A 113,070-nucleotide genomic window follows, 5' to 3' on the forward strand; every position below is an offset into this window, starting at 1 on the left:
GTCTACCTCGTGTGGGTGCGGCGGGCGTTCCGCGCCAAACGGCGCTCGCCCCTCGGCATCCCGCCCACGCCGACCGTCGACGACGTCAAGGCCGATCTGCGCGCGCACGGCGGCGGCACGCTGTCGTGGATGACGACCTGGGAGGGCAACAGCTACGCCCGGGTGGCCGGCGGCGTGGTCGCGTACCAGCGCCGCAACGGAGTCGCCCTCGCGCTCGCCGACCCGATCGGCCCCGCGGATGCGCGGGCCGAAGCGGTCGGGGACTTCATCCGCACGGCCGAGCAGGCCGGCCTCGTTCCGTGCTTCTTCAGTGCGGATGCCGCGACCCTCGCCGCCGTGCCGTCGACGTGGCGCAGCATCGTCGTCGCCGACGACACGATCGTCGATCTTCCGGGGCTGGAGTTCACGGGCAAGCAGTGGGCATCGGTGCGCACCTCGCTGAACCGGGCGGGTCGCGAAGACATGACGTTCCGGATGACGCGGCTCGGCGACGAGTCGTGGGGCGTGAAGCAGCAGCTGCGCGCGATCTCGGAGGCGTGGGTCGGCGACAAGGATCTGCCCGAGATGCGCTTCACCCTCGGCACGCTCGAGGAGGCCGAGGACCCCGAGGTGCGGATCGCCCTGGCACTCGCGCCCAACGGCGACGTCGACGGCTTCCTGTCGTGGCTGCCGGTGTACGGCGCGGGCGGCCGGGTGCGCGGCTGGACCCTCGATCTGATGCGCCGGCGCGAGGGCGGGTTCGCACCCGTGATGGAGTACCTGATCGGCGCCTCGGCGAAGCAGTTCTCCGAGGAGGGCGCCGAGATCATGTCGCTCTCGGGGGCGCCGCTCGCGCACGACTATCCGCCGGATGCGGGGATGATCGCCGCGTTGAGCGACCGCCTCGCCGAAGCCCTCGAACCGGTGTACGGCTTCGGTTCGCTGCACCGCTTCAAGCAGAAGTTCCACCCGCGCTACGAGACCATGTACCTGCTGTTCCGCGACGAGAGCGACCTCACCCGGATCGGTGGCGCGCTGACCCGGGCGTTCCTGCCCGATGCGACGCTGCGGCAGTTCGCCGGGGCGGGGCTGGAGCTCGTGCGGGGCGGCAAGGACTAGTCCGGCGCTGGTCCGGCGCTCATCGGGAGCTCCCGATGCCGCCCCCGCGCGCGGCTAACGTCGGGCATCCGATTCGTCAACCCTGTCGACCTCTCCCCTCTCGTTTCCTACCGTCGTGAAGACCGACGACCGATGAAGGAGAAGTCATGAGCGAACACACGCTGACCGAGATCCTGCAGGGTTCGGGCCCCTGGACCACCGCCTACGTCGACGGCACGGGTGAGCTGCCGCAGGTCGAGGAGGGAGCCCGCCACCAGGCCGTGCGCGATCAGCTGATCGACGAGGTCGGAGCACCGGAAGACGACGCCGCGGCCATCGAGACCGCCCTCGGCGAGCGCAACGGACTGCCGAGTCCGTCGGCCCGCGTCGTGATCGCCCGCGACGGAGAGACGGTGCTCGATCGCAGCTTCATCGGAGCGCGCCTCGGCCCGGAGCGCCTCGAGCACGGCGCCCTGCCGTCGATCCTCCCCCTCCTGCGCCACACGGCGTCGGAGACCCGCTACCTCGTCGTCGAGACGAGCCGCGACGGCGCCGACATCCGCCTCGAGACCTCGGGACGCGGCGGCAGCGAGCGCGAGACCGAGATCGAGGGCGACACCGACGAGATCTCGAAGGTGCGCACGGGCGGCCTGGGAGATGCGAAGTACCAGAACTACGTCGAGAACGTCTGGAAGCAGAACCAGAAGGATGTCGCGGCCGCGCTGAGCGCACTCATCCGCGAAGAGCGGCCCGCGTTCATCGCGGTGTCGGGCGATGTGCGCGCACGACAGCTGCTGGCCGAGGAGCTCACGGGCGACGAGCGCGCGCTGCTCGTCGACGTCGATGCGAACACCCGGGCCGACGGTGCCGATCGCACGGCGCTCGACGACACGATCGCCCGCGAGATCGACGAGCGTCGCCGCCGGGAGATCGCCGACGTGCGCGACCGTGCAGCCGCCGCCGACGGCTCGGGTGGTGCCGAAGGCTTCTCGGCGGTCATCGAGGCTCTGCAGCAGGCCCGCGTCGACACTCTCGTGCTCGACGGGCGCCTGCTCGACGACGAGCGCACGCTGATCGCTCTCGACGGCCCGCCGTGGGTGGTGACCGACGTGGCGCAGCGACTGAACACGCAGGTGCTGGGAAGCATCCGCGCCGCCGAGGCGCTCGCGCGCGCCGCCCTGCTCACCGACGCCCGCGTGCTGATCGAGGACGACGAGTACGAGGCGTCGGACGACCGCCGCGAGGAGCGCCCCGTGCGCGAGCCGATCGCCTCGCTGCGGTGGGCGGATGCCGGAACGGATGCCGATCCGAGCTGACGCGCACCGCACGCCGCATACGAAGAGAGGACGCGGACCCGATCGTGGGTCCGCGTCCTCTCTTCGTGTGACGGTATGGCGTCGCGTCCGCGGATCAGGCGCGGAAGAACGGGATCGCCAGGGCGGGCCGGTGCACGACCCGCTCGGAGATCACCGTGCCGCGGATGAGGGTGACCAGGCAGTAGATCCCGATTCCGATGATGAGCAACCCCGGGACGGCGATCCAGCCCGAGGGGTCGCCGCCGTCGCTGTAGCCGTACTCGTCGTACGAGCGCGGCCGCGCCGTCCCGACACCGATCGTGATGAGGAGGACGAAGAGCACGATGAGGTAGAGCACGTAGCTGAGCGCCCAGTTCGCCGCCCAGCGCGCGTTCTCACGCACGATCGGATGCGGCGAGCGCATCGCGGACGACCGCTGCACGATCCCGACGATCGCGGCGACGATCGCACCGACGTACGGGATGTACACGAGGAACAGCAGCGCCCAATAGCGACGACCGCTGATCGGCGGGTAGCCGTAGGGGGCGTACCCGGGGGCCGGGTAGCCGGTCGGAGCCTGGCCGTACGGCGGTTGAGCAGGAGCCTGGCCGTAGGGTGCAGGAGCCTGGCCGTAAGCGGGCTGCCCCGGGTACGCGGCCGGAGCCTGACCGTACGGCGGCTGAGCCAGAGCCTGACCGTACGGCGGCTGAGCCGGAGCCTGACCGTACGGCGGCTGCGCCGGGAGCGAGTATCCGGCGGGCGGCTGGTAGCCCGCCGGCGGCTGAGGCGCGGCGGGAGGTTCGGGCGGCTGGACGGCGTCGTTCTCTTCGGTCATCTGTCACTCCCAAGGTCGGAACCGCGCTCCCCCTGAGCGGGCCAGCGACCATCATCGCAGACAGCACGCGGACCCGCGGACGGCTGCGGACGGATCAGACTCCGCGGGCTGACAACCTAGGCGCGCAAGAACGGGATCGCCAGAGCGGGGCGGTGAACGACCCGCTCCGAGACCACGGTGCCGCGGATGATCGTGACGAGGCAGTAGATCACCAGTGCGATGAACGAGCCGACCAGAATCAGCCACACACTGAAGTTGAGTGCCTCACCGCCTGGATAGTCCTCCTGGTAGCGCAGCGCGTTCAGCGGAGCGGCGACCGCGAGGAAGATCGCGATGAGAGCGATGAGGTAGAAGGCGTAACTGATGGCCCAGTTCGCCGCCCAGCGCGCATTCTCGCGCACGATCGGATGCTGCACGTGCATCGCCGACAACCGCTGCACGATCGCGACGATGATGGCGACGATCACCCCGAAGTAAGGGATGTACATCAGGAACAGCAGCGCCCAGTAGCGGCGACCACTGATCGACGTGTATTCGATGGGCGGTTGAGGCGGCAGGACGGCGTGGTTCTCGTCGGTCATGTCTCGCTCCCAAGGTCGGAACCGCTCCCCCTGAGCGGGCCAGCGACCATCATCGCAGAGACCGCGCGCACCCGCCGACAGCTGTGGACGGGTCAGACGTCGCGCGGCCGCTGACGCAGCTGCTTCACATCGGTGCGGCGCTGCTTGGCCTTCAGCCGGCGCTCCTTCGATCCACGACTGGGCTTCGTCGGGCGACGGGGCGGCGCAGGCGGCCGGATCGCCTCGGCGACGAGCGCGACCAGCCGCTCCCGCGCCGCCTCGCGGTTTCGCAGCTGCGCCCGGTGTTCGGATGCCGCGATCGTGAGCACGCCGTTCACCAGCCGGCCGGCCAGCCTCTCGAGGATCCGCTCCCGCTGCACCGGGGAGAGCTGCGGGGAGTTCGCGGCATCCCACACCAGTTCCACGCGGGAGTCCGCCGTGTTCACGCCCTGCCCGCCCGGCCCCGAGGAGCGCGAGAACCGCCACGACAGCTCGGACTCGGGGATCGTGAGACCCGACGAGACCCGGAGGCCGGGGCGAGCTGAGGTGGACATGGCATCCATCATCCCCCGATCGGCGTCATCCCGCGATCGGCGCGGGGGCCGCGGCATCCTGCTCGTCGGTCTGCTCGCCGAGCGCGCCGCGCTCCTCCTTCTTCGCGGTGTTGACGATGTGCGCGCGGCCGACGACGATCGCGGCGACGACCATCAGGGCGACGCCCAGCCAGTAGGGCGCGGCGTGGCTGATGCCGGCGTAGAGCGCGGCGGCGATGAGCGGGGCGACCGTGCCCATCGCGGCGTTGAGCGACTGCGTCACACCGCCCAGCCAGCCCTGCTCGTCGTCGCCGACGGCGTTCGACATCGCGCCGTCCATCGCGGCGGTCGCGGCGCCCTGGCCTGCGGCGAGCATCAGCGCACCGACGATGAACACCCACGGCTGCGCGAGCACGGACGCGACGATCGCGAGCCCGGCAAGACCGATCGCCTGGGCGACGATTCCGCTGACGATCACGCCGCGCTCGCCGATACGGGGCAGCAGGATGCCGAGCAGCACGCCCTGGATGAGGATGTCGATGATGCCGACGCCCGCGGTGAGCAGCCCGATCTGCGTGGGTCCCCACTGGATCGAGTCGAGGGCGAGCACGCTGAAATTGTTGACGAAGAACCCGAACGGCAGGGCGAGCAGCGCGAAGCCGATGAGGAGTCCGCGCAGCTCGCGGCGGGCGAAGGCATTGCGGAACACGGCGAACGGTTGCACGTCGCGGGCCGCGATGCGCGTGATGCGGTTCTCGGGCGCGAGGCTCTCGGGCAGCAGGAAGATGCTGAGGATCGCGATCGTCAGGCCGACGGCGGCGGTCACGAAGACGGGCAGCTGCAGGCTGATGGCGGCGAGGAGCCCGCCGACGGCCGGGCCCACCATCATGCCGATGCCCGAGAGGGCACCGAGCAGACCGAAGCGCTGCGCGCGCTTCTCGGGCGGGGTGATGTCGGCGAGGTAGGCGAAGAGCGCGGGAAGATCGCCGGCGGTCAGCCCCTGGATGACGCGCGCGAGCACGAGCACCCACAGCGCGCCGCCGATCCCGAACAGCGCCATCGAGAGCGCGGCTCCAAAGGCGGCGGCGATGATGACGGGCCGCCGACCGAAGCGGTCGGAGAGGCGTCCGAGGAACGGGGCGACGAGGAAGGCGCACAGGCCGTTGATCGCCTCGAGCACCCCGACCCAGATGGCGAGGTCGCTCTCGTGCGACACGTACTGCAGCACGACGAAAGGGAGCACGGGAAGGACGACCGTCATGCCGATGACGGTGAGCATCGTCAGGACGATGAGCATGATCCAGGCGCGGTTCGTGGAGCGCGCGGAGAGGAGAGAAGGTGAAGTCATACCGAAAGTGTATCCATACCAGTTTTGGTGTCAAGCCAGTTTTGTATCGAGTTCGAGATAGGGTGGAGGCATGACCGGAACGAACCCCCTCGGCCGGCGGGAGCGCAAGAAGGCGGCGACCCGCAAGAACATCTCGGATGTCGCGACGATGATGTTCCTCGAACGCGGATTCGACGACGTCAGCATCCGCGAGATCGCCGACGCGGCCGATGTCTCGCCCACCACCGTCTTCGCGCACTTCCCGCAGAAGGAGGCGCTCGTCTTCGACGAGGACGACGAGCAGCGCGACCGTCTCGTGGGCGCCGTGCGCGACCGTGCGGACGGCAGCACGATCAACCGCGCGATCCGCGACTTCTACGCCGCCGAGATCGGCGCGAACCTCGACGAGCACGGCGAGGACGTCGCGCGCATCTTCCTGCGATTCCTCAACGAGACCCCGGCGCTGCGCGACTACGCCGCCAAGATGTGGCTGCGCCACGAGGACGCGCTGGCCGATGCGATCGCCGACGAGCTCGGCCTCGACGCCCCGACGCCCGAGATCCGCGTCTACGCACGTTTCGTGCTGCAGCTGCAGCTGCTCATCACCGACAGCGACGACCAGCTCGCCACCCTCGACGCCGGGTTCGTCGTACTCGAGCACGGATGGGGCCGGGTCGAGCAGCGCCTTGTGGGCTCGGCGCACGACCCTCGATAGTGGAAACGGAAGGGAGTCCCGCATGACGCACCACGCCGCCCACATCCGCGCGTTCTCCGAGAGCGCCGACTTCGACTTCGAGATCCGCAGCGCCCTCGGCGCGAGCGTGGAGGGCGCTGCAGAACCGGGCGAGGTCCTCGCCGCCGTCGCCGGCATCCGCAACGGCGAGCACGAGGCCTGGTTCGACGCCTGGAAGGGTCTGGCCGACCGCACGGTCGCCACGGCATCCGCGAGCGCGGAGGCGGGGCACCCGGTGAGCGCGGCATCCGCCTACCTGCGCGCCTCGGCGTACTACGGGGTCGCGGTCAATGCGGCGAGCGCACTCGCCGACCCGGATGCGATGGCACCGACGTTCGCGAAGCAGGAGGCCGCCTGGCGCGGATTCGTGACGCACACCTCGACCGTGGTCGACGACGTCACGATCCCGTGCGGCGGCGGGACCCTGCCCGGATGGTTCTTCCGCCCCGCGCCGGTACCGGAGGGCGCGACGCCCCCGACGCTGGTGGCCGTCAACGGCAGCGACGGCTCGCGCGCCTCCCTCTACGCGGCCGTCGTCGCGCCCGCTCTGCGCCGCGGATACAACGTGCTCGTCTTCGACGGTCCCGGCCAGCAGTCGGAGCTCTTCGAGAAGGACGTGCCGTTCCGCCCCGACTGGGAGCACGTGCTCACCCCGGTCTTCGACACGGTCGCCCGCCTCGACGGCGTGGATGCGATGCGCATCGCGGTCTACGGCATCAGCCAGGGCAGCTACTGGGTGGCGCGCGCCCTCGCCTTCGAGGACCGTTTCGCCGCTGCGATCACCGACCCCGGGCTCGTCGACGTCTCGACCTCGTGGACCGGGCACCTCCCGCACGGGCTGCTGAAGCTGCTCGACGAGGGGCAGGTCGAGAAGTTCGACCGCGAGATGGAGCTCGGCCTCAAGCTCTCCCCCGAGACCGCGCGCACCTGGCGCTTCCGCGCACGCCCCTACGGCACGCGAGGCTACGGCGAGACGATCCAGGCCGTGCATCAGTACTCGGTCGCCGACATCGCCGCCGAGATCACGACCCCGCTGCTGATCCTCTCCCCCGAGAACGAGCAGTTCTGGCCCGGCCAGGCCGACCGGCTCGCCGCCCTGACACCCGGCGTGTCGACGGTCGTGCGCTTCACCGAGGCGGAGGGCGCCGACGGGCATTGCCAGCCGCTCGGCCGCACGATCACGGCGCAGCGTATGTTCGACTGGTTGGACGAGCGGCTCGGGTGACGCCCGGGTCTCGTCGGGAGAAGTGGACGCGACGGCGGGAGTCGAACCCGCAACGCCATCAGATATGAGCTGAGGCCCGGGACCGCCCGGATCGCCGCGATGGCACTGACGTTACCCGGCCGTGATCGTCAAAGCGAGGACATTCCTCGAAGTGACACTCGACTACTTCGTATGACGTCATCAAGGCACGACGTCAGCGCCGGATGGAGTCGCGCAACGGGCTCGGCTCGAGCGTGTAGTCGGTCGAGGCATCCGCCCAGGTGCGCCCGCCGCCCTGCGTGCGCCCCCGGCGCAGCGCTGAGATCAGGCGGGTCGCCGGCACACCGATCGCCAGTGCGACCGCCCCGCTGACCGACCGGTCCTCGCGACCGAGCACGCTGGCCCGATGCCACGCCTCGTGCAGCCGACGCCCGCGAGGTGCGGGCACCCGCCGGGCCGGAAGCCCGCCCGCCCGGCGCAGTGCGACGAGCTCCTCGACCCGCTCCCACCACGTCGACTCCTTCGACGGGTGGAAGTAGTTGTCGCGCAGCCAGTCGGGGTGCGGCTGACGGAACCGGCCGCCCACCACCTCGCGCCCGCCGCCGAGCAGACCGCTGCCCACGAACACCGTGTTGAGGAGCGGCTTGCTGACCCCGTAGGAGTCGAGCGCGATCACGGGCACACCCTGTGCGACGGCCTCGATCGCGGCGGTGGAGCTCACGGTGACGAGACCCGCGGCCGTCGAGAGCGCCTCGGCCATGGACGCGTACGAGACGACGAGGTTCGACGGCATCCGGCCCGCGAGCAGCTCGGGGTACGAGTCGCGTTCGAGGTGCGTCTCGGCTTCCCCCGGCCGCGAGCGCAGCTTCACCACGATGCGCCGGGTAGGGTCGACCTCGGCGGCGCGGATGAGCATCTCGGCGATCTTCTCGCGCTCGGCGCGCTCCGCGGGAACCATCGCCTGAGCCGCGAACACGACGTCGGTCGCCGGTGGGCGGTGAGCGACGGCCTCGGCGGGCTGCGGGCGTTCGGCGACCGCGACGCCCGCCACTCCCGACACCCCCGCCGCTCCGGCGGCGAGCACCCGCGCGCGATCGGCCGCCAGCATCCGCTCCCGTCCGCGCGCGAACGGCAGCGTCGCCAGGGCCATGGGGATCTGCACACCGATGCGACGACCGAGCTCGGCGAAGGCCCGCTGCTCGCGGTGCGAGTGCACGACCAGCAGGTCGGTGTGGCGCCGGTAGTCGAGGGCGCCGCGCTGCGCGGGGATCGCCATCCCCGGCAGGCCCGAGACGGTGACGGGACGCTGGGGCAGCGCGTCGATCACGCGCCCCATCAGGCGCACGAAAGGGCCGCGCCCGGCGAGCACGACGACGTCGGGCTCGTGCCGGGAGAGCCAGGCCTCGGCCTCGTGGAAGGCGATGCGCGCGACATCGGACTCACGGATGCCGGTGCCCGCGAGAGCCGTGCGCTGCTGGGCCGCGCTCGCGGTGAGCGGGGTGCGCACGAGCAGCAGCTGCGGACGGATGCCGGGCACCGCCGCGAGCAGCGAGGCCGACCACTTCACGAAGGAGTCGGCATCGGCGATCGCGACGACCTTCAGCCCTCCGCCCTCCCCGGGGCGCAGGTCGGTCATGCGGGAACGCGGCGCAGCTTCGCCATGGGGGCGAGCTCGCTGTCGAAGACGCGCTTGACGCCGTCGCCGAGGGCCTTCTCGATCACGCGGATGTCGCGGACGAGGTGCTCGAGGCCGGTCGGCTCGAGGGAGGCCGCGTGGTCGGAACCCCACATCGTGCGGTCGAGGGTGATGTGGCGCTCGACGGCGACGGCCCCGATCGCGACGGCGGCGAGCGAGATCTGCAGGCCGCGCTCGTGGCCGGAGTAGCCGACGGGGATCCCGGCGTAGCGGTCGCGGAGCGTGGCGATCGCCCGCAGGTTCGCCTCCTCGGGCTCGAGCGGGTACGTGGAGGTGGCGTGCATGAGCACGACGCGGTCGGTGCCGAGCGTGTCGAGCGCGCGATCGATCTGCTCGATCGTCGACATGCCGGTCGAGAGGATGACGGGCTTGCCGGTCTCGCGCAGGGCGAGGAGCAGCTCGGTGTCGGTCAGGCTCGCCGAGGCGACCTTGTGCGCGACCACGCCCAGGTCTTCGAGGAAGGCGACGCTCGGCACGTCCCACGGCGAGGCGAACCAGTCGAGGCCGAGCATCGTGGCGTGGTCGCCGATCGCGATGTACTCGTCGCGTCCGAACTCGACGCGGCGGCGGTAGTCGAGGTAGCTCATGGTGCCCCAGGGCGTCTCGCGCGGGACGTCGCGCATGTGCGCGGGGGTGGAGATCTCCGGGGTGCGCTTCTGGAACTTCACGGCGTCGGCACCGGCCCTGGCTGCGACGTCGATGAGACGCTTCGCGATGTCGACGTCGCCGTTGTGGTTCAGGCCGATCTCGGCGATGACGTAGGCGGGGCGACCGCCGCCGATCACGCGCGATCCGATGCTGACAGTCATGGTTCCTCCGGTGGTCGAGCGATGCGGAAAACCCCCGCCCCTCCTGGCTACGCCTCGGGGGTGAACACCCGACGACTCCCGGGTTACCGGCACCGGTCAGTCGGGCAACACCCGTTCGACGAGCTCGCGCACGGCGCCGTTCCCCCCGGTGCGGGTGAGCACGACGCGCGCTGCGGCGAGCACGCGCGGGTGCGCGTTCGCCACCGCGACCGGCCACCCGACGATGCGCATCGCGGGCAGGTCGTTGACGTCGTTGCCGAGGTAGGCGATGTCGTCGAGGCGGATGCCGGCGTCCGTGGCCCACGCACGCAGCGCCTGCTCCTTGTCGTCGATGCCGTGCAGCACCGGCACCCGCAGCTTCTCGGCCCGGGCGCGGACGACGGGGTTCTGCTCGGTCGACAGGATCAGCATCGGGATGCCGGCGCGCCGGAGCAGTGCGACGCCCATGCCGTCCTCCCGGCTCACTCGCACGCGTTCCCCGCCGTCGGCGTCGATGATCGCGGTGTCGTCGGTGTGCACGCCGTCGAAGTCGGTGACCACGGCGCGCACGTCGATGCGCCCGGGGGCTTCGCCTGCCCGATCGTGCACCGCGGCGAGCGCGTCGGCGATGCGGAGCTGCTGCGCATCGTCGATCTCGATCGCCGTCCACTCCGGCACCTCGGCGATGCGGATCCGGCCGAAGAAACGGTGCCGGCTCGTGCGGAAAGCCTCCGCACGGAAGACGTAGAACGCGCCGGTCTCGAGGTAGTGCGGTTCGCGATCCTGGCGGCGCGGGCGGTGCGCGGCCTCGTGGTTGATAGCCGTGGCCTGGTCGCCCTCCGCTCCGCTGCCGCGACGCCAGAGGAAGCCGTAGGTCTCGTGCGCCGAGAACACGCTGTCGGCACGATCTGCCCGCACCTCGGCGACGGCTCCGGCGAGCGCCGCGCTCGGGAGGAACGGCGAGGTGGCCTGCACGAAGGCGATGATCCCGACCCGCTCCCCCGCGGCTTCGATCTCGTCGACCGCGTGCAGGATCGCGCTCTCCGACGACGCCGTGTCGCCGGATATCTCCGCGGGTCGACGGACCACCCGCGCGCCCGCCGCCGCACTCACGGCGGCGATCTCGTCGTCATCGGTCGAGACGACGACGAGGTCGATGCCCGCGGCGTCGCGCGCCGCCCGGATCGCCCGCACGACCAGCGGCACTCCCCCGACGGTGCGCAGGTTCTTGCGCGGCACGCCCTTCGACCCGCCGCGCGCGGGGATGATCGCGACGGTCAGCCCGTCGGTCGCATCGCTCATGTCTCCGCTCATGTCATCGCTCATGTCATCGTCCTCGAATCGCTCGCCAGGCCCGGCCCGCACGCCGTCGCGCCCCGATCGCCGTCAACCGCAGCTCCTCCATACGCCCGGTGCCTCCGGCCGAGCGCAGCATCCGCCGCGCCGCGCCCTCGGCCGGCGCCCCGGGCAGCCGCAGGTCGCGCAGCCGCTCGGGGGCGAAGTACCGCTCGCGTTCTCCCGGCGTCAGGTCGCGCAGCAGCAACTCCGCGCGCTCGCGCAGGTGCCCGGCGATCTCGGGCTGCATGGCGTAGCCGACCGCATCGACGAGCAGCTGCAGACGCGCAGGGTCGACGTACGGGGAATCCTCCCGGGTGAGCGCGTCGACGATCGTGAGCGGCACCCGGTTGCTGTTCTCGTACGGGCGCAGGCGGCGCAGCAGCATCGACACCCCCGCCGAGGCGATCGTCGTGCCGCGCAGGGCCTGCACGGTGGGCAGCGCGGTCGAGAACGCCGCGACCACCGCGCGGGCATCGACGCGGCGCGCGAGCTGCTCGGCGGCGAGCGGACCCCGGTAGACGGCGAACTCCACGCCGTGCGAGAGGGCGCGTTCGCGCACGGCATCCGTCTGCAGCGGCGGCGCCGCCGGATGCGGTTTGAAGATGATGCGGGCGGGTCCGGCGGCAGCCGCCCGGTCGATCAGCTCGCGCTGCAAGGCGATCTCCTCGCGCGGGGTCAGCAGTCCGAGCGCCGAGAGGTACTGCCCGAGCACGATCGCCGTGGGGGCGCCGTCGTCGAGCGGATACCTGTCCGTGTCGAGGAGGGGCTCCCCGAGATCGGTCTCGTCGAGCACGCGTCCGAACGCGGCGACGGGCACGGGAACGGATACCGCGACCGGGCCGCCGGCGAGAGGCGCGACCCCCGGCACGACGTCGGCGTGCAGCACCCGGATGATGCGGCTGCGCACGGTGTGGTCGAGGGGCACCCGCATCGGCGAGTAGGTCATGAGGCCGTCGCCCACGATCGTGATCTTCGCGCGCGGGAACAGCGACATCAGCGTGCGCGCCGGCGCGACCTGCGGGCTCTGCACGAACAGCTCGAGATCATCGGCGTCGAGGTTCCACGCGCGGGTGAACAGGCGTTCGAGCAGGGGCAGGTCGGCCGGTTCCGGCTCCCATCCGCTCGGATGCAGCGGGCCGAGCAGCGCGTCGAGGTCCTCGATCCGGTCGAAGCGAGTCCGCAGCGCGGCGAGCGCCGGGTCTGCGGCGATCCCGGTCACGAGCTCGGGCACCCGCGCCGAGACGAACGGCACCAGCACCCGGTCGCCGCCCGCTCCACCGCGGCCCACCTTGCCGGGACGCGGCTCCAGCAGCCCCTCGTCGATCGCCGCGGCGACGGTCGCGAGTCCGTAGGCGCTGTGCAGTGCGAAGATCCGGGTCATGAGCCGTGCCCCGCCCGTCGCAGCACCCGCGCGAGCACTCGGCGCCGTGGTCCCGAGAGTGCGCGCACGGCGGCCCGCACCTCGGCGTGGGGCAGCGCCCGCAGCAGCTCGACGATCTCCGCACGCATCTCCCCGCGCAGTGCGCGCGGCATCCGCCGGGCTCGCACGAGGTGGTGCGAACTGAGTGCCAGGGAGGAGAAGGTGATCTTCGGCAGGAATCGAGCGGCCTCGGCATCCGCCTCGACGATCGCGACGGCCTCGGCCATCGCACGGGCGAAGTCGAGCTGCCGCCGATCGCGCACCTGCGTGAGCGAGGTCGACACCCCGCGGCGGTACAGGAGCGCGGGGGCGTCGACCACCGCGAACGAGGCGTCCGACAGATGCAGCCGCCAGATCCAGGGGCGGTCCTCGGCGGTGTGCAGCCCCTCGGGGAAGGCGGCGAGTCCCCGATCGATGATCCGGCGGTCGAAGATGCCCGCCCAGGCGAACGGGTAGTCGACCATCGTGGTCTCGGCCTGTGGCAGGATCGCGTCGCGGGCGGCGACGACGGTCTCCCGCCACGGATGCGGAGCGCGCACGAGTGCCCGATCGGCATCCGTCACCGTCACGTGATCGGTGCGCAGGAAGTCGGCATCCAGCTCCCGCAGCCGACGCGCGAGCACGGCGAGCCGCTGCGGCTGCATCCAGTCGTCGCCGTCGAGGAAGCAGAAGGCGTCGCCCTCGACGTGCGCGAGTCCCTGGTTGCGCGCGCTCGCGAGCCCGCGGGCCGAGTCGTTGCGGATGACCTCGGCGTGCGGAAACCGATCGGCGTACCGGCGCATGAGGGCGCCGGTGTCGTCGCCGGATCCGTCGTCGATCGCCACGAGCTTCAGCGCCGCCGCATCGTCGAACTGACGCGTCAGGCTCTCGAGCGTGGTCGCGATGTAGGCGCCGGCGTCCTTCGCGGGAAGGATGACGGTGACGAGCGGACTGCGCACGGGACTCCCGGTGATGGTCGGTCGGTCGGGAATCGTCTCAGGCGTTCCTTGCCGCCCGGCGACGCGCGGGTGAACGCGGGGTGTCCTGGTAGGCGGGGCCGCGCGCATCGGCGACGATGGAGCGATGCTCTTCTCACGCGGGTCGAACGGTCGACGGATGCTGCGACGACGCCATGACACCCATGATCTGCGATGGCTCTCTGCGCGCGCCTGGACGACCCGCTGGTATCCGCAGGGGATCGACATCGGCGAACGCGAGGGGCGCCGCACGCTCGCCGTCAGTTGGTTCCGCCAGGATCGGACCGGCCATCATCTCGCCTCGCGCGTCGTGCTGATCGACACCGAGCGGGCGAGGCATATCGACATCGCGCTCGCGATCGAGGACGATGCGGGCGACCTCCAGCCCGCGCAGATCCACACGGGCGGGCTGGCCTGGTTCGGCGATCGGCTGTTCGCCGCGGCGACGGGACGGGGCATCTGGGAGTTCGACCTGTCCGACATCCGCCGCGTGCACGGCCCGGTCGCCCGGCGTGTGCGCGGGATCGCCGGCCGATGGTGGCCGCGCTCCGCACTGGTCGCCGTGCGCACGCGCGTGCATCCGGTCGATCTGCGCTGCTCGTTCCTCGGGCGCGCGTTCGACGCCGACGGCGCACCGCTGCGGCGGGTGCTGATCGGCGAGTACCGCCGCGACGACGAGGGACGCATCGGCGAGTTCACGATCCCGGAGGGCACCGATGACGACTTCGTCGCTCACGAGCGGTTCACGCCCGGCATCCCCCGCATGCAGGGTGCGGTGCGGTGGGGTGACCGGATCCTCGTGTCGCAGTCGGCGCTGAAGACCCCCGGCAGGCTGTGGACCGGCACGCGCGATGCCCTGACCCGGCACTCCTTGCCCCTGCCCGCCGGGTGCGAGGACCTCGCGCTCGATCCGGACGAGCGGATGCTGTGGACGCTCGGCGAGCATCCCCGGCACCGGGTCGTGCGCGGCATCCCCTTCGCCCGTATCGGGCTGTGAGGGTCGGCCGAGAAGTCCGCCCCGAGAACGCTCGTAGACTTGTCGGGTGAAGCCTGCACCTTTCTTCGTCTACTCCGTGCTGCGGCTGCTGGCGTTCCTCGTCCCGCTCGCGATCCTCTGGTTCTTCTTCCCGATCTTCCGGGAGTTCTGGTGGCTCGCCGCGATCTTCGCCGCGCTGATCGGCACGAGCATCTCGATGCTGTTCCTGCGCCGCCCGCTCACCGAGGCGTCGGCGGCGATCGTCGAGCGCCGCGAGGCGCGCGCGTCGACCGGCCAGGAGGATGCCGACGCGGAGGACGCGGTGGTCGACGGCGAGAGCGAGACGCGCGCCGACGAAACCCGCGACGAGAAGTAACCGCGGGAGACAGCCGGGCTCTGCCGGGCTGTGCCGGGTCAACCGGGCTCGGCCGGCTCAGCCGATGAACGCCCAGAACAGGGCGCCGGCGTACAGCAGCGACGTGAGCGAGGTCAGCGCGAGAGCGATGACGAGTTCCTTGGGCTGGCGGTAGGTCCAGACGATCAGGATCGCCGGGAGCCCCGCGAGCAGGGCGAGCAGCGAGAGCCAGGCGATCGGGAAGAGCAACGCCAGCAGGATCGCGATCGCGAACGGCGCGAGCACGAACAGCGTGAACAGCACCTGCGTCGCGCGGCGCCCGATGAGCACCGTGAGCGTGCGCTTGCCGACGACGCGATCCTGGTCGATGTCGCGCAGGTTGTTGGCGAGCAGCACCGCGCAGGCGAACAGTCCCGCGGCGATCGCCCCGAGCCACGCCTGCTGCGGCAGGTCGAAGATCTGCACCCAGGTCGTGCCGAGGGTCGCGACGAGCCCGAAGAAGACGAACACGAACACCTCGCCCAGACCGGCGTAGCCGTAGGGGCGCTTGCCGCCGGTGTAGAACCAGGCGGCGACGATGCATGCGGCGCCGACGGCCAGCATCCACCACTGCTCCGTGCGCACCACGATCGCGACGCCCACCGCGGCGGCGAGCGCGAAGAACACCAGCCCGATGATGAGCACGGTGCGCGGCTTCACGCGACCCGAAGCGGTGAGACGCGTGGGACCGACGCGCACGGCATCCGTCCCCCGCACGCCGTCGCTGTAGTCGTTGGTGAAGTTGACGCCGATCTGCAGCAGCACCGCGACCGCGAGGCACGCGAGGGCGATCACCCAGTGGAACTCGGGGCCCGTGCTGCGCGCGGCTCCCGTGCCGATGAGCACCGGCGCGATCGCGAGGGGCAGCGTGCGCAGACGCGCGGCGCCGATCCAGTCGCCGAGCGTGACGGGCCCGGCCTCGATCACGGCCTGGCGGGCGGGGTCGCCGCTCGCCCGCTTCGCCGGGTTGCCGCTCACGCGAGCCGGGTTCGTCTTACGGGTCGCGGAGGTCTTGCGCTTCGAGGATGCTGCCACGGAGGAATCCTACTGTGCGAGCCCATGACGCCCCGGGGGCGACGGCGGGTCGGGGATTCGGGCTCAGGGATTCGGGTTCGAGTCCTTGCCGTCGAGCCAGAGCTCGTCGCTCTTGTCGCCGTGCGCTCCGCCCTTGCCGACGTGCGTGGAGCTGATCTTCGGCCCCTTGAGGATCACGTGCACCATCGCCTGAGCGTGCCCGTGGCCGAGACCGTAGGTCTGCTTGAGCCAGTTCAGCACGACGGTCGACTTCGTCGTCTCGTCGAAACCTTGCTCCTTCGCGAGCGCGATGAACTGCCGGGGCGTGAGACCCGTCTGGGTCTCGACCTTGTCGAGGTAGGCCTGGAACGACATCGGTGTCTCCTTCAGGGGGTCAGTCGTGCGCGATCGGGATGATCGGTCGATGCTCATAGTAGGTCTGCAGCACCACGGTCGTGCGGGTGTTCACGGATGCCGCGAGCCGGATGTCGCGCACGAGCTCCTCGAGCGCGCGGGGCGAGGCCACGCGCACGAACAGCATGTAGCTCGCGTCGCCGGCGATCGAGTGGCACGCCTCGATCGCATCCAGGTGCTCGAGCTGCTCGGGGGCGATGTCGGGCTGCGCGGGGTCGAGCGGGGTGATCTCGATGAACGCCGAGAGCGGCGTGCCCACCTTCTCCGGGTCGAGCAGCGCCCGGTAGCCGGTGATCACGCCCCGCGTCTCGAGGCGGCGCAGACGCGACTGCACGGCCGAGACCGACAGCCCCACGGCATCCGACAGTTGCGAGAGCGTGGCACGCCCGTCGCGGGAGATCTCGGCAAGGATCGCGCGGTCGACAGAGTCATCCATGCGTGTAAGAATATCGTTAGCTTCCCGTTTGCACAGGAAAGTTTCCGTCTATTTCTCCGATCGGAGGTCCCGATGTCCATCATTTCCGCCAACAGTTCCGCTGTTCAGGCCATCGTCGGCGAACCCGAGGTCGTCGAGGACGCATCGACCGCCGAGTCCTCCGCCGCCTGGGCACAGCTCAAGGATGCCGCGATCGCGATCCGCGAGATGCAGATCAAGGACGGATCGATCCCCGACGCCGCGCACCACGCGACGGCCCGCGAGCTCGTCGCCGCGATCACCGCCGGCATCCGTGCCCTCGCGCCCGCCTTCCCCCACGACGCCGCCTACCTCGCGGCCTCCGTGGTCGACTTCGACCGCTGGGCGGCGGAGGACTTCGGCGTTCCGGACTTCCTCGACTCCCTCGTGGCGTTCCAGCCGCAGGAGCACCGCGTCGACGGCACCCGCCACCTGGTCGTCTTCCCGATGTACACGCAGAACGGTTCGAGCGACCGCCTCGTCGAGGCCTTGATCGTCGAGACGATCTGGCCGGAGTTCATCGGCGCCCTCGAGGCCGGCGACTACGGCAACAAGCTGTTCGTCTCGCTGCGTCTGGTCGACTTCACGCCCGGGTACGACACGAACTCGGCCGTGCTGTTCCCCGAGACCGTCGCGATGCGCGAGATCCCCTCGTTCACGTGGGGCGCGATCTTCCAGGACCGCGAGGCCGCCCGCTACCGCCGCGTCACACGCGCGGCATCCGAGATCACCAAGCTCGATCTGCCCGAACGCGCCGCCGAGATGCTCGACGACCAGGCGCTCACCGAGCGGGTGTTCGTGATGTGGGACATCATCCACGACCGCACCCACATGCGCGGCGACCTGCCGTTCGATCCGTTCATGATCAAGCAGCGGATGCCGTTCTTCCTCTACTCGCTCGAAGAGATGCGCTGCGACCTGACCGCGTTCCGCGAGTCGGTCAAGATCGAGCGCACGCTCACCGCGCGCAGCGAGGCCGGCGAGGATCTCACCGACTCCGAGCGCGAGATGCTCGAGCATGCACCTCTGGTGCAGTACGCGGTGATCTTCGACCGCATCTTCCGCTTCGCGATCACGGGTTCGCGCGTGCGCAACTACGACGGCCTCGGCGGACAGCTGCTGTTCGCATGGCTGCACCAGCGCGGCGTGCTGCACTGGACCGACACGGCGCTCGCGTTCGACTGGGAGGGCGTGCCCGACGCGGTCGTCGCGCTCGGCGACGCGATCGACGACCTGTACTGGCGTTCGATCGACCGTCCGAAGACGGCGCACTGGCTGGCCGCCTACGACCTCGTCCGCTCGGTACTGACGCCGCATCCGGCGTCCGCCTGGGCGCGCGGACTGTCGGACGAGATCCTCGCGGGAGCCCCCAAGGGCTACACCGACGCGGTGCTCGACGACGAGTTCCCGCTGTCGATGTTCTTCGAGGCGCTCGACAAGAAGATGAAGACCGTGATCGAGTCGACCGTGGGAATCCGCGGCACCGACGACTGATCGCATCCACGGCCGGGCCGGAGTCTCGCGTATGAAGACCATCGTTCTCGCCGGGGCCACGAGCGCCTCCGGCCTCGCCGTGACCCGCGCGCTGATCACGGCGGGCATGCGCGTCGTCGCGACCGGACGCTCCGCCGACCGTCTGCAGCCGCTGGCGGATGCCGGAGCACGGACCGACGTCGCCGATGCGACCTCGCTCGATGACATGATCGCGCTGGCGGAGCGACTCGCGTCCGACGGCCTCGCGGTCGACGCCGTCGTGCCCCTCGTGGGCGGGTGGCGTGGGGGCGGCGGCCTCGCCGGTCAGAGCGACGAGGACTTCACGGCGCTGCTGCCCGCACTCGACGCCGTGCGTGCGACGAGCCGCGCGTTCGACGGGGCACTGCGGGCATCGGATGCCGGACGCTTCGCGATCGTGTCGTCGACGGCCGTCGCGCGACCGCTCGCCGGCGGGGCGAACTACGCCGCGGTCAAGGCCGCGAGCGAGGCGTGGACGCGCGCCGTCGCACAGGGGTTCGCCAAGACGGCTCGGGATGCGGGAGAGCCGCTGCGCGCGGCATCCGTCGTGTTCCGCGCGAAGGCGCTCGACCCCGAGTCGCTGGCACCGCGCATCGTCGGTCTCTGGGATGCGGATGCCGCCGAGCTGAACGACCGGGTCATCGACCTGGAGTGAGCGGGGTTCGCGATCGGGAGCGTGGCGGCTAGAGCTGCGATGCTCCCGGGACGACCGGCGGGGCATCGTCGACCGACGCGCCCTCGCCCTCGCCCGGAATGCTCTGCTCGGGCGCCTCGGCGTAGAGCACCGTGAGCTTGCGGTACGACTTCGTGAAGAACGCGAGCGTCGCCGCGACCACCATGATGAGCCCGGCGAACAGACAGATCAGGGCGATGCCTCGGGCCTCTCCTTCGCCGAGCAGCCAGCCCCACTGCTGCTGACCCTCACGGCCGTCCATGTAGGGGATGATGAGGAACTCGGCGAGAGGCGCAATCAGGAACGCCGTGATGGGTGCGGCCGCCGCCTCCATCGCCGCCGCGACGCCGAAGACCCGGCCCTGGCGTTCGAACGGCACGACCTTCTGGATCACGGTCTGCTCGGCCGCCTCGACCGGCGGCACGAGCGCCATGTAGACCCACATGCCGAGCACGTACAGCCACCACCACTCGCGCAGCATGAACACCGCTCCGAGCAGCCCCATCGCGATCACGACGAGCAGCATGGTGCGCATCGGCTTCTTGCCCAGGCCGAACTTGGCCACCAGGCCGCCGCCGATGAGGAAGCCGGTCGACGCGAAGGCCAGGGCGAAGCCCCACGTCTGCGCGTCGAACAGCGTGAGCCCGTAGGGGTCCATGAGCGCCATGTAGACGCCGCCGATGAGGTTGTTGAAGGTCGAGAAGATGATGAGCGCGAACAGCCCGGGAGCCTGCCGGATCGCGCGCACGCTGCCGCGGAAGTCGACCGCGCTCTGGGCGTCGGGGTCGGCCTGCGGCTCGCTCTCGGGGATGCGGATGAAGAGCAGATGCGCGAAGGTGACCGCCATCGCGGCGATCGCGATCGCGAGGGTCCAGCCCATGCCGAGGAACCCGATCGAGAGCCCCGAGAAGACGCTCGTGACGAGGAAGGCGATGCCCTGCACCGTGCCGACGAGGCCGTTGGCGTTGGCCCGCTTCTCTTCGGGCACGAGCAGGGTGACGGTGGTCGAGAGCGCGATGTTGCGCAGCTGCTCGATCACCCCGCCGAACAGGATCACACCCGAGAACAGCCAGAACCACGGGCCGCCCAGGTCGAGCAGGGCCGCCTCGGGCTGCGACAGGTAGAGCACTCCGGCGACGAGGAAGGCCACGGCCGAGATCACGCTCGAGAGCACCATGACCGCGTGCTTGCGGTGCCGATCGACGATCGTTCCGAACATCATCGCGAAGAACGCGACGAACAGCATGTACGCGCCGCCGATGACGCCGGTCGCGAGCACCGACTGCGTCTCGATGTAGACCCAGAAAGTGAGCGCGAACCAGAGGAAGCTGGTCGTCACGTTGGCGATCAGCGTATTGACGAGGACGTTGAGGAACGCCCGGTTCGCTGCGGTCCGCTGCATGGGTTCGAGGGTACTCAGGACCACCGACATCCGATACGGGTTCGGGCGAATAGGCTGGGTCGGTGACCATTCAGCACGACCCCGCGATCCGGGGCTTCGCCAGTGACAACTACTCCGGCATCCACCCCGAGGTGCTCGCCGCGATCGCGACCGCCAACGACGGCCACCAGGGCGCCTACGGCAGCGACGCGTACACCGCGCGCCTGCAGGAGGTCGTTCGCTCCCACTTCGGCGAGCGCGCCGAGGCCTTCCCCGTCTTCAACGGCACGGGCGCGAACGTCACGGGCCTGCAGTCGATGCTCCCCCGCTGGGGTGCGGTGATCGCGGCCACGACCGCGCACATCAACGTCGACGAGGGCGGTGCCCCCGAGAAGATCGGCGGATTCAAGCTGCTCACGGTGCCCACCGACGACGGCAAGCTCACCCCCGAGCTCATCGACCGCGAAGCCTGGGGCTGGGGCGACGAGCACCGCGCGCAGCCGCTGGTGGTCTCGATCACCCAGTCGACCGAGCTCGGCACCCTCTACACCGCCGACGAGATCCGTACGATCGCCGATCACGCGCACGAGCGCGGCATGAAGCTGCACCTCGACGGCGCTCGCCTCTCGAACGCCGCCGCCGCCCTCGATCTGCCGCTCGCGGCCTTCACCACGGATGCCGGCGTCGACGTGCTCAGCTTCGGCGGCACCAAGAACGGCGCCATGCTCGGCGAGGCCGTCGTGGTGCTGAACCCCGAGGCATCCGACGGGCTGGTCTACTCGCGCAAGTTCAACATGCAGCTCTCGTCGAAGATGCGCTTCGTGTCGGCGCAGTTGATCGCTCTGCTCGAGGGCGACCTGTGGCTGCGCAACGCGCGTCACGCGAACGCCATGGCCGCCCGCCTCCGCGGCGAGATCGAGCAGGGCATCGCATCGGGTTCGATCACCGGCGTCGCCTTCACGCAGCCGACCCAGTCGAACGGCGTGTTCGCGACTCTGCCCGACGGCGTCGCCGACGCGCTGCGCGAATCGTTCCGCTTCTACGACTGGGATGCCGCGCGCAACGAGGTGCGCTGGATGTGCAGCTTCGACACCCACGAGGACGACGTCGACGCGTTCGTCGCCGAGCTCGCGCGCCTCACGGCCTGAGGCCGCGCGGAGCCTCGGCCGGCGCGCTCATCGCTTCGACTTGCGATACCCGGCCTTCACTGCCGCAGCCTCGGTCCGGAAGCACTCCTCGGGCTTCGTCTTCGAGTAGTAGGCGCCGGATGGCACGTGATAGATGTGCGAGCTGGCGTTGCCCTTGATCGGCGCCCACGACGGGCAGTCCCACGACGAGACGGGTGTGGTCCGGTTCGGGTACGTCACCGCAGCGGATGCCGTGGACGTCCGCTGCGCCGTGACGTAGCCGCTCTTCGCTCCGGTCACCCGTACCGTGACGCGCTTGCCGACCATGCCCGCCGTCACGGAGAGCGTGGAGCCCGTCGCGTTCGCGATGGCCTTCCCGTCGAGGTACCACGCGTAGGCGATGCGGGTGCCGGCGGTCCAGGCACCGGCGGCGGCGGTGAGGCGGTTTCCCACGACGGCGGAGCCGCTCAGTGTCGGCGTCGGGGCCGCGAGAACCGCGAGCACGGCGGACGTCGGGACGGAACGCTTCGCCGCTGTAGCGAACCCGGCCTTCGTGCCGGTCACGACGACCGTGATGGTCTTGCCCGCTGCTGTCGCCGGAATCTTGAAGGCCGTCGTCGTCGCCTTCGGCACCGCGACCCCACTGACGTACCACTGGTACGTCAGCTTCGCTCCCGCCGTCCAGGTGCCGGCCGCCGCGGTGAGCGTCTGCCCGACGATCGCCGAACCCGAGACCTTGGGCACGGGAGCCGTCATCGGCTGGACGACGGCGGATGTCGCCACCGATGTCCGCGTCGTCACGAGATACGTGGCCTTGCGTCCCACGACCTGCACCGAGATCTTCTTGCCGACCAGCGACGCGGGGACGACGAAGGTCGCCGCGGTGGCCTTCGAGATCGCGACTCCGTTCGCCAGCCACTGATACGTGAGCGCGGCCCCGGACGTCCACGACCCGGTCGATGCGCTGAGCTTCTGCCCGACCGTCGGGGATCCGGTGATCGTCGGCGTCGCAGCCTCCATCAGACGCAGACTCTCGAGCTTCGCAGTGATCCCCGTACGGACGGTCGCTGCTCCCAGAACGATGCGTTCCGCCTGGGCGAATCCCGGTGCGTCGTTCCACCATTCGGACGACGCCCCCGTCACCGCCGACACGAACGCGACACGGTAATCCCCGGCCGGCAGCCCGCCGACGGCGAACGTGCCGGTGTCGGAGACGTAGTCCGCCGAGGTCGCAACTGTGCCCGTCCCGGAACCGGGGTAGACGGCCACGGCGATGCGCCTCCCCCGCAGATCGACACCGGCGGGGACCGTCACCGATCCCGAGACGAGCGCCGACGCGGTGAGAGCCACGTCGTACGCCAGACCCGCCGAGTCCACGACGACGGTCGCAGCGCCGTCCGGAGTCGTCGAGTCGGCACCCCAGCGGTCGAAGACCGCACGTCCCCGCGAGACGACGGCGAGCAGGACCTCGCCCACGGGCACCTGCAGGGAATAGCTCCCCGTGTCACCGACCGGGGCCGCCGCGAGCGGTGAGGCCACGTCGGATCCCGGCGAGTACGCGACGACGTACGTGCTCCCACTCGCCAGGGCGACGGCTGCGGGGAACGTCACCGTCCCGGCGACGACGCCCGTCTCGGGAACACCCTCGACGGGTTCCGTCGGCTGAGCCGCGCGCTTGGCCGCGGCGATGGCCGCCCGCGGGAGACGATCCGCGAAGGAGGCGAACGCCGGCTCGGTCGCGGCCACCGTCGCTCCTGCGATCGGGGCCGAAGCTGCGGGCGTTGCCACCGCGATCTGGGCCGAAGCTGCGGGCGTTGCCACCGCGATCAGCATCGACGCCAGCATGACAGCGGCGACCGTGACAGCAACGGATCGACCGAAGCGCGGGCGCAGGGGGATCGCCATGGGCATCCTCTCGGAGGGACGGGACGCGATCGAGTATCACGCCGAACACGGCTCTCTCGGAGCAGATCGCCTATGACATAGATACACCGGCAGAGGCCTCGAAGGCCATATGCAGAATGCGATGTGCCGCCGGCGCGCTCAGCGCAGCAGGCCGAGGCTCGCGAGCGCCTGCCGGATGAGCGTGCCGCGGCCGCCCTCCATCTCCGACCAGACCGCGTCTGAGCCGGCGGCCTCGGGCGAGAACCAGGTGACCTCGAGGGCATCCTGACGGGGTTCGCAGGTACCGGTGACCGGCACCACGAAGGCGAGCGACACGGCGTGCTGCCGGTCGTCGTGGTAGGCGCTCACGCCGGGGATCGGGAAGTACTCGGCCACCGTGAACGGCAAGGGCTGGGGCGGGAGCAGCGGGAACGCCATCGGACCGAGGTCGTTCTCGACGTGGCGGAACAGCGCGTCGCGGATGGTCTCGCCGAAGCGCACGCGGCCCGAGACGATCGTGCGCGTCATCTCACCCAGGGGCGTCGAGCGGAGCAGGATGCCGATCTCGCTCACCTGGCCGGATCCGTCGGTGCGCACCGGGATCGCCTCGACGTAGAGCATCGGCAGGTGCCGGCGCGCCTCCTCGAGCTCGACGTCGCTCAGCCACCCGGGGTTCGCGTCGGGCGCAGGGGGCTGGGGTGCACCGTCGCCGAAGCCGCCGAGGCCGTCGTCGTCGGGCTCGGGGTCGGGATCAGGTGTGCGCACCGCCATGTGTCCTTTCTACCAGCAGCATCCGACTTCCCCTATGGCCATGCCGTGCCGGGGGCCGGGCCGGTGTCGGCGACCCCTGGCAGGATGGACGGCATGAGCGAGGAGTTGACGATCGACGACGCCGCGACCCGGTGGGTGCCGGGCGACCGCACGGGCAAGCCGCTGCTGGTGCTGCTGCACGGCTACGGCGCCGACGAGCACGACCTCATCGGCCTGGCCCCGTATCTGCCCGCGGACATCGCCGTGGCATCCGTCGCTGCCCCCCTCGCCCCTCCGTTCCCGATGCCGGGCCGGTCCTGGTACCCCATCGAGGGTCTGAACGGTCGTCGGCCCGAAGACGTCACGGTCGCCGCCCGCGCGTTCCTCCGCTGGCTCGACGCCGTCGCCACCGACGCGTCGTCGGTGGCACTCCTCGGCTTCTCGCAGGGCGCGGCCGTCGCCCTCCAGACGCTGCGCCTCGCCCCTGAGCGGCTCGGCGCGGTCGTCGCCCTGAGCGGGTACGCCACCCCGGGCGACCTGCCCGGCGACGAGGCCCTGCGCGAGCTGCGTCCGTCGGTGTTCTGGGGCCGCGGATCGGCCGACGACGTGATCCCCGAGGCGCTCATCACGCACACCTCGCTGTGGCTCCCCGACCACTCCACGCTCTCCGGCAGGGTATACACCGGGCTCACGCACAGCATCTCCGAGGAGGAGCTCGGCGACGTGCACCAGTTCCTCGCGCTCTGGCTCGAGGGCATCGCCGGCGAGTGACCCGCGCGGCCCTCGGTCACGGCGCTCCGGCGCGACACGCCCGGGTTGCACGACGGCATCCGCCGGGGGTATCGTCGTCACGTCCTGTCCGCCGTGTCTGGAAGTCCTTTGATCTGATCCGTCGCCTCCGCGCTCCTCTTTCCGCGCGCTGACCCGACGATCGCCGACTCCACCCGGCCGCTCTCCTCCCGCCTTCGACGGCGCCGCGCAGGAGACCCGCCGTGCAGGCCCGGTGTCAGTGCACCCTCGCACTCGACAGGAGACACACCGTGTCAACCCCCACCCTTCACGCATCGGTCACGCTCGACCGCCTCACCTTCGCCTGGCCCGACGGCTCCACCGCCCTCGATTCCGTGTCGGGCGCCTTCGGCGCGGGTCGCACCGGCCTCGTCGGCCGCAACGGCGCCGGAAAGTCCACCCTGCTCCGCCTCATCGCCGGCGAACTCGACCCGACGGCGGGCACGGTGACCACCACCGGTGACGTCGCGTACCTGCCGCAGCAGCTCACGCTCGCCGTCGAACGACGCGTCGCCGACCTGCTCGGGGTCACGGCGGCGCTCGATGCCGTCCGCGCGATCGCGGCCGGCGACGTCGACCCCGCCCACTTCGACGCGGTCGGCGACGACTGGGACATCGAGGCGCGAGCCGCGGCATCCCTCGCCGAGGCCGGTCTCTCGCCCGAGTTCCTCGACCGTCGCGTCGGGGAGCTCTCGGGCGGTGAGGCGGTGCTCGTGGCGATCGCCGGCATCCGTCTGCGGCGCGCCCCGATCACGCTCCTCGACGAACCCACCAACAACCTCGACCGCGACGCCCGCGCGAAGCTCGCCGCGATGGTGACCTCGTGGAAGGGCACGCTCATCGTCGTCAGCCATGACGTCTCGCTGCTCGACAGGATGGACGACACCGCCGAACTGTTCGGCCGCACGCTGAGCGTGTTCGGTGGACCGTACTCCGAATGGCGCGCGTGGCTGGACGCCGAGCAGGATGCCGCGCGACAGGCCGAGCGCGATGCCGCCCAGGTCGTGCGCAAGGAGAAGCGCCAGCGCATCGAGGCCGAGACCAAGCTCGCGCACCGTGCGCGCACGGCCCGCAAGGCCGAGATCGAGAAACGCGTGCCGAAGATCATCGCGCACGGCCGGAAGATGGCCGCGGAGGTGTCGGCCGGCAAGCTTCGCACCGAGGTCGGGGCGAAGGAGGATGCCGCGCGCGCCGCCCTCGACGAGGCGGGGCGCCGCGTGCGCTCCGAGGCGTCGATGAAGATCGAGCTGCCCGACCCGCAGGTCTCGCGCAGCCGCCGCATCGCCACGATCGCCGATGCGGAGAGGTCGTGGGTCGTGCAGGGCCCCGAGCGGGTCGCGCTGATCGGGCGCAACGGTGCAGGCAAGACGACCCTGCTGGAGCGCCTGGTCGCCGGGGCCGCGTCGGAGGACGGACGGGCGGTTGCCGCCGCGCACGTCGATCACATCGGCTACCTGCCGCAGCGGGTCGACGGCCTCGACGGGGCGCTCACCGTGTTCGAGAACATCACCGCGGCCGCTCCGCACGTGCCCGAGAAGGAGTTGCGCAATCGGCTCGCACGCTTCCTCATCCGCGGCGCGACGTCCGACCGGCCGGTGGGGGCCCTGTCGGGAGGCGAGCGCTTCCGCGTCGCGCTGGCGACGCTGCTGCTGGCGGATCCCGCGCCGCAGCTCGTGGTGCTCGACGAGCCGACGAACAACCTCGACCTCGACACGGTCGACCAGCTCGTCGACGCGCTGACGGCGTACCGCGGCGCCGTGCTGGTCGTGAGCCACGACGACGCCTTCCTCTACCGTCTCGCTCTCGATCTCACTCTCGAGATCGACGGCGAGGGGATGCTGCAGGAGGTGTGAGCGGCCGGAGCGCGCTCACTCGAAGGTCACGACGAGCGCGCTCCCGCTGACCTCGACCGTGCCGCTCGTCGACAGCTCGCCCTCGAAGGTCACCGGCTCCGCGGCATCCGCCGGGGCGTAGACGGCCCGGACGGCTCCTCCCCGTGCGACGAACATCTCGCCGTCGAGCAGCAACTCGACGGTCGGGTACGTGTCGACGGTCCATTCGACCTCGACGGTGCGGGCGTCCAGCGGCGCGCTCAACGGGCATCCGTCGACCCGCCAGGTGGTCTGCGTGGCGCACTCGTCGAGATGCGCGTCGACTTGGCGCTGCACCTCCTCCGAGAAGTTCGCGTTCGGGACGACGGCGACCTTCCGCGTTCCGTCCGGCGCGCCGGTGATGACGAGTTCGTCGATATCCGTCTCGTAGAACGTGTCATCGATCGCCGCGACCGGGTACACCGCCGGGTACAGCGCGAGCGGCAGGACCTCGCCCGAATCGACCGTCGGCGTCTCGACACCACCGAGGAGGAACGCCGGGTCCTCCTCCGTGACGATGAAGCGGTCGGTCAGCGCAGTCCTGACCTGCCACTGCCCCGAATCCTCGTCGCGGACGAGCGAGAGGGTCGTGTCGTGCCGCCCTCCCGCCAGGGCGAAGGACACGTCCACGCTCGTGACGCTCGCGGCGTCATCGGCGTCTGCGGGGGCATCGACGACGACGTCCCGAATCCGTTCGGTCGCGGCACCGAGCACCTCGTCGGTCAGCATCGACGGGTCGTCCAGCTTCTCGATCTCCTGCGGCCGGGGTGCCACGAGTGCCGCGGCCGCGGTGGCGTCGCCGTCGGCGATGTGCTGGAGGTATTGCTCGGCGACCTCACCGGCGCTCGGCCCGCGGTTCGCACCGTTCACCGCCACCAGGACACCGGCGATCACCGCCGCGAGGACCGCGGCTCCGACGAACACCCACAGGAGGATCCACGCACCCGCGCGGGTACGGCGCGGCGGCCCGGGGTGCGCGGTGTGCGCGCCGGGATGAGGCGGCGATGGATGCTGCGGCGTGGAATTCTGCGGCGCCGGAACGCCGTGGGCAGGCTGCGGTGCATGCGGATCGGTCATCGTCTCCCCCTGGTCGATCTGCACCCACCGTATCGGTCATGCCGTCAGGGCCGCCTGCTCCGCATCGCCCGCATGTGGGAGATCTCGGGGTCGGCGGCGTGGAGCGCATAGTCGTCGGATTCGCGCGCGACGAGGGCGACGCGGCCCTGAGCGTCGTGGTGGAGGCCCCAGCCATAGCGCTTGCCGAGCGGCGAGGAACGCAGGCAGGGGCGCCCGACGGAGAAGAACAGGGCACGCTCGACGGCGTCGTCGACGGCGATTCCCGCTCGCAGGGCAAACGTCTCGAACACCACGTCGTCCGACGTGCGGCCGTACGGATGCTCGGCGATCAGCCGGTAGTGCAGGGCGGCGATCGTGGGCTTCTCGCTCGCGGGCGGCTCGACCGCGTGATCGGTCGGGCAGTCCTCGGCGACCTCGATGAACGCGTCGCGGTAGTTCGTGGTGTGCGCCATGGATACAGCATGCGCCCCGCCTCCGACAACCGTCGAGCCCATGTCGGTGGCCGGGGCCAAGATGGACGTATGAGTGACGTGCTCGAGCGCTTCACCCCGCCCACGCAGGATTGGTTCCGGGGTGCGTTCCCCGCGCCCACTCCCGCGCAGGCGGGTGCGTGGGACGCGATCTCGGCGGGCAAGCACGCCCTCGTGGTCGCGCCCACGGGCTCGGGCAAGACGCTGTCGGCGTTCCTCTGGGCGATCGACAGCGTCTTCCGCGAGCGCATGGCCGAAGCGGATGCACCCGCGAAGAAGAAGAAGAAGGACGACGCCCCGCGCACGCGCATCCTGTACATCTCGCCGCTCAAGGCGCTGGGCGTCGACGTCGAGCGCAATCTGCGCTCCCCGCTCGTCGGCATCGGGCAGTCGGCCCGGCGGCTCGGGGCTCCGTCGCCGACGGTGACGGTCGGTGTCCGCTCGGGCGACACCACCTCGAGCGACCGGCGCAAGCTGGTCTCCGATCCGCCCGACATCCTCATCACCACGCCCGAGTCGCTCTACCTCATGCTCACGAGCCGCGCGGGCGAGACGCTGCGCGGCGTGCACACCGTCATCATCGACGAGGTGCACGCGGTCGCCGCCACCAAGCGCGGCGCCCACCTGGCGGTGAGCCTCGAACGCCTCGACGCGCTGCGGTCGTCGTACGGTGCCGAGGCCCCGGCGCAGCGCATCGGCCTCTCGGCGACCGTGCGCCCGATCGACGAGGTCGCCCGCTTCCTCGGCGGCTCCGCGCCCGTCGAGATCGTGGCGCCCCGGGCATCGAAGACCTTCGAGCTGGGCGTCGTCGTGCCGATGGACGACATGACGAATCCGCCGCCGCCTCCGGGCAGCGGTGCCGACTCCCCGACAGCGGATGCCGAGTACACCGAGGTGACGGGATCGGTCTGGCCGCACGTCGAGGAGGCGATCGTCGATCGCATCCTGCAGAACAACTCGACGATCGTGTTCGCGAACTCGCGCCGCCTCGCCGAGCGCCTGACCGGCCGGTTGAACGAGATCTACTCCGAGCGAACCGGTGTCGAGCTGCCCGACCAGACGGTCCCCGCCCAGATGATGGCGCAGGCGGGGGCCACCGCGGGCGCCGATCCCGTGCTGGCCAAGGCGCACCACGGCTCTGTCTCGAAGGAGCAGCGCGCTCTCGTCGAGGAGGAGCTCAAGTCGGGCGTGCTGCGCTGCGTCGTCGCGACGAGCAGCCTCGAACTCGGCATCGACATGGGGGCCGTCGACCTCGTCATCCAGGTCGAGGCTCCACCGTCGGCGGCATCGGGCCTCCAGCGCGTCGGCCGGGCCGGGCACCAGGTCGGCGAGATCAGCCGCGCGGCGCTGTTCCCGAAGCACCGGGGTGACGTGCTGCACACCGCGATCGTGACCGAGCGGATGCTCGCGGGCAAGATCGAAGCCATCCAGGTGCCCCGCAACCCGCTCGACATCCTCGCCCAGCAGACCGTCGCGGCGAGCGCGCTGGGAGCGATCAGCGTCGAGGAGTGGTTCGACACGGTGCGCCGCTCGGCGCCGTTCCAGTCGCTCCCGCGGTCGGCGTACGAGGCGACGCTCGATCTGCTCGCCGGGCGCTTCCCGTCCGACGAGTTCGCCGAGCTGCGCCCGCGCCTGGTCTGGGATCGCGACGCCGGCACGCTCACGGGGCGTCCGGGCGCGCAGCGCATCGCGGTCACGAGCGGCGGCACGATCCCCGACCGCGGGCTGTTCGGGGTGTTCGTGGCGGGCGAGTCGACGGGCGCCCGGGTCGGCGAGCTCGACGAGGAGATGGTCTACGAATCACGCGTGGGCGATGTGTTCACGCTCGGCACGACCAGCTGGCGGATCGCCGAGATCACGCACGACCGCGTGAACGTGATCCCCGCGTACGGCCAGCCCGGCAAGGTGCCGTTCTGGCACGGCGACGGCATCGGGCGACCGTTCGAACTGGGCGAGGCCCTCGGCGCGTTCTCGCGCGAGGTGTCGGCGGCGACCCCCGAGAAGGCGGCGCAGCGCCTCATCGACGCCGGGCTCGACGAGCAGGCCCGCGCGAATCTGCTCGCCCACCTCAGCGAGCAGCGCGAGGCCACGGGCACCCTCCCGACCGACCGCACGCTCACGGTCGAGCGCGGCCGCGACGAGGTCGGCGACTGGCGCGTGATCCTGCACTCCCCCTACGGCATGAAGGTGCACGCACCGTGGGCGCTGGCGATCAACGCCCGGGTGCGCGAACGCCTGGGCGTCGAGGGGTCTGCGGTCGCGAGCGACGACGGCATCATCGTGCGCATCCCGGATGCCGAGGCCGAACCGCCCGGCGCCGAGCTGTTCGTCTTCGACCCCGACGAGATCGAGCACCTGGTGACCGAGGAGGTCGGAGGCTCGGCGCTCTTCGCCTCACGCTTCCGCGAGTGCGCGGCTCGTGCGCTGCTCATGCCGCGCACCAACCCCAACCGCCGCACCCCGCTCTGGCAGCAGCGCCAGCGCTCGGCGCAGCTGCTCGAGGTGGCGCGCCGGCATCCGACGTTCCCGGTGATCCTCGAGACGCTCCGCGAAGTGCTGCAGGACGTCTACGACCTGCCCTCGCTGCGGCGGCTCGCGACCTCGATCGCCGATCGGCGCATCCGCCTCGTCGAGACGCAGCCCGCGCAGCCCTCGCCGTTCGCCCGCGACCTGCTCTTCGGCTACGTGGGCGCGTTCATGTACGAGGGCGACTCCCCGCTCGCCGAGCGCCGGGCCGCCGCGCTCTCGGTCGATCCCGCCCTGCTGGGCGAGCTGCTCGGCACCGTCGAGCTGCGCGAGCTGCTCGATCCCGAGGTCATCGTCCAGTTCGAACGCGAAGCGCAGCGCCTCGACCCCGAGCGCCGCGCGCGCGGACTCGAGGGCACGGCCGATCTGCTGCGCCTGCTCGGACCGCTCGACGCCGCCGAGGTCGCCGCGCGGCTCGCGCCGGAGGGCGATCGCGAAGCGGACGCCGATCGCGGACCGGACGACGATCACGAACCGAACGAGGCCGTCGCCGCGGCCCACCTCGACGCGCTCGTGCAGGCCCGGCGCGCCATCCCCGTGACGATCGCCGGGGTGCAGCGCATCGCGGCGATCGAAGACGCCGGGCGCCTCCGCGATGCGCTCGGCGCGGCGCTCCCCACCGGCATCCCGGTCGCGTTCCTCGAGCCGCTCGCCGATCCGCTCGGCGACCTCGTCGCGCGTCACGCGCGCACCCACGGCCCCTTCACGACGGATGCCGTCGCCACCCGCTTCGGCATCGGCGCGGCGGTCGCGCGGCACACGCTCCAGCGGCTCGAGAATGCGGGCCGTCTCACGAGCGGTTACTTCCTGCCCGAGGCATCGGCCCCGGCCACCGGCTCCTCCGGGGCGGCGGGAGCGGGTGCAGGAACCCGGGACGACATCGAGTGGTGCGACACCGAGGTGCTGCGCCGCCTGCGTATGCGGTCGCTGGCTGCCATCCGCGGCAGCGTCGAACCGGTCTCGCCCGAAGCGTACGCGCGCTTCCTGCCCGACTGGCAGCACCTCACCCGCCCGCTCGAGGGCATCGACGGCGTGCTCGCCGTGATCGAGCAGTTCGCCGGGGTGCCCATCCCCGCGAGCGCCTGGGAGTCGTTGGTGCTGCCCTCCCGTGTGCGGGACTACACCCCGGGCATGCTCGACGAACTCACCTCCTCGGGAGAGGTCATCTGGTCGGGGCACGGCACTCTCCCCGGACGCGACGGATGGGTGTCGCTGCACCCCGCCGATCTCGCGCCGTTCACCCTTCCCGAGCCCGACGCGGAGATCGCGACCGACTCGCTCGAAGCCCGTCTGCTCGGGGCTCTCGGCGGGCCGGGTGCACGCGACGACGCCGCGACCCCCGGGGCCGGCGGGAGCATCGGGGTGGCCGGTGGGATCGGCGGTGCGTACTTCGCGGCGCAGCTCAAGGAGATGACCGGTGCCGAGAACGAGCAGTCGGTGCTCGAGGCGCTGTGGTCGCTCACCTGGTCGGGGCACGTCACCAACGACACGTTCGCTCCGATCCGCTCGCTCCTCGGGGGCGGGTCGCAGGCGCACCGGGTGACCCGCCGCGCCCCGCGCACGCGCACGTACCGTGGCGTCTCCCTGGGACGCACCCCCGCGCGCCCCACCGCGATCGGCGGACGCTGGTCGCTCCTCCCCGCCGCCGAGACCGACCCCGCCCGCCGTGCGACCGTGACCGCCGGGCTCCTGCTCGACCGCTACGGCGTCGTGACGCGCGGTGCCGTGCAGGCCGAGGGCGTACCGGGCGGGTTCGCCCAGGCGTACCGGGTGCTCGCCGGCTTCGAGGAGGCCGGGCACTGCCGCCGCGGCTACGTGATCGAGAAGCTGGGGGCGGCGCAGTTCGCGGCATCCGCCACCGTCGACCGCCTGCGCACGTTCGCGGGTCTCGCCGACCCGCCGCCCCGCAAGGCCGTCACCCTCGCCGCGACCGACCCAGCGAACCCCTACGGGGCGGCCCTCGGCTGGCCGCGCCGCGACGGCGTCTCGCACCGCCCCGGGCGCAAGGCCGGCGGGCTCGTGGTCATCGTCGACGGCGCCCTCGTGCTGTATCTCGAGCGCGGGGGGCGCACGGTGCTGTCCTTCACCGACGACGTCGAGGTGCTGCGCGCCGCCGCCGCCGACCTCGCCGCCACCGCCCGTGCTCGACGGCTCGACACTCTCACCGTCGAGAAGATCGACGGAGAGGGCGTCTACGGCACCCCGCTCGCTCTCGCCCTGCAGGATGCCGGGTTCGTCGCGACACCGCGCGGTTTCACGCTCCGCAAGGCGGTGTGACCCGCACCCGCCTCTGCCCGCCCGCCACCGCCCGCTCATCCGCGCCCCTCTACTGTGAGAGTCATGATCCGAGAGTTCGTCACCGGCGTCCGCCTTCTGCTGCGCGGGTTCTCCGTGTGGCGCACCCGCCCAGGACTCATGGCGCTGGGGCTCGTGCCGGCGGTCATCGCCCTCGTGCTGCTCATCGCCGCGATCCTCCCGCTGGTGCTGGGCATGGGGTCGATCACGGCGTGGGCCACGCCCTTCGCCGACGGCTGGGTCGAGCCCTGGCGATCGCTGTTCCGCACCGCGGTCGGGTTCGTCATCGTCACCGCCGCAGTCTTCCTCGCGAGCGCCGTGTTCACGGCCCTGACCCTCACGATCGGCGATCCGTTCTATCAGCGCATCTGGCACGCGGTCGAGGTCGACCTCGGCGATCCGCCGCCGACCGACGGCGGCAGTTTCTGGACGACGATCGGCGAGGGCCTGCGCCTCGTGGTGCTGGGCGTGCTCATCGCGATCGTGGTTCTGATCGCCGGCCTCCTGCCCCTCGTGGGCGGTTTCGTCGGCCCCGTGCTCGGCGTGGTCCTCTCGGGACGCCTCCTCGCACGCGAACTCACCGGGCGCGCGTTCGACGCCCGAGACCTCACCCCCGCCGACCGCGCCGCTCTGTTCGCGGGCAGCCGAGCGCGCGTGCTGGGCTTCGGCGTCGCCACCCAGCTCTGCTTCCTCGTGCCCGGCGGTGCCGTCGCGGTCATGCCCGCCGCCGTCGCCGGTTCGACGATGCTCAGCCGCAGCATGCAAGAACGCAGCCGCAGCATGCAGGAACGCAGCCGCAGCATGCAGAACCACGACCTTCCGGCGCCGAGCGCTCCCCCGCCCCCGCCCCCGGCCGGACCCCGCTGATGCCCGAGGGAGATACCGTCTTCCGCACGGCGCGGCGGCTCGACGAGGCGTTGGCCGGTGGCACCGTGACGCGATTCGACCTGCGGGTGCCGCGCTTCGCGACCGCCGATCTCACGGGCCAGACGGTGCACGGAGCGGCACCTCGGGGCAAGCATCTGCTCCTGCGCATCGGTGAGAGCACGCTGCATTCCCATCTGCGCATGGACGGTGCGTGGTTCGTCTACCGACCGGGTGAGAAGTGGCGGCATCCGGCGTTCAAGGTCCGCGCGATCGTCGGCACGGCCGAGCGCGAAGCGGTCGGCGTCGACATCGCCGAGATCGAGTTGGTGCCCACCCGCGACGAAGACGATCTCGTGGGCTACCTCGGCCCCGATCCGCTCTCCGCCGACTGGAATCCCGCAGAGGCGGCCCGGCGCATCTCGGCCGATGCGCGCAGCATCCACGTCGCCCTGCTCGACCAGCGCAACGTGGCGGGCTTCGGCAACGAGTACGCCGCGGAACTCCTGTTCCTGCGGGGAATCCTGCCGACCACGCCAGCCGCGGAGGTCGACGCCGCGGCCCTACTCGGCCTCGGCACGCGCACGATCCGCGCCAACCGCGACCGCCGCAACCGCACGTTCACCGGGATCGATCGGCCGGGCCAGGCCACCTGGGTCTACGGCCGCGCGGGGCGACCGTGCCGACGGTGCGGAACGCTCATCCGACGGGGCGAACAGGGCGCGGATCCGACGCGTGAGCGCATCACCTTCTGGTGCCCCGTGTGCCAGCGCTGACCGGTTCCATACCGGGGAATGAATCCCGTAGGCGCGTGGTTATTGATAGCACTGGGGAAAACCCCGGAGCACGGGAGGAATCGTGGGCAAGAACTACGTCGACATCGAGAACGACCGAGGCGACACGCTGCGCTACCGCAAGCACGCCAACGGCCGAGGACTCGTCGCGCACGGCGCGAAGGTGCACCCGAAGGCGCACATCGAAGCCGGCGCCTACATCGAACCCGGCGCACGCATCGGCGCCGGAGCCACCATCGCGCGCGGCGCGTGGATCGAACCGGATGCCGTGATCGGCGACGGAGCGCACATCGAGGCGCACGCGCACATCGGAGAGGGCGCGGCCGTCGGCGATGGCGCGCACATCGGCGTCCGCACCGAGATCGGCGCGGGCGCACGCATCGTGCGCGGCGCACGTATCGGCGACGACGAGACGGTCGCGGCCGGTCTCACCGTCGCGACGAACCGCAAGGGCCTCTGGCTCGCCGCCTGACGCACCGCTGACCACCGCGGCAACCGACCGCGCGGTCGCCGGATACCCTTGATCGCATGGCGACTCAGGGACGGCGACCGCAGCGGCGCCCGCAGAAGACGACGAAGCCGCCGCAGCAGAAGCGCCGGCCCGGCCAGCCGAAGCAGGCGAAGAAGGTCGTCTTCGACGCCCTGGCCTCCGTTCCGGAGGAGCCGCGCACGTTCCGCCTCGGCGTCGTACCCGGCGCGACGCCGGGCAAGTGGATCGATGCCTGGAAGCAGCGCATGCCGCATGTCCCGCTCGAGGTCGTGCCGGTCGAGGTTGCCGATCAGGATGCCGCGATCGACGGGCTCGACGCCGCCCTCGTGCGCCTGCCGCTCGGGCCGGACACCGTCGACACGCTGCACGTCATCCCGCTGTACGACGAGGTTCCCGTGGTCGTCGCATCGATCGAGTCGCACCTGCTCGCCGCCGACCAACTCCGACTCGAAGATCTCGCCGGCGAAGTGCTCATCGCGCTGACCGACGACACCCTGCCCGCGATCGACGCACCGGGTGCCCTCGCGCCGCGTTTCGCGCCCCTGTCCACCGCCGAGGCCATCGTCACCGCGGCGACCGGTACCGGCGCCGTGGTCGTGCCCATGTCGCTCGCGCGCCTGCACCACCGCAAGGACGCCGACTACCGCCCGCTCGTCGACGGCCCGACCTCGACCGTCGCCCTCGCCTGGGTGCGCGAGCGCACGACGCCCGACGTCGAGACGTTCGTCGGCATCGTCCGCGGCCGCACGGCGCAGTCGTCACGGTGAGCGCAGTCGTCTCCGTGAGTCACCGACGACCGGCCGGCCGCCGCGCTCTCGTTAGAATCTTCTGATGTCCTCGCTTCTCTACGTCTGCGTGCGACCCGAGATCGGGGCCGCGGATGCCGAGCACGCCTCGTTCCGGCGCGCGCTCGGCGTGGACGTCGTCGACCGCCTCGATCTTCTCGACGAGCCCCTCGACGAGAAGCGTCTGCAGGACTACCGCGGGATCGTCGTCGGCGGTTCGCCGTTCAACGTCTCCGACACCGTGAAGTCCGCCGTGCAGCTGCGGGTCGAGGCCGACCTCGAGCGCATCGCCCGCCGTGCGATCGCGGCCGAGACCGCCGTCTTCTTCACCTGCTTCAGCATCGGCGTCGTCACCCGCCTGCTCGGCGGCGAGGTCACCACCTCGACTCCGGAATCGGCGAGCGCGACCGTGATCCGCACGACGGATGCCGGAGCCGCCGACCCCGTGTTCGGTCCGAGCGCACCCGCGCTCACCGTCTTCACCGCGCACAAGGAGAGCGCCGCCGCGCTCCCGCCGGGGGCCGAACTGCTCGCGACGAACGATTCCTGCCCGGTGCAGGCGTACCGCGTGGGCACGCACCTGTACGCCGCGCAGTTCCACCCGGAGCCCACGCCGCGCGACTTCGCCGACCGCATGACGTTCTACCGCACGACCGGGTACTTCGACCCGGCGGAGTTCGATCGCGTACAGGGGCAGGTGCTGTCGGCATCCGTCACCGAGGGCGCCGAGCTGCTGCGCCGCTTCGCCGAGACGTTCGCCTGAGCCGAGCGTCCGTGGCGTCCGCCCGCGACCACTGGGCGCGCGCGACTAGCTCGCCCCGCGCAGCAGTTCGACGCGCTCCCGCAGGTATGCCTCGAGCGGCATGAAGCCCCCGGCGGCGCTCCATCGCACCGAGGGGATGCCGTCGACCAGCGCGAGCGGCCCGGAGGCTCCCCCGGCATCCACCGCGTCGACGTCGATCACGCTCCACCCGACGTGCACGACCTCGCCCTCGTCGAAGCCGCCCTTGAGGGCTTCGGCACGGCGCTCGGCGCGTTCGCGCGCCGACTCGGCCGTGTAGCCGCGGCGACCGGGGTCGGCAGCGCGGAGCACCTCGGCGGTCGCGAGCGCGTGCGTGTCGGTGAGCAGCAGCACGCCCAGGTGCCAGGCCTCGCCGACGCGCACGATCCGCTTGCCCCGCCAACGGGAGTCGCGCTCCTCGCCGAGCCCCTCCTTCGGGGCGCCCGCGAGGTCGGCGACCGCGCGGGTCAGCAGGTCGGAAGCGGTCGGATGCATCCCTCCAGGCTAGCGAGCGGTGGCTCGTGACGGGCGCGATTCGCCGGGAGGGCCGCTCGCACGGCAGAATCGATGCACACCCCGAGGAGACGCCATGTCACAGCCCGATACCGCTCGCCTTCTGATCGCGTGCGACGACCAGCCCGGCATCGTCGCGGCCGTCGCCAACGTGCTGGCCGAGCACGGAGCGAACATCATCTCGCTCGATCAGCACTCGACGGACTCCGAGGGCGGGCGCTTCTTCCAGCGCACCGTCATCCACCTGCCGGGCCTCGCCGCTGCCCGCCCCGCGCTCGAGGCGAGCATCGCGCAGGTCGCCGAGCGCTTCTCGATGGAGTGGTCGCTGCACGACGTCTCCCGCCGCAAGCGCGTCGCGATCTTCGTGTCGAAGTACGACCACTGCCTCATGGAGCTGCTGTGGCGCACGCAGCGTGGTCAGCTCGACATCGACATCACGATGGTCATCTCGAACCACCCCGACCTCGCCGAGTCGGTGCGATCGTTCGGTGTGCCGTTCGTGCACATCCCCTCGGGCGACAAGGGAGCCATGGAGTCCCGTCAGCTCGAACTGCTGCAGGGCAACGTCGATCTGGTGGTGCTCGCACGCTACATGCAGATCCTCACCGACGACTTCATCGAGCGCATCGGCGCCCCGGTCATCAACATCCACCACTCGTTCCTGCCGGCCTTCATCGGCGCGAACCCTTACGCACGGGCGAAGGATCGCGGCGTGAAGCTCATCGGTGCGACGGCGCACTACGCCACGGCCGACCTCGACGAGGGGCCGATCATCGAGCAGGACGTCACGCGCGTGACGCACGGCGAGTCCGCCGCCGACCTGCAGAGCCGCGGCGCCGAGGTCGAGCGTCTCGTGCTCGCCCGCGCGGTGCAGTGGCACGCCGAGGACCGCGTGATCGTGCACGGCCGCTCAACCGTCATCCTCTAGACAGACAGCTCGCCGGCAGGCGTCACCCCCGCGGAACGCCCGCGCGGAGTTCGGCGAACACCTCGCCCGCCGTCTCGAGGTGCACGAGCGGTGCGGCCTGCCCCATCCACAGCGACTGCAGCTCGCCGAACCCCTGCTCCCCCGCAGCCGCGCGGAACTTCCCGGTCAGCCAGTTCTGCATCGGGAACGGCGCGATGGTGCCGCTCGCCTCGATCGCGCGCACGGCTCGATTGCGGGCGCCGCGCGCGAGTCGTCCGCTCATCGCGCGGGTGAGCACGGTCTCGTCGGCGGCCGTCGCGTGGATCGCCGCCCGGTGCGCGGCGGTGACCGCCGACTCGTCGGTCGCGAGGAACGCGGTGCCCACCTGCACCCCGCTCGCCCCCAGCGCGAAGGCCGCGGCCACTCCGCGACGATCGGCGATGCCGCCGGCGGCGATGACGGGCACCGAGACCGCGTCGACGACCTGCGGCACGAGCGCGAACGTGCCGACGAGGGATTCCTCGGCGGGCCGCAGGAACGACACCCGGTGGCCCGCCGCCTCCATGCCGGTCGCGACGATCGCGTCGACACCGCCCGCCTCCAGCGCTACGGCCTCGGCGACCGTCGTGGCGGTTCCGACGACGCGGATGCCGCGGCGGTGCGCTTCGTCGACCACCTCGGCGCCGGGCACACCGAAGACCACGCTGAGCACGGCGGGGGCGACCTCCCAGATCGCGTCGAGCTGCTCGTCGAGCGGGGCGAGGTACCGGTCCGGTCGAGCCGGCGTCTCGATGCCGACCGCGTCGTAGAACGGCTGCAGCGCCTGGGCGAAGATCATGTGCTGGGCGTTCGGCTCGACCTCGTCGCCCGTGGGCAGCCAGACGTTGAGTGCGAAGGGTCGGCTGGTGGCCGCGCGGAGCTCGGCTCCGACGGCGCGGATGCGGTCGCCGTCGTAGCCGTAGAGACCGAACGACCCGAGCCCGCCCGCCTCGCTGACCGCCGCGGCGAGCGCGACCGACGACAGCCCGCCGAACGGCCCCTGCACGATGGGATGCTCGACACCGACAAGCTCACGAAGGCCACGCAGATCACTCATGCTCCGAGCCTATTCCCGCCCTCGCCCCCAGGGCCCTCCCCCAGTTCCCGGTGCTACCCTCGCAGCATGGGCGAGTGGATCGAGCGGATGCTGAGCGTGCTGCTCGCGACCCTCGGTCTCGTCGCGATGCCGGATGCCGCAGCCCTCGGTGTGGCCATCGCCGTCATCGCCGTGACCGCCCTCGTGCTGGCCGTCGCGCTGAGCATCCGCACGACCGTCGACGCCCGCGCCCCGCATCCGTGGCGCGCGATCGATGCGTCCGCGCTGCTCGCGCAGAGCGATCCCGATGCGGCCGGTCACCCGCGTCCGCGAGCGCCGGGAGTCGCGATCCCCGCGTAGTCCTCCGCCCGGGAACGGGAGGGACCACGCGGCTTTCGCCGACCCCTCCCGACCTCATGAACGGACACTCCGATGGATCTCTTCGCTTTCCCGCCCCTCGCCGCCCTCCTCGACGCCGCCTACGGCGCCCTCGCCGGGCTTTCCACCCTGCTCGAACCCCTCGCCGGGGCATCCGCTGCCGCCCTGGCGGTCGTGCTCGTCACACTGCTCGTGCGCTCCCTGCTCATCCCTGTCGGCTTCTCGACCGCCAAGGCCGAGCAGACGCGCGCTCGCCTCGCCCCGAAGCTGCGCGACCTGCAGCGCCGCCACAAGAAGAATCCCGAGCGGCTCCAGAACGAGATGCTCGCGCTCTACCGTGACGAGAAGACCTCGCCGTTCGCGGGCATGCTCCCGGTGCTCGCGCAGGCCCCGGTCGTCGGCATCCTGTACACGCTGTTCATCCGCCCGGAGATCGCCGGGCACCCGAACGATCTGCTCACCCACGACCTGTTCGGGGCTCCGCTGGGGACGAGCCTCGTCTCCGCGGTGTTCGGGGGCACGGCGACGCCTGCGACGTTCCTCGTGTTCGGGGCGCTGCTGCTGGTGATCATCGCGACCGCGGAGGTCACGCGCCGCGTGTTCCGCCCCGCTCCCGTCGACGACGACTCGTCGATGGGCGCGGCGATGAACTCCCCCGCGATGCAGCGCGTGTTCGGGTCGCTCCACTACCTGACGGCCGTGTTCGCGGTGTTCGTGCCGCTCGCCGCGGCGCTGTACCTGACGGTCACGGTCGTGTGGACGCTCGTCCAGCGGATGCTGCTGCGTCGCCGTTACCCGCTCGCGACCACCGGCACGGCGGACGCGGCAGCGCCGGTCAGTCGGGCAGGGGTATCGGCGCGGTGAACACCCCGGTCTCGGGATCGTTCCGGCGATCGGAGCCGGGAACCGCGCCCGGATCGGTCGCGGGATCGGTCGTGGGATCGGATGCGGGCTCGGCGTCGTCCGCCCGCCGACGCGCGCGCCGGATGCCGAGGGTGGTCCCGATGCTCGCGGCGACGACGAGGGCGATCGCGAGGAGGCGCAGAGGCGACGCGTCCTGACCGAGGATGAGCCACCCCGCCAGCGTCGCGAAGGCGGGCTCCAGGCTCAACAGCACCCCGAACACCCGTTGCGGCAGACGGCGCAGCGCCGCGAGTTCGAAGCTGTAGGGGATCACCGACGACAGCACGGCGGTGATCCCCGCCAGCAGCAGGAGCTGCGGGTCGGCGGCGACGACGGTCGCGGTGGGGATGCCGACCGGGAGCAGCAGCACCGCGGCGACGACGAGCCCCATCGCGAGCCCGCCGCTGCCCGGGATCACCGCCCCGACCTTCGCGCTGGTGCGGATGTACATGGCCCAGAATCCGGCGGCGATGAGGATGAACACCACGCCGAGCGGATCGAGCGATTCGGCGCCGATGACGCCGTCGACGAAGAGCAGACCCGTGCCGATCACCGCGACGCCGACCCAGACGGCATCCGGAAGCCTGCGGGTGAGCACGGCCGCCAGCACGAGGGGACCGAGGAACTCGATCGCGACGGCGGGTCCCAGGGGGATGCGGTCGATCGCGGCATAGAAGAAGCCGTTCATCGCGGCCAGCGAGAGCCCGAACAGCAGCGCCGCGGCCCACTGCTGTCGCGTCCAGCGCCGGGGACGCGGGCGCACGATGACGAGCAGGAGGAGGGCGGCGATCGCCACGCGCAACGATGTCACACCCCAGGGGCCGAGCACCGGGAAGAGCTGTGCCGCGACGGCCGCCCCGAAGGGCAGCGACAGGCAGGAACCGATGACGAGGGCGACGCCCGTCAGGGTCCGGGACGACGCGGATTTCTGCACTCCTCCAGCGTAGCTCCGCGCCGCCCCGCGCGATCTCAGAGGTGCTTGCCCCCGGTGACCGGCAGCACGATGCCCGAGGTGTACGACGACTCCACGGACGCGAGGTATACGTACGCCCCCGCGAGCTCCGCCGGCTGCCCGGCGCGACCGAGGGGGGTGTCCTGGCCGAAGGTCGCGAGGCGCTCCTCGTCCCATCCGGTGGCGGGGATCAGCGGCGTCCAGATCGGCCCCGGCGCGACGGCGTTCACCCGGATGCCGCGGGGACCCGCCTCTTCGGCGAGCGCCTGCACGAACGCGACCTGCGCGGCCTTCGTCATCGCGTAGTCGATGAGTCCGGGCGAGGGATTGTACGCCTGGACCGAGGCGGTGACGATGATGCTCGCTCCGGGCTTGAGCTCGGGGAAGGCGGCGCGGGCGGTCAGCAGCATCCCCTCCAGGTTCGTCTCGAACACGCGGCGCATGCGATCGGGGTCGATCGACTCGAACCCATCGATGTCGTGCTGATACCCGGCGTTGAGCACGAGCACGTCGAGACCGCCCAGCGCCTCGCGGGTGTGCGACACGATCGCGGCGGCGAACTCGTCGTTGCGGAGGTCTCCGGCGAGGCTCACGCCGGTGCGCCCCGCGTCGCGGATCAGCCGCACAGTGTCGTCGGCATCCGCCTGCTCCTCCGGCAGATGCGCGATCGCGACATCGGCGCCCTCGCGGGCGAATGCGATCGCCGCCGCGCGGCCGATGCCCGAATCGCCGCCGGTGATCAGGGCCCGCCGTCCGTCGAGCCGGCCGTGGCCGACGTAGCTCGCCTCCCCGTGATCGGGGGTCGGCAGGGTCAGCCCGGTGAGGCCCGGCTGGTCCTGCTGCTGCGCCGGGAAGCCCTCTTCGCGGTGCGTGTGTCGGGGGTCGGTCGTGGAGTCGGTCATCTCGTCACCTGGGTTCCGTATCGTCGGTCTCGGTGCGCAGAAGTCTGGTTGCGCGAGATACCGACGATGCCGTCACGGCCCACCCGATTCCAGGGGGTTGACAGGCGGATGCTCCGACGAGGGGCCGCGCTCAGCTCTAGGGCGCCGCCGGGATCTCGGTCGTCGTCGGCGCCTCACCGTTCTCGGCGGGCTCGGGCACGAGGTACAGACCGCTAGGAGCGTTGGCCGTGAAGGCGAGCGCTTCGATCCACGCGCGGTTGATCGACGGCTGGCGGCTGCCGAAGTACTTGAATACCAGCGAGCTCGCCGGCTGGATCCACACGGTCGTGCGGCCGCCGCCGACGCTCGCGTCTTCGCGCCAGCTGAACGGGAACGGCTCGCCCCGGCGCAGCTTCGCGGTGATGACGAGTTGCAGGTGCGTGAGCGCCCGGTCCTCGATCTCGGTCTTGACTCCGCCTTCGTAGACGAACTTCCCCATCAGGTGCTCCTCGGTGCGATGCTTCGGTTCTCCGACCCGGCCGTCGGGATCACCCCATGAGAATAAGCGTATGCCCTCATCGTTCCCGCGCGGAACCCGGGTCCACGTGACACCCCGGCCGGGCGAAGTCAAGCCCCTGCGACGGCGACGGCCGAGACCCTAGAGTCGAGTCCCATTACCTGCCGAGGAGGCGATGACGGATGACCGATTCAGGCACCGAGGGCTACACCCCCACCACGACCCACGCCGAGTGGGGCGCGGGCGAACCGAAGCTGCGCATCTCGCGAGACGACGAGCGCACCGAGTTCCTCCTCGACGTCGACGTCGTGCGCATCGGCTCGGCGGCGGGCAACGAACTCCGTCTCGCCGACACGGATCCCGTGCACGCCACGATCACCCACGACCAGCGCGACGAGTACGTGCTCGAGCTGCACGGCGAGGGCGAGCGCAACGCGAGCGACAACGCCGACGGCACCCATTCCGCCCCGAGCACGGAGACCCTGCGCACGGGTGCGCGGTTCACCGCCGGACCGTGGACGTTCGTGTACCACCGCGAGGAGTTCGCCGACCACGGCCGCCCGTTCGGCGGACGCAAGGGCGGCGAGTACGACGACCAGCCGCTGCAGCCGCCGCGACCCGACTACGCGCACGACGAAGCAGCCGAGGGCCCCGACGACGAGGCCGCGCCCGACGGTCCCGCACCGGAGACGCCGGGTCCGGACGACTCCGCGAAGAGCTCGTCGGAGGGCACCTCGGAGGACGACGCGAGGTGACGGACGGTGCCGACTCGTCCGACGATCTCCGGCATCTGAGTCGCACGGCGCTCGAGCGTCGATTGCGCATCTGCGTGGCGGAGTCTCTGACATCGGGGCGACTGGCGAGCGCGGTCGGCGGGGGTGATGACGCCGGGCGCTGGTTCGGCGGCGGAGTGGTCGTGTACCAGTCCGACGAGAAGGAGCGTGTGCTCGGGGTGACCCCCGGCCTGGATCCCTGCTCGGCCGAGGTCGCCGAGCAGATGGCAGAGGGCGCACGAAAGCTCTTCGATGCCGACCTCTGTGTCGCGACCACGGGCGTCGGCGGTCCGGGACCGGACGACAACGGGCATCCCGCCGGAACGGTGTTCCTCGGGTGGGCAACGGCCGATGGTGTCGGTCACCGCGCCCTGATGCTGTCCGGCGATCCCGCGGAGGTCATGGAGTCGGCGGTCGTTCAGGCGGTACGCCTCCTGACTGTGCGGATCGAGGGAGTGCATGCGGCGGGTCCTCGCCGCGCGAGTTCCTGAGGCGGCATGCCCACTCGGGGCGCTTCGCTCCGACTCGCCGCGTCGATCAGCGCCCCGGTAGCAACCCGACGCGTAGCGGCGCTCCCGGGGCGGATGCCTCGGCGAGCGCTTCGTCGATCGCGGCGAGCGGCCGCACGGCTCCGACCGCATCCGCGAAGGGGTAGGCTCGCCCGCGCCCGGCGAGGAACGCCACCGCCTCGGCCACGTCGATGCCCGTGTAGTTATGCACACCGGCGACCGTGACGAGGCGACGCACGATGCTCTCGGCGTCGAGCGGCACCCGGTCGGCGGGGAACACGCTGCCGACGAGCACGACGATCCCGCCGACGGCGACCCCGTCGAGCGCTTCGGCGACCGCGTGACCGGATGCCTCGATCACGACGTCGGGTTCGGGGCTGCCTGCGGAATCGGACGGCATCGCGCCGCCCTCCGTCTCGCCCCGCTCGCTCAGGGACCGGCTTCCGCGTGGTGCCAGCCATTCCTGCGCCCGGGCGCGACGCGCGTCGTTCGGGTCGAGCACCTCGACGTGCGCTCCCTGCTCGGCGGCGATCGCGGCAGCGGACAGCCCGACGAGGCCGGCGCCGTGGATGCGCACCCGTGCGCCGTCCAGATCGCGATGCCGGGCCGCACGGGCGACGGCCGCCCAGGCGGTCGCGGTCGCGCACGACGCGGGAGCGAGCACGGATGCCGGGAGCGTCTCGGGCACCCGCACGATCGTCGTTCCCTCGCGCAGCTGCATGTGGCTGCCGAAGGCTCCGGTCAGCTCCCCGTGCGCACCGATGCGGTCGTGCCCGTACTTCGCGAGCGTGCGGCACTTCTGAGGTATGCCGCACAGGCACCGGTCGCAGCTCGCGCACGACACCGTGATCGACCAGACCACCCGGTCGCCGATGCGCAGCGGTGCTCCGTCGGTCGCGGTCGCCCCGGCGTCGCCGAGCGCGATGACCCGGCCGACGCTCTCGTGCCCGAGCACCAGCGGCACCGGGGCGGGTCGATGCCCCTGCACGGTGTGCACGTCGGATCCGCAGATGGTCGACAGCTCGACCGCGACCAGCACGTCGCCGTCCGAGAGCGCGACACCCGGCACGGCGATCGTCTCGTGGGGCTGTCCTTCGCCGACGAACACCATCGCGGTGGCCGCCGGTCGCAGCGCCACGTCGCGTCGATGCCCGGGTGGGCGGGTCAGCATCGTTCCCATGTCGCTCCCCCGTGTCAGCTGCGCGATCTCGTTGCCCGAGTCTTCTCCGACTCTTCCAGGACGAGAACGGCGCATTCGGGTGCACCCGCGAGTGTTCAGCGGCTGTTCACCTCCGATCCGGTTCGGATTCGCCGGGTGTCTCGGTGCCGCTCGAGTGCGCTCTAGGCTGGGAGCGGTACCGCGACGAACGGGGAGGGTTCGGATGGGCATGAGGGCTGCATACACGCTGATCGATGAGGGCACGCTCGATCGGCTGGTGTCACTGTCGCCCGAAGTTCTGCTGTCGACGCTCGAGGAACTCGAAGAGGCCGGTGCGCCCACCGTCTACGTCGACAAGATGTGGGACGGTCTGCACTTCCTGCTCACGGGGGTGTCGGCATCCGCTCCGCGTGAGGACGACCCGCTGAGCGAGGCCGTCGTGGGCGTGCACGCGTTCGGCGGTGACGACTTCGTCGGCTGCACCGAGAACGACGAGCTCGAGCCGATCATCGACGCCCTCGACGCGGTCGACCTCGACGAGGCGCTCGCGAGGGTCGATTTCGCCGCGTTCGCCTCGGCGCGCGTCTACCCGAACATCTGGACCGACGACCCCGCGCAGCTGCGGGCCGAGCTGACGGATGCCTTCACCGAGCTGCGGCGCGTGCACCAGCAGGCCGCCGACGCCGAGAGCCATCTGGTGATCAGCATCTACTGATGCATACCGCCGGGCCCGGCTGGCCACGGCGCTCGTGGCGGTGCTCGTGGCGGTGCGCGTCGCCGATATCGTCGCGGCGCGAGGTGCATGTCGCGGAACATGCCGCGGCGCGCGGTGCATGTCGCGGAACGTGCCGCTCATGGCACCACTCAGGAACCGGTCACGGACGGGCGGGGAACGCCGCCGATAGCGGTGCCCGATCTCGGTGCCCGATCGCGGTCGCCACGCTGCGTTCATGCGCGCATCGGTGGTCGTGCTCGCCGTTTCGCGGCAGCGGCAGCGGCAGCGGTGGCGGTGAGTGGTGCGGGTCGGGGTGTTCGCCAGCGTTGGTGGCGGTCCCACCAGGCGGGTCCGCGGACGTGGGGTGTGCCGTTGTGCATGCGGATGGTCCAGCCGGAGGTGTCGAGGGTGCGGTGGTGGTGCCAGCAGAGGGCGACGCCGTTGTCGGTGTGGGTGGGGCCGCCGCGGGAGTGTTCGGTGACGTGGTGGATCTCGCACCAGGCGGCGGGGACGTGGCAGCCGGGGATGAGGCACTCGCGGTCACGGAGCGTGATCGCGCGACGTTGGTGGGCGGTGAACACCCGGTCGGTGGTGTCGATCCCGATGATGCGCCCGGTGGGGTCGGAGGTGACGCGTTGGATGCTGCCACCGCACGCGGTGTGTCGGGCCGTCGCGAGGGAGACAGGGGTGTCGGTGCCGTCGACGTGCGCCCATCCCCGCCCGGACGCATAGTCCTCCGCGGTCACGGAGACGACGAGGGTCGGGGCGGCACCGCCGAGGGAGGGCATGTCACTGTGGCGGGCGGCGATCCCGAGGACGGCGGCGAGGGCATCGTGCTGCTTCTGCGCCCGGGACCGCCCATCGACCATCCCACCGCGATCACCCGACGGGAGCACATCACCATCGAGGAAGTCGTTCATTCCATTCAGCGCAGTGCCGTCGGTGGAGGGGACGAACCGCACCCCACCGGCCATGCCCGCATCCGGGAGCGGGGTCGCGGGGGCGGGTGGTCGGTCGACCTTCGGGTTCAGGTACGCGTCCCAGATGCGTTGCAATTGCCCCGCCGTCTCCGGCAGCAGTGACCCGCGGATCGGTATCACCCCGTCCTTCACTCGTCCGAGGACGATCCCGCGGGCGCGCATCGCGCGTTCTTCGGCAGGTTCCGCACCGTCCGGGTCGAGGTAGGTCACGATCACCCGCGACAACAGCTTCAAGTCTTCCGGGGTGGCCGGCGGGCCCGAATCGAACTCGCGCTCGGCATCGGCATCACGGTCTCCGTCCATAGCCCCGTCGCCCTCGACGGCGACGAGTCCCCGGGCGTACTCCGCCAACTCGACGTCCGCCCGCAACCGGTCCGCTGACCCGATCCGCGGCCCCGCCTGCTCCACAGGCCCGGTCGCGGCCAGTAGCCCCGCGACCCCGACGGCCCCGTCCAGCAGCGCTTCCCGCAGGGCCGGCCATCGGGCGGGCAGCATCGCCCCGGAGGAGAAGTCCAGCTCCCGACGGACGACCTTTCCGGCTTTCACCACCCGTGCCGCCCCGGCCGCGTCCGTACGCAGCACCCGCTGGACGAGTTCGTTCATCGTCCGGCATCCGAACCGACCGCAGAACGCCAACTCGCCCGCTCCCGCCGGGCGCTGATCGACCGATCCGACCGTCTCCACGATCACCGCATCCACCCGCCTCGCGACCTCACCCGCGGCGCGGAGCACCTGCATCTTCCCCGCATCCGACAGCCCCGCCAGCGCGTCTGCGCGCAGCACCGCGGCCAGGTCGGCGGCGACCCGGTTTAGGAGTTCGGCGGTGCTGTTCATGCGTCCCAGCCCACCAGTAGCCACCGACATTCCGACACAAAAACCCCAGGCCAAAGGAGATATCGACGCGATCGGTGGAGAACTCCGAACAACACGGCAGCGGTGCAGAACGAGTGCATGCGGGGCAGGGCCCTTCGACAGGCTCAGGGACCCAGTTCCGGGCCGCCGGGCCCTTCGTCTCGCTGCGCTCGCTCGGGAACCGGGTGCGAGAGGGTGGGGCCCTTCGACAGAACCCAGGGACCCCACTGAGGGGACAAGCACCACCTCACACCGCGAGCAGCACGATCCCCGCGACCACCACCGCCGACGCGCCCACTCGCCACCACGGGCGCGACTCGCGCAGCACCAGCACCCCGAACAAACTCACGATCACCACGCTCACCTCGCGCAGCGGCGCGACGAGTGCGACCGGCGCGATCTGGATCGCCGTCAGCACGAGGATGTACGACAGCGGCGACAGCACCCCGAACGCCACGATGCGCCGCCACTGGGTTCGTCCGAGCATCCGCACCGCCGCCCACTGTCCGCGCACGCCGACGGCCAGGGAGTAGAACGGCACCTGCAGCAGCGTCGTTCCGACCATGAACGCCACCGGCGAGAGACCCCAGGTGCGCACGGCGTGGGCGTCCCAGATCGTGTAGATCGCGATCGTGACACCGGTGAGAACCCCGAACACCAGACCCGGGTCGATCCGACGACCCGCATCGCCACGTCCCCCGCGGTCGACGAGACCGATCGCGACCACGCCCGCGATCACCGCGGCCACTCCGACCAGCGCCAGCACCGATGGGCGCTCTCCGAGCAGCAGAACCGCGATGATCACCGAGAGGAACGGCCCCGTGCCCCGGGCCGTGGCGTAGACGGTCGAGAGGTTTCCCTCCTGGTAGCCGCGCTGCAGCACGAACATGTAGCCGACGTGCAGTACCGCCGAGACCCCGACGCCCAGCAGGAACGAGCCGAGATCGGATGCCCCGATCCCGCCCGTGAACGGGATCGCTCCGGCCCAGACCACCGTGCTGCCGACCGCTCCCCACCACAGGAACGGCATGCCGGCGCGGCTGATGCCGTGGGCGATGATGTTCCACGCGGCGTGCGAGAGTGCGGCGCCGATGACGAGCGCGAAGGCGAGAGCGGACATACGGGAACCCTTCCGGCCGCCGCGGGCGCGACGAACAGGGCTCCTCCGGGCTTTTGTCCTGTCAGATGACGGCTCGCCCGCGGAGGCGAGCCGTGGCGCCGCTCGGACCAGTCGGGCGAACCCCGGAACCCTAGGCGCTATCGAGGTGCACCCTACTCCCCCGAGGTGAACGATCGAGCACGACACCATCCGCGGGTACGCTCGAAGGACGCCCGTCTGCAGGAAGGCCCTCCATGCCCGTCACTCCGGTCGCCCTCGCCCACGCCGAGGACCTCGCCGACTTCGTCGCCGCCTCCCCCTCGAGCTATCACGCCGCGACCGAGATCGCCCGCCGCCTTGAGGACTCGGGCTTCACACGCCTGAACGAGGAGGATGCCTGGCCCGCACAGCCCGGCGGTCGCTTCGTCGTGGTGCGCGACGGCGCGACGATCGCCTGGGTGGTGCCGACGGATGCTTCGCCCACCACACCCGTGCACGTCTTCGGCGCGCATACGGATTCCCCCGGTTTCAAGCTCAAGCCGCAGCCGACGACCGGTACCCGCGGCTGGCTGCAGGCCGCCGTCGAGGTGTACGGCGGACCTCTCCTGAACTCCTGGCTCGACCGTGAGCTGCGGCTCGCCGGGCGCCTGGCGTTGACCGGCGGCCGCGTCGTGCTCGCCGACACCGGCGCGCTGCTGCGCCTGCCGCAGTTGGCCATCCACCTAGACCGCACCGCGAACAGCGGGCTCGCTCTCGACAAGCAGGTCGAGACGCAGCCGGTCTGGGGCCTCGGCGACCCGAGCGAGGCCGACGTGCTCGGCGAGCTCGCGGCATCCGCCGGTGTCGACGCCGCCGATATCCGCGGCTACGACGTCGTGATCGCCGACACCGCTCGCGGCGCCGTGTTCGGCAAGGACGACGCCTTCTTCGCCTCGGGGCGCCTCGACGACCTCGCCTCGGTGCACGCGGGCGTCGTCGCCCTCGCCGCGCACGAGGCCGAGGCGGGCGCCCCGATCGCGGTGCTCGCGGCCTTCGATCACGAGGAGCTCGGGTCGAACTCGCGCTCCGGCGCCGCCGGCCCCTTCCTCGAAGACATCCTGGGGCGCATCTCCGACGGGCTGGGGGCGGATGCCTCGGAGCGCCGACGCGCCTTCGCGTCGTCATGGTGCCTGTCGAGCGACGTCGGCCACTCGGTGCACCCGAACTACGTCGGCAAGCACGACCCCGTCGTGCAGCCGGTGCTCGGATCGGGTCCGATCCTCAAGCTCAACGCCAACCAGCGCTACGCGACGGATGCTCTCGGCGCCGCCGCCTGGCACGCCTGGTGCGAGCGGGCCGGCGTGCCGACGCAGGAGTTCGTGTCGAACAACGGGGTGCCGTGCGGCTCGACGATCGGACCGATCACGGCGACCCGCCTCGGCATCCGCACGGTCGACGTCGGCATCCCGATCCTGTCGATGCACTCCGCGCGCGAGCTCGCCGGCGTCTCCGACCTCCACGACCTCGCCCGCACCGCCGAGGCGTTCTTCCGGTCCTGACCGGGTCCTGACCCGGGTCTCGACCCCGTCCTGACCCCTGCCCTGATCCGGCGTCGTTCGTCGTATTCGCCCCGATGTCGGCGCACGGTGCCAGGATGAGGGCATGACGCAGAACCCGCCCGGCCTCATCGAGCGCGCCGGCATCGAGATCATCCCCGAATCCGAGCGCACCGCGAAGCCGCGCGACCTGTTCTGGCCGTGGTTCGCGGCGAACGTGTCGGTCTTCGGCATGTCGTACGGATCGTTCGTGCTCGGCTTCGGCATCTCGTTCTGGCAGGCGACGATCGTCTCGGTCGTGGGCATCGTGGTGTCGTTCCTGCTGTGCGGGCTCATCGCGATCGCCGGCAAGCGCGGATCGGCGCCGACCATGGTGCTCTCGCGCGCGGCGTTCGGGGTGCACGGGCAGAAGGTACCCGGCATCGTGTCGTGGCTGACGTCGATCGGCTGGGAGACGTTCCTCGCCATCATGGCCGTGCTCGCGACCGCTACCGTCATCACACAGCTCGGCGGCGACGGCGACAGCATCGCCGTCAAGATCACGGCGACCGTCATCGTCGCGGCGCTCATCGTGGGCGCCTCGGTGCTCGGCTACCACGCCATCATGAAGATGCAGTCGGTGCTCACCTGGCTCACCGGCGCCGTGACGATCCTCTACGTGATCCTCGCCGCGCCCAGCATCGATCTCGAGGCGGTGCTCGCGCGTCCGGACGGCGGCATCGGACAGGTGATCGGCGCCCTCGTCATGGTGATGACCGGTTTCGGACTCGGCTGGATCAACATCGCCGCCGACTGGTCGCGCTACCAGAAGCGCACGGCATCCGACGGGGCGATCGTCGCGTGGAACACGATCGGCGGATCGGTCGCTCCCGTGATCCTGGTGGTGTTCGGTCTGCTGCTCGCGGGGTCCAACGACGATCTCTTCGCCGCCGTGCAGGCCGACCCGATCGGCGCCCTCGCGACCATCCTCCCGCTGTGGGTGCTCGTGCCGTTCCTGCTCACCGCCGTGCTCGCCCTCGTCTCGGGCGCGGTGCTCGGCATCTACTCCTCGGGCCTCACACTGCTCAGCCTCGGCATCCGCATCCCCCGCCCCTCCGCCGCCGCGATCGACGGCGTCATCCTGACGATCGGCACCATCTTCGTCGTGTTCTTCGCGACCGACTTCCTCGGCCCGTTCCAGAGCTTCCTCATCACGCTGGGTGTTCCGCTGGCGTCGTGGGCGGGCATCCTCATCGCCGACATCCTGCGCCGCCGCAAGGACTACGACGAGAAAGCGCTGTTCGACGCGAAGGGTCGCTATGGCTCCTGGGACTGGATCTCGATCGGCACGATGGCCGTCACGAGCGTGATCGGGTGGGGGCTCGTCCTCAACGGCTTCGCCGAAGATGCCCCGTGGAACAACTGGCAGGGCTACCTGCTCTTCCTCGTCGGGGGCACCGAGGGCGACTTCGCGTACGCGAACCTCGGCGTCTTCTTCGCGCTCGTGCTCTCGTTCCTCGTGACGTACATCGCGCGTGCGGGCAAGATCCGGCGGCAGGAGGCGTGAGCGCCTCGGCGGGCGCGACGCCGCCGGCGGAAACCGGAATGGCGGCACCCGAGACCGAGCAGTCGTGGTTGATCGTGGTCGATCCGCAGGCGATCTTCGCGGCACCGGATTCCGCCTGGGGTTCGCCGTTCTTCGCCGAGGCGATGCCCCGTATCCGGGCTCTCGCGGAATCCTTCGGCGAGCGCGTGCTCGTGACGCGATGGATGCCGACGGCCGATCGCGCGACCTCGTGGGGTGACTACTTCGCCGCCTGGCCGTTCGCCGATCAGCCGCCGACCGACCCGTTGTTCGCTCTCGTGCCCGAAGCCTCCGCCCTGTCGCCGCTGCCGACGCTCGACCTGCCGACGTTCGGCAAGTGGGGCGCCGACATCGAGCGGATCGTCGGACGCGGAGCGCACATCGTGCTGGCCGGCGTCTCCACGGACTGCTGCGTGATCTCGACGGCGCTGGCCGCCGCGGATGCCGGGGCCCACGTCACCGTCGCGGCCGATGCCTGCGCGGGGTCGACCGCCGAGAACCACGCCGCCGCCGTTCAGGTGATGGGCCTCTACCCGCCGCAGATCACCATCAGCGACACGGCGACGGTGCTCGCGGGGCGCTGAACCCGGAACGCCGACACCGGAACGCCGACACTTGAACGCCGATGGCGGAGCTTTGAGCCCGAGATCAGGAGCTCCGTCAGGCGGATGCCCGCACGGCTGCCGCGATGTCGGCCGGTGATCCGCGCCAGGGGGCTCCGTGCCCGGGAAGCACCCACGAAGCCGAGACCCCGGCGAGCCGATCGAGGGAGGCGAGCGCCTCGGCCGGCTCATCCGTGAACGGGGCGGGCTGCGCACCGACCTGCCCGGTGAGCACGTGCCGGGTGGTGAGCGCGTCGCCGACGAAGACGGCCTCGACGAGAGGAACGTGCACGGCGATGCTGCCGGGCGAGTGACCCGGCATCCCGATCACGACGGGCGAGCCGGGCAGGTCGAGCACGTCTCCGTCGCCGACCTCGCGCACCTCCGCGACGTGGTGCGTGCGGAAGGCGTTCTTGCGCAGCCCGTAGCCGACGAAGCCGAGCATCGGCCCGACCCGCGCCGGCCCCATCGCGGTCTTCGGCTTCTCGCCCGTGCGCACGCGGTGCGCATCGGCGGCATGGATGAACACGGGCACCCCGCCCTCGCGCCGCAGTCGTTCGGCGAAGCCGATGTGGTCGCTGTCGCCGTGGGTGAGCACGACGCCGCGGATGTCGCTGAGCGGGCGCCCGATCTCGGCGAGAGTGCGCTGCAGATCGCGCCAGTGTCCGGGGAGTCCGGCATCGACGAGCGTGATGCCCTCGGGCGTCTCGATCAGGTAGGAGGCGACGATGTCGTTGCCGAGGCGGTGGAGGTGCGGGGCGAGCAGCATGGCGGGGTCCTTTCTGGACGGGTGCGATCGACGGACGATTGCGAAGGCTACGATACGTAGCTATCATGGCTACTGTCAATAGCCATGAAGGAGGCGCCCGTGCCGGCACCCGAACGCACCTCGACCGAGGCCATCGTCGCCGCCGGTCGCGCGATCCTCGAGGAATCGGGGCCGGCGAGCCTCACGATGCAGGCCGTCGCCACCCGCGTCGGCGTGCGCGCCCCCTCGCTCTACAAGCGCGTGCGCGATCGCGATGCCCTCCTCACCGCGGTGGCCGAGGCCGCGATCGACGAGCTCGGCTCGCGTCTCGCCGACTCCGGCGCCGCCACCGACACCGACAACTCAGGTACCGACCTCACGAAGCTCGCCGAGGTCTACCGCGCCTTCGCGCACGAGCACCCCGAGAGCTTCCGGCTGATGTTCACGGCATCCGCTCCCGTCGACGCGCTGCACCGCGCGTCGGAGCCCGTGCTGCGCGCTGCCGCCGCGCTCGTCGGCGAGGCGGATGCCCTCGACGCCGCGCGCCTGTTCACCGCCTGGGCGACGGGATTCCTGCAGATGGAGCTGTCGGGGGCGTTCCGGCTCGGCGGCGACGTCGGCCAGGCCTTCGACTACGGGCTGCGCAGGCTCCTCGCAGGGCTGGCCGCCTGACCGCCTGAAAGCCTGACGCCCGGAAAGCCCGCAGGCCCGACCGCCCGCAGCGACGGCTCAGACCGCGACGCCGTCCTTCCACACGCGCGCCACGAGCGGCACGCCGGGGCGATATGCGAGGTGGATGCGGGTCGGCGCGTCGAGCAGCACGAGGTCGGCGCGCGCCCCCGGAGCGATGATCCCGATGTCGTCGCGGCGCAACGCCCGGGCGCCGCCCGCCGTCGCCGCCCACACGGCCTCCGCCGGGGTCATGCCCATGTCGCGCACCGCCACCGCGATGCAGAACGGCATCGACGACGTGAAGCTCGATCCGGGGTTGGTGTCGCACGCGAGCGCGACCGTGACGCCGGCATCGATGAGGCGGCGCGCATCGGGATACGGCTGGCGGGTCGAGAACTCGACGCCCGGCAGCAGCGTGAGCACGGTGTCGGATGCCGCGAGCAGCGCGACGTCCTCGTCGGTCAGGTAGGTGCCGTGGTCGACGGATGCCGCGCCCAGCTCGACCGCGAGCGCGACGCCCTCCCCCGGTCCGAGCTGGCTGGCGTGCACCCGCGGCGCCAAGCCCCGGGCGATCCCGGCCTCGAGCACGCGGCGCGACTGCGCGACGGTGAAGGCCCCGGTCTCGCAGAACACGTCGATCCACCGCGCGTGCGGGGCGCAGGCGTCGAGCATGGGGCCGATCACGAGGTCGACGTACTCGTCGCCGCGGTCGGCGTACTCGGCCGGCACGACGTGCGCGCCGAGGAAGGTCACCTCGGGCGTGACCTCGGCGGCGAGACGCACGAGACGCTCCTCGTCGGCGACGCTCAGCCCGTACCCGCTCTTGATCTCGACGGTCGTCGTGCCCTGCGCGAGCATCTCGTCGAGGAACCCGCGCACTCGCGCACGCAGCTCGTCGTCGGTCGCCGCGCGGGTGGCCGCCACGGTCGAACGGATGCCGCCGGCCGCGTACTTGCGTCCCGCCATCCGCTCCTCGAACTCGACGGCCCGGTCGCCCCCGAACACCAGGTGGCTGTGGCTGTCGACGAACCCGGGGATCACCGCCCGCCCCGCGGCATCCACGATCTCATCGGCGGGCGGGGCATCCGCCGCTGCCCCCACCCACGCGATCCGGTCGCCGTCGATGAGGACGGCCGCCTCGTGCAGCGTGCCCACCGAATCGCCGCTGTCCGGGGTCCCTGAGCCCGCCGACGGGCCCGCCCCCGGAGCGTTCGTCGTCAACTCGCCGATGTTCGTGAGGAGCGTCGTCATGGCGTCAGCCTTTCAGATTCGAGAAGCGCAGCTCAGAGCATCGGGATGTTCAGGCCGCGCTCGCGCGCCACCTCACGGGCGTGTTCGTAGCCCGCGTCCACGTGCCGCATCACACCGGTGCCGGGGTCGTTGGTGAGCACGCGCTCGAGCTTCTGCGCGGCGAGATCGGTGCCGTCGGCGACCGTCACCTGACCGGCGTGGAGCGAACGACCGATACCGACGCCTCCGCCGTGGTGGAGCGACACCCACGAGGCACCCGAGGAGGTGTTCAGCAGCGCGTTGAGCAGGGGCCAGTCGGCGATCGCATCGGAGCCGTCCTTCATCGCCTCGGTCTCGCGGTAGGGAGAGGCCACGGAGCCCGAGTCGAGGTGGTCGCGCCCGATCACGATGGGCGCCGAGAGCTCGCCCGAGGCGACCATCTCGTTGAACCGCAGCCCGGCGAGGTGGCGCTCCTTGTATCCGAGCCAGCAGATGCGGGCGGGCAGCCCTTCGAAGTGCACCTTCTCGCCGGCCTTCTCGAGCCAGCGGTGCAGCGCGGTGTCGTCGGGGAACAGCTCGGCGATCGCCCGATCGGTCTTCGCGATGTCCTCGGGGTCGCCCGAGAGCGCCGCCCAGCGGAAGGGTCCGCGCCCCTCCTCGAACTGCGGGCGGATGTAGGCCGGCACGAATCCCGGGAACGCGAACGCGCGGTCGAAGCCGCCGAGTTCCGCCTCCCGACGGATCGAGTTGCCGTAGTCGAAGACCGCGGCACCGGCGTCCTGGAACGCGACCATCGCGGCGACGTGCGCCGCCATCGATTCCCGCGAGCGCCGCGTGAACTCCTCGGCATCGCGCTCGGCCTCCGCCTTCCACTCGGCCACGTCGACGCCGATGGGCAGGTAGGCGAGCGGGTCGTGCGCGCTGGTCTGATCCGTCACGATGTCGATCGGCACACCACGGCGGTGCAGCTCGGGGAACACCTCGGCGGCGTTGCCCACGACACCCACCGAGAGCGCCTCCCCGGCATCCTTCGCCGCGAGGACGCGGGCCACGGCGGCGTCGAGATCGGTCGTGTACTCGTCGAGGTACCCGTGCTCGACGCGGCGGGCGAGGCGCGACTCGTCGACGTCGACGATCAGCACCACGCCGTCGTTCATCGTCACCGCGAGCGGCTGCGCGCCGCCCATGCCGCCGGCACCGCCGGTGAGGGTGAGGGTGCCGCGCAGCGAGTCGCGGCCGAGCGAGCGGGCCACGGCCGCGAACGTCTCGTAGGTCCCCTGCAGGATGCCCTGCGTGCCGATGTAGATCCACGAGCCGGCCGTCATCTGGCCGTACATGAGCAGACCCAGTTCCTCGAGCCGGCGGAACTCGGGCCACGTCGCCCAGTCGCCCACGAGGTTGGAGTTGGCGATGAGCACGCGCGGCGCCCACTCGTGCGTGCGGAAGACCCCCACCGGCTTGCCCGACTGCACGAGCAGCGTCTCGTCGGGCTCGAGCTCGTCGAGGGTGCGCACGATCGCGTCGTACGCCTCCCAGCTGCGGGCGGCGCGGCCCGTGCCGCCGTAGACGACCAGGCTCTCGGGGTGCTCCGCCACCTCGGGGTCGAGGTTGTTCATCAGCATCCGCTTGGCGGCTTCGGCGCCCCAGCTCTTGGCGGTGCGCTGATTGCCGCGTGCCGCCCGCACGGTGCGCGTCGTGTCGGTGAGGGTGGGCTTCTGGTCAGTCATTCGCGTGCTCCTGTGCAATGCGGGCGACGGCGCCGGACTGCACGAGCGCGGTCACGGCCTCCATGTCGGGAGAGAGGAATCGGTCGGGGCCGGGGCCGGCGGCGACCGTGCGCACGAGGTCGCGCACGGCACCGGTGGCCGGTCCCGCCTGCAGGGGGGCGCGCAGGTCGAGGGCACGGGCACCGGTGAGGATCTCGATCGCGAGCACCCGTCCGAGGCCGTCGATGGCGCGGCGCAGCTTGCGCGCGGCCGCCCAGCCCATCGAGACGTGGTCCTCCTGCATCGCCGACGAGGGGATCGAATCGACGGATGCCGGAACCGCGAGCCGCTTCAGCTCCGACACGATGCCGGCCGCGGCGTACTGCGCGATCATGAGGCCCGAGTCGACGCCGACCTCATCGGCGAGGAACGGCGGAAGACCGTGGTTGCGCGCCGGATCCAGCGCCCGGTCGGTGCGCCGCTCCGACACCGAGGCGACGTCGGCGACCGAGATCGCGAGGAAGTCGAGCACGGCGGCGACCGGCGCCCCGTGGAAGTTGCCGTTCGACTCGATCCGCCCGTCGACCGTGATGACCGGGTTGTCGATGACGCTGGCGAGCTCACGGCCGGCGATCGTCGCCGCGTAGCCCGCGGTGTCGCGCGCGGCGCCGTGGACCTGCGGCGAGCAGCGCAGCGAGTAGGCGTCCTGCACCCGGCCGTCCTCCGGGCCCTTGTGGCTGTGCACGATGGGCGAGTCACCGAGGAACGCGCGCAGGTGCGACGCCGAGACGCCCTGTCCCGTCTGCGGACGCAGCGCCATGAGATCGGCGGCGAAGACGGCATCCGTGCCCAACTGCGACTCGATCGACATGGCCGCGGCGATGTCGGCGGTGAGGAGCAGACCCTCGAGGTCGTGGAGCGCGAGCACCAGCATCCCGAGCATCCCGTCGGTGCCGTTGATGAGGGCGAGTCCCTCCTTCTCGACGAGGGTCACCGGCTCAATGCCGGCGGCCGCCAGCGCCTCGGATGCCGGGACCAGCGCACCGTCGGGGGTGCGCACGTCGCCCTCGCCCATCGCCGCCAGTGCGATGTGGGCGAGCGGGGCGAGATCGCCCGAGCAGCCGAGCGATCCGTACTCGCGCACGACCGGCACGATCCCCGCGTTGAGCAGCGCGGCGTAGGTCTCGACGACGACGGGGCGCACGCCGGTGCGGCCCGAGGCGAGCGTCTGCAGTCGCAACAGCTGGAGGCCGCGCACGACCTCGGCTTCGACCTCGGCACCCGTTCCCGCCGCGTGCGAGCGGATGAGGCTGGCCTGCAGCTGCAGGCGACGGTCGGGAGCGATGAACGTGGTAGCGAGTGCGCCGAACCCGGTCGAGACACCGTAGTGCGGGTGCGGGTCGGCAGCCAGCCCGTCGATCACGGCGCGGGTCTCGGCGACGCGAGCGAGCGCGTCGGGGGAGATCACGACGGGGGCGCCATGGCGGGCGACGGCGACGACATCGGCGGGAGCCAGCGGGGCGGCGCCGACGAGCACGGGGGCGAGTTCACTCATGTCTCGATTCCACACCCGAGGGGTCGCCCGCGACAGCGGATCATGACATCCTGTGTCTGTGATCCCAGACAGTTCGGATGCCGTGGCCGACGCTCCCCTGCAGGTGCCGGCGGCCGAGCACACGCTGCGGATCCTCCGGTATCTGGCTGGGCGGCCCGCGCCGGTCGCCGCATCGGCGATCGCACGCGAACTCGCGCTCCCGCGGTCGACCGTCTACCACCTGCTCCGCACCCTGGCGCTGCACGGCTTCGTGGTGCACCTGCGCGAGGACCGTCGCTGGGGCCTCGGCACCTCCGCGTTCGAGCTCGCCGGCGGCTACGCCCGACAGCAGCCGCTCGCCCGGCTGGGGCGTCCGCTCGTGGCAGCCCTCTCGGACCGCCTGGGCGAGAGCGCGCACCTCGCCGTGATGAGCGGGGGCGACGTGCTCTACATCGTCGAAGAGCGCGCGCCGCGGCGGCCGGCACTCGTCACGGACGTCGGCGTGCGGCTGCCCGCGCATCTCACCGCGAGCGGGCGGGCCATGCTGGCCGCGCTCCCCCGCGAGCAGGTGCGCGCGCTGTATCCGAGCGCCTCGGCTTTCCCCGACCGCACCGGCGTCGGACCGCGGAACCCCCGCGAGCTCCGCGAGGTGCTCCGCGAAGTGCGCACGCGCGGATATGCGACCGAAGACAGCGAGGTCGCCGACGGCCTGCGCTCCGTCGGCGCCGTGGTGCGCGATCACAACGGGTGGCCGGTGGCCGCGGTCGCCGTCACCTGGGCAGGAAACGACGTCACGGAGACGCAATTGTCGGATGCGGTACGCAGCACCGCCTCGGTGCTCGAGGCGCGTCTTGCGCACTGATCACGTGAGCATGGTGCACGTGCGCGCGTGATCGCGTGTACGTGCCCGTAAAACGAAAAAGAGCCACCCAGCGTTGGGTGGCTCTTTTTCTTAAAAGAAGTCCGGCGGTGTCCTACTCTCCCACAGGGTCCCCCCTGCAGTACCATCGGCGCTGTGAGGCTTAGCTTCCGGGTTCGGAATGTAACCGGGCGTTTCCCTCACGCTATGGCCGCCGAAACACTATTGATGTTTCAATCAAACACATAACAAAGTCATTGTTGTTATGCGGTTCTCGACCGTACATCGAGAACCACTCAGTGGACGCGTAGCACCAACAAACGGTGTGTTATCAAGTCATCGGCTTATTAGTACCAGTCAGCTGCATGCATTACTGCACTTCCACATCTGGCCTATCAACCCAGTAGTCTGGCTGGGAGCCTCTCACCCGAAGGTATGGAAATCTCATCTTGAGGCCGGCTTCCCGCTTAGATGCTTTCAGCGGTTATCCATCCCGAACGTAGCTAATCAGCGGTGCTCCTGGCGGAACAACTGACACACCAGAGGTTCGTCCAACCCGGTCCTCTCGTACTAGGGTCAGATCCTCTCAAATTTCCTACGCGCGCAGCGGATAGGGACCGAACTGTCTCACGACGTTCTAAACCCAGCTCGCGTACCGCTTTAATGGGCGAACAGCCCAACCCTTGGGACCTACTCCAGCCCCAGGATGCGACGAGCCGACATCGAGGTGCCAAACCATGCCGTCGATATGGACTCTTGGGCAAGATCAGCCTGTTATCCCCGAGGTACCTTTTATCCGTTGAGCGACAGCGCTTCCACAAGCCACTGCCGGATCACTAGTCCCGACTTTCGTCCCTGCTCGACCTGTCAGTCTCACAGTCAAGCTCCCTTGTGCACTTACACTCGACACCTGATTACCAACCAGGTTGAGGGAACCTTTGGGCGCCTCCGTTACTTTTTGGGAGGCAACCGCCCCAGTTAAACTACCCACCAGGCACTGTCCCTGAACCGGATTACGGTTCGAAGTTAGATATCCAGAGTGACCAGAGTGGTATTTCAACAATGACTCCACATGAACTGGCGTCCATGCTTCAAAGTCTCCCACCTATCCTACACAAGCCACACCGAACACCAATACCAAGCTGTAGTAAAGGTCACGGGGTCTTTCCGTCCTGCTGCGCGTAACGAGCATCTTTACTCGTAATGCAATTTCGCCGAGTTCGCGGTTGAGACAGTTGGGAAGTCGTTACGCCATTCGTGCAGGTCGGAACTTACCCGACAAGGAATTTCGCTACCTTAGGATGGTTATAGTTACCACCGCCGTTTACTGGGGCTTAAATTCTCAGCTTCGCCTTGCGGCTAACCGGTCCTCTTAACCTTCCAGCACCGGGCAGGCGTCAGTCCGTATACATCGTCTTGCGACTTGGCACGGACCTGTGTTTTTAGTAAACAGTCGCTACCCACTAGTCTCTGCGGCCTCCAAACGCTTTCGGAGCAAGTCCTAATACGTCGAAGGCCCCCCTTCTCCCGAAGTTACGGGGGCATTTTGCCGAGTTCCTTAACCACGATTCTCTCGATCTCCTTGGTATTCTCTACCTGACCACCTGAGTCGGTTTGGGGTACGGGCGGCTAGAACCTCGCGTCGATGCTTTTCTTGGCAGCATAGGATCATCCACTTTTTATCCGCATCGTGTCTCAGCCTATGTGAACGGCGGATTTGCCTACCGTTCGGCCTACGCACTTGCACCAGGACAACCATCGCCTGGCTTGGACTACCTTCCTGCGTCACACCTGTTAATACGCTAACCGCACCAGAATGGGGTCGTGCGCTAGGCCCAACGCTTCACCCCGAAGGGATCCGTCAGTGGGATTCAGACACTTAGCACTACTGGATTAGCTTGGGCGGTTCTTCGCCGGTACGGGAATATCAACCCGTTGTCCATCGACTACGCCTGTCGGCCTCGCCTTAGGTCCCGACTTACCCAGGGAAGATTAGCTTGACCCTGGAACCCTTGGTCTTTCGGAGGACGTGTTTCTCACACGTCTTTCGCTACTCATGCCTGCATTCTCACTCGTGTAGCCTCCACGGCTGGTTTACACCGCCGCTTCGCTGGCCACACGACGCTCTCCTACCCATCAACACGGCTGGACCACGAAGGCCTACCAATAATGTCAATGCCACAACTTCGGTGGCGTGCTTGAGCCCCGTTACATTGTCGGCGCGGAATCACTTGACCAGTGAGCTATTACGCACTCTTTCAAGGGTGGCTGCTTCTAAGCCAACCTCCTGGTTGTCAAGGCAACTCCACATCCTTTCCCACTTAGCACGCGCTTTGGGACCTTAGTTGGTGGTCTGGGTTGTTTCCCTCTCGACTATGAAGCTTATCCCCCACAGTCTCACTGCTGCGCTCTCACTTACCGGCATTCGGAGTTTGGCTGACGTCAGTAACCTTGTAGGGCCCATCGGCCATCCAGTAGCTCTACCTCCGGCAAGAAACACGCAACGCTGCACCTAAATGCATTTCGGAGAGAACCAGCTATCACGAAGTTTGATTGGCCTTTCACCCCTATCCACAGCTCATCCCCTCAGTTTTCAACCTAAGTGGGTTCGGTCCTCCACGACGTCTTACCGTCGCTTCAACCTGGCCATGGATAGATCACTTCGCTTCGGGTCTAGGACATGCGACTGAATCGCCCTATTCAGACTCGCTTTCGCTACGGCTACCCCACACGGGTTAACCTCGCCACATATCGCTAACTCGCAGGCTCATTCTTCAAAAGGCACGCTGTCACAGCTACTAAGGCTGCTCCAACGGTTTGTAAGCAAACGGTTTCAGGTACTATTTCACTCCCCTCCCGGGGTACTTTTCACCTTTCCCTCACGGTACTTGTCCGCTATCGGTCATCTGGGAGTATTTAGGCTTATCAGGTGGTCCTGACAGATTCACACGGGATTTCACGGGCCCCGTGCTACTTGGGATACTCTTCGCGCCAAGAGAGGCATTTCGACTACGGGGTTGGCACCCTCTATGACCGGCCTTTCAAGACCGTTCGTCTATACCTTCTTGTAACGCCGCCACCTCGGCAGAGATGACTGAAAAGTCCCACAACCCCCAACGTGCAACGCCTGCCGGCTATCACACACGCTAGGTTTAGCCTGATCCGGTTTCGCTCGCCACTACTAACGGAATCGCGGTTGCTTTCTCTTCCTGTGGGTACTGAGATGTTTCACTTCCCCACGTTCCCTCTACCCGCCCTATATATTCAGGCGGGAGTCACTAGGTCGGCACGCCGCCCAGCGGGGTTTCCCCATTCGGACACCCTCGGATCAAAACTTGCTTATCAGTTCCCCGAGGCTTATCGCAGATTGCTACGTCCTTCTTCGGCTCCAGATGCCAAGGCATCCACCGTTTGCTCTTAAAGACTTGAAATCACATGAGTTTGAATCAGAATCGACACCAGGCCCGAAAGCCTGGCATGAAATTGACTAATGATCTTTAAGATCATCTTGTGCAACCAGCTCGAAAGCCGGCTGCAAGATGCTCGCGTCCACTGTGTAGTTCTCAAAGTACGGGCGGTACCCCATCCAGCAACCCCACACGGGAGAAACCAGAAGAGGCCCAGAGGTACAGAAACGATCCGAAGATCGCATCCGGTCCCTCAGGACCCAACAGCGTGCAGGCACCGGTCCCCTCACCCCACTCTTTCCAACAACCGAAGTTGCGTACTCGACCAGAGATCAGATCTCGATGCCATGTCAAATGTTCCACCCATGAGCTCCCAGCGAAGAACGTATGCCTTCGATCTGGGTTCTGGACTCCGAAGAGTCAGATGCTCCTTAGAAAGGAGGTGATCCAGCCGCACCTTCCGGTACGGCTACCTTGTTACGACTTAGTCCTAATTACCGATCCCACCTTCGACGGCTCCCTCCACAAGGGTTAGGCCACCGGCTTCAGGTGTTACCGACTTTCATGACTTGACGGGCGGTGTGTACAAGACCCGGGAACGTATTCACCGCAGCGTTGCTGATCTGCGATTACTAGCGACTCCGACTTCATGAGGTCGAGTTGCAGACCTCAATCCGAACTGGGACCGGCTTTTTGGGATTCGCTCCACCTCGCGGTATTGCAGCCCTTTGTACCGGCCATTGTAGCATGCGTGAAGCCCAAGACATAAGGGGCATGATGATTTGACGTCATCCCCACCTTCCTCCGAGTTGACCCCGGCAGTATCCCATGAGTTCCCACCATTACGTGCTGGCAACATAGAACGAGGGTTGCGCTCGTTGCGGGACTTAACCCAACATCTCACGACACGAGCTGACGACAACCATGCACCACCTGTTTACGAGTGTCCAAAGAGTTGACCATTTCTGGCCCGTTCTCGTATATGTCAAGCCTTGGTAAGGTTCTTCGCGTTGCATCGAATTAATCCGCATGCTCCGCCGCTTGTGCGGGTCCCCGTCAATTCCTTTGAGTTTTAGCCTTGCGGCCGTACTCCCCAGGCGGGGAACTTAATGCGTTAGCTGCGTCACGGAATCCGTGGAATGGACCCCACAACTAGTTCCCAACGTTTACGGGGTGGACTACCAGGGTATCTAAGCCTGTTTGCTCCCCACCCTTTCGCTCCTCAGCGTCAGTTACGGCCCAGAGATCTGCCTTCGCCATCGGTGTTCCTCCTGATATCTGCGCATTCCACCGCTACACCAGGAATTCCAATCTCCCCTACCGCACTCTAGTCTGCCCGTACCCACTGCAGGCCGGAGGTTGAGCCTCCGGATTTCACAGCAGACGCGACAAACCGCCTACGAGCTCTTTACGCCCAATAATTCCGGATAACGCTTGCGCCCTACGTATTACCGCGGCTGCTGGCACGTAGTTAGCCGGCGCTTTTTCTGCAGGTACCGTCACTTTCGCTTCTTCCCTGCTAAAAGAGGTTTACAACCCGAAGGCCGTCATCCCTCACGCGGCGTTGCTGCATCAGGCTTCCGCCCATTGTGCAATATTCCCCACTGCTGCCTCCCGTAGGAGTCTGGGCCGTGTCTCAGTCCCAGTGTGGCCGGTCACCCTCTCAGGCCGGCTACCCGTCGACGCCTTGGTGAGCCATTACCTCACCAACAAGCTGATAGGCCGCGAGCCCATCCCCAACCGAAATTCTTTCCAGACGCAGACCATGCGGTCACGTCACATATCCAGTATTAGACGCCGTTTCCAGCGCTTATCCCAGAGTCAGGGGCAGGTTGCTCACGTGTTACTCACCCGTTCGCCACTGATCCACAGAGCAAGCTCTGCTTCACCGTTCGACTTGCATGTGTTAAGCACGCCGCCAGCGTTCATCCTGAGCCAGGATCAAACTCTCCGTAAAAAAGAAATGCATACCACCCGGGGAAAAACCGGGAAGCAGCGAGTTTGATGCTGACCAAAGAGACAAATTCATTGCTGACTTCATCCGTTGCCAACCCCACAAGGAGGTTGGTCTTTGATCCAAAGGAATCTCATCCAGCCGAAGCTGAATCGAGGTTATTTGGCATTTGACAAGTGCACGCTGTTGAGTTCTCAAGGATCGGATGCTCCCACGACCCAGTCATCACAACCAGGCCCGAAGGGCAACTTCTCTATCTTACTGATCTCGTTCCTGTTGTCAAATCGCGTTTCGGCGACTCGCTCATCGGAATGAGGCAGTTCCTTCATCCAGAACACTCAGAAGAGTTGATGTGGATTCGGGGGGGGTGGTTCTCCGCTTGAGGGGGGTGAGGCTCTCGGCCTTTCCGCTTCCCTGTGGGGCGAACAGGTAATAACTTACGTGGATTCCGGGGGTCGGGCAAATCCGGCCCGTCCGCCGGGCGTGTCGTCCCGATTTTCCGCGGAACGGCGGTCACCAGGCGGTCCACGCCGCCCAGAGCCGCGCATAGGGTCCCGGCGTCTCGACGAGGTCGGCGTGCGTTCCCGACTGCACGATCCGCCCGTCCTCCATCACCAGGATGCGGTCGGCCGTCACCGCCTGGGTGAGCCGGTGCGCGATCACGATCCCCGTGCGCGCACCGATCGCCCGGGCCGCCGCGTCGTCGAGGATCTCGGCGTCCGCCGACCCCGCCTCCGCCGTCGCCTCATCGAGGATCACGACCGAGGCATCCGACAGCGCCACCCGCACCAGCGCCAGGTGCTGCGCCTGCCCCGGGGTGAGCGGATGCCCCGACTCCCCCACCGGAGTGTCGAGCCCCTCGGGCAGGCGGTGGACCCAGTGCGCGTCCAGCGCGTCGATGACCGCGAGCATCCGCTCCTCGTCGGCATCCGCGAACAGCCCCAGGTCATCACGCACCGTGCCCGCGAACACATGGGGCTCCTGGCTCAGCATGATCACGGCATCCTGTAGGTCGTGCGGGTGCCACTCCCCGATCGCGCGGCCATCGTGGCGGACGTCTCCCCCGCCCACGGGGAGCGCACCCGCGAGCACGCGGGCGAGCGTCGTCTTGCCCGCACCGCTCGCCCCGACCACCGCGATCCTCTCGCCCGCCGATGCGCGCAGTGAGACACCGGCGAGGTCGTCACGATCGGGACGATGTCCGAAGCGCAGCCCCTCGACGTCGATCGCGCCGCGACGGGCGGGCCTCTCCTGCGTACGCGGCGCGGGAGAGGGGAGGCCGATCACTCCGAACAGGCGCGCGAGGCTGGCGCCGGCATCCTGCAGGTCGTCGATCCGGTAGAGCAGGCTGCTCATCGGCCCGAAGAGCCCGAGGAAGTAGAGCGCGGCGGCGGTCGCGGCGCCCAGCTCGACCAGACCGCCCGCGACGAGGAAGTACCCCGTCACCAGAACGGCCGCGAGCCCCAGGAACTCGGCCCCGTTGAGGAAGACGTTGAAGTCGTTGCGCACCCGCGTCGCGCGCACCTCGAGCCCGATCGCCTGCTCGCTGGCCTCGGCGATCCCGGCCAGGTGCCTCTCCTCGGTGCGCAGCGCGACGACGGTGTCGACCCCGCGCACCGCCTCGATCGTGCGCTGCCCCCGCTCGGCCACCACCGTGCGATGCGCGCGATAGATCGGAGCGGACCGGCGCAGGAACCAGCGCAGTGCGAAGAACTGCACCGGGGCGGCGCACAGGGCCGCCAGTGCGAAGCGCGCGTCGAGCGCCCCCATGCCGATCAGGCTCAGCACGATCCCGAAGACCGCGGTCAGGAAGGCGGGCAACGCGCCCTCGACGACCTCGCCCACCGCACGCACGTCGCCCGAGAGACGCGCCACCAGGTCACCGGTCCCCGCCGCCTCGATCCGCGACGTCGGCTGGGCGAGAGCCGTGCGGAACGCCGACTCGCGCACCTCCCGGATCGTGCCCTGCCCCAGCCGGGCCAGCAGCACGCGCCCCACCCACGTGAGCACGGCCGCCGACACCACGGATGCCGCGAGCACCAGTCCGAAGGGCAGCAGCCCTGTGCCGCCCGCCACGATGTCGTCGACCATGAGCCCGATCACCCACGGGGCGACGAGCGCTGCCCCGACGCCGGCGAACAGGGTCACGAGCGCGAGCAGCACGAGCCCCCGTCGATGCCCGAGCGCCGTGAGGAGTCCGCGCGCGGTGTCGCGGCGGCTCGCGACCGGCAGCTTCTCGTCGCTCATGCGTCGTCCCTCTGATCGGGGTCGTCCCGCCTCCGGTCGCGGTCGTCGCGCAGATCGGGGTCGTCCCTCAGATCGTGCACGCGCGCGCACGCCGCGAGCAGCGAGGCGCGGTCGGTGAGCAGCAGAATCGTGCGCCCGTCACGGGCGAGACCCTCGGCGACCTGCGCCTCGGTGATCGGATCGATCGCGGTGGTCGGCTCGTGCAGCACGAGCAGGGGCTGCGGTTGGTGCAGGGCCCGGGCGAGCAGAAGGCGCTGACGCTGACCGCCCGAGAGCCGAAGGCCGCGCTCGCCCACGCGCTCGTCGAGACCGTCGGGCAGCCGGCGCAGCACCTCGTCGAACGCGGATGCCTCGAGGTGCGCGGCGTCGATCGGATCGGCGATGTTCTCGGCCGCCGTGCCGCTGAACACCGCGGCGTCGTGCGGCGGGGCGAACACCCGGGATCGGAGACCCTCGGCATCGAGGTGGGCGGCATCCGTTCCGGTCAGCAGCAGCTCGCCGACATCGGGCTCGCGCTGTCCGCCGAACAGACGCGCGAGATCGGCGATCCGCGCGGGGTCTGCGCGAATCCCCGTGAGCTCGCCCGCGCGGATCTCGATCGGCCGCCCGTCGACGTCGAGGCGCGCGACCACTCCGCCCGCGGCCACTCCACCTGCGGCCGCGGCGACGGCATCCGTCACCGGCATCCGCTCGACGGCATCCGCTCCCGCTTCGGCGGCATCCATTCCCGCTTCGGCGGTGAACTCGGCGATGCGCGTCGCCGACCCGTGCTTGCTCGCGATCTGCGCCGGCAGATAGCCGAGCGCCTGCAGAGGTCCACGGATCGTCTGCGCGAGCCCCATCGCCGTGACGAATCCGCCGACCGTGATCGCGCCCTCCAGCGCGAGCCAACCGCCGAGCATCGCGATGCCGGTGAAGGCGAGACCGCTCACCAGCAGGTTCAGCGCCGTGAGCCCGGCTGTCGCCTTCTCGGCGCGATAGGCGGCTTCGGCCGCGACCGCGCTCTCGGCGACGTAGCGCTCGGCCGCTCGGGGAGCCCCGCCCAGGGCGCCGAGCACGCGCAGGCCGGTCGCGAAGTCGGTGCTCACCGCGTCGAGCCGCGCGGCCTGCTTCTGCGCCGCGTATCCGCGACGACGCAGGCCCCCGCTCACGGCGTGCACGACGAACGCCTGCACGAGCGTGCCGATCACGACGGCGATCACGAGCGGCCAGGCGATGACGAGCAGCGTGATGCACGCGACGAGCACCGCCGTCGCCGCGGCCGCCTGCTCGGCGATCACCCAGAAGAACCCGGCCGTCTGTCCGGCATCCGACGAGGAGATCGTCAGCACCTCGCCGGCCGGACGCCGCACGCGACGGCGCAGCGCGAGCCCGAGCACCCCCTGCCGCAGCGCGTGCTCGCCGCGCGCGTAGACGACGGTGGCGGAGCGATCACCCACCTGCCACGCGCAGATCAGTACCGCGAACACGGCGACGAGGAACGTCAGCGCCCACCCGAGCGCGACCGGGTCGTGCGGAGCGATGGCCCGGTCGATCACGACGCCCACCGCGACGGGCACCATGACCTCGGCGAGTTGATGCCCGCAGAAACCCGCGATCGAGAGCGCCGCGCGCAGCCGACGCCCGCGCCCCCACACCCCCTCGCGGAACGCCCGTCCCACGGTCGTCGGAGCAGGATTCGGCGCGTGGTTCGGCGCAGGGCGGGGCATCGGGACTCCAGGAATCGGGGGCCCTCTTCACGCTAGCGAGGGCGGGTGTCGCCCAGCGGACAAGTGCTGTCGGCCACCGGACCGGTTCGCGGGCCGGGGATTCCCGCCCCGGTCACGGCGTCGATCCGGGCGTGCGTCGCCGCGCGGAGTACTGCCACACTGGTGCGCGGAGAGGGAGTCCCATGAGCGCGCACGACCACGAACCAGAACCGGCACGACCCGCGAAGTCGCGTCGTCCGTGGCGGCGGACGAAGATCGCCGTCGCCTGCGTCGTCGGGGTGGCCGCGGTCGTGGCGATCGTCGGCTCGCTCACCCCGTGGCCGTCGGCCATGATCATCCGCGCCGTGTTCGCCAAGGGCGGTGACGAGACAGCGGCGGAGATGGAGAAGCACGTGCCCGACGTCGAGCTCACCGAGCAGCTCGACGTCGCCTTCGGGGACCGGGGTGCCGACACGACCCTGGACGTCTTCTCCCCGGCATCCGCCACCGGCCCGCTGCCCACGGTCGTCTGGATCCACGGCGGCGCCTGGATCTCGGGCGCGAAGGAGAACGTCGATCCGTACCTGCGCATCCTCGCCGCCGAGGGCTACACGACGATCGGCGTGAACTACACGATCGGCCCCGAGGGCGTGTACCCGCTCGCGGTGAACCAGCTCAACGAGGCGCTCGCCTACATCGACGAGCATGCCGCCGAGCTGGGCGTCGATCCCACGCGGATCGTGCTCGCCGGGGACTCCGCCGGTGCCCAGCTCGCCAGCCAGATGGCCACGCTCATCACGAGCCCCGACTACGCCGAGATCATGGACATCACTCCGTCGATCGAGGCCTCGCAACTGGTCGCGACCGTGCTCAACTGCGGCGTCTACGATCTGTCGGCGCTCGCGCAGCTCGACGGGATCGCCGGCTGGGGCTTCAAGTCGGCGATGTGGGCGTACTCCGGCACAAAGACCTGGGCCGAGGACTCGACGGGCGCGACGATGTCGACCGTGGACTGGGTGACCGCGGACTTCCCCGCGACCTACATCTCGGGCGGCAACGGTGACGGCCTCACCTGGCTGCAGTCGATCCCGATGGCGAAGCGCCTCGACGAGGTGGGGGTCGAGGTCACGACGCTCTTCTGGCCGGCACCGCACGAACCGGCGCTCCCCCACGAGTACCAGTTCCACCTCGACCTGCCGGATGCCCGGACCGCCCTGCAGAAGACCATCGACTTCCTGGACGCGCACACGAGTAGATGAGGCGCGCTGTCAGGCCATGGTGTCGAGGATGCCGACGAGGTCTTCGAAGGTCGTGAGCGGGTTGAGGATCGCGAAGCGCGTGTTCGGGCGGCCCTTGTGCGAGCTCGGAACGACGAAGGCGCGCTGCGAGTCGAGCAGGGCGGCCGACCAGCGGTCGTAGTCGGCGCGTTCCCACCCGTCACGCTCGAACACGACGACCGACAGCTGCGGATCGCGCACGAGCCGGAGCCCGGGGCGTGCCGCGATCTCGTCGGCGATGCGGCGGGTGAGCGCCATCGTCGCCCCGACCGCGTCGCGATAGGACGTGACGCCGTACGTCGCGAGCGAGAACCAGAGCGGCAGGCCGCGGGGGCGCCGCGTGAGCTGGATCGAGTAGTCGGACGGGCTGAAGTCGTCGCCGTCGGTGAGCGTATCGAGGTACTCGGCGTGCTGGGTGTGCGCGCGGCGTCCCGCCTCGGGATCGCGGTAGATCAGGGCGCAGCAGTCGAACGGCGCGAACAGCCACTTGTGCGGATCGACGATCACCGAGTCCGCGCGCTCCACCCCGGCGAAGATGTGCCGCGCCTCGGGCGACAGCATCGCGGTGAGTCCGTACGCGCCGTCGATGTGCAGCCAGAACTCGAATTCGTCCTTCAGAGCAGCGATGCCGGCGATGTCGTCGACGATGCCGAAGTTCGTCGATCCCCCGGTCGCGACGACCGCGCAGATCTCGTCACCGTGTTCGGCGAGGGCGTCGCGCACGGCATCCGCGCGGAGAACGCCGTCGTCGCCCGCCGGCACGAGCAGCACGTCGGCATCCATCACCCGCGCGGCCGATTTGTTCGAGGAGTGGGCCTCGACGCTGCAGACGATCTTCCAACGCGACGGGAGCTGCTTGCCCGCATCGAGGAGCCGCGCCTTGGCGGCCTCGCGCGCGGCGACCAGCGCCGACAGGTTGCCGATCGTGCCGCCCTGCACGAAGACCCCACCCGCGGTGTCGGGAAGCCCGAACTCTTTCGCCAGGAACGAGAGCACCTCGTTCTCGGCGTGCACGGCGCCCGCTCCCTCGAGCCAGCTGCCGCCGTAGAGACCGGATGCCGAAACCACCAGGTCGAACGCGATCGCCGCCATGGTCGGCGCGGTGGGGATGAACGACAGGTACAGCGGATGACTCGTGGTCAGGCACGCCGGCGCGAGGATGTGCTCGAACACGCTGAGCGCCCGGTTGGCCCCCAGTCCCGCGTCGGTGATCGTGGCCCCGACGAGCCGGTTGAGCTCGGCCTCGCTCTGCGGCTTGTCGAGCGGCACGTCGGCCGCCAGCATCCGCCGTCGGGAGTAGTCGAGCACCGCGTCGACGATGGCCGTCGACTCGGCCGAGGCGGCGTGCATGCGCACAGCATCCATGGGGCGTTCCTTACTTCGCGGAGGAGGGAGCGGACGCCGGGGCGTCGAGCGGGTTCGGGGTGAGCGTGTTCGGGGTGAGGGGATCCGGGGTGAGGGGATTCGGTGCATCGCCGCGCGGATCGAGCACGACGGCGAGCGTGCGCCGGGCGAGGGCGGCGCGATCGTGCGGCACCCACTTCACCAACGAGTGCGCGTTCATGCCGTCGATCATCGCGAGCAGCAGCCAGGCCGCGGTCTCGGTGCGGGTCGCCGAGATCTCGCCCGAGGCGACGGCACGGGCGAGATGCGCCTCGAGGGCGCTCTGCCAGAGGTCCATCTCGGAGCGGACGCGCGCGGCGAGCGCCTCGTTGCGCGCACCCAGTGCCCACGCCTGCACCCACACGAGGGTCACGTCGTCGCGACGGCCGTCGAGCAGCGTCTCGGTCATGTGCAGCAGGTTGTCGCGCACGGTCGCGCCGGGATCGAACGACGCCATGACCTCGTCGCGCTCGGCCGCCACGATCTCGCCGAAGACATCGGCGAGGAAGGCGTCCATGCCCGGGCGGTAGTGCGCGACGAGAGCCGGGGTGACACCCACGCGGGCGGCGACGGCACGCAGGGTGAGAGCCTCCAGCCCGCTCTCGCGGGCGAGCCCGACGGCGCCCTCGAGGATCGAGCGGTCGCGCTCTTCGGGAGGGAGGCGCCGGGGGCCGGAGACTCTTGACGTCGTGTTCATCACGGGTTACCGTAGCACCTGTTGATCGCATGTTCAATAACCACTCCACCGCGAGGAGACACCGATGGCCTGGCGCATGCCCGCAGAGACCGCACGCCACGATCGCACCTGGATGGCCTTCCCCGTCGAGGGCCAGACGCTCGGCGAGAGCGCGGCCGAGCGCGACGAGGGGTATGCGACGTGGACGGCGGTGGCGCACGCGGTCGCCGAGTTCGAGCCGGTCACGATGCTGGTGGATCCGCGCGAGCTCGCGCGGGCGAGGCGGATGCTGGGAGCGGGTGTCGAGATCGTGGAGGCACCGGTCGACGAGTTCTGGATGCGCGACTCCGGACCGACCTTCGTGATCGACGACGAACGCCCCGAGGCGCTCGGCGCGGTCGACTGGATCTTCAACGGCTGGGGCGACCCGGAGTGGGCCGACTGGGCGGCGGCCGCGCAGCACGCCCGCATCATCGCACGCGGCGTCGACGCCGAGCTCGTGAGCTCGACCCTCGTGAACGAGGGCGGCGGGATCCACGTCGACGGCCAGGGCACCGTGCTGCTCACCGAGACCGTGCAGCTCGACCCGCGCCGCAATCCCTACGCCGACCGGCAGCGCGTCGAGGCCGAGATGCTGCGCACGATCGGGGCGACCAAGGCGGTCTGGCTGCCGCGCGGCCTCACTCGCGACTACGACGACTTCGGCACCAACGGGCACGTCGACATCGTGGCGACGATCGTCTCGCCCGGGCGCCTGCTGCTGCACGCGCAGAACGATCCCGCGCACCCCGACCACGCGGTGACGCGCGAGCTGCGGGCGCACCTCACCGAGCAGACGGATGCCGCCGGCCGCAGCTTCGAGGTGATCGATCTCCCCGCGCCCTCCACGCTGCGCGACGACGAGGGCTTCGTGGACTGGAGCTACGTCAACCATCTCGTGACGAACGACGGCGTGGTCGCCTGCGGGTTCGGAGACGAACGAGCGGATGCCGTGGCGCGCGAGATCCTCGCCGAGGCGTATCCCGGCCGACGCGTCGTGACCGTCGATGCACGACCGCTGTTCGACCGCGGGGGCGGCATCCACTGCATCACGCAGCAGCAGCCGGCGCTCGGACAGTCCTCACCCACGGGCGCACTCGCATGATCGATGTCGTCGAGGCGTCGATCGCCGACCTGCGCCGCGCCCTCGACGAGGGAGCGGCGACGGCGGTCGACCTCGTCGACGCCTATCTCGCCCGTATCGACGCCTATGACGGCCCGGGCACGCTCACCGCATTGAACGCGGTCGTCGTGCGCAACCCGGAGGCCCGCGCCGAGGCGGCGGCATCCGACGAGCGTCGGGCGCGCGGCGAGACCCTCGGCCCGCTCGACGGCATCCCCTACACGGCCAAAGACAGCTACCTCGTGCGCGGGCTCACCGCCGCCGCCGGCAGTCCGGCCTTCGCGCGGCTCGTCGCCCAGCGCGACGCGTTCACCATCGAGCGGCTGCGGGCCGGCGGGGCCATCTGCCTCGGACTCACCAACATGCCGCCGATGGCGAACGGCGGCATGCAGCGCGGGGTTTACGGACGCGCCGAGAGTCCGTACAGCGCGCAGTGGCTCACCGCGCCCTTCGCCTCCGGATCGTCGAACGGCTCGGGCACCGCGACCGCCGCGAGCTTCGCCGCGTTCGGCCTGGCCGAGGAGACCTGGTCGAGTGGTCGAGGCCCGGCGACGAACAACGCCCTCTGCGCGTACACGCCCTCGCGCGGCGTGATCTCGGTGCGCGGCAACTGGCCCCTCGTGCCCACGATGGACGTGGTGGTGCCGCACGCTCGCACGATGGCCGATCTGCTCGAGGTGCTCGACGTCATCGTCGCCGACGACGCCGAGACACGCGGAGACTTCTGGCGCACGCAGCCGTGGGTGCCGATCCCGGCCGCCTCCTCGGTGCGTCCCGCCTCCTATCCGGCGCTCGCCGCGACCGGCACGCTCGTCGCGACCGGCACGCCCCCTTCCGACCGCGCGAACGCCCTCGCCGGCATCCGGATCGGCATCCCCCGCATGTACATCGACGCCGATCCCGAGGCGGGCACCGCCCCGCACCCCGGGATCGGCGGGCCGACCGGTCGGCGCATCGACACCCGCCCCTCGGTCCTCACTCGCTGGGCGGCAGCGCGCCGCGACCTCGAGGCGGCAGGGGCGACCGTGCTCGAGGTCGACTTCCCCGTGGTGTCGAACTACGAGGGCGACCGCCCCGGCGCCCCGACGATAGCGACGCGCGGGCTCGTCTCGCCCGCCTACCTGCACCGCGAGATCGTCGATCTCTCGGCGTGGGCGTGGGAGGACTTCCTGCGGGCCAACGGCGACCCCGCCCTCGACTCACTGACCGGCATCGACGGATCCACGATCTTCCCGCACCCGGACGGCGCGCTGCCCGACCGCTACACCGGCTTCGACGACGACATCGCCGAGTACCCCGACTGGGTGCGGGAGCACCCCGACACCGGCCCCGACGACATGCCCGAACTGCCCGAGGGTCTCCGCGGGCTGGAGGAGACCCGGCGCCGCGATCTCGAGCAGTGGATGGACGGCCTCGGCCTCGACGCCGTCGTCTTCCCCGCCGTCGCCGACCTCGGCCCCGCCGACATGGACGTCGATCCGGCATCCGCCGACCTCGGCTGGCGCAACGGCACCTGGATCGCGAACGGCAACCTCGCCATCCGTCACCTCGGCATCCCGACCGTCACGGTGCCGATGGGCCTCCTCGACGACATCGGCATGCCGATCGGACTCACCTTCGTCGGCCGCGCCCACGACGACGCGCGCCTGCTGCGGCTCGCGGCGGCGTTCGAGGCATCCGGAGCACCCGGCGAGCGCCGCACGTCCCCGCCGCGCACGCCCGCGCTCTGAACGGCGGACCACCGCAGGAGATAGGGGATTCCCCTCACTCCCAGGTGTGCACCGGCTCCCCGGCCCGGGCGAGCTCGAGGTAGTCGCCGAGCATGCCGTGCAGCGCCTCCGCCCGGGTCTGCCCAGCGCGCTCCCGCGCCGCGACGCTGCCCCGCTGCCAGGTCGCCCCGTTGCGCCCGGTCACGCAGCGCTGCTCGATGATGCCGAGGTACCGATCGCGTGCCGCCGGGTCGACACCGTACGTGTCGAGCCCCTCGGCGGCCATCGGCAGCAGTCGCCGCAGCACGAGCTCGCGCGCGCCGACCCAGCCCACCTCGGGCCAGTAGAGTCGCGCCTCGATCCCGTCGCGCGCGCCCGCCCGCAGGTTCTCGGCCGCGGCATCGAAGCTCATCTGCGTCCACAGCGGACGATCCGCCTCGGCGAGGGTGCGCACGAGACCGTAGTAGAAGGCCGTGTCGGCGAGCACGTCCACGACCGTCGGCCCCGCGGGCAGCACGCGGTTCTCGACGCGCAGGTGGGCGGTGCCGTCGACCGTGTCGTAGATGGGTCGGTTCCAGCGGTACACCGTGCCGTTGTGCATGCGCAGCTCGGCGAGGGAGGGCGCGCGGCCGGCGGCGAGTTCCGCGAAGGGGTCCTCGTCGGTGACGGCCGGCAGCAGCGCCGGGAAGTACCGCGAGTTCTCCTCGAAGAGGTCGAAGATCGAGGTGACCCAGCGCTCCCCGAACCACACGCGCGGACGCACCCCCTGATTCTTCAGCTCCTGCGAGCGGGTGTCGGTGGCCTGCTCGAACATCGGGATGCGGGTCTCGTGCCACAGGGCGCGTCCCGCGAAGAACGGGGAGTTGGCGGCGAGCGCGACCTGCACCCCGGCCATGGCCTGCGCCGCGTTCCAGTACGGCGCGAAGGAGTCCGGCTCGACCTGCAGGTGCAACTGCACCGAGGTGCAGGCGGCCTCGGGAAGGATCGTGTCGGTCACGATGTCGAGGCTCTCGCGGGGGCTGCCCGGCAGCGGTACGCCGTCCAGCTTCAGCTCGATGTCCTCCCCGCGCGCGGCGAGCACCTGCTGGCCGAGCAGGCTGTAGCGCGGATCCTCCGAGATCCAGCGCTCGGTGAAGTGGTGCTCGTCGAGGGTGGGCAGCATCCCGATCATCGCGATCGCATTGCCGGTCGCCGCCTGCACCCGGGCATCCGCCTCGTCGATGGCGTTGCGCAGCGACGTCTCGAGATCGCGCGTGCGCCCTCCACCGATCGGGCGCGGCGCGACGTTGACCTCGATGTTGAACCGGCCGAGTTCGGTCTGGAACGCGGGGCTGGCGATCGCTTCCAGCGCCGCTTCGTTGGCCATGGCCGGATCCCCGGCGGGGTCGACGAGGTTGAGCTCGATCTCGAGGCCGAGCTGAGGCAGCGCTCCGTCGAAGCGTCCATCGGCGAGCATCTCGGCGAGCGCGTCGAGGCACTGCTCGGTCTTGGCGCGGAACTTCGTGCGGTCCTGGCGCGTAAAACTGCGCGCGTCGATGCGGTCACCCATCCCTCGACGGTAGCGGTCGTACGCGAATCACCCCGACCCCTTGACATTTCATCATTGTGACGAACGGCACATTCGTTATATGTTTGCCCCATGAGTGTCGAGAGCCCGAATCCCGAGAGCACCCCGGCCACGCAGGCCACCCCCGCCGAGAACACCACCGCCGAGAACACGCGTGCGCTCGAGGGCGGGATCGTGACCGACCTCGAAGGCAAGATGACCTACGGGTCGTACCTCGGGCTCGACCAGCTGCTCACGGCGCAGCGTCCGGTGAGCAGCCCCGAGCACCACGACGAGATGCTGTTCATCATCCAGCACCAGACCACCGAGCTGTGGCTCAAGCAGCTGCTGCACGAGCTCTCCTCGGCGCGGGAGCTCCTCGCCCGCGACGACCTGCGCGAGGCCCTCAAGCGCATCGCCCGGGTCAAGCGCATCCAGGACGTCATGACCCAGCAGTGGGCGGTGCTCGCGACCCTCACCCCCACCGAGTACGCGCAGTTCCGCGGCGCGTTGGGCAACTCGTCGGGCTTCCAGTCGGTGCAGTACCGTGCGGTCGAGTTCGCCCTCGGCAACAAGAACGAGAAGATGCTCGGTGTCTTCCGCGATCACCCCGCCAACCTCGCACTGCTCACCGCCGAGTGGGAGAAGCCGACCCTGTACGACGAGTTCCTGCGCTTCGCCGCCCGCCGTGGGCTGCCGATCCCCGCTGAGATCCTCGACCGCGACGTGCGGGAGCCCTACCGGATGACGACCGAGCTCGTGCCCGCGATCCGCGAGATCTACCAGGACCCGAGCCGGTACTGGGACCTCTACGAGGCGTGCGAAGACCTCGTCGACCTCGAGGACAACTTCCAGTTCTGGCGCTTCCGCCACCTCAAGACCGTGGCCCGCACGATCGGCATGAAGGTCGGCACCGGCGGCTCCAGCGGCGTCGGATTCCTGCAGCGCGCGCTCGATCTGACCTTCTTCCCCGAGCTCTACGCCGTGCGCACCGAGATCGGCAGCTGATGAGGGCGGCGACCTTCTTCGACGGCGAGGAATGGCGCGAGGGCGTGATCGACGTGCTCGACGGACGGATGATCGTGCGCGATGCGACCCCGGCCGATCAGCTCCCCCGCCTCGACGGCGTCGTGACGGGCGGGTTCACCGACCACCACGTGCACCTGCAGCTCGTCGACACGACGGGCCTCGCCGCCTCGACCCTCGGCCGCGTCATCGACCTCGGGGCGAACGTGACGGAGATCGCACGGCTCGGCGAGACGCTCGCCCCCGTCCGCCTCGAATACGCCGGTGCCTTCCTCACCGCCCCGGGCGGCTACCCCTCCGACCGCGCGTGGGCCCCGGCGGGTTCGGTGCGCGAGATCAACGACGCGGCGCAGGCCGCCGAGGCGGTGGACGAGATGGCGGATGCCGGTGCCCGGTGCCTCAAGATCGCCAGCAACACGACCGCGGGACCGGTGTTCGGCGATGAGCTCATCCGCACGATCGTCGACCTGGCCGCCGCCCACGGCCTCACGGTCACCGCTCACGCGGAGGGACCGGGCGAGGCGCAGCGCCTCGCGCGACTCGGTGTCGCGCGCCTCGCGCATGCTCCCTTCACCGAGGTGCTCGACGACGACGAGATCGCCGCGCAGGCGGCATCCGTCGCCTGGATCTCGACGCTCGCCGTGCACGACGACGCGAACCGCGCGGTCGCGGTCGGGAACGTGCGACGCTTCCACGCCGCCGGGGGCACGGTGCTCTACGGCACCGACATGGGCAACGGCCCGACACCCGTCGGTCTGAACCCGGGCGAGATCGCGGCGCTCCGCGACGCCGGTCTCGACGACGACGCCCTGCTGCGGGCGCTGGCACCGCTCGACCCGCGCGACCCCGGCGCGCGACCGCTCGTCATCCCCGGAGCGCCCGGCACCTCCCCCGACCCGCTCCGCGCCCGCCCCCTCCTCCCCGAAGACCTGAAGGTGTGACATGACCGACCTCCACGACTCCGCCGTTCTCGACTCCGCCCTTCTCGAGCACGCCCGCGCCCTCGACGCCGCCGATCCGCTCGCGGCGCACCTCGACGCCTTCGCCGATGCCCCGGGCGTCGACGCCTACCTCGACGGGAACTCGCTCGGCCGCCCCCTGCGCGACATCCCGGAGCGGCTCGCGGCCTTCGTGCGCGAGGACTGGGGCACGCGCCTCATCCGGTCGTGGGACGAGCAGTGGATGGCGCTGCCGATGGAGCTCGGCGACCGCATCGGCCGCGTCGCGCTGGGCGCGGCATCCGGTCAGACCGTCGTCGCCGACTCGACCAGCGTGCTCATCTACAAGCTGATGCGCGCCGCGGCCGCCGCCGACCCGACCCGCACCGAGCTCGTGATCGAGGCGGGCAACTTCCCCACCGACCGATTCCTCGCCGAGGGCGTCGCCTTCGAGACCGGCATGACGCTGCGCTGGATCGAGCCCGACCCCGTGCTCGGCGTGAGCGTCGCCGACGTCGTCGCCGTCGTGTCGGAGCGCACCGCGATCGTCTCGCTCAGCCACGTCGACTACCGCTCCGGCGCGCTGGCCGACATGCCCGCGATCACGGATGCCGTGCACGCCTCGGGCGCGCTCATGATGTGGGACCTCTGCCACTCGGCGGGCGTCGTTCCGATGCACCTCGACGCGTGGGGCGTCGACATGGCGGTCGGCTGCACCTACAAGTACCTGAACGGCGGCCCCGGATCCCCGGCGTTCGCCTATCTCAACCGTGCACACCAGGGCACGCTGCGCCAGCCGATCCAGGGGTGGTGGAGCGCCGCCGACATCTTCGCCATGGGGCCGGAGTACGTGCCCGCCGGCGACATCCGGCAGCTGCTCAGCGGCACGCCGCCGGTCACCTCGATGCTGGCGATGCAGGGGATGCTCGACCTGATCGAGGAGCCCGGCATCGATGCGGTGCGCGCGAAGTCCCGCTCGCTGACCGACCTCGCGGTGCGCGCGTTCGACGAGCAGCTCTCCCCGCTCGGCGTGCGGCTGCTCAGCCCGCGCGACGCCGACCTGCGCGGCGGGCACGTCACGATCGGGCACCCCGACTTCCGGGAGGTCACGCAGAAGCTCTGGGCGGAGGGCGTCATCCCCGACTTCCGGTTCCCCGACGGCATCCGCCTGGGCCTGTCCCCGCTGAGCACCTCGCACGTCGAGACCGTGACCGGCGTGCTGGCGGTGCGTGACGCGCTGCGCGCATGACGGTGACGGCGGAGGGCGCGGGGGCGGCGGCATCCGTCGTCGACGACATCGACGCGCGCCCCGGCAGCACGGCGTCACTGCTGCGCACGGTCGTGGGCCTGTTCCTGCGCCCGCTCGGCTGGATCTCGACGGCAGATCTCGTCTCGCTCGCCGGTGATCTCGGGATCGAAGCCGCGCAGGCCCGCACCGGCATCGCGCGCCTCAAGCAGAAGGGCCTGCTGCTGGCCGAGCGGCGCGACGCCGTCGGGTACCGCCTGAACCCGGCCGCTCTGGCGATGCTGCAGCGCGGCGATCGGCGCATCTTCGCGATGCGGCAGATGACGGATGCCGATCCCTGGTGCCTCGTGTCGTTCTCGATCCCCGAGACCGAGCGGGCGGTGCGGCATCAGCTGCGCCGGCGCCTGCACTGGATCGGCGCGGGGGTCGTGTCCTCCGCCCTGTGGATCTGCCCCGGGCACCTGCAGGACGAGGTGCGGCAGATCGTCGACGAGGTCGGGGCGCGGGCGTGGGTCACACTCTTCCCCGCCGGGATGCCGGTGACCGATCGCACGCCGGCCGAGTCGGCGGCGTCCTGGTGGGATCTCGACGCGCTCGCCGACGAGCACCGCCGGTTCCAGGAGTCGCTCACGACGCTGCCCGCCGAGCCGTTCGCCGCGTACGTCCACCTGCTCGACCGCTGGCGCACACTCCCCTACCTCGACCCGGGTCTGCCCCCGTCGATGCTGCCCGCCGACTGGCCGGGCACCCGCAGCTTCGCCGAGTTCGCCTGGCTGTCGGACACGCTCGAGGGCCCGGCCATGGCGCACGTGCGCGCGGTCACCGGGGGCTGACGGAGGGTCTCGCACGAGACGGGCTCAGCGCCCCGGCGACTCCGGCGGCGGGGCCGTCGTCCCGCGCACGACCAGTCGGGTCGGCAGGGTCACGTGGAGCTCGTCGAGCTGCTCGCCGGCGAGCAGCGAGAACACCATCTCGGCCGCGACCGAGCCGAGTCGGCGCATCGGCTGCTGGATCGTCGTCAACGGCTGTGCGCGTCGCGACGCCTCGGGGACGTCGTCGAAGCCGATCACGGAGAGGTCCTCGGGCACCCGGATGCCCATCTCGCGTGCGACGTCGATCACGGCGATCGCCGAGAGGTCGTTCGCCGCGAACACGGCCGTCGGGCGATCCGGGCCGGCGAGCAGCACGCGCGCCGAGTCCCGGGTGGTCTGCCACTCGTAGAGGCCGGGACGGATGAGGTCGGGGTCGACGGGCAGGCCGGCATCGCGAAGCGCGCGTCGATAGCCGGCGTCGCGCAGGCCCGCGGAGCGCAGGTCGGGGCGCCCGCCGAGGAAGCTGATGCGACGGTGACCGAGCTCGAGCAGATGACGCGTCGCGGTCAGTGCGCCGCCGAAGCTGTCGGACTCGACCGTCGGCAGATCGGCGCGGCCGGTATGCGGGTCGACGGCGACCACCGGGATCTCCGTGGCGGCGTTCACGATCGTCGGCGTCACCATGATCGCGGCGTCGATGAGGGTGCCGGAGAGGCGGCTCAACGATCGGCGCTCCCACCCCTCCCCCGCGCCCTGATGCGACCCGCTGTAGGCGAGCAGGTCGAACGCCGTGTCGTGCACCGCGGCGCCGACGCCCTTGAGGATCTCGGCGCTGAAGGGCTCGAAGTCGGCGAGCAGCACCCCGATCACGCCGGTGCGCCGCGCGCGCATGCTGCTGGCCACGAGGCTCGATTCGTAGCCGAGCTCGCGCACCGCGTCGAGCACACGACGCACCGTGTCGTCGGCGATGCCGTACCGGCCGTTCACGGCCTTCGACACGGTCGAGACCGAGACTCCCGCCGCCTTCGCGACGTCGTGGATCGTGGTCCGCCCGCTCATGAGCGCCCATCGTATCCGCACACGTCGGGCTTTCGGAAACTGTTTTCGAAAACGTTTGACGCCCGTCATCTCCGGCAAGAGACTGCTCTGCGACGCGGTCTCATCCTGCTGCCGCGAGCGTCCGCATCGGCGCGGATGCACACACTCTCGATGAGGAGAACGATCACATGAACAGCAGAAGGCACTCCCTCGCCGCCGCGGCGGCACTGACCGCCGTCGGCGCGCTCGTCCTGAGCGGATGCACCGGCGGCACTCCCGACGGCGGCGACGGCGACGGCTCGTCGATGACCCTGTGGCACAACTCGACCACCGGCCCCGGCGTCGAGTTCTGGGAGAAGACGGTCGCCGACTTCGAGGAGGCCAACCCCGGCGTCTCGATCACCGTCCAGTCGATCCAGAACGAAGATCTCGACGGCAAGCTCCAGACCGCGCTCAACTCCGGCGATGCGCCCGACATCTTCCTGCAGCGCGGAGGCGGCAAGATGGCCGCGATGGTCAAGGCCGGTCAGCTCAAGGACCTCACCGGTTCGCTGTCGGATGCCGTGACCGACGAGATCCCCGCCGCCGCGTTCTCGGCCAGCAGCCTCGACGACAAGATCTACGCGATGCCCGTCGCCGTGCTGCCCGGCGGGCTGTTCTACAGCCAGGACCTCTTCGACGAGGCCGGCATCACCGAGAACCCCACGACGCTGTCCGAGCTCGAGGACGCGACGGCCGCGCTGCGCACCGCCGGCATCGAACCCATCGCGCTCGGCGCGAAGGACGCCTGGCCCGCCGCGCACTGGTACTACTGGATGGCCCTGCGCGAGTGCAGCGCCGACACGCTGGCGAAGGCCGCCGACGAGATGAACTTCGACGACGACTGCTGGGTGCGCGCGGGCGAGGATCTCGAGGCCTTCGCCGCGACCGAGCCGTTCAACTCCGGATTCCTCACGACCACGGCCCAGCAGGGTGCGGGCAGCTCGGCCGGACTCATCGCGAACCACCAGGCCGGCATGGAGCTGATGGGTGCCTGGAACCCCGGTGTCATCGGCTCCCTGACTCCCGACCAGCAGCCGCTCGCCGACCTCGCCTGGTTCCCGTTCCCCGAGATCGAGGGTGGCGAGGGCGAGCCCGGTTCGATGATGGGCGGCGTCGACGGGTACTCGTGCTCGGTCGATGCTCCGGACGCCTGCGTCGATTTCCTGAACTACCTCGGGTCGGCCGAGGTGCAGACCGCGTACTACACCGCGTTCAACGCCCCGCCCGTGAACACGGTGGCGCAGGAGGCCGTGACCGAGCCGTACCTGCAGTCGATCCTCGAGGCCTACAACGCCGCGCCGTACGCGTCGCAGTGGCTCGACACCGTCTACGGCCAGAACGTCGGCAACGCCCTCAACGTCGCCGTCGTCGACATGCTCGCGGGTCAGGGATCACCGGAAGACATCGTCAAGGCTGTCCAGGATGCCGCTGCGAAGGCGTGAGGCGGCCGCCCGGCTGGAAGTGATCCTTCTGGCCGGGCCCGCCCTGGTCGTCTTCCTCGCCTTCGTCATCTTCCCCGTGCTGATGGCCGCGTACTACGGCTTCTTCAGCTGGCAGGGGTACGGGGCTCCCACCGACTTCGTGGGTCTGAAGAACTATCTGACGATCCTGCAGGACCCGCTGTTCCACGACGCCCTGGCGCACAACGGCTTCATCCTGGTGATGTCGCTCGTGCTGCAGGGCCCGGCCGCCATCCTGCTCGCGCTGCTGCTCAACCGGCGCATGCGCGGGCAGTCGCTGATCCGGGTGCTCATCTTCATCCCCTACGTGATCTCCGAGGTCGTCGTCGGCACCGGGTGGAGCCTGATGCTCCAGACCAGCGGCGCGTTCAACGCCCTGCTCGAGAACGCGGGTCTGGGGTGGCTGGCGGCGGACTGGCTGTCGAATCCCGACATCGCGATCTGGACGCTGATGGTCATCATCACCTGGAAGTACGTGGGGTTCGCCGTGATCCTCTTCCTCGCGGGCCTCCAGGGGATTCCCGAGGAGCTGCACGAGGCGGCCGCGATCGACGGGGCCTCGTACTGGCAGATCCAGTGGCGCATCACGCTGCCGCTGCTCGCCCCGACGCTGCGCATCTGGGCCTTCCTGTCGATCATCGGCTCGCTGCAGCTGTTCGATCTCGTCTACATCATCTGGGGGCAGTACATCGCCTCGACCGCCGGCACCTCGACCATGGCCACGTACATGGTCGGCGAGGGCCGCAACGCCGGCAACTTCGGCTACGGCAACGCCGTCGCCGTCGTGCTGTTCCTGATCTCGCTCGTGGTCGCCCTCATCTATCAGCGCGCCGTGCTCAAGCGCGACACCGAGGGCGCCCTCACCGGGCCCGCCTCCGCGAAGAAGAAGAGGAAGAACCGATGACCGCCACCTCGCTGCTCGTGACGCAGCGTCACGGGCGCACCGGGCGCTCCGCCCGTCCCCGCCTGCCCTGGGCGCACCCGACCGTGTACTTCGTGGCGCTGATCGTCGTCGGGCTCATGCTCGCCCCGATCGCCTACATCGTCATCGGCGGCTTCCGTACGAACGCGCAGATCACGACCGACCCCTCCGGTCTCCCGCAGCCGTGGGTGTTCTCGAACTACCTCGACGTGATCACCGGAGGGATCTTCTGGCGCCAGGTGCTGAACTCGACGATCGTCGCGGTCGCCACCACCGCCGGGGTGGTCGCGCTGGGACTCATGGCCGCCTACGTGCTGGCCCGCTACCGGTTCGCCGGCCGCGGCGTGCTCTACGCCTTCTTCGCGGCGGGGCTCATGTTCCCGCTGACGGTCGCGATCACGCCGTTGTACATCGTGGTGCGCAACCTCGGCCTGATGAACTCCCTCGGGGGCGTGATCCTCCCGCAGATCGCCTTCGCCCTGCCCACCACGATCATCATCCTCGTGCCGTTCCTCCGGGCGATCCCCGACGAGATCCAGGAGGCCGCCTTCATCGACGGCTGCAGCCGCATCGGCTTCTTCTGGCGCATGGTGCTGCCGCTGTCTCTGCCGGGGGTCATCACCACCGGCATCCTGGCGTTCATCGGCAGCTGGAACGGCTACCTGCTGCCGCTGTTCATCCTCAACGACGCCTCGGCGTTCACCCTCCCGCTCGGCGTGCAGTCGTTCTCGTCGCAGTATTCGGTCGACACGGCCAAAGTGCTCGCGTTCACGTCGCTGTCGATGATCCCCGCGCTCATCTTCTTCAGCCTGTTCGAGCGTCGCATCGTGGGCGGGCTGACCGGTGCCGTCAAGGGCTGAACGCGCCATCGGCGCCCCATCGCACTCCGTACGGAAAGAGATCATCGTGTCACACGACACCACTGCGCGCTCGACGCCCACCGCGTCGACGCAGACCCCGCGCCCGCCCCTCTCGCCGCGCGTCGCCGCGCTCCTCGCCGAGATGACCCTCGATGAGAAGCAGGCACAGCTGGTCGGGTTCTGGGTCGACCAGGGAGACGAGGTCGTCGCCCCGATGGCCGGCGAGAAGAAGACCTCGACGCGCTACGAAGAGGCCACCGCGCACGGCATCGGCCACCTCACGCGCGTCTACGGCACCCGACCCGTCGACCCCGGCGAGCGCGCCGCATGGCTGTGGTCGGAGCAGGCCCGCCTGCAGCGCGAGACCCGCCTCGGCATTCCCGCGCTCGTGCACGAGGAGTGCCTGACCGGCCTCGCGGCATGGCAGGCGGCGACGTATCCGACGCCGCTCGCCTGGGGAGCGTCGTTCGACCCGGCGCTCGTGGAGCGGGTGGGCGCGGCGATCGGCTCGTCGATGCGCACGCTCGGCATCCACCAGGGGCTGGCCCCCGTGCTCGACGTCGTGCGCGATCCGCGGTGGGGGCGCGTCGACGAGTGCATCGCCGAGGACCCCCTGGTCGTCGGCGTGATCGGCACCGCCTACGTGCGCGGCATGCAGTCGCAGGGCGTGCACGCGACGCTCAAGCACTTCGTGGGGTACTCGGCGTCGCGCGCCGGGCGCAACCACGCGCCGGTGCACGCCGGTGGGCGCGAGATCGAGGACGTGCTGCTGCCGCCGTTCGAGATGGCCGTGCGCGAGGGCGGAGTGCGCAGCGTCATGAACTCGTACACCGACATCGACGGCATCCCGGTGGCGGCCGACGCGCACTACCTCGACGACATCCTGCGCGAGCGGTGGGGTTTCGACGGCGTGGTGGTGTCGGACTACTTCGCCGTCGACTTCCTGCGCTCGATGCACCGCGTCGCCGCCGACTCGTCCGAGGCCGCGGCTCTGGCCCTCACCGCCGGCATCGACGTCGAGCTCCCCTCGCCCGACGCGTACACCACGCTCGCGGCGCAGGTGCGCCAGGGCACGCTCGCCGAACAGCTGCTCGATCGCGCGGTCGGTCGTGTGCTCGCGCAGAAGGAGGAGCTCGGGCTGCTCGACGCCGACTTCACCAGCACTCCGCCGACGGCCGTCGATCTCGACTCCCCCGCGCACCGCGCTCTCGCCCGCGAGCTCGCGGAGGAGTCGATCGTGCTACTCAGCAACGACGGCACCCTGCCCCTGGTCGCGGACGCCGCCAGGCGCATCGCCGTGATCGGCCCCAACGCCGACAGCACCGAGGCGCTGATGGGCTGCTACTCCTTCGTCAACCACGTGCTCGCCCACCACCCCTCGACGCCCGCCGGCATCGCCCTGCCGACGGTGCTCGAGGCCCTGCGCGCCGAGCTGCCGGACGCGACCGTCACGCACGCGGTCGGCTGCGCCGCCGAAGGCGACGACCGCAGCGGGATCGCGGATGCCGTCGCCACCGCGCGAGCCGCGGATCTCGCCGTGGTCGTCGTGGGCGACCGCGCGGGGCTGTTCGGCCGCGGAACGGTCGGCGAGGGCAACGACGTCGACACCCTCGATCTGCCGGGCGTGCAGCGGGAACTCGTCGAGGCGATCGTCGAGACCGGCACGCCCGTGGTGCTCGTCGCCATGACGGGTCGCCCTTACGCCCTGGACTGGGCGCTGCCGCCGCGTGCGACGCCGGGCGGAGCATCCGCGGGTCTCGGCGCCGTGAACTCCCCCGCGGCGGCCCACGTCTCGGAGGAGGCTCCCGCCGCGCGCCGGCCGGCTGCGGTGCTGCAGACGTTCTTCCCCGGCGAGGAGGGCGCCCCCGCTCTCGCACGCCTGCTCACGGGACGCGTCGACCCCTCGGGGCGTCTGCCCGTCTCCCTGCCGCGTTCCGCCGGCGCGCAGCCGTACTCGTACCTGCACCCCGTGCTCGGCGGACGCACCGACATCACGAGCGTCGACCCCACGCCCACTCGCCCCTTCGGGTTCGGACTCGGCTACACGTCGTTCACGCACACGGCGATCGAGGCCGATGCGACGGTCGTCCCGGGAGCCTCGTTCCGCGTCGCAGTCGAGGTGCGCAACGCCGGAGGGCGTGACGGCGTCGACGTCGTGCAGCTCTACGCGCACGACGAGGTCGCGAGCGTCGTGCGCCCCGTGGCTCAGCTGATCGGATTCGAGCGGATCGGGCTGGCCGCCGGTGAGAGCAGGCGCGTCACGTTCGACGTGCCCACCGAGCGCCTCGCCTTCACCGGGCGCGACGGCGTGCGCCGGGTCGAGCCCGGGCGGATCCGTCTCTGGGTCGGCGAGGCGTGCGACCACGAGGAGGCCGTGACGACCATCGAGATCGTCACGGCCCCCTGAGCGGGGGTGCCCTTCGACAGGCTCAGGGACCCAGCTCGGACTGTGGGTCGCTGAGCCCGTCGAAGCGTCCCCGCACGAGACTCCCTCAGGCGTCGAGGCCGGCGAGGAAGGCGCGCACGTGCTCGCCCAGCTTCACGATGCGCAGGTCGCGGGCGAGCTCGCGGTCGAAGCCCTCGTAGGCGAGCGGGGGCAGCCGGCGCACGTTCTCGGAGCATCCGAAGTTCGCGCACACCAGGGTGCCGATCGTGTCGCCCTTGCGACCGGCCGGTCCGGCCTTGCGCGCGGTGAACAGCTGCACGTCGTTGCGGAGCGTGACGTCCTCGCACCACGAGCACTGGGCGCGGGCGATCACGCGCTGCTCGGCCTGCTGCAGCAGGGCGCCGGTGAACTCGCCGTCCACCTCGGTGATCACGTAGGCGCGACGCGGCGCCTTGGGGTCGACCCAGCCGAGATAGTCGATCCGGTCGAAATCGATGTCGGCGAAACCGGCGGGCAGGTTCAGGTCGGAGACCTCTTTGCGGGAGGCATTGCGGAAGGAGGCGCGGATGGCGCGCTCGTCGATGGGACGCATGGGAGTGGATGCTTTCGTCTGATGCTCGCCGCGGAAGGACGAGTCGAGAGGTGGAGGTGGAGGTGGAGGGAACGATGAAGCACCGGAGACGGCATCCGCCTCCGGCCGATCGTCAGCCTCTGCCCGCGGCGCTGTGCGCGCCTGCGGCTCCTGCCTGCGCCACCCGGGCGCTCCTCGAGAACATCACCCGGCGAGCCTACACCCGCCCCGGCGGCGTGGGCCGGGAACGCGGGGGAAAGCGACGAAGGCCCGCCCCGTCGTGACGGGGCGGGCCTTCGAACGTGCGCGAGTCAGGCCGTGAGCGTGGGGATCTCGTAGCGGCGAGGGGTGCCGAAGCGGTGCGCCGAGACCGACACGGCCTGCTCGCGCAGGTACGGGAGCATCTCGATGCGACCGGCGGTGAGGACCGGCTGGCCGTAGACCGCGACGGCCGGGGAGCCGCCGGTGCGGGCCGCGGTGTCGGCCATGCTGCCTCCGACGAGACGGATGCGTCCACCGGTCTGCGCGAGGCGAGCGGCACGGGCGGTCCAGGCGGTGCCGTTCTCGACCGCGATCGCGACGCCGGCGGCGCGCAGCCACGACGACACGGATGCCGGCAGGTCGGCCGCCGCGCTCACCGTGAGCGCCGCTCCCGTGCGGAGTCCGGCCGCGAGGGCGCGGATCGCGTGCACGGTCGTCGCGTCCTCGATGCGCACCGTGACGGGCACGGCGTCGTAGCGCAGAGCGTTCTGCTCGGTCTCGAGGCCGGTCGCATCGACCACGGCGCCGAACTCCGCGGCCCATGCGGCCACGTCGGTCGACAGCGCGCCGGCGAGCCAGGCCGCATCCTCGCCCGAGAGGTCGCCGGCGGCGACGAGCGCGTCCTTCGACAGGGCATCGGTGGGGGCATCCGCGGCGATCGGGGCGTCGACCCAGTCGGACAGGCCGATGAGATAGCTCGGGCCACCCGCCTTGGTGCCGGCGCCGACGGCGGCCTTCTTCCAGCCGCCGAAGGGCTGACGCTGCACGATGGCGCCGGTGGTGCCGCGGTTGACGTAGAGGTTTCCGGCCTGCACGGTCGCGAGCCACTGGGCGACCTCGTCCTCGTCGAGCGAGTGCAGACCCGAGGTGAGGCCGTAGTCGATCGCGTTGACGAGGGCGGTGGCCTCCTCGAGCGTCTTCGCCGTCATGATGCCGAGCACCGGTCCGAAGTACTCCGTGAGGTGGAACGGGCTGCCGGCCGCGACACCCGAACGGATGCCGGGGCGCCAGTACTGCCCCTCGTCGTCGAGCTTCTGGGGCTTCATGACCCAGTTCTCCCCGGGCTCGAGCGTGGTGAGGGCGTGGAGCAGCTTGCCCTCGGCGGGTGCGATGAGCGGTCCGATGCGGCTGGAGCCGTCGCTGGGGGCGCCGACCTTGTAGGAGCCGACGGCGTCGACGAGCTGGCGGCGGAACCGCTCGCTCTCGGCGACCGTGCCCACGAGGATCACGAGCGAGGCGGCCGAGCACTTCTGGCCCGCGTGACCGAATGCCGAGTAGGCGACGTCCTTCGCGGCGAGGTCGAGGTCGGCGCTGGGGGTGACGATGATCGCGTTCTTGCCGCTGGTCTCGGCGAGCAGGGGCAGGTCGGGGCGGAAGCTGCGGAACAGCTCGGCCGTCTCGTATCCGCCGGTGAGGATGACGCGCTCGACGGCGGGGTGGCTGATCAGCTGCGTGCCGAGCTCGCGCTCCTCGAGCTGCACGTACTGCAGCACCTCGCGGGGCACGCCGGCCTCCCACAGCGCCTCGACCATGACCGCGCCGGATCGGGCGGCCTGGGCGGCGGGCTTGATCACGACCGGGGAGCCGGCCGCGAGGGCGGCGAGCGTCGATCCGGCGGGGATCGCGACGGGGAAGTTCCACGGCGGGGTGACCACGGTCAGTCCGACGGGACGGTGCTCCGCGCCCGCGATGTTCTCGGCGCGCTTCGCACTCTCGGCGTAGTAGTGCGCGAAGTCGATGGCCTCCGACACCTCGGGGTCGCCCTGCTCGAGCACCTTGCCGGCCTCCGAGCCCATGACCTCGAGCAGATCGGCGCGACGGGCTTCGAGCACATCGCCCGCACGGTGCAGGATCTCGGCACGACCGGCGGCGCCGAGCGCACGCCAGGCTTCTCCGGCGGCGACGGCCTCGGAGATCACGGTGTCGAGGGCCGCGGCATCCGACAGCGTGTGCGTGCGCACGGTCTCGGCGCCAAGCGTCGACGACTCCATGCGCGAGCGGATGCCGTCGCCCCACGCGCGGTTCGCGGCGAGGCTCGGGTCGGTGTCGGGGGTGTTCTCGAAGCCGTCGCGCGGGGCGGCGGGCGCTGCCTGCGTGCGGTCCTGCACGCGGTTCGAGCCGGGGACCTCGGTCGGCATCGACGCGATCGAGGCCAGGAAGCGGTCGCGCTCACGGGCGAAGAGCGCGGGCTGCTCGTCGAGGTCGAACACGGCCGACATGAAGTTGTCGGTCGACGCGCCCTCTTCGAGGCGGCGGATCAGGTACGCGATCGCGACGTCGAACTCGGCCGGGTGCACGACCGGCGTGTAGAGCAGCAGCGAGCCGACGGTGCGGCGCACGACGGTGGCCTGCGCGGATGCCATGCCGAGAAGCATCTCGAACTCGATCCCGTCGGTGGCGCCGCGCCGGTTCGCGAGCAGCCAGGCGAGGGCGATGTCGAAGAGGTTGTGACCGGCGATGCCGATGCGCACGTTGCCGATGCGGTCGGGGTGCAGGGCGTAGTCGAGCACGGCCTTGTACGAGGCATCCGATGCCTCCTTGCTGTGCCAGGTGGCGAGCGGCCAGTCGTGCGACTCGGCGTCGACGCGCTCCATGGGCAGGTTCGCGCCCTTGACGACGCGCACCTTGATCGGCGCACCGCCGGAGGCCGTGCGGGCCGCCGACCACTCCTGCAGGCGGATCATCGCACCGAGGGCGTCGGGCAGGTAGGCCTGCAGCACGATGCCGGCCTCGAGCGAGCGGAACTCCTCGCGCTCGAGGATCGTCGTGAAGACCGCGATCGTGAGGTCGAGGTCCTTGAACTCCTCCATGTCGAGGTTGATGAACTTGCCGCGCTTCACGGCGATGCGGTACAGCGGGGCGAGGGCGTCGACGGCGTGCGCGACCGCGTCGTCGAAGGCCCAGGGGCTGTGCGGGGCGACGGTGGAGGAGACCTTGATCGAGACGTAGTCGACGTCGCTGCGCTCGAGCAGGCGACGGGTGCCGTCGAGGCGGCGCGCGGCCTCCTCCTCGCCGAGGATCGCCTCGCCGAGCAGGTTGACGTTGAGGTGCACGCCGTCGGTCGACTTGATGCGCGTGATGGCCTTGCCGAGCTTCGCGTCGGTGGCGTCGACGATGAGGTGGCGCACCATGCCGCGGAGCACCCGGCGGCTGATCGGCACGACGATGCCGGGGAACGCGGGGGCGAGTGCGCCGCCGAGCTTGATGAGCCCGCGCAGCGCGCCGGGCAGGAATGCCGGGGTGAGCGGCACGAGGTCGCGAAGGTTGGCGGCCGCGACCCTGAGGTCTTCGGGGCGCACGACGCCGTCGACGAAGCCGACCGTGAAGTCGAGGCCGTTCGGGTCGCTCAGCACACCGGCGAGGCGCTTGGCGGCGGTGTCGGCCGGCACCTCGCGGCTCTCGACGAGCCAGCGCTGGACGAGTGCGACCGCGTCGTCTGCGAGGGCGGCGAGCTCTGCGCTGCCGGTCGGGGCGGTCTCGGCCGGGGCCGTCTCGGCCGGAGCCGTCTCGGGAGTGGTCTGCGTCATCGGGGGTCCTCTTCGTCTGAGCTCGTACGCCGAGCACGCGCGCGGGTGGGTGCGACTCTCAGTGTGGGGCGCGGCATCCGTTATGAAAAGCGAACGTTTACGATGGGTACTGTTCGATGTCTTCGATGCTTTCGGGAGGTCTCCGTGTTCGAGCTGCGCCGCCTGCGCCTGCTGCACGAGTTGCACCTGCGCGGCACGATCGCCGATGTCGCCGCGGCTCTGTCGTTCAGCCCCTCGACGGTGTCGCAGCAGCTCGCTCAGCTCGAGCGCGAGGCCGGGGTCGCCCTGCTCGAACCCGACGGCCGGCGGGTGCGCCTCACCGCGCGTGGCCGCCTGCTCGCCGCGCACGCCGCGCGCGCGCTCGAACTCGACGAGGCCGCCCGCGCCGAACTGTCGGAGGAGGCGCCGGCGCAGGTGCGCATCGCCGTCATGCCCACGGCCGCGGAGGCTCTCGTGCCCCCGGCGCTCTCGCTGCTGGCCGAACGGATGCCGGGGCTCCGTCTCGAGATGGTGGAGCTGCCGCCCGAGATCGCTCTCTTCGAGCTGCAGGCCCGGGCGTTCGACTTGGTCGTCGCCGAGCAATACCCCGGCCACACGCGGGAGATCGCCGAGGGGATCGACCGCACATTGCTCGGCGTCGATCCGATCCGACTGGCCGTGCCCCGCGGGGATGCCGCGCACGGGCTGGAGGACCTGCGCGATCGGGCGTGGGTGCTCGAGCCTCAGGGCGCCGCGGTGCGACGATGGGCCGTGCAGCAGTGCCGGGCCGCGGGGTTCGAGCCCGACGTGCGCTTCGAGGCCACGGATCTCGTGTCGCACGCCCGGCTCGTCGCCGCCGGTCATGCCGTCGCGATGCTGCCCGATCTCGTGTGGACCGGAGGGCGGACGACCGTGAGCCTGCGGGAGCTGCCCGGGTCGCCCGTGCGCGAGATCTTCGCCGCCACCCGCGCGTCGTCGCGCGACGACGCGGCGATCACAGCGGTGCGCGACGCGCTGGCCGATGCGCTGTCCGCCCACGAACCGCGCTGACGGCGGGTGGCTGACGGCGGGTGGCTGCGCCCGGTTGCTGGGCCCTGTTGCTGGGCGGGGGCGGCGGGGGCGGGCGCTGGGCAGGCGGGCACTGGGCTGGCGGGCGGGCTTGGCTCCCACGACGCGAGCGAGCAGCGAGATGGAGCGCCGTGCTCGACGCTGGGCCCATGGACTTTTCGAGGCGACCGTGCCGTTCACGCTCCGATTCCTGAGCGAGCGCAGCGAGACGAAGGGCCCCGCCTGCGTACCCCCGGTTCCTGAGCGAGCGCAGCGAGACGAAGGGCCGCGTCCTTGTCGCTACTGGGTCCCTGAGCTCGTCGAAGGGCCCTGCCCCGCCCCTGTCGCCGCTGGGTCCCTGAGCTTGTCGAAGGGCCCCACCCCGCATGCACTCGTTCTACACCGCTGCCGTGTTGTTCCGAGTTCTCCACCATTCGCGTCGATATCGCCTTTCGCCTGGGGTTTTCGTGTCGGAGTGTCGGTGGCTGCTGGTGGACTGGGACGTATGAACAGCACCGCCGAAGTCCTGGACCGGGTCGCCGCCGACCTGGCCGCGGTGCTGCGCGCGGACGCGCTGGCGGCGCTGTCGGATGCCGAGAAGATGCAGGTCCTCCGCGCCGCTGGCGAGCTCGCCCGCCGGGTGGATGCGGTCATCGTCGAGACGCTCGGATCGGTCGATCAACGCCCGGCCGGATCGGGAGAGTTGGCGTTCTGCGGACGGTTCGGATGCCGGACGATGAACGAACTCGTCCAACGAGTACTCCGCACGGACGCGGCCGGAGCGGCACGGGTCGTGAAAGCCGGGAAGATCGTCCGCCGGGAGGTGGACTTCTCCTCCGGTGCGCTGCTTCCCGCCCGATGGCCCGCCATGCGGGAAGCGTTACTGAACGGGGCCGTCGGGGTCGCGGGGCTGCTCGCCGCGACCGGCCCTGTCGAGCAAGCCGGCGTCCGGATCGGTGTGGCGGACCGGTTGCATGCGGATGCCGAACTGGCCGAGTACGCGCGCGGGCTCGTCGCCGTCGAGAGTGCGGATGGGGCCGCGGACACCGATGCCGATGGATGCGGCGACGCTGATGCCGGCCCTGGCCGCGGGCTCGAAGCAGGCCCACCCGCTACGCCCGAAGATCTCAAGGTCCTGTCGCGGGTGATCGTGACCTACCTCGACCCCGACGGCGCGGAACCCGCCGAAGAGCGCGCGATGCGCGCCCGGGGGATCGTCCTCGGGCGGGTGAAGGACGGGGTGATCCCGATCCGCGGGTCGCTGCTGCCCGAGACGGCGGGGCAATTGCAACGCATCTGGGACGCGTACCTGAACCCGAAAGTCGACGGACCACCCATCCCCGAGGCACCGCAGCCTGCTGTGGGCATGGCCAGTGGGGTGCGGTTCGTTACCTCCGCCGACGAGACGATGTTCGGCACGGATGAGCACGCGCTGAACGGTGAGGCGCATGGTTTCCTCGCTGACGACGTCCTCCCGCCCGACGACCTTCTCCCGTCGGGTGATCCCAATGGCATGGTCGATGACCGTTCCCGCGCGCAGAAGCAGCACGACGCCCTCGCCGCCGCCCTCGGGATCGCCGCCCGGCACAGTGACATGCCCTCCCTCGGCGGCGCCGCCCCGACCCTCGTCGTGTCGGTGACCGCGGAGGACTATGCGTCCGGGCGAGGGTGGGCGCACGTCGACGGCATCGACGCCCCGGTCTCGCTGACCACGGCCCGGCACACGGCGTGCGGCGGGAGCATCCAACGCGTCACCTCCGACCCCACCGGGCGCATCATCGGCATCGACACCACCGACCGGGTATTCACCGCCCACCAACGCCGCGCGATCACGCTCCGTGACCGCGAATGCCTCATCCCCGGCTGCCACGTCCCCGCCGCCTGGTGCGAGATCCACCACGTCACCGAACACTCCCGCGGCGGACCCACCAGCACCGACAACGGCGTCACCCTCTGCTGGCACCACCACCGCACCCTCGACACCTCCGGCTGGACCATCCGCATGCACAACGGCACACCCCACGTCCGCGGACCCGCCTGGTGGGACCCCCACCAACGCTGGCGAACACCCCGACCCGCACCCCGACCGGCACCACGGACCGCACCGCGGACTGCGACTACCACTGCCACTGCCACTGCCACTGCCACCACCACTGCCACCGCCACCGCCACCGCCACCGCCACAAAACAGCGAACCCGACCACCGATGCGCGCATGAACGAGCGCGCGACCTGTCACGCGCCTGACCGGTTGTCAATCCCGTGGTCGCCTCGCGCGGGCGGTGCGAGGGTGGCCATTCCAACGATCCCCACAAGGAGAGGAAGACGCCATGAGCGCGGGAGACGACATCAAGAACAACGCCGAGAAGCTGGCCGGAAAGGCCAAGGAGGGCGCGGGCAAGCTCACCGACAACGAGCGCCTCGAAGCCGAAGGTCGCGCAGACCAGACGAAGGCCTCTGCCAAGCAGGCGGGCGAGAACGTCAAGGACGCCGCGCAGAAGGCCGGCGAGAACGTCAAGGACGCGTTCGACCGCTGAGACCGAAGAACCCCGCTCCTCGGAGCGGGGTTCCGGCCCTCCGGCACGACGTCCGGACACAGAGGAGGCCCGCCACTCGGGCGGGCCTCCTCTTTCTGGTCTAGCTGCGGCGACTGCCGGTGATCGATCGGATGAGCCATGCGATCACGGCGATAGCGAGGAGCACGAGGCCCACCCACAGGAGGAACTGCAGAGACTGCACGAGTCCTCCGGTGATCGCGAGAATCACGGCGATGACGATGACGATGATGAGGAGGATGTTCATCGTTCTTCCCTTCTGTTCGAGGCGGGCGCCCCGAATTGCTGTAACCCTCACGCTAGGGGTCGACGCCCGCCGGGGCCGAGGGGGTTGACGCGGACACCTCCGGAATGCCAAGGGAATCCGAAATGCCAAGGGAAACAGAGGAGAGGACGACATCATGCCCGGACGACGCGACAGTTCACTGAAGGATCCGGAGCTCTACGAAGAGCTCCGCGACGACGGCGCCTCGAAGGAGAAGGCCGCCCGCATCTCGAACGCGGCTGCCCGCGACGGCCGCAAAGCCGTCGGCAGACGCGGCGGGGAGAGCGGCGACTACGAGGACTGGACGGTGTCGGAGCTGCGCGCCCGGGCGAAGGAGCTCGGAATCACCGGCTACAGCGGCAAGCGCAAGGCCGAGCTCATCTCGATGCTGCGGAACCACTAGGCGGCCTCGGTGACGCGCTTCGGCATCGAGGAGGAGTTCCTGCTGGTCGACCGGAGCACGCTCGTGCCGCTGGCCATGGCCGACGGCACCCGGGAACGGCTCGCACCCGAGGGCGACGGGCGGATCCTGCCCGAGTTCCTCACCTCCCAGTTCGAGTGCGTCACCGATCCCCTCTCGTCGATGGCGGATGCTGCGGCGCAACTGCGGAACCTGCGCGCTGCACTCGCAGCGCACGCCGCCCCGCTGGACGCCGTGATCGCCGCATCCGGCACGCCGTTCAACACCACGGGACGCGCGACGATCTCCGCGTCGCCGCACTACGACCGCGTCTCGGCGCAGCTCGGCGCGATCTCGCGCGGCCACGAGGTGAACGGGCTGCACGTGCACGTCGAGGTCGCGGATGCCGAGGAGCGCGTGCGGGCGCTCAACCGGGTGCGCGGCTGGTTGCCGGTGCTGCTCGCCCTCACCGGCAACAGCCCCTTCGCCGAGGGGGCGGCGACCGGTTTCGCGAGCTGGCGCAGCATCCTGATCCGTCGCCTGCCCGCGACGTGGACGCCGCCCTGGTTCCACGACCTCACCGACTACGAGGGTCAGGTGGATCGGCTGATCGCGCTCTCCGCGATCCCCGAACGGTCGTCACTGTCGTGGGCGGCACGGCTCTCGGACCGCTTCCCCACGGTCGAGTCGCGCGTGTGCGACGCGCAGCTCTCGATCGACGACACGCTCTTCGCGGCCGCTCTCACCCGCGCGATCGTGGTGGCCCACGACGGCCCTGCGTCGGCGGCCCCGGTCGAGCAGATCGACGCCGGGTTCTGGGTGGCCGCGCGGCACGGCATGGCGGCGACGATCACCGATCCCACGACGGGCGAGACGACGGATGCCTGGGCCGCGACGCACCGCCTGCTCGACGTCGTACGGCACGCGCTCGAGCAGCTCGGCGACGCGGAGTTCGTCAACGCCCACATCGGCCGCCTCCGGAGGGAGGGAACGGGCTCCGAGCGCCAGCTCCGCGCCCACGCGCACGACGGCCTGCGCGGCCTCCGACGGCTGCACCTCGCGGGGAGCGACACCGAAGAGTTCGCCGGAGACTTCCCCACGGAGTCCGCCACGGAGTCCGCCGCAGGATCCACCGAAGAGGAGTGAGTTCCCGGCATCCGCCCTCCACGTCCGTGGCCGGGAGTAGCCTTCGCCTGTGGCATCCTTCTCCGGCGTCCAGCGCCTGGTCATCTCGATCGCGGTCCTCGCGTCTTTCGTGACGTTCCTCGACGGCACCGTCGTGAACGTCGCGCTGCCCGCGATCAGCCGCGAGCTGGGCGGCGGCATCACGACCCAGCAGTGGGTGGTCGATGCGTACCTCATCACGTTGAGCGCGCTGATCCTGCTGGCGGGGTCGGTCTCCGACGCCTACGGCCGCGTGCTGGTGATGCGCGTGGGGCTCATCGCTTTCGGAATCGCCTCGATCGCGGTCGCCGCGGCCCCTGACCCGCTGGTGCTCATCATCGCCCGCGCGGCGCAGGGCGCGGCGGGCGCACTGCTGGTTCCGAGCTCGCTCGCCCTGATCACCGCGACCATGCGCTCCGATGTGCAGGCGCGCGCGATCGGGGTGTGGACGGCGTTCACGACAGCCGCTCAGCTGGTCGGCCCGCTCATGGGCGGACTCTTCGTCGACTACCTGTCGTGGCGCTTCGTGTTCCTCATCAACGTGCTGCCGATCGCCCTGAACCTGATCCTGCTGTCGCGGCTGAAGCTGGCCGAGAAGCCGAGCGGTCGCCGCGTCGACTGGGTCAGCGGGGCGCTGTGCGCGATCGGCCTCGGCGCCGTGGTGTTCGCGCTCATCGAGCAGCCCAACTACGGCTGGGGCTCCCCCGCCATCTGGATCCCGGGCATCGTGGGGGCCGCCCTGTTCGCGTGGTTCCTGCTGCGGCAGCGGGGCTCGGCCTCACCGCTCATGCCGCTGTGGCTCTTCCGCGTGCGCGACTTCGGCTGGGGCAACCTCGCCACCTTCTTCGTCTACGCCGCGCTCTCGCTCAACGGATTCGTCGTGGGCGTCTACCTGCAGCAGGGCGCGGGGCTCAGCGCCACCGCCGCCGGTCTCGCGAGCCTGCCCATGACGATCCTGATGATCCTCATCAGCTCGCGGGCGGGCGCCTGGGCCGGGCGATTCGGTCCGCGCATCTTCATGACGGTCGGCCCCGCGATCATGGCCGTCGGCGCCCTCATGCTGCTGCTCGTCGCCGAGGACTTCGACTACTGGTGGCAGGTGCTGCCGGCCATGATCGTGACGGGTCTCGGCCTCGCACTCACGGTCGCCCCGCTGACCGCCGCGATCCTCGGCGCGATCGATCAGAAGCACTCCGGTATCGCCTCGGCCGTCAACAACGCCGTCTCGCGCGTCGCCGGCCTCCTCGTCGTCGCGATGCTGTCGACGATCGTCGGCGGCATGCTCGACCTCGACGGGTTCCACAGCGCGGCCTGGGTCACCGCCGCGCTGCTCGTGCTCGGCGCGATCGTGTCGTGGATCGGCATCCGTCGCAATCCCGCCGAGATCGAAGACGCCGTGACCCCGACATCCGCCCCGTCCCCGGCAGCGCCCGCGGCCTGAATCAGGCCCTGCCTGCCTGATTCAGGCTTGCCCGCCTGAGCAGGATCTCGGAGATCTGCACCCATCTCGCACGAACGCGGCCGATTCCCTGCGGGATTGCGCGAATCTCCGAGACGACGCCACCGCCTCTTCCGCACGTCGGGATCGACAGGTCGGCCCGGAGAACCGGGGCGGCGACCCGTCGATCCCGCGAGCGGGGGCGACGCTCAGGCGCGGCGACGGCGGCGCAGTGCAGCTGCGCCCGTCGTCGCGGCACCGGCGGCGAGCAACCCGCCGGCCAGGAAGAGGGCGGCGGCCGGCACGTCCCCGCCGGTCGTCGCCAGATCGTCCTGGGCGCCTGCATCGGATGCCCCGCCCGACCCCGTTCCGGAGCCGGAGCCCGAGCCGTTTCCGGGGGTGCCCGGATCCACAGGGTCGACAGGATCCACCGGGTCCACCGGATCGACCGGGTCCACGGCATCCACGACCGCGACCGGCGCGCTCTCGACGGCCGCCGCGTCCAGTGCGGTCACCACCCAGCTCTCGCCCGCCGCGCGAGCCGCGGCATCCGCATCGCCAGCACCCGCACCACCGGCATCCGCACCGGCATCCGCATCACCGGCACCCGTGGGCAGCGGATACGCGAACTCCGCCGCACCCCCGGCCCACACGGTGTCGACCAGCGTCCCCGGAGCGGCCACGATCTCCTCGGCCGTCCCCGTGCCGCGGTAGATCGCGTACTGCCGGGCCTCCGCCGCATCACCGGCCGCCCAGACGAGGGCGCCATCGTCGACCGCCACATCCGAGGGCGACGCGACCGAACCGTCGGACAGCCACGGCTTCGCCGGCACGATCGTCGGGTGCGCGAACGCCTCGCCCTTCAACAGCTCGATCGCGGTGTTCTTCGCCTGGTTCCGGGGCTGCTGGTCGGCGGGCAGCGCGGCGATGTCACTCGGCTTCATGTCGTTGTAGCTGAACAGCACGCTGCCGTCGATGCCCTCGAGCTTCTGGTTGAAGCGGATCTGGTTCGGAACCTCTTCGGGGTTCATCCACGCGGCCTCCCAGCCGCCGTTGTTGACGTGCTTGTAGAGCGCGTGCCCGACGTAGATCTGGGTGCGGCTCTCGGCCGCGACATCGCTCCACCACTGCGCGAGCTCCCCGTAAGGGGCTGCCGCCTGGTCGAAGCTCCAGTAGATCTGCGGGGTGAGGTAGTCGATGAGCTCGTCCTGCACCCAGCCGCGGGTGTCGGCGAAGACGGCGTTGCTGTAGGTCTGCGACGACCCGACCGGAGTGTTCGACCCGGCGGGGTCGAGGGCCTTGTGCTCCCAGATGCCGAAGGGGCTGATGCCCAGCTGCACGGCGGTGCCGGCATCCGCGTTGTGCCCGTCGATCGCGCCAGCCACCTGCGTGACGAGACCGGTGATGTTGTCGCGACGCCAGGCCTCGATCCCGTCCTGCGTGTCGGGGTAGCCGGCCGTGAGCCCGAATTCCTCGAAGGTCGCGCGATCCTCGCCCTGGGCGCCGAAGAAGACGTTCACGCCGTCGACGGTGATCCGGTACGGGTAGAAGTAGTCATCGAAGTGGATCGCGTCGACGTCGTAGTTCTCGACGATCTCGGCGACGGATGCCGCGACGTACGCGGGCACCTCGGGCTGCCCCGGGTCGAGGAAGAGCTTCTCCTCGAAGGACAGCACCCAGTCGGGATGCTGCACCGCGAAGTTGTCGTCGGCGAGGATGCCGGCGCCGTTGAGCGCGGCGATGTACTCCGGGATCGTGAGGGCCTTCACCTCGTCGGCGGTGAGGCCGAGGGCCGTGAGGATCGCGGGCGCGGTCATCTTGGTGTTGGTGACCCGGTAGGGGTTGAGCCACGCGTGGAACTCCATGCCGCGGGCGTGGGTCGCGTCGACCATCTTCTGCAACGGGTCGTAGCCGGGGTCGGTGCCCTGCGGGCCGCCGAGGAACTCCGACCACGGGTTGAGCTCCGAGGGGTAGTACGCGTCGAGCAGCGGACGCACCTGGAAGATCACGGCATTCATGTTCCACGACGCGAAGTCGTCGAGCACGGTGGCGTACTTCGCGTCGAAGTCGGCGGCATCCGCGGGCTTGCCGAAGTTGAGGTTGCCGATCGTGCCCACCCAGGCGCTCGAGAAGCGTCGATTCTCGGGCTGGAGCGCGCTGGGGATGGCGACCTGTTCCCCGGAGCCCGGGAAGGTCTCGACCGGATCCGTGCCGTAGCCGTAGGCGCCCGAGGCGTCCTTCACGAACTTGTACAGAGGCTCCTCGTCGGGGGCGGCGGCGACGGCCGCGGCCGGGAGGGCGAGCATCAGCAGGGCGGCGGTCGCGGCGGCGGTGGATCTTCTCAACATCGAGTCCTCGTTCACTTCGGCGTTCACGGTGATAACCATTTCCACTCTCAGCATTGTTAGTGGAACTTACTAACAGCGTGCCACAGCATCCGCCCGATCACCACCCCCGCTCACGCAGAAGGGGCCCGCAGCCGATGGCCGCGAGCCCCTTCGAGACGAGCGATCAGCTGACGGGGCTGAGCGTCTTCGCGATGTGCGTGTGCACGGCGGTGAGCCACGAGAGGAGGAACTCGGTCGTCGACTCGTCGGTGACCTCGCCGTCGTCGGCGATGAGCCCCTCGCGCATGTGCACGTAGGCCTCCGGCTGCGCGAGTTCCGGCGACGCCAGGAAGGAGAGGATCGAGCGCAGGTGCTGCTGCGCGACGGCGGTACCGATCGCGCCGACCGAGGCGCCGATCACGGCGGACGGCTTGCCCGCGAAGCTGTTCTGGCCCCACGGGCGGCTCGCGGTGTCGAGCGCGTTCTTCAGCACGCCCGGCACCGAGCGGTTGTACTCGGGGGTGATGACGATGATCGCATCGGAGGCCTCGATCGCCTTCTTGAACGACGCGGCCTCGGCCGGGATCGCACCGTCGTTGTCGGCCGAGTAGAAGGGCAGGTCGACGAGCGGGATCTCGGTGAGGTTCAGGCCCGCCTGTGGCGCGAGCTTCACGAGCGCCTTCGACAGGCGGCGGTTGATCGAGGTCGAGGAGATGCTGCCGACGAGGAAGCCGACGTCGTACGTGGTGGTCATGAGGGGTCCTTCCCAATTACATGCAATTGCATGAAGATGAAACCACGTCCGCGGCATCCGCATTCCCGAATCGTCCGAACAGAATCGCCCAGTAGATTTGCTCACATGCGCGCCCGCCCCACCTCCGCTCTCACGATCGCTGTGCTGACGGTCGCCGCGCTCACGGGGTGCGCCACCACGGACGCCCCGGCATCCGGATCCTTCAGCGCGCCACCCGCCGGCGCCGCGCCCGACTACCAGCTGGGCGGCGCCTACGCACCGGCATCCGGGGTCGGGATCGTCGGGCGCGATCGCGCGGCCGAGCCCGCCGACGGCGTGTACTCGATCTGCTACGTCAACGGATTCCAGACGCAGCCCGGCGAACTCGACCTCTGGGACGACGACCTGCTGCTGCAGCGCGACGGCGCGCCGGTCTTCGACCCGGACTGGCCCGATGAGGCTCTCGTCGACACCTCGACGCCCGCGCAGCGCGAGCGCATCGCCGCCCTGGTCACCCCGTGGATCGAGGGATGCGCGGATGCCGGGTTCGACGCGGTCGAATTCGACAACCTCGACTCGTACACCCGGTCCGACGGTGCCCTCACCCTCGAGGGGAACCTCGCCCTCGCGACACTGCTCGTCGACGCCGCACACGGTGCCGGTCTCGCCGCCGGCCAGAAGAACGCCGCCGAGGATGCCGCGGTGCTGCACGACGAGGCAGGGTTCGACTTCGCCGTGACCGAGGAGTGCGCCGCCTACGAGGAGTGCTCGGCGTATACCGATGTCTACGGCGAGGCCGTGATCGACATCGAGTACAGCGACGAGCTGCCCCGCGCCTTCGCGGAGATGTGCGCCGACGACGAGTCGCCCGCCTCGATGGTGCTGCGCGACCGAAACCTCGTAACCCCCGACGACGAGGCATACGTGTTCGAGACCTGCGCCGGCTGACCTCTTCGGTGCGGGCCGATCTCTTCGACGCCGGCTGACCTCTCTGCGCGGGCTGACCTCTTCGGTGCGGGCCGCGCCGATACGGTGGGGGCATGCCCACGGATGCACGCGTGATCGCGATCCTCGAAGAACTGCCCGACCTCGCAGACGCCGGCGAACAGGACGGACGCCGGTGGTTCGCCCGCTGGAACGAGGGGGCGGTTCGGCTGCTCGACGATCAGCTGAGCGAGGTGAACGGACGGGCTCTCGCGCTCACCGAAGAGGTGCGTGTGCGCGCGGCATCCGCCCTCGATCGCCTGGTGCTCACCGCCGGCGGCGACACCGTCCTCGTCGGCGACGACACCGTCACGGTCGCGGGCCTCTCGATCGACTCCGCCGCGTTCGTCGGCGATCTCGTCGTCGCCACCGCGCCGGGTGACGACGGCGGGCATCGGGTGCTGCTGCTCGACCACGCGACGGGGGCGCTGCTCGATGAGCAGGCCGTCGACGCCGACGATGCGATGGCCGTCGTGCACCGGCATCCGATCGATCCGATCGCCGTGATCGAGCTGGCGATGGGGCAGGACGGATGCCTCGCCCTCCGCGTCGATGTCGATGTCGATGCCACCCGTCCGGCGGGGGCGCAGCTGCGGCTGACCGAGATCCTCTCAGGACACGACCCGGTGATCGCCGGGTTCCGCCCCGCCGGGGACCGACTGCTGATGGCTCCGTACCCGAGCGATCCCGAGACCGCCCGGGTGTTCGCGTGGCCGTCTCTCGACGAGGTCGGCCAGGTGTCGGCCGTCGACATCGATGCGGAGTACGGTTTCGGGCTCGCCGCCTGCTGGATCGACGACGACCGGGCGGCGCTCGTCGCACCGGAGGACGCGCTCGTGCTCACCGGTCCGGCGCTCGACTCCGCCGTGCGGGTCGACCTGTCGCAGATGCTCGGCGACGACGCGGAGATCGAATCGCTCACCCCTCTCGCCCCCGGCCGCATCGCCGCGGGTGTCTGGACCCCGGACGGGCGATCGACACGGGTGATCGAGTTCGCGGCACCGCGCGACTGAGGCGAGCGACACCCTTTCGTCCGCCTGTCAACGGGCGGGTGCCGATCGAGACGATGCGCGAGGCTGGGCATCCGCCCGGATCGACCGGCGGCCCGTCGACGAGAGGACACCCCATGAGCGACCCGAAAGCGTACCCCGACGACAGCGGCCCCTACGACGCCGCCGCGGATGCCGCCGCCGAACCCGCCGACGACGGCAAGGTCTTCACGGCCGACGAGGGCTCCGATCACGGCGCCCCGCACGACGGGGAGCAGGATCCGCTCGATCAGAGCGACAGCCTCGAGCGCTGAGACGCGCATCTCGCTGAACCCCGCGCCGCGCTGAGTCCCGCGCCGCGTCGAGACTCACCGAGCGCGCCGAGACTCACCGAGCGCGACGAGACCCACCGCTCGCGACGCGCGGGGCGGTGGGTCTCGACGACGGGGGTGGGTCTCGATGCGCCCGAGCGGCACCGCGAGGGTGCCGAGGGTCAGATACGGTCGTCCTCGACGACCGTCGTCGTGCCACGGGTGCGACCGCGACGGGAGACCATGACGATGATTCCGATGATGGCCGTGATCGCTCCGGCGGCCATGAGGATGTAGCCGACGAGGTCGAGGTTCACCCAGTCCAGCTGCACGTTCAGTGCGAACGCGAGGATCGCGCCGATCACGAAGAGGACGATTCCGGTTCCGATGCTCATGAGAGTGCTCCTTCCGGCATCCGACGATGCCGTCGCGCTTCATGCTTCCGGAATACCCCGGGCTCTGGAAAGGGCTTGACTTCGGCGCAGGCGTCGGGGCGCCCCGCGACGACGGCGCCCGATCCACGGAGACCGCGGCTCACCCGTCTTCGCGTCCGAGCATCCGGAAGTGCCGTTCCAGCATGGCCCGCGCGCGAGCACCCGCATCGGAGTCCGTGCTCCACAGCAGACGCAGCGCGAGCCCGTCGAGCAGCGCGTGGAGACGGTCGCCCTCGAAGGCGGCGTCGACCGACGCGGGCACCTCGCCCGCGCGCACGAGTTCTGCGATGGCGGCGTCGCACACCCGCCGCACCCCGCCGCTGAGCTCGCGCACCGAGGGAGCCAGCGAGCCGTCGGTCAGCGCCAGGCTGCCCAGCTGGAGCTGGACCATCAGCTCGGTGCGCCGCACCTCGTCGAGAGGGAGGAGTTCCTCGAGCATCGCGATCACGAGGCGCCCACCGTCGCCGTCGAGGCGCCGCAGGCGATCGGCGACAGCGGAGCGGATCCCGTCCAGGCAGAACGACCGCAGGGCCGCCTGCGTCGGGAAGGCGCGGCGGAGGGATGCCGTCGCGAGCCCCGCCTCCTCGGCGACCTTCCGCACCGAGAGCGCGACGAGGCCGTCCCGCGCGAGGACGCGCATCGCCGCCTCGCCGATCTCACGGTCGCGCTGCGCGTGGTCGATCAGCTTGGGCATGTCCTCACCGTACCGGGGCGGCCTCCGCGGGCGCCTTCTTCGGCCAGAGCGTGTAGCTGACGGCCCAGATCACGTCGACCGCCAAGACGATCCCGAGGATCCGGAAGAACCCGAGCAACTCGGCCGTGCGGTCGGGAGCCGCCACGATGGCGATGAGTCCCCCGAGGATCGCGGCCGCGATGGCGACCGCGAGCACGGTGCGCGCCACGTCCTTCCAGCAGGCCACCGTGTACGCCGCCCCCGTGAGCGGAGCACGGCGCGGCGCCCCGCGGAACCGCGTCGCGAACTTCGCGTCCAGCCACGCGATCATCCGATGCCCGTAGGCGATCGAGATGCCGATGTAGAGGGCGGCGAGACCGTGGTGCCAGGATGCCGTCGCCCCGCCGAGGAGGTCGACCGTGACGAGCGTCAGGAGTACGAGATCGATGAGCGGTGCGGCGACGAGGAATCCGACGCCGAGCCTCGGCCGGCGGAGCGGGTACCGCGCGACGAGGCCGGCGACGATCGCGACCCAGAAAGCGATCTCACAGGCGATGATGGCGACGAGGATCATCGGCGCGGACCCGGGGTGCGTGTACTCATGGCGTTAAGTTAGCACAGTCGTACTAACACGTCGGCAGGCAGGTGCCGGCACCGCATCGACGCCTGACGCCTAGGCTCGGCGGGGCGCGGCGGTGGAGGCCCGCACGATGAGCTGCGAGCTGAGCGTCGCGGCCTCTCCGACCACGGCGCCGGCGATCGCCTGCAGCAGCAGGTCGACACCGAGAGCGCCGCTGCGCTCGATCGGCATCTGCACGGTGGTGAGGCCCGGGGTCACGGCGCCGGCGAGATCGATGTCGTCGATGCCGACCAGGCTCACGTCGTCGGGGCAGGTGAGCCCGAGGTCGAGGAGCCCCGCCTCGAGGCCGATCGCGACGAGGTCGTTGTAGGCGACGACGGCGGTCGCTCCGCTGGCCGCGGCGAGCGCGGCGGCGGCTCGGCCTCCCTGGATCGACGCCTCGTGGTGGCTGAGCCGGGTGAGGCGGATGCCGTGGCGATCGCACGCGCGCTCGATGGTGTCGTATCGACGGGCGTCCGCCCACGAACCGCGGGGACCGGAGGCGTAGGCGATGTGCTCGTGCCCGAGCGCGAAGAGGTGCTCGATCGCCTGCGCCGGGCCGTGCTCGGCATCCATGAGCACGCTGGGGATGCCGTCGATCTGTCGGTTGACGACGACCGAGGGCGTGCCGCCGATGAGGGCTGTGACGTCGGCATCGGGCAGGCGCGGAGAGCAGAGCAGGATGCCGTCGAGCTTGCGGGCCTGCTCGATCTGCTCGCGCTCGCGGCGCAGGTCCTCGTCGGCGTCGAACAGCACGATGCGATGGCGCCCGTGCCACGCCTGGCCCTGGATGGCCTTCAGGAGCTTGCCGTAGACGGGGTTGGCGACGTCGGGCACGATCACGCCGAAGGTGCGGGTGGCGGTGCCCGCCTGGGGGTTCGCGTAGCCCAGGTCGGCGGCGGCTTCGAGCACGCGCTCGCGGGTGGTGGGGGCGAGGCGGTCGGGTTCTCCGAAGGCGCGTGATGCCGTGGCGATCGATACGCCTGCGCGCTTCGCCACGTCCGTCAATGTCGCTGCCACGTCCACCCCTCCGGTTGCCGTAATCCTATGGCACGTTCCCCACCATGAAACGGGCTTGACAAGTTTGTACAACTCATACACACTGCTTTACATGACGATCAACGCCGATCTCCGGATCCTGAGCCGCGCCACCCCCGCGGCCACCGCTCCGCTGGTCACCCCCACCGGCACCGGCATCCTGCACCTGGGTCTCGGCAGCTTCCACCGGGCGCACCAGGCGATGTACACCGCCGCCGCCATCGCCCAGGACGGCGGGGACTGGGGCATCATCGGCGCCGCCTCCCGCTCGCGCACCGTCGTCGACGCGATGCACGCGCAGGACTTCCTCTACTCGGTCGCCACCATCTCCCCCGCCGGCACCAGCCTCGCGATCCCCGGCGTGCACACCGACGCCTTCGTCGCCGGCGACGAGCCCGAGCGCGTGGTGGCCCACATCGCCGACGCCGGCATCCGCATCGTCACGCTCACCGTCACCGAGAACGGCTACAGCTACTCCCCCGCCACCGAGCACCTCGACCTCGACGACGAGACCGTGCGCGCCGACCTGCAGGGCGGCGCGCCGCGGTCGACGATCGGCCAGCTCGCCCGCGGACTCCAGGCCCGCGCCCGCGCCGGCGCCGAGCCGATCTCGATCCTCAGCTGCGACAACCTCGCCGCGAACGGCAAGCACACCGAGAAGCTTGTGCGCGAGTTCCTGCAGGCTCTGCCCGGCGGCGAAGCATCCGACGTCCTCGACTACCTCGACCGCGCCGTCACCTTCCCCTCGAGCATGGTCGACCGCATCGTGCCGTCGACCACCGCACGACTGCGCGACGAGGTCACCGGTCTCCTCGGCGCGGTCGACGCCATCCCGGTGCCGGGCGAGCCGTTCACGATGTGGGCCATCGAAGACGCGTTCGCCGGCGGACGGCCGACCTGGGAGGCCGGCGGCGCCGTCTTCACCTCGGAGGTCGCCCGCTACGAGCAGATGAAGGTGCGCCTCCTCAACGGCACGCACTCGCTCATCGCCTACCTCGGCGCACTGCGCGGGGTCGGCACGATCCCCGAGGCGATCGGCATCGACCGGATCGCGGATGCCGCGCGCGGCGTCATGCGCAGCGAATACGAGCCGTCGGTCGACGTGCCCACCGGTGTTGACATCCGCGCCTACGAGGCCGAGTTGTTCGAGCGCTGGGGCAACAGCGCCCTCGGGCACCAGACCCGCCAGGTGGGATCGGACGGCTCGGTGAAGCTGCGCCAGCGCATCCCGGAGCCCGCGCTTCTCGCGCTCGGACAGGGGCGGATGCCGCACCTCATCGCCCTCACGGTCGCCGGCTACCTGTCATGCCACGCCCCGCTCGGCGGTTTCGACCCCGGCGTGCACGCGGCCGCGATGACCGACCCCGCCCGCGAGCGCCTCGCCGTGCTGGCGTCAGGGGCACGCGACGGCGTCGACCTCGCCCGCCGCGTGATCATCGACCACCGTCTGTTCGGCAGCGAGCTCGCCCACCAGGACGCCTTCGCCGCACGCGTCGGCGAACTGGTCGACATAATCCGTCGCAGCGGCGTCGACGCTGCGATCGCCGACGCCCTCTCCGCCACGGAAGAGGGCATGCTCGAGAACGACCCGACCGATCCGAACGCCACGAACGCCACGAAGGAGGCCCGCCGATGAAGTCGCTCGTCATCCACGGCAAGGAAGACATCCGCTGGGACGACCGGGAGATCCCGGAGCCCGGTGCGGGCGAGGTGCGACTGCGCGTCGGCTTCGTGGGCATCTGCGGATCCGACCTGCACTACTACTTCCACGGCGCCAACGGCGAGTACATGATCCGCGAGCCCCTGGTGCCCGGACACGAGCTCTCGGGCGTCGTCGACCTCGACCCCTCCGGCCGCCTCGCCCCGGGCACTCCGGTGACGGTGCACCCGGCCCGCTACGGAGCATCCGTCCCCGGCCTCGAGGACCGCCCGCACCTGCGCCCCGGCGGCGACTACCTCGGCAGCGCCGCGGCGAACCCGCACCGTCAGGGCGGGGCGTCCGAGTACCTGATCGTCGAGGAGCACATGATCCGCGTGCTGCCCGACGGCCTGCCGCTCGAGCGCGCCGCACTCGCCGAGCCCCTGGCCGTCGCGCTGCACGCCGTGGGTCTCGCGGGCGATGTCAGCGGCAAGCGCGTGCTCGTGATCGGCGCCGGGCCCATCGGGCTGCTGGTGGTCGCCGCGGCCGTGCACGCCGGTGCCGGCGTCGTCGGCGCGAGCGACGTGCGCACCGAGCCCCTCGACCGCGCGCAGGCGCTCGGCGCGACCGAGGTCGCCCTCGTCGGCCGCGACACGATCGAGAACGAGTCGTACGACATCGTCTTCGAGTGCTCGGGCGTGGGCGTCGCCCTCACCCAGGCCGTGCGCGCCACCCGTCGCACCGGAACGATCGTGCAGGTCGGCATGCTCCCGAACTCCGACATCGGCGTGAATCTCGCGCCGCTGCTCGCCAAGGAGCTCACGATCCGCGGCGCGTTCCGCTTCTCGACCGAGATCGACGACGCCGTGCGCATGCTCGCGGAGTCGGATGCTCTCGACCCCGTGATCTCGCACGTGCTCCCGGCATCCGATGCCGTGAACGCGTTCACGATCGCGCGCGACTCCTCCGCCTCCGCGAAGGTGCTGCTCGCCCTCTAGCGCTCTCTCCCGTTACCCGCGGCCCCGCCGCATCCGACACCCCCCTTTCTGGTCCGAAGGAGTACCTCCCATGTCAGACGCCACCACGACGGCCCCGGCCGCCGATCCCACCGCGAAGAGGTCGGTGCGCGACCTCGTCCGCGCCGCCATCTCGGGGTGGCTCGGCACCGCGCTCGAGTTCATGGACTACCAGCTGTACTCGCTGGCAGCCGCGCTCGTCTTCGCCGATCTGTTCTTCTCGTCCGAGAACCCCGCCGTCGCGGTCGTCGCCGCGATGGCCACCTACGGTGTCGGCTACGTCGCCCGCCCCGTCGGCGCGTTCTTCTTCGCCCGCCTCGGCGACAAGACCGGCCGCACCAAGGTGCTCTTCTACACGATCCTGCTCATGGGTCTCGCGACGACGCTCATCGGTTTCCTGCCGACGTACTCGCAGGTGGGCGTGCTCGCGCCGATCCTGCTCGTGCTCCTGCGCATCGCCCAGGGCTTCGGTGCGGGAGCCGAGATCTCCGGCGCCGGCGTCATGCTCGCCGAGTACGCCCCGGCCAAGCGCCGCGGCATCATCGCCTCGCTCGTCGCCCTCGGCACGAACTGCGGCACGCTGCTCGCGTCGGGCATCTGGGCGATCCTGCTCGTCGCCTACAGCGAGGACGAGGTCATCGACTGGGCCTGGCGCATCCCCTTCATCGCCAGCGCGGTCATCATGCTGTTCGCCATCTGGGTGCGCTTCAACCTCAAGGAGACCCCGGTCTTCGAGGAGCGCGACGACGTCGTCGACGGCAAGGCCCTGTCCCGCGAGGAGACGATCCAGCTCGCCACCGAGACCGGAGACATCCGCACGCTCGAGGCGATGCAGCGCAAGCCGTGGAAGGCCTTCTCGATCGCCCTGCTGCTGCGCTTCGGTCAGGCCGGTAACTCCGGCATGATCCAGACGTACCTCATCAGCTACATCACCGTCGTGCTCCTGCTCGACCGCTCGATCGGCGTCAACGCCGTGATCGTCTCGTCGCTCGTCGCCTTCATCACGGTGCCGCTGTCGGGCTGGCTCGGTGACCGCTTCGGCCGCAAGCGCATGTACATGGTGTGGGCGATCATCGCCCTGATCGTCATCGTTCCGACGATGCTCATGATCAGCAGCAAGGACACCACGCAGGTCTTCATCGGCTACGTGGTGCTGCACAACCTCGCGGTGATGAGCTTCGCCTCGCTCGAGAACCTCACGCTCCCCGAGCTGTTCGGAGCCCGCAACCGCTACACCTACACCGCGATGGCCCGTGAGATCGCGGCGATCATCGCGACCGGCGCCGGCCCCGTCATCGCCGCCGCGTGGGTCTCGGCCGTCACCGGTTCGTTCATCCCGATCATCATCATGCTCGTGTTCTTCACGCTCTGCGCGCTCGTCGCGTCGATCTGGATGCCCGAGGTCGCCGGTCGCGATCTGACCGATCCGCGCGACGCGATCTGATCGCACCGCGCACCATGACCCGGGGTGCGGCCGAGACCTTCGGCCGCACCCCGCACCACACCCATCACGCCCCCGCACGACACCCCGCTTCACCAGGAGAACCGAGAACGCCATGACCATCGAGCTCGTCGACGTCAACATCACCAGCCCCGGACGCAACTTCGTCACGCTCAAGATCACGACCTCCGACGGCATCACCGGCCTCGGTGACGCGACCCTCAACGGACGTGAGCTCGCGGTCGCCTCGTACCTCGCCGACCACGTCGCCTCGATGCTCGTCGGCCGCGACGAGGATCGCATCGAGGACACCTGGCAGTACCTCTACCGCGGCCCGTACTGGCGCCGCGGCCCGGTCACGATGGCGGCGATCGCCGCGGTCGACATGGCCCTGTGGGACATCAAGGCCAAGAAGGCCGGCATGCCCCTGTACCAGCTGCTCGGCGGAGCCAGCCGCGAGGGCGTGCGCGTCTACGCCCACGCCTCCGGCACCGACTACGCCGCCCTCAAGAACGCGATCGCCGGCTACGAGGAGCTCGGCTACACGGCCGTGCGGGTGCAGACCGGCGTCCCCGGTCTCGGCCAGATCTACGGCGTCTCGTCGTCGGGCCCGGGCGTGCGCTACGACTACGAGCCCGCCAAGCGCTCGGGCGACCGCCCCAGCGAGGAGCGGTGGGACACCCGCAACTACCTGAACCACATGCCCGGCGTCTTCGCCAGCATCCGCGAGGACTTCGGCTCCGACCTGCGCATCCTGCACGACGGGCACCACCGCATGACCCCGATCGAGGCGGCGCGCTTCGCGAAGGACATCGAGCCCTACGACCTGTTCTGGCTCGAGGACTGCACCCCCGGCGAGGACCAGACGGCGCTGCGCCTGGTGCGCCAGCACTCCACGACGCCGCTCGCGATCGGCGAGGTCTTCAACTCGGTCTACGACTACCAGACGCTCATCACCGAGCGTCTGATCGACTACGTGCGCTCGGCCGTCACCCACACCGGCGGCATCACCGCCATGAAGAAGCTCCTCGACTTCGCCGCGATCTACGGCATCAAGTCCGGCATCCATGGCCCGACCGACATCTCGCCGGTCGGCATGGCCGCAGCGCTGCACCTCGACCTCGCGATCCACAACTTCGGGATCCAGGAGTACATGCCGCACAACGCCCAGACACTCGAGGTCTTCCAGACCTCGTTCACCTTCGACAAGGGCTTCCTGCACCCGGGCGACAACCCCGGCCTGGGCGTCGAGCTCGACGAGGATGCCGCGGTGGGCCACGAGTACACCAAGGCGTACCTGCCGGTGAACCGTCTGCTCGACGGCACCGTCCACGACTGGTGACGCGTTCATGACGGGTGACGATCGCGGGATGATCACGCCCGGCGGGGTGATCACTCTCGGCGAGAGCATGGCGCTGATGCGCACCACCGAGATCGGCTCCCTCCGGCACGCGAGCGCGATGGCGCTCGGTGTCGGAGGGGCCGAGAGCAACGTGGCCATCGGGATGCGCCGACTCGGGGCATCCGTCTCGTGGCTCGGCCGGGTCGGCGACGACGCGCTCGGCGAACGGGTGCTGCGCGAGATCCGCGCCGAGGGCGTCGACGTGCACGGCATCGTCGATGCGGATGCCCCGACCGGACTCATGGTGAAGGAACGGCCGTCCGCGGCATCCACGGCCGTGCACTACTACCGCGCGGGCTCGGCCGGATCTCGGCTGCGGCCCGACGACCTCCCCGCGGAGTGGATCGAGCGCGCGGCGATCCTGCACGTCACCGGCATCACGCCGCTGCTGTCGACCTCGGCGCGCGAGGCGCTGCTGGTCGCGGTCGATCGCGCGACGGCCGCCGGGGTGACGGTGAGCGTCGACATCAACTACCGCTCGACGCTGGCCCCGGTCGCCGTCGCCGGGCCCATCCTGCGGGAGCTCGCGGAGCGCGCCGATCTCGTGTTCGGCGGTGCCGAGGAGTTCGCGGTGCTGTACCCCGGGGCATCCGCGACCGAGGCGGCGGCGCTGCTGCACGCCGCGGGCGTCGGTCAGGTCGTGGTGAAGCAGGGTCCGGACGGGGCGACCGTCTTCACGGTCGACGGCGTCACCGCCGCTCCCGGCTTCGCGATCGACGTGGTCGACACGGTC

General features: G+C 70.3%; 97 protein-coding genes, 1 tRNA gene and 3 rRNA genes (2 of these 101 running past the window's edge). 53 read left to right on the top strand and 48 right to left on the bottom strand.

The features are described from left to right. Nucleotides 1-1,098 carry the 3' portion of a bifunctional lysylphosphatidylglycerol flippase/synthetase MprF gene (locus tag ACZ5Y9_RS14605; RefSeq protein WP_464471647.1) on the top strand. It extends 990 nt beyond the left edge of the window, so only the last 1,098 of its 2,088 coding nucleotides appear in the window; the start codon falls outside the window, past its left edge; its stop codon occupies nt 1,096-1,098. 146 nt (nt 1,099-1,244) lie between these two features. Then, nucleotides 1,245-2,393: a baeRF2 domain-containing protein gene (locus ACZ5Y9_RS14610; protein ID WP_464471648.1), complete on the top strand. Its 1,149-nt coding sequence runs from the start codon at nt 1,245-1,247 to the stop codon at nt 2,391-2,393. A gap of 94 nt (nt 2,394-2,487) precedes the next feature. On the opposite strand, the gene ACZ5Y9_RS14615 is transcribed toward ACZ5Y9_RS14610, so the two are convergent. The 4 genes from ACZ5Y9_RS14615 to ACZ5Y9_RS14630 all read right to left on the bottom strand — a co-directional run bounded on the left by ACZ5Y9_RS14615 (nt 2,488) and on the right by ACZ5Y9_RS14630 (nt 5,648). Continuing rightward, nucleotides 2,488-3,207: a magnetosome magnetite crystal formation protein family gene (locus tag ACZ5Y9_RS14615; RefSeq protein ID WP_464471649.1), complete on the bottom strand. Its 720-nt coding sequence runs from the start codon at nt 3,205-3,207 to the stop codon at nt 2,488-2,490. Nucleotides 3,208-3,323: 116 nt separating this feature from the next. Then, entirely contained in the window at nt 3,324-3,788 is a 465-nt protein-coding gene (locus ACZ5Y9_RS14620; RefSeq protein WP_464471650.1) for a hypothetical protein, read from the bottom strand. Between the two features lie 92 nt (nt 3,789-3,880). Further along, nucleotides 3,881-4,321, bottom strand: coding sequence for an alternative ribosome rescue aminoacyl-tRNA hydrolase ArfB (gene arfB / locus ACZ5Y9_RS14625; RefSeq protein WP_404598172.1), 441 nt, complete (start codon nt 4,319-4,321; stop codon nt 3,881-3,883). Between the two features lie 25 nt (nt 4,322-4,346). Beyond that, nucleotides 4,347-5,648 (bottom strand): MFS transporter, encoded by a 1,302-nt coding sequence (locus tag ACZ5Y9_RS14630; protein ID WP_464471651.1) that lies wholly within the window; start codon nt 5,646-5,648, stop codon nt 4,347-4,349. Nucleotides 5,649-5,718: 70 nt separating this feature from the next. Here ACZ5Y9_RS14630 and ACZ5Y9_RS14635 point away from each other — a divergent pair, with 70 nt between their 5' ends. Both ACZ5Y9_RS14635 and ACZ5Y9_RS14640 read left to right on the top strand, forming a co-directional pair. Beyond that, nucleotides 5,719-6,342: a TetR/AcrR family transcriptional regulator gene (locus ACZ5Y9_RS14635; RefSeq protein WP_247625210.1), complete on the top strand. Its 624-nt coding sequence runs from the start codon at nt 5,719-5,721 to the stop codon at nt 6,340-6,342. A 22-nt stretch (nt 6,343-6,364) separates the two neighbouring features. Next, on the top strand, nt 6,365-7,585 hold the full coding sequence (locus tag ACZ5Y9_RS14640; RefSeq protein ID WP_464471652.1) for an alpha/beta hydrolase family protein: 1,221 nt from the start codon (nt 6,365-6,367) through the stop codon (nt 7,583-7,585). A 23-nt stretch (nt 7,586-7,608) separates the two neighbouring features. Here ACZ5Y9_RS14640 and ACZ5Y9_RS14645 read toward each other — a convergent pair. From ACZ5Y9_RS14645 to ACZ5Y9_RS14670, 6 genes are all read right to left on the bottom strand, one after another. Then, nucleotides 7,609-7,684 (bottom strand) — tRNA-Met (locus tag ACZ5Y9_RS14645). A gap of 94 nt (nt 7,685-7,778) precedes the next feature. Then, nucleotides 7,779-9,200: a DUF6716 putative glycosyltransferase gene (locus ACZ5Y9_RS14650; protein ID WP_464471653.1), complete on the bottom strand. Its 1,422-nt coding sequence runs from the start codon at nt 9,198-9,200 to the stop codon at nt 7,779-7,781. After that, nucleotides 9,197-10,069 carry an N-acetylneuraminate synthase family protein gene (locus ACZ5Y9_RS14655; protein WP_247625213.1) on the bottom strand — a complete coding sequence of 291 codons (873 nt, stop codon included), beginning with the start codon at nt 10,067-10,069 and terminating at the stop codon, nt 9,197-9,199. Before ACZ5Y9_RS14655 ends, ACZ5Y9_RS14650 begins: the two co-directional genes overlap by 4 nt. A 96-nt stretch (nt 10,070-10,165) precedes the next feature. After that, nucleotides 10,166-11,374, bottom strand: a complete 1,209-nt coding sequence (locus ACZ5Y9_RS14660) for a cytidylyltransferase domain-containing protein (protein WP_464471654.1) — start codon at nt 11,372-11,374, stop codon at nt 10,166-10,168. 1 nt (nt 11,375) lies between these two features. Next, on the bottom strand, nt 11,376-12,767 hold the full coding sequence (locus ACZ5Y9_RS14665; protein WP_464471655.1) for a polysialyltransferase family glycosyltransferase: 1,392 nt from the start codon (nt 12,765-12,767) through the stop codon (nt 11,376-11,378). Further along, nucleotides 12,764-13,744 (bottom strand): glycosyltransferase family 2 protein, encoded by a 981-nt coding sequence (locus tag ACZ5Y9_RS14670; protein ID WP_464471656.1) that lies wholly within the window; start codon nt 13,742-13,744, stop codon nt 12,764-12,766. Before ACZ5Y9_RS14670 ends, ACZ5Y9_RS14665 begins: the two co-directional genes overlap by 4 nt. Before the next feature lie 124 nt (nt 13,745-13,868). Between ACZ5Y9_RS14670 and ACZ5Y9_RS14675 the strand changes: the two genes are divergently transcribed. Both ACZ5Y9_RS14675 and ACZ5Y9_RS14680 read left to right on the top strand, forming a co-directional pair. Further along, on the top strand, nt 13,869-14,759 hold the full coding sequence (locus tag ACZ5Y9_RS14675) for a hypothetical protein (RefSeq protein WP_464471657.1): 891 nt from the start codon (nt 13,869-13,871) through the stop codon (nt 14,757-14,759). A gap of 46 nt (nt 14,760-14,805) precedes the next feature. Next, nucleotides 14,806-15,114, top strand: a complete 309-nt coding sequence (locus ACZ5Y9_RS14680) for a DUF4229 domain-containing protein (protein ID WP_247625218.1) — start codon at nt 14,806-14,808, stop codon at nt 15,112-15,114. 57 nt (nt 15,115-15,171) lie between these two features. On the opposite strand, the gene ACZ5Y9_RS14685 is transcribed toward ACZ5Y9_RS14680, so the two are convergent. From ACZ5Y9_RS14685 to ACZ5Y9_RS14695, 3 genes are all read right to left on the bottom strand, one after another. Beyond that, a complete protein-coding gene (locus ACZ5Y9_RS14685) occupies nt 15,172-16,167 on the bottom strand; it encodes a 1,4-dihydroxy-2-naphthoate polyprenyltransferase (protein ID WP_372491589.1) in 996 nt (331 codons plus the stop codon). Nucleotides 16,168-16,230: 63 nt separating this feature from the next. Continuing rightward, nucleotides 16,231-16,521: a DUF4287 domain-containing protein gene (locus tag ACZ5Y9_RS14690; RefSeq protein ID WP_464471658.1), complete on the bottom strand. Its 291-nt coding sequence runs from the start codon at nt 16,519-16,521 to the stop codon at nt 16,231-16,233. Between the two features lie 19 nt (nt 16,522-16,540). After that, on the bottom strand, nt 16,541-16,996 hold the full coding sequence (locus ACZ5Y9_RS14695) for an Lrp/AsnC family transcriptional regulator (protein WP_247634062.1): 456 nt from the start codon (nt 16,994-16,996) through the stop codon (nt 16,541-16,543). A 72-nt stretch (nt 16,997-17,068) separates the two neighbouring features. Between ACZ5Y9_RS14695 and ACZ5Y9_RS14700 the strand changes: the two genes are divergently transcribed. Continuing rightward, the gene (locus tag ACZ5Y9_RS14700; RefSeq protein ID WP_404598162.1) at nt 17,069-18,508 is read left to right on the top strand and encodes a DUF6421 family protein; all 1,440 of its coding nucleotides are present in this window, start codon (nt 17,069-17,071) and stop codon (nt 18,506-18,508) included. Nucleotides 18,509-18,539: 31 nt separating this feature from the next. After that, entirely contained in the window at nt 18,540-19,181 is a 642-nt protein-coding gene (locus ACZ5Y9_RS14705; protein WP_464471659.1) for an SDR family NAD(P)-dependent oxidoreductase, read from the top strand. A gap of 28 nt (nt 19,182-19,209) precedes the next feature. Here ACZ5Y9_RS14705 and ACZ5Y9_RS14710 read toward each other — a convergent pair whose 3' ends face one another. Further along, a complete protein-coding gene (locus ACZ5Y9_RS14710) occupies nt 19,210-20,601 on the bottom strand; it encodes an MFS transporter (RefSeq protein ID WP_247625223.1) in 1,392 nt (463 codons plus the stop codon). Nucleotides 20,602-20,663: 62 nt separating this feature from the next. On the opposite strand from ACZ5Y9_RS14710, the gene ACZ5Y9_RS14715 reads away from it, so the two are divergent. Next, on the top strand, nt 20,664-21,728 hold the full coding sequence (locus ACZ5Y9_RS14715) for a threonine aldolase family protein (protein WP_247625224.1): 1,065 nt from the start codon (nt 20,664-20,666) through the stop codon (nt 21,726-21,728). A gap of 27 nt (nt 21,729-21,755) precedes the next feature. Here ACZ5Y9_RS14715 and ACZ5Y9_RS14720 read toward each other — a convergent pair whose 3' ends face one another. Continuing rightward, a complete protein-coding gene (locus ACZ5Y9_RS14720; protein WP_464471660.1) occupies nt 21,756-23,612 on the bottom strand; it encodes a sunset domain-containing protein in 1,857 nt (618 codons plus the stop codon). Between the two features lie 138 nt (nt 23,613-23,750). After that, entirely contained in the window at nt 23,751-24,362 is a 612-nt protein-coding gene (locus ACZ5Y9_RS14725; protein WP_247625226.1) for a DUF4916 domain-containing protein, read from the bottom strand. A 93-nt stretch (nt 24,363-24,455) separates the two neighbouring features. Here ACZ5Y9_RS14725 and ACZ5Y9_RS14730 point away from each other — a divergent pair, with 93 nt between their 5' ends. Both ACZ5Y9_RS14730 and ACZ5Y9_RS14735 read left to right on the top strand, forming a co-directional pair. Further along, nucleotides 24,456-25,112 carry an alpha/beta hydrolase gene (locus ACZ5Y9_RS14730; RefSeq protein WP_464471661.1) on the top strand — a complete coding sequence of 219 codons (657 nt, stop codon included), beginning with the start codon at nt 24,456-24,458 and terminating at the stop codon, nt 25,110-25,112. A gap of 269 nt (nt 25,113-25,381) precedes the next feature. After that, nucleotides 25,382-26,983: an ABC-F family ATP-binding cassette domain-containing protein gene (locus ACZ5Y9_RS14735; protein WP_464471662.1), complete on the top strand. Its 1,602-nt coding sequence runs from the start codon at nt 25,382-25,384 to the stop codon at nt 26,981-26,983. A gap of 15 nt (nt 26,984-26,998) precedes the next feature. On the opposite strand, the gene ACZ5Y9_RS14740 is transcribed toward ACZ5Y9_RS14735, so the two are convergent. Beyond that, entirely contained in the window at nt 26,999-28,078 is a 1,080-nt protein-coding gene (locus tag ACZ5Y9_RS14740; RefSeq protein ID WP_464471663.1) for a hypothetical protein, read from the bottom strand. Nucleotides 28,079-28,122: 44 nt separating this feature from the next. Beyond that, nucleotides 28,123-28,530 (bottom strand): DUF6157 family protein, encoded by a 408-nt coding sequence (locus ACZ5Y9_RS14745; RefSeq protein ID WP_247956783.1) that lies wholly within the window; start codon nt 28,528-28,530, stop codon nt 28,123-28,125. A 69-nt stretch (nt 28,531-28,599) separates the two neighbouring features. On the opposite strand from ACZ5Y9_RS14745, the gene ACZ5Y9_RS14750 reads away from it, so the two are divergent. From ACZ5Y9_RS14750 to ACZ5Y9_RS14775, 6 genes are all read left to right on the top strand, one after another. Next, on the top strand, nt 28,600-33,351 hold the full coding sequence (locus ACZ5Y9_RS14750; RefSeq protein ID WP_464471664.1) for an ATP-dependent helicase: 4,752 nt from the start codon (nt 28,600-28,602) through the stop codon (nt 33,349-33,351). Between the two features lie 63 nt (nt 33,352-33,414). Continuing rightward, complete coding sequence (locus ACZ5Y9_RS14755; RefSeq protein ID WP_464471665.1) at nt 33,415-34,236, top strand: EI24 domain-containing protein; 822 nt, start codon at nt 33,415-33,417, stop codon at nt 34,234-34,236. Further along, nucleotides 34,236-35,009: a DNA-formamidopyrimidine glycosylase family protein gene (locus ACZ5Y9_RS14760; protein ID WP_464471666.1), complete on the top strand. Its 774-nt coding sequence runs from the start codon at nt 34,236-34,238 to the stop codon at nt 35,007-35,009. The genes ACZ5Y9_RS14755 and ACZ5Y9_RS14760 overlap by 1 nt, the downstream gene beginning before the upstream one ends. 82 nt (nt 35,010-35,091) lie before the next feature. Beyond that, nucleotides 35,092-35,499, top strand: a complete 408-nt coding sequence (locus ACZ5Y9_RS14765) for a DapH/DapD/GlmU-related protein (protein WP_247625234.1) — start codon at nt 35,092-35,094, stop codon at nt 35,497-35,499. Between the two features lie 56 nt (nt 35,500-35,555). Further along, a complete protein-coding gene (locus ACZ5Y9_RS14770) occupies nt 35,556-36,284 on the top strand; it encodes a LysR substrate-binding domain-containing protein (RefSeq protein WP_464471667.1) in 729 nt (242 codons plus the stop codon). 64 nt (nt 36,285-36,348) lie between these two features. Beyond that, nucleotides 36,349-37,065: a glutamine amidotransferase-related protein gene (locus tag ACZ5Y9_RS14775; protein ID WP_464471668.1), complete on the top strand. Its 717-nt coding sequence runs from the start codon at nt 36,349-36,351 to the stop codon at nt 37,063-37,065. 45 nt (nt 37,066-37,110) lie between these two features. On the opposite strand, the gene ACZ5Y9_RS14780 is transcribed toward ACZ5Y9_RS14775, so the two are convergent. Continuing rightward, nucleotides 37,111-37,578 (bottom strand): glutaminase, encoded by a 468-nt coding sequence (locus ACZ5Y9_RS14780; RefSeq protein WP_247625237.1) that lies wholly within the window; start codon nt 37,576-37,578, stop codon nt 37,111-37,113. Between the two features lie 94 nt (nt 37,579-37,672). Between ACZ5Y9_RS14780 and purU the strand changes: the two genes are divergently transcribed. After that, nucleotides 37,673-38,524, top strand: coding sequence for a formyltetrahydrofolate deformylase (gene purU, locus ACZ5Y9_RS14785; RefSeq protein WP_247625238.1), 852 nt, complete (start codon nt 37,673-37,675; stop codon nt 38,522-38,524). 22 nt (nt 38,525-38,546) lie between these two features. On the opposite strand, the gene ACZ5Y9_RS14790 is transcribed toward purU, so the two are convergent. After that, entirely contained in the window at nt 38,547-39,599 is a 1,053-nt protein-coding gene (locus ACZ5Y9_RS14790; protein WP_247625239.1) for an NAD(P)H-dependent flavin oxidoreductase, read from the bottom strand. Between the two features lie 66 nt (nt 39,600-39,665). On the opposite strand from ACZ5Y9_RS14790, the gene ACZ5Y9_RS14795 reads away from it, so the two are divergent. Then, complete coding sequence (locus ACZ5Y9_RS14795; RefSeq protein ID WP_247625240.1) at nt 39,666-39,938, top strand: DUF6412 domain-containing protein; 273 nt, start codon at nt 39,666-39,668, stop codon at nt 39,936-39,938. A 72-nt stretch (nt 39,939-40,010) separates the two neighbouring features. Further along, entirely contained in the window at nt 40,011-40,820 is an 810-nt protein-coding gene (locus ACZ5Y9_RS14800; RefSeq protein ID WP_464471669.1) for a YidC/Oxa1 family membrane protein insertase, read from the top strand. Here ACZ5Y9_RS14800 and ACZ5Y9_RS14805 read toward each other — a convergent pair. The 3 genes from ACZ5Y9_RS14805 to ACZ5Y9_RS14815 all read right to left on the bottom strand — a co-directional run bounded on the left by ACZ5Y9_RS14805 (nt 40,792) and on the right by ACZ5Y9_RS14815 (nt 43,191). After that, on the bottom strand, nt 40,792-41,793 hold the full coding sequence (locus tag ACZ5Y9_RS14805) for an EamA family transporter (RefSeq protein ID WP_464471670.1): 1,002 nt from the start codon (nt 41,791-41,793) through the stop codon (nt 40,792-40,794). The genes ACZ5Y9_RS14800 and ACZ5Y9_RS14805 overlap by 29 nt on opposite strands. Nucleotides 41,794-41,828: 35 nt before the next feature. Beyond that, complete coding sequence (locus ACZ5Y9_RS14810; RefSeq protein ID WP_464471671.1) at nt 41,829-42,713, bottom strand: SDR family oxidoreductase; 885 nt, start codon at nt 42,711-42,713, stop codon at nt 41,829-41,831. Nucleotides 42,714-42,849: 136 nt separating this feature from the next. Next, nucleotides 42,850-43,191, bottom strand: coding sequence for a DUF7882 family protein (locus tag ACZ5Y9_RS14815; protein WP_247625244.1), 342 nt, complete (start codon nt 43,189-43,191; stop codon nt 42,850-42,852). 200 nt (nt 43,192-43,391) lie between these two features. On the opposite strand from ACZ5Y9_RS14815, the gene ACZ5Y9_RS14820 reads away from it, so the two are divergent. Both ACZ5Y9_RS14820 and ACZ5Y9_RS14825 read left to right on the top strand, forming a co-directional pair. Further along, a complete protein-coding gene (locus ACZ5Y9_RS14820) occupies nt 43,392-43,964 on the top strand; it encodes an FHA domain-containing protein (RefSeq protein WP_464471672.1) in 573 nt (190 codons plus the stop codon). Continuing rightward, nucleotides 43,961-44,473, top strand: coding sequence for a CinA family protein (locus tag ACZ5Y9_RS14825; RefSeq protein WP_464471673.1), 513 nt, complete (start codon nt 43,961-43,963; stop codon nt 44,471-44,473). Before ACZ5Y9_RS14820 ends, ACZ5Y9_RS14825 begins: the two co-directional genes overlap by 4 nt. A 46-nt stretch (nt 44,474-44,519) precedes the next feature. Here ACZ5Y9_RS14825 and ACZ5Y9_RS14830 read toward each other — a convergent pair whose 3' ends face one another. Beyond that, the gene (locus tag ACZ5Y9_RS14830) at nt 44,520-45,671 is read right to left on the bottom strand and encodes an alcohol dehydrogenase catalytic domain-containing protein (protein ID WP_464471674.1); all 1,152 of its coding nucleotides are present in this window, start codon (nt 45,669-45,671) and stop codon (nt 44,520-44,522) included. 208 nt (nt 45,672-45,879) lie between these two features. On the opposite strand from ACZ5Y9_RS14830, the gene ACZ5Y9_RS14835 reads away from it, so the two are divergent. Continuing rightward, a complete protein-coding gene (locus ACZ5Y9_RS14835; RefSeq protein WP_464471675.1) occupies nt 45,880-46,365 on the top strand; it encodes a YfbM family protein in 486 nt (161 codons plus the stop codon). A 233-nt stretch (nt 46,366-46,598) separates the two neighbouring features. On the opposite strand, the gene ACZ5Y9_RS14840 is transcribed toward ACZ5Y9_RS14835, so the two are convergent. Both ACZ5Y9_RS14840 and ACZ5Y9_RS14845 read right to left on the bottom strand, forming a co-directional pair. Next, a complete protein-coding gene (locus tag ACZ5Y9_RS14840) occupies nt 46,599-48,179 on the bottom strand; it encodes an HNH endonuclease signature motif containing protein (RefSeq protein ID WP_464471676.1) in 1,581 nt (526 codons plus the stop codon). A 265-nt stretch (nt 48,180-48,444) separates the two neighbouring features. Next, entirely contained in the window at nt 48,445-49,317 is an 873-nt protein-coding gene (locus ACZ5Y9_RS14845; protein ID WP_464471677.1) for an EamA family transporter, read from the bottom strand. A gap of 233 nt (nt 49,318-49,550) precedes the next feature. Between ACZ5Y9_RS14845 and ACZ5Y9_RS14850 the strand changes: the two genes are divergently transcribed. From ACZ5Y9_RS14850 to ACZ5Y9_RS14860, 3 genes are all read left to right on the top strand, one after another. Then, nucleotides 49,551-50,834 carry a M18 family aminopeptidase gene (locus ACZ5Y9_RS14850; protein ID WP_440747537.1) on the top strand — a complete coding sequence of 428 codons (1,284 nt, stop codon included), beginning with the start codon at nt 49,551-49,553 and terminating at the stop codon, nt 50,832-50,834. A gap of 103 nt (nt 50,835-50,937) precedes the next feature. Then, nucleotides 50,938-52,377, top strand: a complete 1,440-nt coding sequence (locus ACZ5Y9_RS14855; RefSeq protein ID WP_464471678.1) for a purine-cytosine permease family protein — start codon at nt 50,938-50,940, stop codon at nt 52,375-52,377. A gap of 38 nt (nt 52,378-52,415) precedes the next feature. Continuing rightward, nucleotides 52,416-52,979 (top strand): cysteine hydrolase family protein, encoded by a 564-nt coding sequence (locus ACZ5Y9_RS14860; RefSeq protein ID WP_464472747.1) that lies wholly within the window; start codon nt 52,416-52,418, stop codon nt 52,977-52,979. Nucleotides 52,980-53,055: 76 nt separating this feature from the next. Here ACZ5Y9_RS14860 and ACZ5Y9_RS14865 read toward each other — a convergent pair whose 3' ends face one another. Further along, complete coding sequence (locus ACZ5Y9_RS14865; protein ID WP_247625258.1) at nt 53,056-53,766, bottom strand: MBL fold metallo-hydrolase; 711 nt, start codon at nt 53,764-53,766, stop codon at nt 53,056-53,058. A gap of 99 nt (nt 53,767-53,865) precedes the next feature. Here ACZ5Y9_RS14865 and ACZ5Y9_RS14870 point away from each other — a divergent pair, with 99 nt between their 5' ends. Then, nucleotides 53,866-54,417 (top strand): TetR/AcrR family transcriptional regulator, encoded by a 552-nt coding sequence (locus ACZ5Y9_RS14870; RefSeq protein ID WP_247625259.1) that lies wholly within the window; start codon nt 53,866-53,868, stop codon nt 54,415-54,417. A gap of 57 nt (nt 54,418-54,474) precedes the next feature. Here the strand turns inward: ACZ5Y9_RS14870 and hutI are convergent, their stop codons facing one another. The 3 genes from hutI to hutH are packed head-to-tail and all read right to left on the bottom strand — an operon-like array spanning nt 54,475 to nt 58,908. Continuing rightward, nucleotides 54,475-55,668: an imidazolonepropionase gene (hutI, locus tag ACZ5Y9_RS14875; RefSeq protein WP_247625260.1), complete on the bottom strand. Its 1,194-nt coding sequence runs from the start codon at nt 55,666-55,668 to the stop codon at nt 54,475-54,477. A 32-nt stretch (nt 55,669-55,700) separates the two neighbouring features. Beyond that, the gene (gene hutU / locus ACZ5Y9_RS14880) at nt 55,701-57,374 is read right to left on the bottom strand and encodes a urocanate hydratase (protein WP_247634030.1); all 1,674 of its coding nucleotides are present in this window, start codon (nt 57,372-57,374) and stop codon (nt 55,701-55,703) included. Continuing rightward, nucleotides 57,367-58,908, bottom strand: a complete 1,542-nt coding sequence (gene hutH, locus ACZ5Y9_RS14885; RefSeq protein WP_464471679.1) for a histidine ammonia-lyase — start codon at nt 58,906-58,908, stop codon at nt 57,367-57,369. The genes hutU and hutH overlap by 8 nt, the downstream gene beginning before the upstream one ends. A 58-nt stretch (nt 58,909-58,966) precedes the next feature. Between hutH and ACZ5Y9_RS14890 the strand changes: the two genes are divergently transcribed. Then, on the top strand, nt 58,967-59,749 hold the full coding sequence (locus ACZ5Y9_RS14890; protein ID WP_464471680.1) for an IclR family transcriptional regulator: 783 nt from the start codon (nt 58,967-58,969) through the stop codon (nt 59,747-59,749). A gap of 99 nt (nt 59,750-59,848) precedes the next feature. Here the strand turns inward: ACZ5Y9_RS14890 and rrf are convergent. The 5 genes from rrf to ACZ5Y9_RS14915 form a co-directional block, all read right to left on the bottom strand. Further along, a 5S ribosomal RNA gene (rrf, locus tag ACZ5Y9_RS14895) occupies nt 59,849-59,965 on the bottom strand. Nucleotides 59,966-60,073: 108 nt separating this feature from the next. Further along, nucleotides 60,074-63,177 (bottom strand): 23S ribosomal RNA (locus tag ACZ5Y9_RS14900). A gap of 411 nt (nt 63,178-63,588) precedes the next feature. Further along, nucleotides 63,589-65,110, bottom strand: a 16S ribosomal RNA gene (locus ACZ5Y9_RS14905). The 16S, 23S and 5S rRNA genes sit together here, the layout of an rRNA operon. A 510-nt stretch (nt 65,111-65,620) precedes the next feature. Beyond that, the gene (locus ACZ5Y9_RS14910; RefSeq protein WP_464471681.1) at nt 65,621-67,354 is read right to left on the bottom strand and encodes an ABC transporter ATP-binding protein; all 1,734 of its coding nucleotides are present in this window, start codon (nt 67,352-67,354) and stop codon (nt 65,621-65,623) included. Next, on the bottom strand, nt 67,351-69,063 hold the full coding sequence (locus tag ACZ5Y9_RS14915; RefSeq protein WP_464471682.1) for an ABC transporter transmembrane domain-containing protein: 1,713 nt from the start codon (nt 69,061-69,063) through the stop codon (nt 67,351-67,353). The genes ACZ5Y9_RS14910 and ACZ5Y9_RS14915 overlap by 4 nt, the downstream gene beginning before the upstream one ends. A 182-nt stretch (nt 69,064-69,245) precedes the next feature. Between ACZ5Y9_RS14915 and ACZ5Y9_RS14920 the strand changes: the two genes are divergently transcribed. After that, the gene (locus ACZ5Y9_RS14920; RefSeq protein WP_464471683.1) at nt 69,246-70,301 is read left to right on the top strand and encodes an alpha/beta hydrolase; all 1,056 of its coding nucleotides are present in this window, start codon (nt 69,246-69,248) and stop codon (nt 70,299-70,301) included. A gap of 9 nt (nt 70,302-70,310) precedes the next feature. Here ACZ5Y9_RS14920 and ACZ5Y9_RS14925 read toward each other — a convergent pair whose 3' ends face one another. After that, complete coding sequence (locus ACZ5Y9_RS14925) at nt 70,311-71,684, bottom strand: pyridoxal phosphate-dependent decarboxylase family protein (protein WP_247624667.1); 1,374 nt, start codon at nt 71,682-71,684, stop codon at nt 70,311-70,313. A 10-nt stretch (nt 71,685-71,694) separates the two neighbouring features. Then, the gene (locus tag ACZ5Y9_RS14930; RefSeq protein WP_464471684.1) at nt 71,695-72,399 is read right to left on the bottom strand and encodes a TetR/AcrR family transcriptional regulator; all 705 of its coding nucleotides are present in this window, start codon (nt 72,397-72,399) and stop codon (nt 71,695-71,697) included. Between the two features lie 64 nt (nt 72,400-72,463). Between ACZ5Y9_RS14930 and ACZ5Y9_RS14935 the strand changes: the two genes are divergently transcribed. Beyond that, nucleotides 72,464-73,522, top strand: a complete 1,059-nt coding sequence (locus tag ACZ5Y9_RS14935) for an agmatine deiminase family protein (protein ID WP_464471685.1) — start codon at nt 72,464-72,466, stop codon at nt 73,520-73,522. Further along, nucleotides 73,519-75,270, top strand: coding sequence for an amidase (locus ACZ5Y9_RS14940; protein ID WP_464471686.1), 1,752 nt, complete (start codon nt 73,519-73,521; stop codon nt 75,268-75,270). The genes ACZ5Y9_RS14935 and ACZ5Y9_RS14940 overlap by 4 nt, the downstream gene beginning before the upstream one ends. A 34-nt stretch (nt 75,271-75,304) precedes the next feature. Here the strand turns inward: ACZ5Y9_RS14940 and ACZ5Y9_RS14945 are convergent, their stop codons facing one another. Beyond that, nucleotides 75,305-76,798 (bottom strand): glutamate-cysteine ligase family protein, encoded by a 1,494-nt coding sequence (locus ACZ5Y9_RS14945; RefSeq protein ID WP_464471687.1) that lies wholly within the window; start codon nt 76,796-76,798, stop codon nt 75,305-75,307. A 213-nt stretch (nt 76,799-77,011) separates the two neighbouring features. On the opposite strand from ACZ5Y9_RS14945, the gene ACZ5Y9_RS14950 reads away from it, so the two are divergent. The 4 genes from ACZ5Y9_RS14950 to ACZ5Y9_RS14965 are packed head-to-tail and all read left to right on the top strand — an operon-like array spanning nt 77,012 to nt 80,838. Next, nucleotides 77,012-77,803 (top strand): tryptophan 2,3-dioxygenase, encoded by a 792-nt coding sequence (locus tag ACZ5Y9_RS14950; RefSeq protein ID WP_247624766.1) that lies wholly within the window; start codon nt 77,012-77,014, stop codon nt 77,801-77,803. Further along, nucleotides 77,803-78,762: an amidohydrolase family protein gene (locus tag ACZ5Y9_RS14955; protein ID WP_247624662.1), complete on the top strand. Its 960-nt coding sequence runs from the start codon at nt 77,803-77,805 to the stop codon at nt 78,760-78,762. Before ACZ5Y9_RS14950 ends, ACZ5Y9_RS14955 begins: the two co-directional genes overlap by 1 nt. Nucleotide 78,763: 1 nt before the next feature. After that, nucleotides 78,764-80,008, top strand: coding sequence for a kynureninase (locus ACZ5Y9_RS14960; RefSeq protein WP_464471688.1), 1,245 nt, complete (start codon nt 78,764-78,766; stop codon nt 80,006-80,008). Further along, nucleotides 80,005-80,838, top strand: coding sequence for a PaaX family transcriptional regulator (locus tag ACZ5Y9_RS14965; RefSeq protein ID WP_247624660.1), 834 nt, complete (start codon nt 80,005-80,007; stop codon nt 80,836-80,838). The genes ACZ5Y9_RS14960 and ACZ5Y9_RS14965 overlap by 4 nt, the downstream gene beginning before the upstream one ends. Nucleotides 80,839-80,862: 24 nt before the next feature. Here ACZ5Y9_RS14965 and ACZ5Y9_RS14970 read toward each other — a convergent pair whose 3' ends face one another. Next, nucleotides 80,863-81,876, bottom strand: coding sequence for a LacI family DNA-binding transcriptional regulator (locus tag ACZ5Y9_RS14970; protein ID WP_464471689.1), 1,014 nt, complete (start codon nt 81,874-81,876; stop codon nt 80,863-80,865). 167 nt (nt 81,877-82,043) lie between these two features. Here ACZ5Y9_RS14970 and ACZ5Y9_RS14975 point away from each other — a divergent pair, with 167 nt between their 5' ends. The 4 genes from ACZ5Y9_RS14975 to ACZ5Y9_RS14990 all read left to right on the top strand — a co-directional run bounded on the left by ACZ5Y9_RS14975 (nt 82,044) and on the right by ACZ5Y9_RS14990 (nt 87,546). Further along, the gene (locus tag ACZ5Y9_RS14975) at nt 82,044-83,339 is read left to right on the top strand and encodes an extracellular solute-binding protein (protein ID WP_247624658.1); all 1,296 of its coding nucleotides are present in this window, start codon (nt 82,044-82,046) and stop codon (nt 83,337-83,339) included. Further along, nucleotides 83,320-84,261: a carbohydrate ABC transporter permease gene (locus tag ACZ5Y9_RS14980; RefSeq protein WP_247624657.1), complete on the top strand. Its 942-nt coding sequence runs from the start codon at nt 83,320-83,322 to the stop codon at nt 84,259-84,261. Before ACZ5Y9_RS14975 ends, ACZ5Y9_RS14980 begins: the two co-directional genes overlap by 20 nt. Further along, complete coding sequence (locus tag ACZ5Y9_RS14985) at nt 84,258-85,139, top strand: carbohydrate ABC transporter permease (protein ID WP_464471690.1); 882 nt, start codon at nt 84,258-84,260, stop codon at nt 85,137-85,139. Before ACZ5Y9_RS14980 ends, ACZ5Y9_RS14985 begins: the two co-directional genes overlap by 4 nt. Nucleotides 85,140-85,281: 142 nt before the next feature. After that, a complete protein-coding gene (locus ACZ5Y9_RS14990; protein ID WP_464472748.1) occupies nt 85,282-87,546 on the top strand; it encodes a beta-xylosidase/alpha-l-arabinosidase in 2,265 nt (754 codons plus the stop codon). A gap of 85 nt (nt 87,547-87,631) precedes the next feature. On the opposite strand, the gene ACZ5Y9_RS14995 is transcribed toward ACZ5Y9_RS14990, so the two are convergent. Together ACZ5Y9_RS14995 and ACZ5Y9_RS15000 are read right to left on the bottom strand one after the other, a co-directional pair. Next, on the bottom strand, nt 87,632-88,117 hold the full coding sequence (locus ACZ5Y9_RS14995; protein ID WP_247624655.1) for an FBP domain-containing protein: 486 nt from the start codon (nt 88,115-88,117) through the stop codon (nt 87,632-87,634). A 290-nt stretch (nt 88,118-88,407) separates the two neighbouring features. After that, on the bottom strand, nt 88,408-91,884 hold the full coding sequence (locus ACZ5Y9_RS15000) for a bifunctional proline dehydrogenase/L-glutamate gamma-semialdehyde dehydrogenase (RefSeq protein WP_464471691.1): 3,477 nt from the start codon (nt 91,882-91,884) through the stop codon (nt 88,408-88,410). Nucleotides 91,885-92,028: 144 nt separating this feature from the next. Here ACZ5Y9_RS15000 and ACZ5Y9_RS15005 point away from each other — a divergent pair, with 144 nt between their 5' ends. From ACZ5Y9_RS15005 to ACZ5Y9_RS15015, 3 genes are all read left to right on the top strand, one after another. Next, a complete protein-coding gene (locus tag ACZ5Y9_RS15005; RefSeq protein WP_464471692.1) occupies nt 92,029-92,913 on the top strand; it encodes a LysR family transcriptional regulator in 885 nt (294 codons plus the stop codon). 502 nt (nt 92,914-93,415) lie between these two features. Beyond that, nucleotides 93,416-95,128 carry an HNH endonuclease signature motif containing protein gene (locus tag ACZ5Y9_RS15010; protein WP_464471693.1) on the top strand — a complete coding sequence of 571 codons (1,713 nt, stop codon included), beginning with the start codon at nt 93,416-93,418 and terminating at the stop codon, nt 95,126-95,128. A 111-nt stretch (nt 95,129-95,239) separates the two neighbouring features. After that, nucleotides 95,240-95,446: a CsbD family protein gene (locus ACZ5Y9_RS15015; RefSeq protein WP_247624651.1), complete on the top strand. Its 207-nt coding sequence runs from the start codon at nt 95,240-95,242 to the stop codon at nt 95,444-95,446. 100 nt (nt 95,447-95,546) lie between these two features. On the opposite strand, the gene ACZ5Y9_RS15020 is transcribed toward ACZ5Y9_RS15015, so the two are convergent. Then, nucleotides 95,547-95,711 carry a hypothetical protein gene (locus tag ACZ5Y9_RS15020; RefSeq protein ID WP_247624650.1) on the bottom strand — a complete coding sequence of 55 codons (165 nt, stop codon included), beginning with the start codon at nt 95,709-95,711 and terminating at the stop codon, nt 95,547-95,549. Between the two features lie 154 nt (nt 95,712-95,865). Between ACZ5Y9_RS15020 and ACZ5Y9_RS15025 the strand changes: the two genes are divergently transcribed. The 3 genes from ACZ5Y9_RS15025 to ACZ5Y9_RS15035 are packed head-to-tail and all read left to right on the top strand — an operon-like array spanning nt 95,866 to nt 98,734. Next, nucleotides 95,866-96,132, top strand: coding sequence for a DUF7218 family protein (locus tag ACZ5Y9_RS15025; protein WP_404597408.1), 267 nt, complete (start codon nt 95,866-95,868; stop codon nt 96,130-96,132). A 9-nt stretch (nt 96,133-96,141) separates the two neighbouring features. Continuing rightward, nucleotides 96,142-97,275, top strand: a complete 1,134-nt coding sequence (locus ACZ5Y9_RS15030) for a carboxylate-amine ligase (protein WP_464471694.1) — start codon at nt 96,142-96,144, stop codon at nt 97,273-97,275. A gap of 49 nt (nt 97,276-97,324) precedes the next feature. Continuing rightward, nucleotides 97,325-98,734: an MFS transporter gene (locus tag ACZ5Y9_RS15035; RefSeq protein WP_464471695.1), complete on the top strand. Its 1,410-nt coding sequence runs from the start codon at nt 97,325-97,327 to the stop codon at nt 98,732-98,734. A gap of 206 nt (nt 98,735-98,940) precedes the next feature. Here ACZ5Y9_RS15035 and ACZ5Y9_RS15040 read toward each other — a convergent pair whose 3' ends face one another. Both ACZ5Y9_RS15040 and ACZ5Y9_RS15045 read right to left on the bottom strand, forming a co-directional pair. Further along, complete coding sequence (locus ACZ5Y9_RS15040) at nt 98,941-101,118, bottom strand: glycoside hydrolase family 10-like protein (RefSeq protein WP_464471696.1); 2,178 nt, start codon at nt 101,116-101,118, stop codon at nt 98,941-98,943. Between the two features lie 124 nt (nt 101,119-101,242). Then, complete coding sequence (locus ACZ5Y9_RS15045) at nt 101,243-101,812, bottom strand: NADPH-dependent FMN reductase (protein ID WP_464471697.1); 570 nt, start codon at nt 101,810-101,812, stop codon at nt 101,243-101,245. 105 nt (nt 101,813-101,917) lie between these two features. On the opposite strand from ACZ5Y9_RS15045, the gene ACZ5Y9_RS15050 reads away from it, so the two are divergent. From ACZ5Y9_RS15050 to ACZ5Y9_RS15060, 3 genes are all read left to right on the top strand, one after another. Continuing rightward, nucleotides 101,918-102,739, top strand: coding sequence for an endo alpha-1,4 polygalactosaminidase (locus ACZ5Y9_RS15050; protein ID WP_464471698.1), 822 nt, complete (start codon nt 101,918-101,920; stop codon nt 102,737-102,739). Between the two features lie 92 nt (nt 102,740-102,831). Continuing rightward, entirely contained in the window at nt 102,832-103,788 is a 957-nt protein-coding gene (locus tag ACZ5Y9_RS15055; protein ID WP_464471699.1) for a hypothetical protein, read from the top strand. Between the two features lie 113 nt (nt 103,789-103,901). Continuing rightward, the gene (locus ACZ5Y9_RS15060) at nt 103,902-104,078 is read left to right on the top strand and encodes a hypothetical protein (protein ID WP_247956826.1); all 177 of its coding nucleotides are present in this window, start codon (nt 103,902-103,904) and stop codon (nt 104,076-104,078) included. 179 nt (nt 104,079-104,257) lie between these two features. Here the strand turns inward: ACZ5Y9_RS15060 and ACZ5Y9_RS15065 are convergent, their stop codons facing one another. From ACZ5Y9_RS15065 to ACZ5Y9_RS15080, 4 genes are all read right to left on the bottom strand, one after another. Beyond that, nucleotides 104,258-104,470 (bottom strand): DUF6458 family protein, encoded by a 213-nt coding sequence (locus ACZ5Y9_RS15065; protein WP_247624641.1) that lies wholly within the window; start codon nt 104,468-104,470, stop codon nt 104,258-104,260. Between the two features lie 139 nt (nt 104,471-104,609). After that, a complete protein-coding gene (locus tag ACZ5Y9_RS15070; protein WP_404597402.1) occupies nt 104,610-105,203 on the bottom strand; it encodes a TetR/AcrR family transcriptional regulator in 594 nt (197 codons plus the stop codon). 4 nt (nt 105,204-105,207) lie between these two features. After that, complete coding sequence (locus ACZ5Y9_RS15075; protein WP_404597401.1) at nt 105,208-105,756, bottom strand: hypothetical protein; 549 nt, start codon at nt 105,754-105,756, stop codon at nt 105,208-105,210. A gap of 99 nt (nt 105,757-105,855) precedes the next feature. Beyond that, complete coding sequence (locus ACZ5Y9_RS15080; protein ID WP_247633932.1) at nt 105,856-106,800, bottom strand: LacI family DNA-binding transcriptional regulator; 945 nt, start codon at nt 106,798-106,800, stop codon at nt 105,856-105,858. 112 nt (nt 106,801-106,912) lie between these two features. Between ACZ5Y9_RS15080 and ACZ5Y9_RS15085 the strand changes: the two genes are divergently transcribed. The 5 genes from ACZ5Y9_RS15085 to ACZ5Y9_RS15105 all read left to right on the top strand — a co-directional run. Then, complete coding sequence (locus tag ACZ5Y9_RS15085) at nt 106,913-108,475, top strand: mannitol dehydrogenase family protein (protein WP_464471700.1); 1,563 nt, start codon at nt 106,913-106,915, stop codon at nt 108,473-108,475. Further along, nucleotides 108,472-109,476 carry an L-idonate 5-dehydrogenase gene (locus ACZ5Y9_RS15090; RefSeq protein ID WP_464471701.1) on the top strand — a complete coding sequence of 335 codons (1,005 nt, stop codon included), beginning with the start codon at nt 108,472-108,474 and terminating at the stop codon, nt 109,474-109,476. The genes ACZ5Y9_RS15085 and ACZ5Y9_RS15090 overlap by 4 nt, the downstream gene beginning before the upstream one ends. 70 nt (nt 109,477-109,546) lie before the next feature. Beyond that, nucleotides 109,547-110,938 carry an MFS transporter gene (locus ACZ5Y9_RS15095; RefSeq protein WP_247624635.1) on the top strand — a complete coding sequence of 464 codons (1,392 nt, stop codon included), beginning with the start codon at nt 109,547-109,549 and terminating at the stop codon, nt 110,936-110,938. Between the two features lie 112 nt (nt 110,939-111,050). Next, on the top strand, nt 111,051-112,277 hold the full coding sequence (gene manD, locus ACZ5Y9_RS15100) for a D-mannonate dehydratase ManD (RefSeq protein ID WP_464471702.1): 1,227 nt from the start codon (nt 111,051-111,053) through the stop codon (nt 112,275-112,277). 28 nt (nt 112,278-112,305) lie between these two features. After that, nucleotides 112,306-113,070, top strand: partial view of a sugar kinase gene (locus ACZ5Y9_RS15105; protein WP_464471703.1) — the 5' portion only. Its footprint extends 192 nt past the window's final position; the window shows 765 of its 957 coding nt (coding positions 1-765); its start codon is at nt 112,306-112,308; its stop codon lies beyond the right edge, outside the window.

The sequence above is a fragment of the Microbacterium sp. T3-8 genome, assembly GCF_055398145.1.

Bases quoted from the DNA above. Each gene is read 5' to 3' on its own strand.
- ACZ5Y9_RS14610 (WP_464471648.1), top strand. From the start codon at position 1,245: ATGAGCGAACACACGCTGACCGAGATCCTGCAGGGTTCGGGCCCCTGG.
- ACZ5Y9_RS14615 (WP_464471649.1), bottom strand. From the start codon at position 3,207: ATGACCGAAGAGAACGACGCCGTCCAGCCGCCCGAACCTCCCGCCGCG.
- ACZ5Y9_RS14620 (WP_464471650.1), bottom strand. From the start codon at position 3,788: ATGACCGACGAGAACCACGCCGTCCTGCCGCCTCAACCGCCCATCGAA.
- arfB (WP_404598172.1), bottom strand. From the start codon at position 4,321: ATGTCCACCTCAGCTCGCCCCGGCCTCCGGGTCTCGTCGGGTCTCACG.
- ACZ5Y9_RS14630 (WP_464471651.1), bottom strand. From the start codon at position 5,648: ATGACTTCACCTTCTCTCCTCTCCGCGCGCTCCACGAACCGCGCCTGG.
- ACZ5Y9_RS14635 (WP_247625210.1), top strand. From the start codon at position 5,719: ATGACCGGAACGAACCCCCTCGGCCGGCGGGAGCGCAAGAAGGCGGCG.
- ACZ5Y9_RS14640 (WP_464471652.1), top strand. From the start codon at position 6,365: ATGACGCACCACGCCGCCCACATCCGCGCGTTCTCCGAGAGCGCCGAC.
- ACZ5Y9_RS14650 (WP_464471653.1), bottom strand. From the start codon at position 9,200: ATGACCGACCTGCGCCCCGGGGAGGGCGGAGGGCTGAAGGTCGTCGCG.
- ACZ5Y9_RS14655 (WP_247625213.1), bottom strand. From the start codon at position 10,069: ATGACTGTCAGCATCGGATCGCGCGTGATCGGCGGCGGTCGCCCCGCC.
- ACZ5Y9_RS14660 (WP_464471654.1), bottom strand. From the start codon at position 11,374: ATGAGCGATGACATGAGCGGAGACATGAGCGATGCGACCGACGGGCTG.
- ACZ5Y9_RS14665 (WP_464471655.1), bottom strand. From the start codon at position 12,767: ATGACCCGGATCTTCGCACTGCACAGCGCCTACGGACTCGCGACCGTC.
- ACZ5Y9_RS14675 (WP_464471657.1), top strand. From the start codon at position 13,869: ATGCTCTTCTCACGCGGGTCGAACGGTCGACGGATGCTGCGACGACGC.
- ACZ5Y9_RS14690 (WP_464471658.1), bottom strand. From the start codon at position 16,521: ATGTCGTTCCAGGCCTACCTCGACAAGGTCGAGACCCAGACGGGTCTC.
- ACZ5Y9_RS14695 (WP_247634062.1), bottom strand. From the start codon at position 16,996: ATGGATGACTCTGTCGACCGCGCGATCCTTGCCGAGATCTCCCGCGAC.
- ACZ5Y9_RS14700 (WP_404598162.1), top strand. From the start codon at position 17,069: ATGTCCATCATTTCCGCCAACAGTTCCGCTGTTCAGGCCATCGTCGGC.
- ACZ5Y9_RS14705 (WP_464471659.1), top strand. From the start codon at position 18,540: ATGAAGACCATCGTTCTCGCCGGGGCCACGAGCGCCTCCGGCCTCGCC.
- ACZ5Y9_RS14710 (WP_247625223.1), bottom strand. From the start codon at position 20,601: ATGCAGCGGACCGCAGCGAACCGGGCGTTCCTCAACGTCCTCGTCAAT.
- ACZ5Y9_RS14720 (WP_464471660.1), bottom strand. From the start codon at position 23,612: ATGGCGATCCCCCTGCGCCCGCGCTTCGGTCGATCCGTTGCTGTCACG.
- ACZ5Y9_RS14725 (WP_247625226.1), bottom strand. From the start codon at position 24,362: ATGGCGGTGCGCACACCTGATCCCGACCCCGAGCCCGACGACGACGGC.
- ACZ5Y9_RS14730 (WP_464471661.1), top strand. From the start codon at position 24,456: ATGAGCGAGGAGTTGACGATCGACGACGCCGCGACCCGGTGGGTGCCG.
- ACZ5Y9_RS14740 (WP_464471663.1), bottom strand. From the start codon at position 28,078: ATGACCGATCCGCATGCACCGCAGCCTGCCCACGGCGTTCCGGCGCCG.
- ACZ5Y9_RS14745 (WP_247956783.1), bottom strand. From the start codon at position 28,530: ATGGCGCACACCACGAACTACCGCGACGCGTTCATCGAGGTCGCCGAG.
- ACZ5Y9_RS14750 (WP_464471664.1), top strand. From the start codon at position 28,600: ATGAGTGACGTGCTCGAGCGCTTCACCCCGCCCACGCAGGATTGGTTC.
- ACZ5Y9_RS14755 (WP_464471665.1), top strand. From the start codon at position 33,415: ATGATCCGAGAGTTCGTCACCGGCGTCCGCCTTCTGCTGCGCGGGTTC.
- ACZ5Y9_RS14760 (WP_464471666.1), top strand. From the start codon at position 34,236: ATGCCCGAGGGAGATACCGTCTTCCGCACGGCGCGGCGGCTCGACGAG.
- ACZ5Y9_RS14770 (WP_464471667.1), top strand. From the start codon at position 35,556: ATGGCGACTCAGGGACGGCGACCGCAGCGGCGCCCGCAGAAGACGACG.
- ACZ5Y9_RS14775 (WP_464471668.1), top strand. From the start codon at position 36,349: ATGTCCTCGCTTCTCTACGTCTGCGTGCGACCCGAGATCGGGGCCGCG.
- ACZ5Y9_RS14780 (WP_247625237.1), bottom strand. From the start codon at position 37,578: ATGCATCCGACCGCTTCCGACCTGCTGACCCGCGCGGTCGCCGACCTC.
- purU (WP_247625238.1), top strand. From the start codon at position 37,673: ATGTCACAGCCCGATACCGCTCGCCTTCTGATCGCGTGCGACGACCAG.
- ACZ5Y9_RS14790 (WP_247625239.1), bottom strand. From the start codon at position 39,599: ATGAGTGATCTGCGTGGCCTTCGTGAGCTTGTCGGTGTCGAGCATCCC.
- ACZ5Y9_RS14795 (WP_247625240.1), top strand. From the start codon at position 39,666: ATGGGCGAGTGGATCGAGCGGATGCTGAGCGTGCTGCTCGCGACCCTC.
- ACZ5Y9_RS14800 (WP_464471669.1), top strand. From the start codon at position 40,011: ATGGATCTCTTCGCTTTCCCGCCCCTCGCCGCCCTCCTCGACGCCGCC.
- ACZ5Y9_RS14810 (WP_464471671.1), bottom strand. From the start codon at position 42,713: ATGACCGACTCCACGACCGACCCCCGACACACGCACCGCGAAGAGGGC.
- ACZ5Y9_RS14815 (WP_247625244.1), bottom strand. From the start codon at position 43,191: ATGGGGAAGTTCGTCTACGAAGGCGGAGTCAAGACCGAGATCGAGGAC.
- ACZ5Y9_RS14820 (WP_464471672.1), top strand. From the start codon at position 43,392: ATGACCGATTCAGGCACCGAGGGCTACACCCCCACCACGACCCACGCC.
- ACZ5Y9_RS14830 (WP_464471674.1), bottom strand. From the start codon at position 45,671: ATGGGAACGATGCTGACCCGCCCACCCGGGCATCGACGCGACGTGGCG.
- ACZ5Y9_RS14835 (WP_464471675.1), top strand. From the start codon at position 45,880: ATGAGGGCTGCATACACGCTGATCGATGAGGGCACGCTCGATCGGCTG.
- ACZ5Y9_RS14840 (WP_464471676.1), bottom strand. From the start codon at position 48,179: ATGAACAGCACCGCCGAACTCCTAAACCGGGTCGCCGCCGACCTGGCC.
- ACZ5Y9_RS14845 (WP_464471677.1), bottom strand. From the start codon at position 49,317: ATGTCCGCTCTCGCCTTCGCGCTCGTCATCGGCGCCGCACTCTCGCAC.
- ACZ5Y9_RS14850 (WP_440747537.1), top strand. From the start codon at position 49,551: ATGCCCGTCACTCCGGTCGCCCTCGCCCACGCCGAGGACCTCGCCGAC.
- ACZ5Y9_RS14855 (WP_464471678.1), top strand. From the start codon at position 50,938: ATGACGCAGAACCCGCCCGGCCTCATCGAGCGCGCCGGCATCGAGATC.
- ACZ5Y9_RS14860 (WP_464472747.1), top strand. From the start codon at position 52,416: ATGGCGGCACCCGAGACCGAGCAGTCGTGGTTGATCGTGGTCGATCCG.
- ACZ5Y9_RS14865 (WP_247625258.1), bottom strand. From the start codon at position 53,766: ATGCTGCTCGCCCCGCACCTCCACCGCCTCGGCAACGACATCGTCGCC.
- hutI (WP_247625260.1), bottom strand. From the start codon at position 55,668: ATGACGACGCTCCTCACGAACATCGGCGAGTTGACGACGAACGCTCCG.
- hutU (WP_247634030.1), bottom strand. From the start codon at position 57,374: ATGACTGACCAGAAGCCCACCCTCACCGACACGACGCGCACCGTGCGG.
- hutH (WP_464471679.1), bottom strand. From the start codon at position 58,908: ATGAGTGAACTCGCCCCCGTGCTCGTCGGCGCCGCCCCGCTGGCTCCC.
- ACZ5Y9_RS14910 (WP_464471681.1), bottom strand. From the start codon at position 67,354: ATGAGCGACGAGAAGCTGCCGGTCGCGAGCCGCCGCGACACCGCGCGC.
- ACZ5Y9_RS14915 (WP_464471682.1), bottom strand. From the start codon at position 69,063: ATGCCCCGCCCTGCGCCGAACCACGCGCCGAATCCTGCTCCGACGACC.
- ACZ5Y9_RS14920 (WP_464471683.1), top strand. From the start codon at position 69,246: ATGAGCGCGCACGACCACGAACCAGAACCGGCACGACCCGCGAAGTCG.
- ACZ5Y9_RS14925 (WP_247624667.1), bottom strand. From the start codon at position 71,684: ATGGATGCTGTGCGCATGCACGCCGCCTCGGCCGAGTCGACGGCCATC.
- ACZ5Y9_RS14930 (WP_464471684.1), bottom strand. From the start codon at position 72,399: ATGAACACGACGTCAAGAGTCTCCGGCCCCCGGCGCCTCCCTCCCGAA.
- ACZ5Y9_RS14935 (WP_464471685.1), top strand. From the start codon at position 72,464: ATGGCCTGGCGCATGCCCGCAGAGACCGCACGCCACGATCGCACCTGG.
- ACZ5Y9_RS14940 (WP_464471686.1), top strand. From the start codon at position 73,519: ATGATCGATGTCGTCGAGGCGTCGATCGCCGACCTGCGCCGCGCCCTC.
- ACZ5Y9_RS14945 (WP_464471687.1), bottom strand. From the start codon at position 76,798: ATGGGTGACCGCATCGACGCGCGCAGTTTTACGCGCCAGGACCGCACG.
- ACZ5Y9_RS14950 (WP_247624766.1), top strand. From the start codon at position 77,012: ATGACCTACGGGTCGTACCTCGGGCTCGACCAGCTGCTCACGGCGCAG.
- ACZ5Y9_RS14955 (WP_247624662.1), top strand. From the start codon at position 77,803: ATGAGGGCGGCGACCTTCTTCGACGGCGAGGAATGGCGCGAGGGCGTG.
- ACZ5Y9_RS14960 (WP_464471688.1), top strand. From the start codon at position 78,764: ATGACCGACCTCCACGACTCCGCCGTTCTCGACTCCGCCCTTCTCGAG.
- ACZ5Y9_RS14965 (WP_247624660.1), top strand. From the start codon at position 80,005: ATGACGGTGACGGCGGAGGGCGCGGGGGCGGCGGCATCCGTCGTCGAC.
- ACZ5Y9_RS14970 (WP_464471689.1), bottom strand. From the start codon at position 81,876: ATGAGCGGGCGGACCACGATCCACGACGTCGCGAAGGCGGCGGGAGTC.
- ACZ5Y9_RS14975 (WP_247624658.1), top strand. From the start codon at position 82,044: ATGAACAGCAGAAGGCACTCCCTCGCCGCCGCGGCGGCACTGACCGCC.
- ACZ5Y9_RS14980 (WP_247624657.1), top strand. From the start codon at position 83,320: ATGCCGCTGCGAAGGCGTGAGGCGGCCGCCCGGCTGGAAGTGATCCTT.
- ACZ5Y9_RS14985 (WP_464471690.1), top strand. From the start codon at position 84,258: ATGACCGCCACCTCGCTGCTCGTGACGCAGCGTCACGGGCGCACCGGG.
- ACZ5Y9_RS14990 (WP_464472748.1), top strand. From the start codon at position 85,282: ATGACCCTCGATGAGAAGCAGGCACAGCTGGTCGGGTTCTGGGTCGAC.
- ACZ5Y9_RS14995 (WP_247624655.1), bottom strand. From the start codon at position 88,117: ATGCGTCCCATCGACGAGCGCGCCATCCGCGCCTCCTTCCGCAATGCC.
- ACZ5Y9_RS15000 (WP_464471691.1), bottom strand. From the start codon at position 91,884: ATGACGCAGACCACTCCCGAGACGGCTCCGGCCGAGACGGCCCCGGCC.
- ACZ5Y9_RS15010 (WP_464471693.1), top strand. From the start codon at position 93,416: ATGAACAGCACCGCCGAAGTCCTGGACCGGGTCGCCGCCGACCTGGCC.
- ACZ5Y9_RS15015 (WP_247624651.1), top strand. From the start codon at position 95,240: ATGAGCGCGGGAGACGACATCAAGAACAACGCCGAGAAGCTGGCCGGA.
- ACZ5Y9_RS15020 (WP_247624650.1), bottom strand. From the start codon at position 95,711: ATGAACATCCTCCTCATCATCGTCATCGTCATCGCCGTGATTCTCGCG.
- ACZ5Y9_RS15025 (WP_404597408.1), top strand. From the start codon at position 95,866: ATGCCCGGACGACGCGACAGTTCACTGAAGGATCCGGAGCTCTACGAA.
- ACZ5Y9_RS15040 (WP_464471696.1), bottom strand. From the start codon at position 101,118: ATGGTTATCACCGTGAACGCCGAAGTGAACGAGGACTCGATGTTGAGA.
- ACZ5Y9_RS15045 (WP_464471697.1), bottom strand. From the start codon at position 101,812: ATGACCACCACGTACGACGTCGGCTTCCTCGTCGGCAGCATCTCCTCG.
- ACZ5Y9_RS15050 (WP_464471698.1), top strand. From the start codon at position 101,918: ATGCGCGCCCGCCCCACCTCCGCTCTCACGATCGCTGTGCTGACGGTC.
- ACZ5Y9_RS15055 (WP_464471699.1), top strand. From the start codon at position 102,832: ATGCCCACGGATGCACGCGTGATCGCGATCCTCGAAGAACTGCCCGAC.
- ACZ5Y9_RS15060 (WP_247956826.1), top strand. From the start codon at position 103,902: ATGAGCGACCCGAAAGCGTACCCCGACGACAGCGGCCCCTACGACGCC.
- ACZ5Y9_RS15065 (WP_247624641.1), bottom strand. From the start codon at position 104,470: ATGAGCATCGGAACCGGAATCGTCCTCTTCGTGATCGGCGCGATCCTC.
- ACZ5Y9_RS15070 (WP_404597402.1), bottom strand. From the start codon at position 105,203: ATGCCCAAGCTGATCGACCACGCGCAGCGCGACCGTGAGATCGGCGAG.
- ACZ5Y9_RS15075 (WP_404597401.1), bottom strand. From the start codon at position 105,756: ATGATCCTCGTCGCCATCATCGCCTGTGAGATCGCTTTCTGGGTCGCG.
- ACZ5Y9_RS15085 (WP_464471700.1), top strand. From the start codon at position 106,913: ATGACGATCAACGCCGATCTCCGGATCCTGAGCCGCGCCACCCCCGCG.
- ACZ5Y9_RS15090 (WP_464471701.1), top strand. From the start codon at position 108,472: ATGAAGTCGCTCGTCATCCACGGCAAGGAAGACATCCGCTGGGACGAC.
- ACZ5Y9_RS15095 (WP_247624635.1), top strand. From the start codon at position 109,547: ATGTCAGACGCCACCACGACGGCCCCGGCCGCCGATCCCACCGCGAAG.
- manD (WP_464471702.1), top strand. From the start codon at position 111,051: ATGACCATCGAGCTCGTCGACGTCAACATCACCAGCCCCGGACGCAAC.